Origin of the sequence: Chloroflexus aurantiacus J-10-fl (genome assembly GCF_000018865.1) — a bacterium.
GTDB lineage: Bacteria > Chloroflexota > Chloroflexia > Chloroflexales > Chloroflexaceae > Chloroflexus > Chloroflexus aurantiacus.
This window is the reverse complement of record NC_010175.1, coordinates 230,687-346,029: the sequence shown is the minus strand read 5'-3', so window position 1 is coordinate 346,029 and position 115,343 is coordinate 230,687. Positions and strand designations below refer to the sequence as shown.

General features: G+C 57.1%; 87 protein-coding genes, 1 tRNA gene and 2 pseudogenes (2 of these 90 running past the window's edge). 55 read left to right on the top strand and 35 right to left on the bottom strand.

All coding sequences use genetic code 11. The annotated features are described in order from the left end of the window. The 6 genes from CAUR_RS01365 to pstB all read left to right on the top strand — a co-directional run. On the top strand, positions 1-931 hold the end of the coding sequence (locus CAUR_RS01365) for a peptidoglycan recognition protein family protein (RefSeq protein ID WP_012256177.1). It extends 989 nt beyond the left edge of the window; 931 of the gene's 1,920 nt are visible here — the last part of the coding sequence; the start codon falls outside the window, past its left edge; the stop codon is at positions 929-931. A 71-nt stretch (positions 932-1,002) separates the two neighbouring features. Further along, on the top strand, positions 1,003-2,940 hold the full coding sequence (locus tag CAUR_RS01360) for a choice-of-anchor Q domain-containing protein (RefSeq protein WP_012256176.1): 1,938 nt from the start codon (positions 1,003-1,005) through the stop codon (positions 2,938-2,940). 1,329 nt (positions 2,941-4,269) lie between these two features. Further along, complete coding sequence (locus CAUR_RS01355; RefSeq protein WP_012256175.1) at positions 4,270-6,318, top strand: PstS family phosphate ABC transporter substrate-binding protein; 2,049 nt, start codon at positions 4,270-4,272, stop codon at positions 6,316-6,318. 107 nt (positions 6,319-6,425) lie between these two features. After that, the gene (gene pstC, locus CAUR_RS01350) at positions 6,426-7,340 is read left to right on the top strand and encodes a phosphate ABC transporter permease subunit PstC (RefSeq protein ID WP_012256174.1); all 915 of its coding nucleotides are present in this window, start codon (positions 6,426-6,428) and stop codon (positions 7,338-7,340) included. Further along, on the top strand, positions 7,340-8,275 hold the full coding sequence (gene pstA, locus CAUR_RS01345) for a phosphate ABC transporter permease PstA (protein ID WP_012256173.1): 936 nt from the start codon (positions 7,340-7,342) through the stop codon (positions 8,273-8,275). The genes pstC and pstA overlap by 1 nt, the downstream gene beginning before the upstream one ends. Positions 8,276-8,294: 19 nt before the next feature. Continuing rightward, positions 8,295-9,095: a phosphate ABC transporter ATP-binding protein PstB gene (gene pstB / locus CAUR_RS01340; RefSeq protein ID WP_012256172.1), complete on the top strand. Its 801-nt coding sequence runs from the start codon at positions 8,295-8,297 to the stop codon at positions 9,093-9,095. 353 nt (positions 9,096-9,448) lie between these two features. Here the strand turns inward: pstB and CAUR_RS01335 are convergent, their stop codons facing one another. The 3 genes from CAUR_RS01335 to CAUR_RS01325 are packed head-to-tail and all read right to left on the bottom strand — an operon-like array spanning position 9,449 to position 14,213. Further along, positions 9,449-10,726, bottom strand: coding sequence for an E3 binding domain-containing protein (locus CAUR_RS01335; protein WP_012256171.1), 1,278 nt, complete (start codon positions 10,724-10,726; stop codon positions 9,449-9,451). Between the two features lie 17 nt (positions 10,727-10,743). Beyond that, positions 10,744-13,362 carry an ATP-dependent DNA helicase RecG gene (gene recG / locus CAUR_RS01330; RefSeq protein WP_012256170.1) on the bottom strand — a complete coding sequence of 873 codons (2,619 nt, stop codon included), beginning with the start codon at positions 13,360-13,362 and terminating at the stop codon, positions 10,744-10,746. Continuing rightward, complete coding sequence (locus CAUR_RS01325) at positions 13,359-14,213, bottom strand: DegV family protein (RefSeq protein ID WP_012256169.1); 855 nt, start codon at positions 14,211-14,213, stop codon at positions 13,359-13,361. Before CAUR_RS01325 ends, recG begins: the two co-directional genes overlap by 4 nt. Here CAUR_RS01325 and rpmB point away from each other — a divergent pair. Further along, complete coding sequence (gene rpmB, locus CAUR_RS22005) at positions 14,173-14,502, top strand: 50S ribosomal protein L28 (RefSeq protein WP_338067499.1); 330 nt, start codon at positions 14,173-14,175, stop codon at positions 14,500-14,502. The two genes, CAUR_RS01325 and rpmB, sit on opposite strands and share 41 nt — an antisense overlap. On the opposite strand, the gene CAUR_RS01315 is transcribed toward rpmB, so the two are convergent. Further along, positions 14,412-14,624 carry a hypothetical protein gene (locus CAUR_RS01315; protein WP_162015768.1) on the bottom strand — a complete coding sequence of 71 codons (213 nt, stop codon included), beginning with the start codon at positions 14,622-14,624 and terminating at the stop codon, positions 14,412-14,414. The genes rpmB and CAUR_RS01315 overlap by 91 nt on opposite strands. 172 nt (positions 14,625-14,796) lie before the next feature. On the opposite strand from CAUR_RS01315, the gene CAUR_RS01310 reads away from it, so the two are divergent. From CAUR_RS01310 to CAUR_RS01275, 8 genes are all read left to right on the top strand, one after another. Beyond that, entirely contained in the window at positions 14,797-15,867 is a 1,071-nt protein-coding gene (locus CAUR_RS01310) for a 6-phosphofructokinase (RefSeq protein ID WP_012256167.1), read from the top strand. 40 nt (positions 15,868-15,907) lie between these two features. After that, positions 15,908-16,396 (top strand): SRPBCC family protein, encoded by a 489-nt coding sequence (locus CAUR_RS01305; RefSeq protein WP_012256166.1) that lies wholly within the window; start codon positions 15,908-15,910, stop codon positions 16,394-16,396. Beyond that, positions 16,353-16,598, top strand: a complete 246-nt coding sequence (locus CAUR_RS01300; RefSeq protein ID WP_242605016.1) for a hypothetical protein — start codon at positions 16,353-16,355, stop codon at positions 16,596-16,598. Before CAUR_RS01305 ends, CAUR_RS01300 begins: the two co-directional genes overlap by 44 nt. Before the next feature lie 131 nt (positions 16,599-16,729). Beyond that, on the top strand, positions 16,730-17,524 hold the full coding sequence (locus tag CAUR_RS01295; protein ID WP_012256164.1) for a DUF6754 domain-containing protein: 795 nt from the start codon (positions 16,730-16,732) through the stop codon (positions 17,522-17,524). A gap of 4 nt (positions 17,525-17,528) precedes the next feature. After that, positions 17,529-18,197 carry a hypothetical protein gene (locus CAUR_RS01290; protein WP_012256163.1) on the top strand — a complete coding sequence of 223 codons (669 nt, stop codon included), beginning with the start codon at positions 17,529-17,531 and terminating at the stop codon, positions 18,195-18,197. A 29-nt stretch (positions 18,198-18,226) separates the two neighbouring features. Further along, the gene (locus tag CAUR_RS01285) at positions 18,227-22,636 is read left to right on the top strand and encodes a hypothetical protein (RefSeq protein WP_242605015.1); all 4,410 of its coding nucleotides are present in this window, start codon (positions 18,227-18,229) and stop codon (positions 22,634-22,636) included. Next, positions 22,636-23,283 (top strand): hypothetical protein, encoded by a 648-nt coding sequence (locus CAUR_RS01280; protein WP_012256161.1) that lies wholly within the window; start codon positions 22,636-22,638, stop codon positions 23,281-23,283. Before CAUR_RS01285 ends, CAUR_RS01280 begins: the two co-directional genes overlap by 1 nt. A 41-nt stretch (positions 23,284-23,324) precedes the next feature. Then, the gene (locus CAUR_RS01275) at positions 23,325-25,349 is read left to right on the top strand and encodes a glutamate mutase L (RefSeq protein WP_012256160.1); all 2,025 of its coding nucleotides are present in this window, start codon (positions 23,325-23,327) and stop codon (positions 25,347-25,349) included. 500 nt (positions 25,350-25,849) lie between these two features. Here CAUR_RS01275 and CAUR_RS01270 read toward each other — a convergent pair whose 3' ends face one another. From CAUR_RS01270 to CAUR_RS01240, 7 genes are all read right to left on the bottom strand, one after another. Further along, positions 25,850-26,875 carry a 2-oxoacid:ferredoxin oxidoreductase subunit beta gene (locus CAUR_RS01270; RefSeq protein ID WP_012256159.1) on the bottom strand — a complete coding sequence of 342 codons (1,026 nt, stop codon included), beginning with the start codon at positions 26,873-26,875 and terminating at the stop codon, positions 25,850-25,852. A gap of 29 nt (positions 26,876-26,904) precedes the next feature. Then, positions 26,905-28,737: a 2-oxoacid:acceptor oxidoreductase subunit alpha gene (locus CAUR_RS01265; RefSeq protein ID WP_012256158.1), complete on the bottom strand. Its 1,833-nt coding sequence runs from the start codon at positions 28,735-28,737 to the stop codon at positions 26,905-26,907. Positions 28,738-29,013: 276 nt separating this feature from the next. After that, complete coding sequence (locus tag CAUR_RS01260; protein WP_012256157.1) at positions 29,014-29,763, bottom strand: peptidylprolyl isomerase; 750 nt, start codon at positions 29,761-29,763, stop codon at positions 29,014-29,016. Positions 29,764-30,298: 535 nt separating this feature from the next. Next, positions 30,299-31,327, bottom strand: coding sequence for an apurinic/apyrimidinic endonuclease family protein (locus CAUR_RS01255; protein WP_012256156.1), 1,029 nt, complete (start codon positions 31,325-31,327; stop codon positions 30,299-30,301). Between the two features lie 380 nt (positions 31,328-31,707). Further along, complete coding sequence (locus CAUR_RS01250; RefSeq protein ID WP_012256155.1) at positions 31,708-32,961, bottom strand: tetratricopeptide repeat protein; 1,254 nt, start codon at positions 32,959-32,961, stop codon at positions 31,708-31,710. A 76-nt stretch (positions 32,962-33,037) separates the two neighbouring features. Continuing rightward, the gene (rph, locus tag CAUR_RS01245) at positions 33,038-33,790 is read right to left on the bottom strand and encodes a ribonuclease PH (RefSeq protein WP_012256154.1); all 753 of its coding nucleotides are present in this window, start codon (positions 33,788-33,790) and stop codon (positions 33,038-33,040) included. A gap of 71 nt (positions 33,791-33,861) precedes the next feature. After that, positions 33,862-34,458 (bottom strand): DNA-3-methyladenine glycosylase family protein, encoded by a 597-nt coding sequence (locus tag CAUR_RS01240; RefSeq protein ID WP_012256153.1) that lies wholly within the window; start codon positions 34,456-34,458, stop codon positions 33,862-33,864. Between the two features lie 40 nt (positions 34,459-34,498). Here CAUR_RS01240 and selB point away from each other — a divergent pair, with 40 nt between their 5' ends. Together selB and CAUR_RS01230 are read left to right on the top strand one after the other, a co-directional pair. Continuing rightward, positions 34,499-36,367, top strand: coding sequence for a selenocysteine-specific translation elongation factor (gene selB, locus CAUR_RS01235; RefSeq protein WP_012256152.1), 1,869 nt, complete (start codon positions 34,499-34,501; stop codon positions 36,365-36,367). 102 nt (positions 36,368-36,469) lie between these two features. Beyond that, a complete protein-coding gene (locus tag CAUR_RS01230; RefSeq protein ID WP_012256151.1) occupies positions 36,470-37,645 on the top strand; it encodes a zinc-dependent metalloprotease in 1,176 nt (391 codons plus the stop codon). A gap of 1,106 nt (positions 37,646-38,751) precedes the next feature. Here CAUR_RS01230 and ligA read toward each other — a convergent pair. Then, positions 38,752-40,881, bottom strand: a complete 2,130-nt coding sequence (gene ligA / locus CAUR_RS01225; RefSeq protein ID WP_012256150.1) for an NAD-dependent DNA ligase LigA — start codon at positions 40,879-40,881, stop codon at positions 38,752-38,754. Positions 40,882-41,265: 384 nt separating this feature from the next. After that, a complete protein-coding gene (locus tag CAUR_RS01220) occupies positions 41,266-42,345 on the bottom strand; it encodes a M24 family metallopeptidase (protein ID WP_012256149.1) in 1,080 nt (359 codons plus the stop codon). A 370-nt stretch (positions 42,346-42,715) separates the two neighbouring features. Between CAUR_RS01220 and CAUR_RS01215 the strand changes: the two genes are divergently transcribed. Both CAUR_RS01215 and CAUR_RS01210 read left to right on the top strand, forming a co-directional pair. Further along, positions 42,716-44,164: an ATPase domain-containing protein gene (locus CAUR_RS01215; RefSeq protein ID WP_012256148.1), complete on the top strand. Its 1,449-nt coding sequence runs from the start codon at positions 42,716-42,718 to the stop codon at positions 44,162-44,164. Positions 44,165-44,323: 159 nt separating this feature from the next. After that, a complete protein-coding gene (locus tag CAUR_RS01210) occupies positions 44,324-46,252 on the top strand; it encodes a PAS domain-containing hybrid sensor histidine kinase/response regulator (RefSeq protein WP_012256147.1) in 1,929 nt (642 codons plus the stop codon). Here the strand turns inward: CAUR_RS01210 and CAUR_RS01205 are convergent. Next, entirely contained in the window at positions 46,230-46,925 is a 696-nt protein-coding gene (locus CAUR_RS01205) for a hypothetical protein (protein WP_242605014.1), read from the bottom strand. The two genes, CAUR_RS01210 and CAUR_RS01205, sit on opposite strands and share 23 nt — an antisense overlap. 168 nt (positions 46,926-47,093) lie before the next feature. Here CAUR_RS01205 and CAUR_RS01200 point away from each other — a divergent pair, with 168 nt between their 5' ends. The 6 genes and pseudogenes from CAUR_RS01200 to CAUR_RS01180 all read left to right on the top strand — a co-directional run bounded on the left by CAUR_RS01200 (position 47,094) and on the right by CAUR_RS01180 (position 51,940). After that, on the top strand, positions 47,094-48,413 hold the full coding sequence (locus tag CAUR_RS01200) for a hydroxymethylglutaryl-CoA reductase, degradative (protein WP_012256145.1): 1,320 nt from the start codon (positions 47,094-47,096) through the stop codon (positions 48,411-48,413). Between the two features lie 196 nt (positions 48,414-48,609). Next, positions 48,610-49,659, top strand: a complete 1,050-nt coding sequence (locus CAUR_RS01195; protein WP_012256144.1) for a hydroxymethylglutaryl-CoA synthase — start codon at positions 48,610-48,612, stop codon at positions 49,657-49,659. An 18-nt stretch (positions 49,660-49,677) separates the two neighbouring features. Beyond that, positions 49,678-50,337: pseudogene (locus CAUR_RS21850) on the top strand (thiolase family protein); the annotation flags it as partial. 75 nt (positions 50,338-50,412) lie between these two features. Next, a pseudogene (locus tag CAUR_RS21845) lies at positions 50,413-50,844 on the top strand (thiolase C-terminal domain-containing protein); the annotation flags it as partial. Between the two features lie 77 nt (positions 50,845-50,921). Next, entirely contained in the window at positions 50,922-51,548 is a 627-nt protein-coding gene (locus tag CAUR_RS01185) for a Yip1 family protein (protein WP_012256142.1), read from the top strand. Beyond that, on the top strand, positions 51,545-51,940 hold the full coding sequence (locus tag CAUR_RS01180; RefSeq protein ID WP_012256141.1) for a Zn-ribbon domain-containing OB-fold protein: 396 nt from the start codon (positions 51,545-51,547) through the stop codon (positions 51,938-51,940). Before CAUR_RS01185 ends, CAUR_RS01180 begins: the two co-directional genes overlap by 4 nt. A gap of 374 nt (positions 51,941-52,314) precedes the next feature. Here the strand turns inward: CAUR_RS01180 and CAUR_RS01175 are convergent, their stop codons facing one another. From CAUR_RS01175 to CAUR_RS01145, 7 genes are all read right to left on the bottom strand, one after another. Beyond that, the gene (locus CAUR_RS01175; RefSeq protein ID WP_012256140.1) at positions 52,315-52,725 is read right to left on the bottom strand and encodes a rhodanese-like domain-containing protein; all 411 of its coding nucleotides are present in this window, start codon (positions 52,723-52,725) and stop codon (positions 52,315-52,317) included. Positions 52,726-52,814: 89 nt separating this feature from the next. Beyond that, the gene (locus tag CAUR_RS01170; protein WP_012256139.1) at positions 52,815-54,581 is read right to left on the bottom strand and encodes a SulP family inorganic anion transporter; all 1,767 of its coding nucleotides are present in this window, start codon (positions 54,579-54,581) and stop codon (positions 52,815-52,817) included. An 11-nt stretch (positions 54,582-54,592) separates the two neighbouring features. Further along, the gene (locus CAUR_RS01165; RefSeq protein ID WP_012660407.1) at positions 54,593-55,090 is read right to left on the bottom strand and encodes a protein tyrosine phosphatase family protein; all 498 of its coding nucleotides are present in this window, start codon (positions 55,088-55,090) and stop codon (positions 54,593-54,595) included. Positions 55,091-55,129: 39 nt separating this feature from the next. Then, complete coding sequence (locus CAUR_RS01160) at positions 55,130-55,492, bottom strand: rhodanese-like domain-containing protein (RefSeq protein WP_012256137.1); 363 nt, start codon at positions 55,490-55,492, stop codon at positions 55,130-55,132. Positions 55,493-55,589: 97 nt separating this feature from the next. After that, positions 55,590-56,165: a DsrE/DsrF/DrsH-like family protein gene (locus CAUR_RS01155; RefSeq protein WP_012256136.1), complete on the bottom strand. Its 576-nt coding sequence runs from the start codon at positions 56,163-56,165 to the stop codon at positions 55,590-55,592. 51 nt (positions 56,166-56,216) lie between these two features. Continuing rightward, complete coding sequence (locus CAUR_RS01150; RefSeq protein WP_012256135.1) at positions 56,217-56,465, bottom strand: sulfurtransferase TusA family protein; 249 nt, start codon at positions 56,463-56,465, stop codon at positions 56,217-56,219. 82 nt (positions 56,466-56,547) lie between these two features. Continuing rightward, complete coding sequence (locus CAUR_RS01145) at positions 56,548-57,729, bottom strand: MBL fold metallo-hydrolase (RefSeq protein WP_012256134.1); 1,182 nt, start codon at positions 57,727-57,729, stop codon at positions 56,548-56,550. A 374-nt stretch (positions 57,730-58,103) separates the two neighbouring features. Here CAUR_RS01145 and CAUR_RS01140 point away from each other — a divergent pair, with 374 nt between their 5' ends. Continuing rightward, positions 58,104-59,363, top strand: coding sequence for an MFS transporter (locus tag CAUR_RS01140; RefSeq protein WP_012256133.1), 1,260 nt, complete (start codon positions 58,104-58,106; stop codon positions 59,361-59,363). A gap of 1,980 nt (positions 59,364-61,343) precedes the next feature. Here the strand turns inward: CAUR_RS01140 and CAUR_RS01135 are convergent. Next, positions 61,344-61,892, bottom strand: coding sequence for a DUF7226 domain-containing protein (locus tag CAUR_RS01135; RefSeq protein WP_012256132.1), 549 nt, complete (start codon positions 61,890-61,892; stop codon positions 61,344-61,346). Between the two features lie 336 nt (positions 61,893-62,228). Between CAUR_RS01135 and CAUR_RS01130 the strand changes: the two genes are divergently transcribed. After that, the gene (locus tag CAUR_RS01130; RefSeq protein WP_012256131.1) at positions 62,229-63,323 is read left to right on the top strand and encodes an NAD(P)-binding domain-containing protein; all 1,095 of its coding nucleotides are present in this window, start codon (positions 62,229-62,231) and stop codon (positions 63,321-63,323) included. Positions 63,324-63,385: 62 nt separating this feature from the next. Continuing rightward, positions 63,386-63,461: transfer RNA gene (locus CAUR_RS01125), tRNA-Arg, on the top strand. Positions 63,462-63,466: 5 nt separating this feature from the next. Here CAUR_RS01125 and CAUR_RS01120 read toward each other — a convergent pair. Then, a complete protein-coding gene (locus CAUR_RS01120) occupies positions 63,467-64,195 on the bottom strand; it encodes a potassium channel family protein (protein WP_012256130.1) in 729 nt (242 codons plus the stop codon). Positions 64,196-64,641: 446 nt separating this feature from the next. Between CAUR_RS01120 and pepF the strand changes: the two genes are divergently transcribed. Beyond that, the gene (gene pepF / locus CAUR_RS01115) at positions 64,642-66,453 is read left to right on the top strand and encodes an oligoendopeptidase F (RefSeq protein WP_012256129.1); all 1,812 of its coding nucleotides are present in this window, start codon (positions 64,642-64,644) and stop codon (positions 66,451-66,453) included. 125 nt (positions 66,454-66,578) lie between these two features. After that, on the top strand, positions 66,579-67,355 hold the full coding sequence (locus tag CAUR_RS01110; RefSeq protein ID WP_012256128.1) for an expansin EXLX1 family cellulose-binding protein: 777 nt from the start codon (positions 66,579-66,581) through the stop codon (positions 67,353-67,355). Positions 67,356-67,604: 249 nt separating this feature from the next. Here CAUR_RS01110 and CAUR_RS01105 read toward each other — a convergent pair whose 3' ends face one another. After that, a complete protein-coding gene (locus CAUR_RS01105; protein WP_012256127.1) occupies positions 67,605-67,988 on the bottom strand; it encodes a hypothetical protein in 384 nt (127 codons plus the stop codon). 274 nt (positions 67,989-68,262) lie between these two features. Between CAUR_RS01105 and asd the strand changes: the two genes are divergently transcribed. Both asd and CAUR_RS01095 read left to right on the top strand, forming a co-directional pair. Beyond that, positions 68,263-69,312 (top strand): aspartate-semialdehyde dehydrogenase, encoded by a 1,050-nt coding sequence (gene asd, locus CAUR_RS01100; RefSeq protein ID WP_012256126.1) that lies wholly within the window; start codon positions 68,263-68,265, stop codon positions 69,310-69,312. Continuing rightward, positions 69,309-70,361 (top strand): hypothetical protein, encoded by a 1,053-nt coding sequence (locus CAUR_RS01095; protein ID WP_012256125.1) that lies wholly within the window; start codon positions 69,309-69,311, stop codon positions 70,359-70,361. The genes asd and CAUR_RS01095 overlap by 4 nt, the downstream gene beginning before the upstream one ends. 82 nt (positions 70,362-70,443) lie before the next feature. Here the strand turns inward: CAUR_RS01095 and CAUR_RS01090 are convergent, their stop codons facing one another. Further along, positions 70,444-70,863, bottom strand: a complete 420-nt coding sequence (locus tag CAUR_RS01090; RefSeq protein ID WP_012256124.1) for a response regulator — start codon at positions 70,861-70,863, stop codon at positions 70,444-70,446. A gap of 1,113 nt (positions 70,864-71,976) precedes the next feature. Between CAUR_RS01090 and CAUR_RS01085 the strand changes: the two genes are divergently transcribed. Further along, entirely contained in the window at positions 71,977-72,834 is an 858-nt protein-coding gene (locus CAUR_RS01085) for a carotenoid biosynthesis protein (protein WP_012256123.1), read from the top strand. Here the strand turns inward: CAUR_RS01085 and CAUR_RS01080 are convergent. The 7 genes from CAUR_RS01080 to CAUR_RS01050 all read right to left on the bottom strand — a co-directional run bounded on the left by CAUR_RS01080 (position 72,755) and on the right by CAUR_RS01050 (position 81,990). After that, a complete protein-coding gene (locus CAUR_RS01080; protein ID WP_012660405.1) occupies positions 72,755-73,561 on the bottom strand; it encodes a lysophospholipid acyltransferase family protein in 807 nt (268 codons plus the stop codon). The genes CAUR_RS01085 and CAUR_RS01080 overlap by 80 nt on opposite strands. An 18-nt stretch (positions 73,562-73,579) precedes the next feature. After that, positions 73,580-74,062, bottom strand: a complete 483-nt coding sequence (locus CAUR_RS01075; protein ID WP_012256121.1) for a hypothetical protein — start codon at positions 74,060-74,062, stop codon at positions 73,580-73,582. A gap of 281 nt (positions 74,063-74,343) precedes the next feature. Next, positions 74,344-77,028, bottom strand: coding sequence for an Ig-like domain-containing protein (locus CAUR_RS01070; RefSeq protein ID WP_012256120.1), 2,685 nt, complete (start codon positions 77,026-77,028; stop codon positions 74,344-74,346). Between the two features lie 584 nt (positions 77,029-77,612). After that, complete coding sequence (dusB, locus tag CAUR_RS01065; protein WP_012256119.1) at positions 77,613-78,665, bottom strand: tRNA dihydrouridine synthase DusB; 1,053 nt, start codon at positions 78,663-78,665, stop codon at positions 77,613-77,615. A gap of 95 nt (positions 78,666-78,760) precedes the next feature. After that, positions 78,761-79,942 carry a radical SAM family heme chaperone HemW gene (gene hemW, locus CAUR_RS01060; RefSeq protein ID WP_012256118.1) on the bottom strand — a complete coding sequence of 394 codons (1,182 nt, stop codon included), beginning with the start codon at positions 79,940-79,942 and terminating at the stop codon, positions 78,761-78,763. A 3-nt stretch (positions 79,943-79,945) separates the two neighbouring features. Then, positions 79,946-81,322, bottom strand: a complete 1,377-nt coding sequence (locus tag CAUR_RS01055) for a TrkH family potassium uptake protein (RefSeq protein ID WP_012256117.1) — start codon at positions 81,320-81,322, stop codon at positions 79,946-79,948. Beyond that, positions 81,319-81,990, bottom strand: a complete 672-nt coding sequence (locus CAUR_RS01050) for a potassium channel family protein (protein WP_012256116.1) — start codon at positions 81,988-81,990, stop codon at positions 81,319-81,321. Before CAUR_RS01050 ends, CAUR_RS01055 begins: the two co-directional genes overlap by 4 nt. A gap of 255 nt (positions 81,991-82,245) precedes the next feature. Here CAUR_RS01050 and CAUR_RS01045 point away from each other — a divergent pair, with 255 nt between their 5' ends. The 4 genes from CAUR_RS01045 (at position 82,246) to cofC (ending at position 85,583) form a co-directional block, all read left to right on the top strand. Beyond that, complete coding sequence (locus tag CAUR_RS01045; RefSeq protein WP_012256115.1) at positions 82,246-82,995, top strand: SURF1 family protein; 750 nt, start codon at positions 82,246-82,248, stop codon at positions 82,993-82,995. A 99-nt stretch (positions 82,996-83,094) separates the two neighbouring features. Continuing rightward, positions 83,095-83,946, top strand: a complete 852-nt coding sequence (locus CAUR_RS01040; protein ID WP_012256114.1) for a tetratricopeptide repeat protein — start codon at positions 83,095-83,097, stop codon at positions 83,944-83,946. Positions 83,947-84,012: 66 nt separating this feature from the next. After that, positions 84,013-84,969, top strand: coding sequence for a 2-phospho-L-lactate transferase (gene cofD / locus CAUR_RS01035; protein WP_012256113.1), 957 nt, complete (start codon positions 84,013-84,015; stop codon positions 84,967-84,969). Then, a complete protein-coding gene (gene cofC / locus CAUR_RS01030; protein WP_012256112.1) occupies positions 84,966-85,583 on the top strand; it encodes a 2-phospho-L-lactate guanylyltransferase in 618 nt (205 codons plus the stop codon). Before cofD ends, cofC begins: the two co-directional genes overlap by 4 nt. Here cofC and rarD read toward each other — a convergent pair. Further along, positions 85,544-86,455 (bottom strand): EamA family transporter RarD, encoded by a 912-nt coding sequence (gene rarD / locus CAUR_RS01025; RefSeq protein ID WP_012256111.1) that lies wholly within the window; start codon positions 86,453-86,455, stop codon positions 85,544-85,546. The two genes, cofC and rarD, sit on opposite strands and share 40 nt — an antisense overlap. 338 nt (positions 86,456-86,793) lie before the next feature. Here rarD and CAUR_RS01020 point away from each other — a divergent pair, with 338 nt between their 5' ends. From CAUR_RS01020 to CAUR_RS00980, 10 genes are all read left to right on the top strand, one after another. Next, positions 86,794-90,735, top strand: a complete 3,942-nt coding sequence (locus CAUR_RS01020) for a beta strand repeat-containing protein (protein ID WP_242605013.1) — start codon at positions 86,794-86,796, stop codon at positions 90,733-90,735. 206 nt (positions 90,736-90,941) lie between these two features. Further along, positions 90,942-91,766, top strand: a complete 825-nt coding sequence (locus CAUR_RS01015) for a hypothetical protein (protein ID WP_012256109.1) — start codon at positions 90,942-90,944, stop codon at positions 91,764-91,766. Between the two features lie 980 nt (positions 91,767-92,746). Continuing rightward, the gene (locus CAUR_RS21695) at positions 92,747-92,881 is read left to right on the top strand and encodes a hypothetical protein (RefSeq protein WP_012660404.1); all 135 of its coding nucleotides are present in this window, start codon (positions 92,747-92,749) and stop codon (positions 92,879-92,881) included. 123 nt (positions 92,882-93,004) lie between these two features. Then, positions 93,005-93,235 (top strand): hypothetical protein, encoded by a 231-nt coding sequence (locus CAUR_RS01010; RefSeq protein ID WP_012256108.1) that lies wholly within the window; start codon positions 93,005-93,007, stop codon positions 93,233-93,235. A 392-nt stretch (positions 93,236-93,627) separates the two neighbouring features. After that, positions 93,628-94,464, top strand: coding sequence for a GNAT family N-acetyltransferase (locus tag CAUR_RS01005; RefSeq protein ID WP_162015835.1), 837 nt, complete (start codon positions 93,628-93,630; stop codon positions 94,462-94,464). Positions 94,465-95,096: 632 nt separating this feature from the next. Beyond that, a complete protein-coding gene (locus CAUR_RS01000; RefSeq protein WP_012256106.1) occupies positions 95,097-96,014 on the top strand; it encodes a metal ABC transporter solute-binding protein, Zn/Mn family in 918 nt (305 codons plus the stop codon). Positions 96,015-96,027: 13 nt separating this feature from the next. Further along, positions 96,028-96,804, top strand: a complete 777-nt coding sequence (locus CAUR_RS00995) for a metal ABC transporter ATP-binding protein (protein ID WP_012256105.1) — start codon at positions 96,028-96,030, stop codon at positions 96,802-96,804. A gap of 20 nt (positions 96,805-96,824) precedes the next feature. Then, positions 96,825-97,700, top strand: coding sequence for a metal ABC transporter permease (locus tag CAUR_RS00990; protein ID WP_012256104.1), 876 nt, complete (start codon positions 96,825-96,827; stop codon positions 97,698-97,700). A 12-nt stretch (positions 97,701-97,712) separates the two neighbouring features. Further along, positions 97,713-98,816: a metal ABC transporter permease gene (locus tag CAUR_RS00985; RefSeq protein WP_012256103.1), complete on the top strand. Its 1,104-nt coding sequence runs from the start codon at positions 97,713-97,715 to the stop codon at positions 98,814-98,816. Between the two features lie 745 nt (positions 98,817-99,561). Continuing rightward, a complete protein-coding gene (locus tag CAUR_RS00980; protein WP_012256102.1) occupies positions 99,562-101,106 on the top strand; it encodes a nicotinate phosphoribosyltransferase in 1,545 nt (514 codons plus the stop codon). Positions 101,107-102,120: 1,014 nt separating this feature from the next. Here the strand turns inward: CAUR_RS00980 and CAUR_RS00975 are convergent. After that, a complete protein-coding gene (locus CAUR_RS00975) occupies positions 102,121-104,409 on the bottom strand; it encodes a sensor histidine kinase (RefSeq protein WP_012256101.1) in 2,289 nt (762 codons plus the stop codon). Between the two features lie 275 nt (positions 104,410-104,684). Between CAUR_RS00975 and CAUR_RS00970 the strand changes: the two genes are divergently transcribed. The 8 genes from CAUR_RS00970 to fdhD all read left to right on the top strand — a co-directional run bounded on the left by CAUR_RS00970 (position 104,685) and on the right by fdhD (position 114,761). Then, positions 104,685-105,170, top strand: a complete 486-nt coding sequence (locus CAUR_RS00970) for a putative iron-sulfur cluster-binding metallochaperone (RefSeq protein ID WP_012256100.1) — start codon at positions 104,685-104,687, stop codon at positions 105,168-105,170. A gap of 646 nt (positions 105,171-105,816) precedes the next feature. Beyond that, positions 105,817-106,728, top strand: a complete 912-nt coding sequence (locus tag CAUR_RS00965; protein ID WP_012256099.1) for a DUF4349 domain-containing protein — start codon at positions 105,817-105,819, stop codon at positions 106,726-106,728. A 409-nt stretch (positions 106,729-107,137) separates the two neighbouring features. After that, complete coding sequence (locus tag CAUR_RS00960) at positions 107,138-108,058, top strand: GGDEF domain-containing protein (RefSeq protein WP_012256098.1); 921 nt, start codon at positions 107,138-107,140, stop codon at positions 108,056-108,058. 114 nt (positions 108,059-108,172) lie between these two features. Next, positions 108,173-108,697 carry a type 1 glutamine amidotransferase domain-containing protein gene (locus CAUR_RS00955; protein ID WP_012256097.1) on the top strand — a complete coding sequence of 175 codons (525 nt, stop codon included), beginning with the start codon at positions 108,173-108,175 and terminating at the stop codon, positions 108,695-108,697. After that, a complete protein-coding gene (locus CAUR_RS00950; protein ID WP_012660401.1) occupies positions 108,694-110,109 on the top strand; it encodes a glycosyltransferase family 4 protein in 1,416 nt (471 codons plus the stop codon). The genes CAUR_RS00955 and CAUR_RS00950 overlap by 4 nt, the downstream gene beginning before the upstream one ends. Positions 110,110-110,160: 51 nt before the next feature. Beyond that, entirely contained in the window at positions 110,161-110,571 is a 411-nt protein-coding gene (locus tag CAUR_RS00945; RefSeq protein ID WP_012256095.1) for a hypothetical protein, read from the top strand. Positions 110,572-111,647: 1,076 nt separating this feature from the next. Beyond that, complete coding sequence (locus tag CAUR_RS00940) at positions 111,648-113,888, top strand: FdhF/YdeP family oxidoreductase (protein WP_012256094.1); 2,241 nt, start codon at positions 111,648-111,650, stop codon at positions 113,886-113,888. A gap of 15 nt (positions 113,889-113,903) precedes the next feature. Next, positions 113,904-114,761 carry a formate dehydrogenase accessory sulfurtransferase FdhD gene (gene fdhD / locus CAUR_RS00935; RefSeq protein WP_012256093.1) on the top strand — a complete coding sequence of 286 codons (858 nt, stop codon included), beginning with the start codon at positions 113,904-113,906 and terminating at the stop codon, positions 114,759-114,761. 93 nt (positions 114,762-114,854) lie between these two features. On the opposite strand, the gene CAUR_RS00930 is transcribed toward fdhD, so the two are convergent. Beyond that, positions 114,855-115,343, bottom strand: partial view of a hypothetical protein gene (locus CAUR_RS00930; protein WP_012256092.1) — the 3' portion only. Its footprint extends 333 nt past the window's final position; 489 of the gene's 822 nt are visible here — the last part of the coding sequence; its start codon lies beyond the right edge, outside the window — the gene reads right to left on this strand; the stop codon is at positions 114,855-114,857.

Sequence of the window (115,343 nt, the reverse complement as noted above, 5' to 3'; positions counted from 1 at the left end):
TACCGTTGACGGGAAACAGTATGCGTATCAGGCATTTGCCGTTGACACCCTCTACAATCTCGTTCCCAACTGGAGCGATGTCCGTCAGTTGAGCCAGATCGGAACTGCCACCGATCCGGCGACGGTCAGGCTGCGCGATGCCCTCCTCACCGAAACCTTCAAACAGGCCGGCACGACCTATCGGCCCGATTGGGCATTTCATCAACTGGCCCGACAGTGGGCGATTGGTGCTCCGCTGGCCAATAGCTACCAGATCACCCTTGAGAAGACGACGTATGCGCTCCAGCCCTTCGCGCTTGATGTTCTGTACAACGTAGTGCCAAATTGGGCTGATGTGAAACGATTGAGTGACCTGGCGCGTCAGCATGGGATGCCGGTGTTAGGGATGGCCATGGCAATTGCGCCGCTTGTGTCGGCAGAGAGTCTAACCCCGCCCGACGATGGTGGTTTCAGTATCACCCAGGTGACACCGCCGGCTATGGCCTTCGGCGAGCGTCACGGCGAGCGCGTGAGTATGGTCGTGCTGCACGCGGTACCCGGTGCGGTGGCTGAAACAATTGCTGCCATGACCGACTTCAATGCCCGCTTTGCCACCCACTACCTGATTGGCCTTGACGGTCGTATCTACCGCCTGATTGATGAAGCCAAAGCGGCATGGCATGCCGGATTCGCCACCGGTGGCGGCGTCCGGTATAACCTGAACCGCATCAGTATCGGTATCGCACTGGAACGTCCGGCTGGCTGGCCGGCAACCCGTGATGCCGGTGACACGGATGCGCAGATTCGGGCACTACGCTGGTTACTGCGCCAGCTCGACGCCCGTTACCGCCTCTCACCCGATGCGATTGTGCTCTGGACGAGTCTGGCCGGTAGTGATGACGAGGCATTGAGTGGATTGCCGCTTGGTGCGTTGCGCGAAGCGTTATCCTGATCGTTCATTCTGAAACGTAAACTGTCCGGCCAGGAGCTGATCGTACCCGCATTACCCTTCACCGAGGCGCTATGAACCTTCATCGCTGGCTGCACCTTGCGAGTTTGCTGTTCGCTATGGTCGGATTTCTCTGGCCGTCTATTCCGGTACAGGCTGCGCCAAAGGTGGTCGGTACCGGTACACCGGCCAGTTGCACGGCTACCGCACTGGTGAACGCAGTGACCGGCGGTGGCGAAGTTAGCTTTAATTGCGGTCCAAATTCGCATACCATTGTCCTTAACTCGCCACTGATCATCAACGCACCCCAGACCCTGATCGATGGCGGTGGATTAATCACCTTGCAGGGTGGTGGCGGACGGATTATTGACCATTTCACCTATGGGAATATTGGTCCCAGCCGCCTTGAGCTGCGCAATCTGACGATCACCGGTGGCCGGGCCAGCGGTGGTGGTACCGATCAGTCGGCGGTTGATGGCAGTGGTGGTGCGATTCGTAGTTATTTCGCGGCGGCCAATTCTGCCTTCACCCCCACATTGGTCATAGATCGAGTGATCTTTCGCGACAATCAAACCACTCTGACCGCAGTCCCTCCCGGCAGAGATGCCTATGATTACGGCGGTGGTGCGATCTACAGTCGTGGTGGTGCGGTCATTGTCACCAATAGCCGGTTTGAAAACAATCACGCCAACAATGGGGCCGGCGGTGCGATTCATTTGTTGCAGAGCAGTCTATCAGTTGAAGATAGTGTCTTTCTGGGGAATACCGCCATCGGAGCGCGTCCGCAAGACAGTTTTGGTGGTGCGATTTCGGCTGATGGATTGGGCGGGCCGGATCGCCGTTTACGTGTCGTTCGTTGTCGCTTCGAGCAGAACCAGACGTACAATTCGGGCGGTGCCATTCACGCTAATCTGTACGAAGACAGTAGCCGCCTGGAGGTGATCGATAGTTCATTCATCGCCAATGCTGTAGTTGGCGGTCAACGTGCGCAGGGCGGGGCAATTGGCGGTGGAGGTACAGCTATCGGTACTGGCACCGGTAATCCTGAGATTCTGATCAGTGGCAGCCTGTTCCATGCCAATCGTGCCCGACGCACACCGGGTGCCGACGGTAATCCACGTGAAGATGGTTCCGGCGGCGCGATTGCCTTCCCGCAGCAGGTGCGTCTACGGATTGTCAATTCGACCTTCGTTGCCAATCGCGCCGAAGGAACCGGATTCAATGCCAACGGTGGAGCGCTGTACGTCTTGAACAATCGCCCTGAGCCATTCGTCATCGAGTCCAGCACGTTTGCCGAAAACTATGCCGGTTGGGTCGGTGGGGCAATCAGCCATTCGGGGAATGGCAGCGTCAGTAATAGCCTGTTTGCCTACAACACCGCCGGAAACGGTGGCAATGGCTGGAACATTCAACAGCATTGCTCACGTGAATTGACGCATGATGGTCGTAGCCTGCAATACCCACCCCGTCTCACCGGGGCAAGTTTCTGGAACGATGTCACCTGCTTTGCCGGCAAGAGCGCACCATCTCAGACGGGCGATATCCAGTTTCGCGATCCACTGCTCAAGCCGTTGGCAGCATATGGTGGATTGACGATGACAATGGCCATTCCTGCTGATAGCCCGGCCCGTGATGCCGGTAGCGGCTGCCCGCCAACCGACCAACGAGGAGTTGCTCGCCCGCAACTAAACGCCTGCGATCTCGGCGCATTTGAATTGCAGGTATTTCTGGTTGCGACCCCTTCGCTATTAGCCCGCAATCAATTACCGCCACCGCTCATCCTGCATGGTGTTGACTTCTCTAATGCTACCCAGGCATTTATCGACGGTCAACCGCGTTCAACCACCTTCCTCGATAGCCAGCGGTTACGGCTCACCCTGACGATGACTGATGTGGCTGATCTCGGCCCGCTGACAGTCACCCTCAGTGGCCCAGGCAGTGCAGTGGGGAGCACACAGGTGCAGGTTGTTGAAGCAGTCTACAGTATCTACGTGCCGCAGATTAGTCGCTGATCCAGTCATCTCAAGACTGGTGTAGTGGAAGTCATAACTATTGCCTGGGAGCGCGCGCCTCCGGCGCGCTTGCCCCCTTGCCCCAACTCGCTCCTGCGTTCAGCGGGGTAACACCTGGGAGCACGCGCCTCCGGCACGCTTGTCCCAACTCGCGACCACGCAAGCCATCCTGCGCGGCGACTCCCGCCCCCAGCGGGGCGGGTGGGGGTGGGGGCGTGTCGCATCCCAACTCGCTCCTGCGTTCAGCGGGGTAACACCTGGGAGCACGCGCCTCCGGCGCGCTTGTCCCAACTCGCGACCACGCAAGCCATCCTGCGCGGCGACTCCCGCCCCCAGCGGGGCGGGTGGGGGTGGGGGCGTGTCGCATCCCAACTCGCTCCTGCGTTCAGCGGGGTAACACCTGGGAGCACGCGCCTCCGGCACGCTTGTCCCAACTCGCGACCACGCAAGCCATCCTGCGCGGCGACTCCTGCCCCCAGCGGGGCGGGTGGGGGTGGGGGCGTGTCGCATCCCAACTCGCTCCTGCGTTCAGCGGGGTAACACCTGGGAGCACGCGCCTCCGGCGCGCTTGTCCCAACTCGCGACCACGCAAGCCATCCTGCGCGGCGACTCCCGCCCCCAGCGGGGGCGGGTGGGGGTGGGGGCATGTCGCATCCCAACTCGCTCCTGCGTCCAGCGGGGTAATACCTGGGAGCGCGCGCCTCCGGCGCGCTTGTCCTAACTCGCGACTGCGCAAGCCACGACTCCCGCCCCCAGCGGGGGCGGGTGGGGGTGGGGCGTGTCGCATCCCAACTCGCTCCTGCGTCCAGCGGGGTAGCGCCTGGGAGCGCGCGCCTCCGGCGCGCTTGCCCCAACTCGCGACTGCGGGCGCTATCTTGCCCCGTGACTCCCGCCCCCAGCGGGAGCGGGTGGGGGTGGGGCGTGTCGCAGACCATTGCGGTATCCCACGCCGGCGAGGATACCCTTTTCCAATAGGCTTGCCGTGGCGCAGAGTAATGACTCTTCAGCACGGCTATCATCCCTGAGTGACGCACATTGTTGGGTAAAATGCGACATAACAAACCTTGCCGCAGATTGCACCTTACATTGTTATGGAATCAATTCACTGACTCGCGTTTCATCCCTCGAACGTTCACCTGTATTTAATACTCACTTAACAATCCAATGATGCTGTCTTAAACCGGCGCGTGTATTGTATCGCTGCAAGCGTTGCTCTCTGCATTCCACAGAGTGGCGCACCCTGAAGTGCCGGTAGCCAGGCGATGTCAAGCCCTGGCCTCCGCTTGCGCTTGCAGATTGCAGACAGTAGTTGAAGGAGAGACACTCACTATGGTAGGAAACCCGAAACGATGGATCTACGGCCTTATGCTGATAGCACTGATCGTACCGGTCATTGCTGCCTGTGGTCCGCAGCCGGCGGCCCAGCCAACTGCGGCTCCAGCCCAGCCAACTGCGGCTTCAGCCCAGCCAACTGCGCCTGCCTCTGAGCTGGCTTCGTTGAGTGGCGACATCATTATTGACGGTTCATCAACGGTGTATCCGCCGACCGCTGCTGCTGCCGAGGAATTCTCACGGCTGGCACCGAATGTGCGGGTGAGCGTGGGCATTTCGGGTACCGGTGGCGGGTTCAAGAAGTTCTGCAACGGCGAGACGGACATCTCGAACGCCTCACGCCCGATCCGCGAGGAGGAGCAGGCCATCTGTGCGCAGAACGGGATCGAGTTCATCGAGCTACCGGTGGCGTATGACGGCCTGTCGGTGGTGGTCAATCCGCAGAACGACTGGGTTACCTGTCTGACCGTGGCCGAGCTGAAGAAGATTTGGGAGCCGGCAGCGCAGGGCGTGATCACGAACTGGAACCAGGTGCGCGAAGGGTTCCCGAACCGCCCGCTGGTGCTGTTGGGTGCCGGGACAGACTCGGGTACATTTGACTACTTCACCGAAGCGATTGTCGGCGAAGCCAAGGCAAGCCGTGGTGACTATCAGGCCACCGAGGATGACAACGTGACGATTACCGGTGTCAGTGGTGACCTGAACGCGATGGGGTATCTCGGCTACGCTTACGTAGTTGAGAACCAGGGCAAGATCAAGCCGATTGCAATTGACAATGGCAATGGTTGTGTCGAGCCAAGCTTCGAGACGATTGCTGACGCTTCCTATCAGCCGCTGTCACGCCCACTGTTCATCTACGTCAATAAGGAAGCCGCTGAGCGACCAGAAGTGCAGGCGTTCGTCAACTTCTACCTCAGCCCGGAGTTCACCCCAATCATTCAGACCCCGCAGGTTGGCTACGTGAAACTGTCGGACGAGCTGTATGCCGCGATTGCCAAGCGCTTCAATGACCGCGTGCTGGGCACAATGGTACGGCCCGGTGAAGAGGTTGGTTTGACCCTGGATCGCTACCTGACCGGCGAAATGCCACCGCTGCCGTCGAGTGCCCCCACCTTTGACTACGCAACGCTAAGTGGTGACATCATTATTGACGGTTCATCAACGGTGTATCCGCCGACCGCTGCTGCTGCCGAGGAATTCTCGCGACTGGCCTCGAATGTGCGGGTGAGCGTGGGCATTTCGGGCACCGGTGGCGGGTTCAAGAAGTTCTGCAACGGCGAGACGGACATCTCGAACGCCTCACGCCCGATCCGCGAGGAGGAGCAGGCCATCTGTGCGCAGAACGGGATCGAGTTCATCGAGCTGCCGGTGGCGTATGACGGTCTGTCGGTAGTGGTCAATCCGCAGAACGACTGGGCTACCTGTCTGACCGTGGCCGAGCTGAAGAAGATTTGGGAGCCGGCAGCGCAAGGGGTCATCACGAACTGGAACCAGGTGCGCGAAGGGTTCCCGGATCGGCCACTGGTGCTGTTGGGTGCCGGGACAGACTCGGGTACATTCGACTACTTCACCGAAGCGATTGTCGGCGAGGCCAAGGCAAGTCGTGGTGACTATCAGGCCACCGAAGATGACAACGTGACGATTACCGGCGTGAGTGGTGACCTGAACGCGATGGGGTATCTCGGCTACGCCTACGTAGTTGAGAACCAGGGCAAGATCAAGCCGATTGCGGTTGACAATGGCAACGGTTGTGTCGAGCCGAGCTTCGAGACGATTGCTGACGCTACCTATCAGCCGCTGTCACGCCCACTGTTCATCTACGTCAATAAGGAAGCCGCTGAGCGACCAGAGGTACAGGCGTTCGTCAACTTCTACCTCAGCCCGGAGTTCACCCCAATCATTCAGACCCCACAGGTTGGCTACGTGAAACTGTCGGATGAGCTGTATGCCGCGATTGCCAAGCGCTTCAATGACCGTGTCGTGGGAACGCTGGTAAAGCCCGGTGAGGAAGTTGGTCTGACCCTGGATCGGTATTTAGGAAAGTAAGATAGAGAGATGATGGCGGTATGAGCAAGCCGATGGCGCTTGCTCATACCGCATCTCTGTGGTAGGCTAGAGATAAAAGAAAACCATCTTCTGACAAGGAGGATTGCGTGGCTGTTTTTGACCTCCGTAGACAACCAAATCAGGCTCGTGCTATTGGCGAGAAAATCATTCAAATTTTGCTGACTATAGCAGCAACCGTTTCTATTCTCACAACTGCTGGAATTGTCTTTTCGCTCCTCTTTGAAACAATTGCTTTCTTTAGAGAAGTCTCTATCGTCGAATTCCTCACCGAAACGGAATGGACACCCCTTTTCTCGATCAAGAAGTACGGCATCTGGCCATTGGTGTCGGCAACCGTTCTTACTTCTGCGATTGCAATGGTTGTCGCGGTGCCGCTTGGCCTGATTGCGGCGATTTTCCTGAGTGAGTTTGCCTCAGATCGCATTCGACGCACGGTGAAGCCTCTGCTTGAAATCCTTGCCGGTATTCCAACTGTAGTCTACGGCTATTTTGCTCTCACAGTGGTAACACCATTTCTCAAGAACTTCATTCCAACCCTCAGCATCTTTAATTCACTCGGTGCCGGGCTTGTGATGGGAGTCATGCTGATACCGTTTGTCGCTTCATTGAGTGAAGATGCGTTATCGGCAGTACCCAACTCGCTCCGTGAAGCAGCGTATGGGCTGGGTTCTACCAGATTTGAGGTTGCTACACGAGTCGTAGCACCGGCAGCCATTTCGGGTATTGTTGCCTCGATTGTCCTGGCTTTCTCACGGGCTGTTGGTGAAACAATGATTGTCGCCATTGCTGCCGGGCAAAATCCCCGCTTTACCTTCGATCCAACGGTGCCGGTGATGACAATGACCTCGTACATCGTCCAGGTCAGTTTGGGTGACACACCGTATGGCTCACTCAGCTATTACACGCTGTACGCGGTTGGTTTTACACTCTTCCTCTTCACCTTTGTGCTCAACATCTTCAGTTATTGGATGGTGCGCAAGTTCCGGGAGGTTTACGATTAATGTCTGCACAGGAACAGATTCGCGTGAGTGCTCAGACGGCCGAGCCTATCGTTGATCGGGGTGGCGGTAATCTGAAGTGGCGTCATTTCAAGGGAACATTGCTGACCATCTTTGGTTGGCTGAGTATTATTTTCGGTTTGGGCGTTCTGCTCATTCTGATACTAGATGTGATCAATCGAGCCACCGGTATTTTTAGCGGTGGAACTAATTGGCTCACCTGGGATTTCTTTAACAACTTTGACTCGCGCTTTCCGCAGCGGGCCGGTGCAAAGGCAGCAATTGTCGGCACGCTGTATACCATCTCTCTGACCATCCTGTTTGCTTTTCCACTCGGTGTTGCGGCTGCTATCTATCTTGAAGAGTATGCCCGTGATAACTGGTTTAGCCGTCTGGTTGAAATCAATATCAGTAACCTGGCGGCAGTGCCGTCAATCATATATGGTCTGCTCGGTCTGCAAGTGTTTGCCCGCTGGCTCCTGCTCGGTCGTAGTATTCTCACCGGTGCCTTGACCCTGGCGTTGCTGGTTGTACCGATTATCATTGTGGCATCGCGTGAGTCGATCCGCGCAGTACCGCTAAGCCTGCGACAGGCCAGTTATGCTCTGGGTGCTACCCGCTGGCAGACTGTCTGGCACGTCGTTCTACCGCAATCCATCGGTGGTATTCTTACCGGTAGTATTCTGGCCGTCTCGCGGGCAATTGGCGAAACTGCTCCTCTCATCACCATTGGAGCGTTGACCTTTGTGCCATTCTTGCCGCGCAATATCCTGGATATCTTTACCGTCTTGCCGATCCAGATTTTCAACTGGACGTCGCGACCACAGGATGAATTTCGTGCGCTGGCGGCTGCCGGTATTCTGGTATTGCTGACAATTTTGTTGACAATCAATGCGCTGGCGATCTATCTGCGTAATCGCTATCAGAAGCGCTACTAATCACAAGTGAAGGTTGGCAATGACAGTCCACGATTTAGATCATAATAATCCAAATGCGCTTGAAGCGCGCAACATGAGTGTCTATTACGGCTCATTTCGTGCAGTGAAGAATGTAAATCTGGCGATTGAAAAGAATCGCATTACTGCTTTGATTGGTCCTTCAGGCTGCGGCAAGAGTACGGTGCTACGTTCTTTCAACCGCATGAACGACCTGGTACCATCGGCGCGGGTGGAAGGAGAAATCCTGTTCCACGGCGAGAATATCTATGCGCCGGGTGTTGATCCGGTCAATGTACGCCGTCGGATCGGTATGGTCTTCCAGAAACCAAATCCGTTCCCGAAGAGCATCTATGAGAACGTCGCCTATGGCCCGCGTATCAATGGCTGGCGCCTCTCAAAGCGCGAAATGGACGAGCTGGTCGAGCGTTCATTGCGTGGTGCTGCCTTGTGGGATGAGGTGAAAGATAAGCTGAACCAGAATGGCTTATCGCTCTCTGGTGGGCAGCAACAGCGACTCTGCATTGCTCGTGCCCTGGCGGTGGAGCCGGAAGTGATCCTGATGGACGAGCCATGTTCAGCTCTTGATCCAATCTCGACATTGAAGATTGAAGAGCTGATGTTTGAGCTTCGTCAGCGCTATACGATTGTGATCGTGACCCACAATATGCAGCAGGCGTCACGCGCATCTGACTATACGGCCTTCTTCCTGATGGATAGTGATCGTGCCGGTCAACTCATCGAGTATGGCCCGACATCACAAATCTTCCAGAACCCGAAGGACGAACGCACCGAGCAGTACATCTCTGGTCGGTTCGGATGATGTTCGTGTGAACAACGAGCCAATGCTGGTAGTGTCCTGGGAGCGCGAGCCTCCGGCTCGCCTCACCGGACGTACAAGCTAACGTTGCCCTGGCACTGCGGTTGTGCATGTCCCACCACGGTGGGTCGGTACTGGTAGTATCCTGATCACATCCGCTAGCATAGAAGTCACGACACACCAGCCAACGATTACCCTGATACTGCACCTGAACGATGCACTGTCGGACGCTAGCGCTAGTATGACAGGAATCGTAGGGGGCACGGCATGCCGTGCCCCTACTGATTTCCGCGCATAAAATAGTCGCTTCCCTGCGCCTTGTACGCTCCTGCGACGTGCTCCCCAAACGATGTGCTTCAGGCAATGCCTGATGACACAAGACCGACCTCATCCTCTTGCGGTTCGGCTAGCGGCCTGACACCGAGCCGCCGACAGAGCGCGTTCAGAAATGCCATCGCCGTCGGATGATCAAGCACCCGCGCATCGTAGCAGAGGCTCAGGTGTGCCACTGCCCCGACTGCAATCGTCGTATCACCGAGGGCCACCGGCTTAAGCTGCGCTTCGCTCAGCGTCAATGCTGCTACCGTTCCCGGCAAGGGCGGCGTGATCTGCCACCAATCAGCAGTCACGGCAATCGCACAGGTTGCCATCCCCAGATCGTGACCCGTTCCGGTCAAGGCGCGGGCAATGCCACGTTCGTTAAGATCACCGGCATCGCGAATCAACACCCAGCGGCCATCGGTTAAACCGGCAGCTACGTGATACCGATGGCGCAGTACGATAGCCGTCTCAGTCCAGGCGGCATTAATCAGAGGATGCTCAGGAAAGAGGCCGGCTGCGGCTGCGATCAGAGCGCTCTGAGGGGTCGCTTGCAGGCCATACCTGGCAAACGTCGCGTTCTGCACCCGGCATTGGTGCAACACCGATTGCAGATCAATCGCAATCGTCGCGCTGGCAAGCGGGACTGGCTGCGCATCAACAATGCGCAGCCTAATGGTCGACGACGTATTCGTACCGACCGTTGCATCTGCTACCGCTCTGGCATGCACCGTATCTCCTACCACTGCCGGTGGAGGGAGAGAGTCTGATAAGTCGGAAGCAACATCCACAGCCGCAACCGTCGCGCCGGCAAGTGGTACCGGCTGCGCATCAACAATTCGTAGCTCAGTGGTCGACGACACAATCGTACCGACCGTTGCATCTGCTACCGCTCTGGCATGCACCGTATCTCCTACCACTGCCGGTGGAGGGAGAGAGTCTGATGAGCCGGAAGCTACATCCACAGCTTTGACAACATCGGCACGCATGATGCGACCGCCGGGGCCACTTCCGGCGAGAGCCGTCAGGTCAACCCCCAACGCGGTTGCCAGCCGGCGGGCCAGGGGCGTCGCCCGTACCCGTGGTGGCGGAGTACAACGGGCCAGTTCTCCCCCTACCGGGATTGTTGCCCCTGCGGCCACCACGTGCTCAGCCACAATTCCTACGTACTGAGCCGGGATAACCCACTCGGCGTGTGCGGTTAAGACACGGGCAAGCGGCGTTGTCGGTGTGACAGACTCGCCAACGGCAACCAGCCATTCCAGTAACGTCGCCTCACCTAATGCCGGGGGGATGCTGATAGTGTGTACCTGCATCTTCAAGCCTCATCGCTTCAACCGGACTGCGTCGCCGCAGCCCAAAAGTCATTCACTTTTCGCCGCAAAAGGTCATGTTCAGGACGCTTAAGTTCAGGATCATCGGCAAGAATGGCGTCGGCCAATGCCCGCGCTTCGGCCAGCAGACGGGTATCGCCCTGTTGGGCCATCTTCAGATCGGGAGTACCACTCTGGCGCGTGCCGAAAAATTCACCCGGCCCGCGCAATTGTAAATCAATTTCGGCCAGCTTGAAGCCATCGGTTGTTTGCTCAAGCGCCGCCAATCGCTCTTTTGACTGCTGATTATCGCTGTCGCTGATCAGGATGCAGTAACTCTGATGATGACCACGTCCGACACGCCCGCGAAACTGGTGCAATTGCGCCAGGCCGAACCGTTCGGCACCCTCAATAACAATCGTGGTGGCGTTCGGCACATCAATCCCGACCTCGATCACCGCAGTTGCGACCAGAATGTCGTACTGGTGATCGCGAAATGCCCGCATTACATCATCTTTCTCGCGGGCCGATAGTTTGCCGTGCAGCAATGCCACCCGCAAGTCGGGAAAGACTTCGTGCTGAAGGCGTTCATACATCTCTTCGGCTGAGGGCAGGTCAAGTTTTTCACTCTCTTCAACCAGCGGGCAGATGACATACACCTGGCGTCCTTCAGCGACCTGTTTCCGAATATGCCGGTAGACCTTCGCTCGCTCAGCCCGGCCCACCCGTTTTGTCCGAATCTCTTGTCGGCCCGGTGGACGCTCGTCGAGCACCGATACGTCCAGATCGCCGTAGATAGTCATCGTGAGCGTGCGCGGAATCGGGGTGGCAGTCATCACCAGCATATGCGGATTGTAGCCTTTGTTCTTCAGGCGCAGACGTTGCTCTACACCAAACCGATGCTGCTCGTCAACCACCACCAGCCCTAGCTGAGCAAATTGCACCGTTTCGGTGATCAGGGCATGGGTGCCTACCACCAGGTCGATCTCGCCGCGCGCAATCCCTTCCAGCACCCGCCGTCGCTCGCGTGTCCCCAGGCTGCCGGTGAGCAAAGCGACCCGTACTCCGTGCCCACCCATATCCTCTTCGGGCGACATGCCGAGAATGGAGATAATCTCAGCCAGTTGCGCTGCTTCTTCAGGATCGAGCAGTGATCGCCAATCGGCTTGCTGATACGCGGAAGAAGCAGTGGCTGAGGTTGTCTTACGTGGCACGCGCACCCGGCTGAGAAGCTGTTTCAGGTTTTTGGCGTGTTGCTCGGCCAGAATTTCAGTTGGTGCCATCAGTGCGCCCTGGAAGCCATTGGCAACGGCCTGCAGCAGCGCGGCTGCGGCCACCACCGTTTTACCGCTGCCAACATCGCCTTGCAGCAAGCGAGCCATCGGTGATGGACGGCGGAGGTCGCTAAAGATTTCCTCGATTGCCCGCTGTTGGGCAGTGGTCAATTGAAACGGCAACAGGCGTTGGAGTTCGGCGTGTACCTGCGAGTCGATGGTAAAGGCATAGCCCATCTCCTGCTGCCAGAGGCGTTTACGCTGCAACACACCGATCTGAATAAACAGAAATTCGTCAAACCCCAGCCGGCGACGTGCCGCAGCCAGACTGGTATGGTCGGTCGGAAAATGGATTTGTGCCAGTGCTTCACCTAGCGGTAGCAATCTGGCGTGCTGGAGGCGCACAGGCGGCAGATGATCCTCGACCTGTGGGGCCATTGTATCAACCACCTGCTTGATGAAGCGACGTACCTGGTTCTCGTGCAAGCCCTGGGTTAAGGGATGGATCGGTACCAGGCGGCCAGTGTGTAAGAGTGCATCAGGATCGGGTGTATAACGTTCCCAGCGTGGACTACTAAACTGCCGCTTCCCGCCAAAGGTTGTCACTTTGCCACTGAGCGCAATCGTCTGCCCAACCCGAATCTGCTGCGCAATCCAGCGTTGATTGAAAAAGATCGCCTCGATTGATCCGGTCTCGTCGCTGACCTCGACTCGTACCCGCAATTTGGGGCCGGCGCCGATAGTGCGCACATCGGTCACCTCACCGATCACCGTTTCCTCGGCCCCGACCTGTAATTCGCTGATCGAACGCCGGTTCCTCACATCATCGTAGCGCCGGGGAAAGTGGTACAGCAGATCGCGGATAGTACGCACTCCCAGGCGCCGAAAACCACCGACCAGCCGCCAGTCGATGCCTGCGATCTGCTCAAGCGGTGCATCGAGATTGAGTTCAGCCAGCGGGCGCTGGTCAACGTTAGCTGCTCGCTTGCGTGACTGACGGGCAGAAGTGTTGCGCTTAGTTACCGGTACGTGGCCGGCATTGGCTGTAGGATCGACTGCCGGCGATGGCGGCACTGTTGTTTCAACCGGTGCAGTAGGGGCAGTGCGAAAGAGTGAGCGCAGGATTTCGATTGCCTCGGCCAACGCCTGATCCCGCTCGACCAGCGTCATGCCATCGTAGCCGACCAGACAACCAAGTGCACGCTGAACAGCGGGCAAACGTGCTGCACTCCCTGCCGCTGCACTCCACTGGTTGAGGTACGCCACCAGGCCATCAGTTGTCACCCGATCAGCGCATCCATCACGGCGCTCGGCGGCCAGTAGCCTGCCGAGCGCTATAACCTGCTGTCGCTCAGCCTCGGTCATGCCTCATCGAAACCTTCAAACGCGGTCACTGCCATTGCACCGGGACCGAGGCAGGCAGCAATTGCCGGCCCCATCCGCGACACCTGGACTCGATCACGGGAAAAGATGGGGTCTAGCTTCTCGAGCAGTTTCTCGACATCTTCAGGCGTCGTCGCGTAGTGAATGATCACATCTTCAACGTGCGGAAAATCCTCGACAAAGGTAAACAGACCTTCTATCGCCTTCGCCCGTGTGCGCGTGCGCTCGTAAGGCACGATTTCGCCTTCATCGAGAATCATCAACGGCTTAATCCGCTGCATCGATCCAATCAGCGAACCACTGAAGGTAAGCAGTCCACTCTGCTCAAGGTACTCCATCGTATCGACGAAAAATGCCGTATGGGTATGGCGAATTGTCTGTCCGATCCGTTCGTTCACCTCAGCCGGTGTCATGCCATCACGGATAGCCCGTGCCGCCGCAATGGCCACCGAGCCGAGTCCCATACCGGCCAGCTTACTATCGATAATCTCGATCCGGGTACTCGACGCCGGCAAGCGGGAACGGCCGGCCAGTGCTTCACTGTAAATCTCGCCGAGATGCCGGCTCAGGTGAATCGAAAAGACATAATCGTAGCGTCCTAACAGGCTGCGGTAGAGCTGCTCAAAGGTCGTTGCGTTTGGTTTAACGATCTCGACCCGCTGGTTACCGCTAAAGAGTTGATCGTAGACCTGATCCTCACTGATGTCAATGCCAATCCGATAAAGACGGTCATCGATACGTGCCAGCAGTGGCACCACTTCAATCTCAAGTTCGTGCGCAACCTCAAACGGAATGTCGCTTGCGCCGTCGGTAATCACTTTCATTGTAGCCATGGTCTGCCCTGTCTTTCGGAGCGGTTTGCCAAAGCGAATGCAATATGGTATAGTCTCACAAAGTGTGACTGTTACAAAGATGTATCTTTCGGAGAGTAAACGTATGGCAACCTGTGAACTTTGCGGTAAAAAACCTTCATTTGGTCATAATGTCAGCTTCTCGAAGCGCCGCACGAACCGCATCTGGCGTCCCAACATTCAGAAGACGACATTGACGGTACCGGGCGGCCAGTCCGTCCAGGTTCGCATCTGCACCCGCTGCATGCGTACATTGGCGAAGACACGATAACACATTATCCGATCTTCACTACGAGAGGCCAGTGTCCGCCAGGGACGCTGGCCTCTTCGCTTTTTTTCATTATAGCCGATACGATGGTGGTACGCAAACAGTCTGGCAACGATGACAATCACCAGTCAGGCACCTTGTTTTGGCTACGACCGGGTAATGCGCTGTCAGGGCAGGACTTCTCGCATAGCTATCTGACAACCCGAAAAAACCAGTCTTTCACTCGCAAACATAGTTGCGAGTGGTATAATCTGTTTGTCGGGTTGAAACGATAACGCAAATCCAAAGGGGTAAGCCATGGCGAGCAAAAAGCAGCGGATCGGCGTGCTTACCAGTGGCGGTGACGCGCCAGGACTCAATGCCGTCATCCGTGCAGTCGTCAAGTCGGCGTCCGGTCTGGGTTGGGAAGTGATCGGTATTCACGATGGTTTTGAGGGTTTATTAGGGACAAAGAGCTACCGGGTACTTACCAATGCTGATGTACAGGGATTATTGCCGCGGGGTGGCACAATCCTGCGCACAACCAACAAGGGGCATTTTGGCCCACGCCGGAGCGATGAGCTGTCAGAGGCCGATCCGTATGTTCGTGCGGTAAAGGCGATTGAGGAGATGGGGCTGCGGGCCTTGATCACTATTGGTGGTGAGGGGACGCAGCGGATTGCTCTTGAACTGCATAAATTGGGTGCACCGGTGATCGGCGTACCGAAAACGATTGATAACGATCTTGCCGGAACTGATCGTACATTCGGTTTCGATACAGCGTTGCAGGTAGCAACCGATGCGATTGATCGGTTACACACCACTGCTGCCAGCCATAATCGCGTCATGGTGTTGGAAGTTATGGGCCGGCATACCGGTTGGATCGCTCTCCACGCCGGTCTGGCTGGTGGTGCAGATGTCATCTTGATTCCGGAAATTCCATTTTCGATTGAGCGAGTCGCCGAGAAGGTTATGGCGCGTGACCAGCAGGGTAGCTCGTTCAGCATCATCGTTGTGGCTGAAGGTGCCCGCCCTCGTGGTGGTAGCGAGATGTATATCGCCGAAGGCCGGTTGGGTGGAATTGGTCACTGGGTTGGTGAACAGCTCGAAAAGCTGACCGCCAAAGAGGTTCGGGTTGTCGTTTTGGGACATTTACAGCGTGGTGGTTCGCCATCGCCTTATGATCGCCTGCTTTCGACCCGCTATGGTGCAGCAGCAGTGCAGGCGGCAGCTCGTGGCATCTATGGCGAAATGGTGGCTCTCCGCGGGCAAGACATTGTAACGGTGCCGTTGGCCGAAGCCTGCGGCCACCTGAATCGGGTACGTCCTCACAGCGACCTGGTGCTCTGTGCACGGAGTTTGGGGATTGCCTTTGGCGATGAACTCTGATCACATGGTATGCTTAGCGACAGGATAAAGGTATGACGAGATGATCCGCTACGAGATCGCCGCAACGACTGTAACCACGGCGCCGCCGGAGCGGGTGCTGGCGGTGCTTGATGATTTTGGCAACTGGCCGCGTTGGATGCCGTCGCTGGAGCGGGTGCGTATCGAGTTGCCTCCCAACGAGCATCCTCGCCAGGGGTATCGGTTTAAGTTGCACGGTCTACTCGTGCACGCCGATATGGAAGTAATTGATTATACACCACTCAGTCGGGCAACCCGTTTTCGCATTAGCTTTCCACCATTTCAAGGTGTTAATCGCTGTCGCCTGATCCCGCTAGGGGATGGTCGTTACCGTATCGAGCGTCTGGATCAGTTGGAGTTGCCCGATCTGGTGGCTCATCTCATCGATTCGACCCAGCGTAAACGCTTCGAGAAGCTGGCAATGGAATTTCTACAGGCTTTGCGTCGCGAAGTGGAGCAACCGCCCCATGCAACCGCTGCATCCGCTGCAACAACTGGCCGATCAGATTGAAAGAGCCGGTCTTAATGTGCCGGTCGCAATGCTTTTGCATATAGCAGCACCGTTCGATGTGGTCTGTAGTCAGATCGTACAGGCGTTCGTGCCTCTGCTGCATGGAACCCGTTGGGCTGTCATTGCTGATACGCTCACTGTCCCCGATCATTGGCCGGCATTACGTGATTTGGTGCAGAGTCGTTTGCAGCGCGAAGACTGATCAACAGTATGTCTTCAAAACTGATCACGGAAAATAATTGACAAACCCGATCTCGTGGGTTAAACTCAATAAGAAATTGGTCATTAGCCTGTAAAAGATTGCTTGTTGGCGGAAGGAAGGAACTGATATTCATGACCCTGCCGGCAATCTTCTTAATTGTTACACTGATCTTCGTTGTCGCTCTGGTCTGGCTACATCATGCCCGTGCGCTCTCTGGTCGTTTACCGGAACGTCGCTCGTTACCCGCCCTTGATATGCTGCGCTCTGCTCTTGCGCGCAGTGCCGAAACTGGACGACCGGTTCATCTCTCGCCAGGGGCAAGCACCATTGGTGCCGGAGAAGGACAACGGGCCAGTACAGCCGAGCTGTTGGCCGGTCTGAGTATGATAGGCCAGGCCGCCAGTCAGGCTGCGGCTGGCGGGGCAGCGATTGAGGTCAGTTCGGCTGATGCAGTCGCCCATTTAGCCTTGCGCGGGGTGGTACGGCAGGCTTATCAAACGTTGGGGCAGTCTCAGTCGTTTGATCCGCGCCAGATTGAGTTGTGGGCGCATGCTGATGCGATGGCATACGCGACTGCTGTTGCGGCACATTATCGCCAGGCGCAACTGGAAGCCAGTGTGCTCAGCGGGGCATTTGGGCAAGAGGTGTTGCTGGCGGCTGAAACCGGCGCTCAGCGGGCGATACCACAGGTGCTGGGCAGTACGCACCCATCGGCACTGGGATTGATGATCATTACAACGCCGCATGTACTGGCCGGCGAAGAGCTGTACGCTGCTGAAGCACATCTCACGACTGCACCTGCCCCACAGGCCCGGTTACTTACTCACGATACACTGCGCACAATAGTCATCTGGCTTATGTTGATAGCTTTCGGATACGGTCTGATCCGGGTAGCATTTGGATGGCCGGCTTTACCGGGATGGTGAGGTAATGTCATCTCCGTTGCGCAATCCACGTCAGCTTATCACTGTGTTAATTGCCGGGGTTAGCGGCCTGATTGTGCTGCTCGATTTTGTCGGTGCTGGCCCGGCAGTAAGTACGATAGCTGTCGTTTTGGTGCGCTGGGCAGCATTGATAACAGCGATTGCGGTTGCAATTGGCGTGTTAAGTGTGTTTTTCGTTCATCTACGTCGTGCTCGTAGCCGATCAGCGGAGGCCGGGTACAGCCTCGTGCTTCTGGCCGGTATGATCGTGGTGATTGTGGCTGGAATCTTCTACCCAACCCGTACTGCAACCGGTTTGTCGTTACCGACAACTCTGGCTGATCCACCGATCCGTACTGTTTTTCGTCTGATTTATGAACCGTTAGCCGCCAGTCTGTTAGCGCTGCTTTCGTTTTTTGCACTCAGTGCCATGTTGCGCGCAATGCGTAGTGGCCGCATCGAGGCTGTGTTTGTGGTAGCTGTGGCGCTTATAGCGTTGATTATTCAGTTGCCACCATTAACTCTCGTGCCAATAATTGGGCAGACGGTACAATGGGTGAATGACTATCTGGTTGCGGCTGGAGCGCGCGGTCTGCTGCTTGGCTCGGCGATTGGGGCGCTGGTGGCCGGAGTCCGTCTGCTAATTGGTTTTGATATGCCGTATGCCGACCGTTGATCCGGTTGGGTAGCGGCACCCGAATGTCTATGGAACACCTACCACCGTGGTTGCGTAATGTACCCTTGCCTCCACCGCCAACCGACGCCGCTGATGAGACGCCGGCCTGGTTGCGCGGTATTGATAGTTTTACCCCTCCAGCCCCGACGCCGGCAACAGACCATCCGCCTGCCTGGCTTACTGAACCTGAACCAGCCTCTGAGTCGGCAGCCGAATCGGCAAGTGTGCCCGACTGGCTGGCCGAATTGCAAGCCGAGGTTGCCGATCCGCTTGCTGATACCGGTTCCGCCGCTGAATGGTTAGGTGGTGTTGAGGCTGAACCGCCGGCTGAACGCCCTTCAACCTTTGGGGCCACCGGCTGGCTGCAAGGGTTGGGGGGTGAGACGTCGACTGGCCCGGTGACACCGTCTGAACCGCCACCAACGACGAGTTCGCGCCTGCGGATGCCGGTCGGCCCGACCGATTGGCTGCGCAGTATGGGTCATGAAGATGAGGTTGAGCCAGCTTCAGCAGAACAGTCGCCAGAACCGGCACCCCCTGATCCAAACGCCGGTGTTCCCGATTGGTTGCGTGAGTTGAGTGAAGAGGATGTCTCGCAAGCCTTAGCGTCTTTACCTCCGGCAGAGACGACCCCTCCGGTTGAAGCGAAGGAAGCGTCTGAAAAGACTCCAACCGATTGGCTGGATGAGTTGGCCAGACTGGCCTCAGAGGATGATTGGGCGCGAGCCGGTGCTGCAAATGCTGAGACGGTTGTCGCGACCGATAGTCCTGACTGGCTCTCCTCGGCTCAGCCACCGCCTGTTGATCCTTCGGCACCGGCTCTACCGGCCTGGTTACAGGATGTTGCTGGTGATGAGCCACCTGCGGCACCGGGTTCGGTGCGTCTTGATTTGCCTTCCTGGCTGCTCGAAGATGAGTCTTCTCTATCGCCGACTTCACCTGCGATTGCACCTGATGCGCCAACGTTGCTGGCCGATAGTCGTGCTGTTGTCCCCGGGCAGGAAGGTGTCGATCTGTCTGCTCCTTCGAGGTTGACGCCTGCCGGTTCTGAGCCTGAAGCCTCTGCCGACATCCCAACCTGGCTGCGCGAGGCCGAGGTACCTGCGGCTGATGAATGGCCGGCTGCTGCCGCCAGTGAAGCGCCAGCGTGGTTGCAGGAAGAAGGGACACCGGCAGAGCGCGCAGGTGACATCCCAACCTGGCTGCGCGAGGCCGAGGCACCTGCGGCTGATGAATGGCCGGCTGCCGCTGCCAGTGAAGTGCCGGCCTGGCTGCAAGACGAAGCGGCCCCAGCAGAGCGAGAGGGTGACATCCCAACCTGGCTGCGCGAGGCCGAGGCACCTACTGCCGACGAATGGCCGGCTGCTGCCAGTGAAGCGCCAGCGTGGCTGCAAGACGAAGCGGCCCCAGCAGAGCGAGAGGGTGACATCCCAACCTGGCTGCGCGAGGCCGAGGCACCTGCTGCCGACGAATGGCCGGCTGCTGCCAGTGAAGCGCCAGCGTGGCTGCAAGACGAAGCGGCTCCAGCAGAGCGAGAGGGTGACATCCCAGCCTGGCTGCGCGAGGCCGAGGCACCTGCGGCTGATGAATGGCCGGCTGCCGCCGCCAGTGAAGCGCCGGCGTGGTTGCAAGACGAAGCGGCCCCAGCAGAGCGAGAGGGTGACATCCCAACCTGGCTGCGCGAGGCCGAGGCACCTGCGGCTGATGAATGGCCGGCTGCCGCCGCCAGTGAAGCGCCGGCGTGGTTGCAAGACGAAGCGGCTCCAGCAGAGCGAGAGGGTGACATCCCAACCTGGCTGCGCGAGGCCGAGGCACCTGCGGCTGATGAATGGCCGGCTGCCGCCAGTGAAGCGCCGGCGTGGTTGCAGGAAGAAGGGACACCGGCAGAGCGCGCAGGTGACATCCCAACCTGGCTGCGCGAGGCCGAGGCACCTGCTGCCGACGAATGGCCGGCTACCGCCGCCAGTGAAGCGCCGGCGTGGTTGCAAGACGAAGCGGCGCCGGCAGAGCGCGCAGGTGACATCCCAACCTGGCTGCGCGAAGCCGAGGCACCTGCGGCTGATGAATGGCCGGCTGCCGCCAGTGAAGCGCCGGCGTGGTTGCAGGAAGAAGCCGCCCCAGCGACGGGTAGCGACGTACCGGCGTGGTTGCGGGAAGAGGCGGCCCCGGCAGAGCGAGAGGGTGACATCCCAACCTGGCTGCGCGAGGCCGAGGCCCCCGCTGCCGACGAATGGCCGGCTGCCGCCAGTGAAGCGCCAGCGTGGTTGCAGGAAGAGGCGGCACCGGCGGCGGGTAGCGACGTACCGGCGTGGTTGCGGGAAGAGGCGGCACCGGCGGCGGGTAGCGACGTACCGGCGTGGTTGCGGGAAGAGGCCGCTCCAGCGGCTGGTAGCGACGTACCGGCGTGGTTGCGGGAAGAGGCAGCCCCAGCGGCGGGTAGCGACGTGCCGGCGTGGTTGCGGGAAGAGGCAGCCCCAGCGGCTGGTAGCGACGTACCGGCGTGGTTGCAGGAAGAGGCCGCTCCAGCGGCGGGTAGCGACGTACCGGCGTGGTTGCGGGAAGAGGCAGCCCCAGCGGCGGGTAGCGACGTACCGGCGTGGTTGCGGGAAGAGGCGGCACCGGCGGCGGGTAGCGACGTACCGGCGTGGTTGCGGGAAGAGGCGGCACCGGCGGCGGGTAGCGACGTACCGGCGTGGTTGCGGGAAGAGGCCGCTCCAGCGGCGGGTAGCGACGTACCGGCGTGGTTGCGGGAAGAGGCCGCTCCAGCGGCGGGTAGCGACGTACCGGCGTGGTTGCGGGAAGAGGCCGCTCCAGCGGCGGGTAGCGACGTACCGGCGTGGTTGCGGGAAGAGGCCGCTCCAGCGGCGGGTAGCGACGTACCGGCGTGGTTGCGGGAAGAGGCCGCTCCAGCGGCGGGTAGCGACGTACCGGCGTGGTTGCGGGAAGAGGCGGCTCCAGCGGCGGGTAGCGACGTACCGGCGTGGTTGCGGGAAGAGGCGGCTCCAGCGGCGGGTGGCGACGTACCGGCGTGGTTGCGGGAAGAGGCCGCTCCAGCGGCGGGTAGCGACGTACCGGTGTGGTTGCAGGAAGAGTCGGCACCGGCGGCTGGAAGTGATGTTCCGGACTGGCTGCAGCAAGCTTCAACTGCTCCGGTTGATACTCCTGATTGGTTGACAGCAGATGTCTCAGCGGAGGCCATCTCCTGGTTACAATCAGCTCCAGCCGAGAATGCACCAATCGCCGAACCTTCGCTCACTACAAGTTCAACCAGCGACGAATTCTTCAGCGGTGCTGAGCTACCGCCATGGTTGCGGGCCTCGACCGAACGAGCTGTTGAGCCTGCCATTACTCCCTTGTCTGACTGGCTGGAACGTCTGCGCCACCGCGAAGCCGAGGAGGAAGAAGAGGTCGTTGCAGGGCCTGACGTGGTTGTTGTAAAGCCACCACCTCCTGCACCTGCACAGCGCACCGATGATCAAATTGCCGCTGCTGCATTGCTTGAACGACTCCTGCAATCACCGCTACCGGCAATCCTGCCTGTTGAACGTCCAGTAATCGTTCGGCGTCGTTTACCGACCCTGGAACAGTGGCTGGCAGTGGTACTGCTGATCGCTGTGTTGATCGGTATCGCTATTCCCGGTCTCACTGCCACGTTTACGAATCGCGCTCAACCGTCGCCGGTGGCTGTTGCGTTGAACGAACAACTTGCCGGTCTGAGCAGTGAGGATGTGGTTTTAGTAGCGTATGAATGGGGTGCTCAGCGTGTCGCTGAGCTGCGTCCACTTGAAGATGTGCTGCTCACCAGATTAACTGCGGATCGGACAAAACTGATTATCGTCAGTACCGATCTCCAGGGATCATTGCTTGCCTTTGATGTGATTGGGCCGTTACGATCAGCCGGCTACAACAACGAAAATGGTGTGATCTTCGGCGGTCGTGATTACGTCTTGCTGGGGTATCGTCCAGGCGGTGAACTGGCATTGCGCAGTATGGCGATAGATTTGCGGGCAGAGTTGCGTCGTGACTATACCGGCCAGGATGCGACTGCCGGCTTGCTGGCTACGCGCTCAGATGGAACGCCACGCATTCAGTCACTACGTGATCTGGCGATGATTGTGGTGATGGCCGATCAGGTTCAGGATGTACAGGCCTGGATGGAGCAGATTCATAGTGCCGCTCCGCAGGTGCCGATTGCATTCTTGCTCCCGCAAGAGGTCTATCCACAAGTGCTACCCTATACGCGCCTACCCAATGTGTATGCGGTTGCCGGTCAACGTGGTGCCAGTGATTTGCTGGCTGCCGGAAAGGCTGATAACCTGGCAACACCTGAGCTTTCCTACCAGACATGGGCAACGATAGCGTTTGTTGGCGTCCTGCTATTGGGGGCCTTCATTGTTGGGATTGGGCAGTTGCGACGCCTGGCACGAGGTAGAGGCTGATGGACATTGCAATCAACCTTATTCCGATCTTGCTTACGCTACTGGTCTTCAGCCGTGTTCTGGGCGATACACCGGCCTTTCGGTTGGTCCAATACCTGTTTGTTGGTGTCGCTTTAGGCTACGCATTTGTGGTGATATATCATCAGGTGTTGCGACCGGCAGTGATTGATGTGCTTGCTGCCGGCGATCAACCGGTATTGCTGACGCTACGCCTGACTCCTTTCTTTCTGGCGGCATTATTGTTGACGCGGATAAGTGGTCAACAGACCAGTTCGTGGCTGGCCAATCTGCCGTTAGCACTCGTTTTTGGTGTGGGCGCTGCACTGGTGGTTGGTGGTGCCGTTGTTGGAACGATACTCCCGCAGGTGCTCGATGCAACTCGATCTGATCTTTCATCACCGGTAGCAATTCTGGGGAGTATTGTCTTACTTATTGGCTCGATAGCGACCTTATTGTCCTTTTCGTTGACCCGCTCGTCCAATCCAAACCGGCAGCGGTGGATTGATCTGGTGGCGAGTGTAGGGCGCTGGATATTGCTGCTGGCGTTCGGTTTCTTTCTGGCCGGTAGTATTGTTTCATACCTTGCTGCCCTCAATGAGCGGCTCCTGTTCATTATTGATTGGATACGGGCTATTGCTGGTATGTAGCACCTGGGCGTCTATGCGTCGCATATTTCGGGGTAGAGTGCATGGAACTTGTACGGGCGATACTGGCAGTTGAAATTGGTAGTCTGATTACCCGGGTTTCGCTCATTGATGAGGTTGATGGTGAAAGCCGTCTGATCGGACAAACCGAAACGCTCACCAGTCGTGAATTGCCGTACCGGAATGTCTTTTTTGCGGTGCAGGAAGCGACAGCGCAACTGGCCGATCTCACCGGACGGCAATTGTTGCGCGATGGTCGTTTACTGATGCCGCGCATCAGTACTGGTGATGGCATTGATGCGGTCATAGTTGTGACATCGGCACTTGAACCATTGCGCGTCGTAGTGGCGGCCATTGCGTCTGATGTGTCAGCCCGTAGCGCACTGCATGCTGTTCGTGGGGTGCCCAGTGTGGTGTTGGCGGTCGTCACTCTGGATGATGTCTCGGCTCGATCAACGACAGGTGTTATGCAGTCGTGGCTTGAGCGTCAGCTTGAGACCTTGCTACCCCTCTTGCCGGATGTTGTTGTGTTAGCCGGTGGCGTTGAGGGTGGAACGGTCGAGGCCATGAAGCGTCTTGCCCACCTGATTAACCTCAAACTTTCATTCACCGCGGCGATACGTCAGCCGCTACCAACCATTATTTATGCCGGCAATACATCTGTTCAACCCCAGATTCAGGCTGCTCTTGGTGGGCACAACTGTGAGCTGATAACGGTTGCGAATGTGCGCCCTGCCCTCGATCAGGAAGTATTGACGCCGCTGCGGCAGGCTTTGCTGGCCTGCTATGCCCGGCAATTAACCGATGTGCCGGGTATCGATCAATTGAGCGCGCCTGATCAGACCACATTGCGAACTGTCGCTGAATCGCAGTATGTCATGACGCGATTCCTGGCCGAGCGCCAGCAACAAGCGGTGCTGTACGTCGATGTTGGGGCGACAACTACAACGTTGATCGCTGCGGCACCCGATCAGATCGCTGCAACACTCCACGGCGTTTGTGGCACAGCTTTTGGCGTCGGTGCGTTGCTCAGTGAGGTCGGCCCGGCGGCAATTGCCCGCTGGCTACCGTTTGCCATTGAAGAACAAGAGTTGATTGAACGCTTACTCAATCGCATGCTGCGTCCCCAAACGCTACCGGCGACCCGTGAAGATTGCTATCTCGATCTGGCGCTTGCCCGTGAAGCATTGGCCCTGGGCGTTGCTGCCCTCCGCGACGAGCAGACACCCCTTGCCTACGAACGGTTGCTGGCCGGTGGTGGTGTACTGACGCATGCCCCGCATCCCGGAATGGCCCTACTGGCCTTACTGGATGGTTTACAACCGGCAAATGAACTGCCCGGTTTGTTGCTTCCCATTCACCTCGATATGCTGAGTCTGTTATCAGTGTGTGGTGGGATTGCTGCGCTTAGTACTGATGCTGCGATCTCGATTTTTGACCACGACTTGTTGAACAATACACCGTTGGCGACGTGTATTGTATTGCAGGGTGGCAGTCGGATCGGTGAACCTGTCGCCGATGTTGAGCTGATTACGGTTGGTGGCGATAGCGAGCGGGTGCAGGTTCGTCATGGCGAGTTGATCCGTCTTCCTCTGTCTGTCGGTCGTTATGCCCAGGTCAAGGTAAAACCGGCTGCTACCGTGCGTGTCGGACAGGCCGCGCCCGGTGAGGCTGTTGAGAGTGATCCTGCCGAGGTTCACGGGAGCCTGCTTGGCCTGATCATCGATGCACGAGGTCGTCCGCTGACGCTACCGGCCGATGGTGCTGAACGTCGCCGTTTGCTGTGGTCATGGTTACGGGCCGTAGGTGCCGAACATAGCGATAGCCCATACCCCGAACCGGTAATTTCGCTGCCAGAAATGCCTGCCCCGGTCGTTGCTGCACCTTCTACAGCACCCAAGCCTCGTCGAAGCTGGTTTAAACGGGCACCACAGCCGGCAAAGACATCTGAGGCAACGCTACCGACAACGGAGACGGTACCGGCTTCACCGGACGATGATATTGCACAACTCCGCCAGCAGGTGTCCAAACCTGCCCGCCGGAGCTGGTTTGGGCGGCGCAAGCCCTGATGCTGAGGTAGTGCAGGTAACAGGAGCAGGCAAGAAACCTGCTTGAACTTATTTCATAAAAGCTGTGTGGTAGTGCTACCCAACCATCGCACAGGCTCATGAATGCTTGCCAACCACTAAAAACATCCTGCTCCCAGGCTGCCATACCGGCAGCCTGGAGGGTTGACGACCATCTCCAGTGCTATCACTCATGGGATTGATTGCTTTGCCCGCTCGTCATGCGCGTGTCGCGACGTTTGGAGTGCGGCAGCCATGCTGCCGCATCAGCCATGCTCACGATCCTGAGCTTGTCGTGCTGTTGACCCCGCTGGTCACGAGGATGCTGTACGTGCTCCTCACGATCAGGGAGTCTGTTAATAATGAATGAGCCTGCATTAGGTTCTGGATTAACAGTAGGGGCAGGTATAAGTCCTGCCCCTACCGGGTTTTCGCCAGCGATAACAATTATCCTCGTTACCCAACCGGGGTGAACTGATTTGATGCTGGCAGCGAGCTGATTCTCAACCATCAACCAGTTCGGCCATCACTGCTGCAAATGCTTCGCGTGATGGTCGGAGACGATCTTCGGGCAGTGCTGCGATGGGTGTACTTCCTATGCCCAGCGTTTCCGCCAGCGTAGGCCGCCGTTCATTGAGGTAGATTAGTCCGGTCACAAACTCGTTGTTGGCCCGTGCCTGCTCGAGGAGGGCCAGTGCCGCACTGCGATCAGTCGGATCGTGATCGCGGTTGAGTTTACGTAACCGAATCACCGGCCCATCGTGAAGCTGCACATCACGCACTTCACCCGGCTCGTAATCGACCGTGACCTCGTCGTAGTGCGGGATGAAACTGATGTCGTGGATGGGTGTCTCGTGGGTCTTACCGTAGGTATAGCTCTTGGTCGAGCGGTCGTGGTTGTTGAAGGTAACGCAAGGGCTAATCACGTCAATCACTGCTGAGCCGTGTACATTGAAGGCTGCTTTGATCAACTCGCGGACCTGCCTGGCGTCGCCGGCGAATGAGCGTGCGACGAAGCCACAGCCGGCCAGAATGGCTTCTGCACACACATCAATCGGTGGTAGATGATTGACACCGGCGTGTTTTAGCTCCTGCCCTTCATCGGCGGTCGCCGAAAACTGACCTTTGGTTAGCCCATAGACGCCATTGTTCTCCACGATATACACGATTGGCACATTTCGGCGCAGGAGATGAATGAATTGTCCCAGGCCGATGCTGGCAGTGTCGCCATCACCACTGACGGCCAGAGGGCGCAGGGTGTGATTGGCAAGATGGGCACCGGTAGTGACCGATGGCATACGACCATGCAGCGAATTGAAGCCATGAGATCGCCCCAGAAAATAGGCGGCGGACTTACTGGAACAACCGATCCCGCTCATCCGAATAACAGTGTGGGGTTGGAGCGATAGCTCGAAGGCGGCGGCTATAATCTGGCTGGCAACGGAGTCGTGGCCGCAGCCGGCGCAAAGGGTAGAGGGTGCGCCCCGGTAATCGGCTTTCGATAATCCTATCGCGTTGACCTGTGTCATAATTCCTCCGACCTGGCAGATTGATACGCTTAGTTACCGGTTCCGATGCCGATCATCATCGTCTCGCGCATTGATTCCAGGCAATGCAATACCTGATCGCGCACAAACGGTGCGGTCAGTGGTAAACCATCACACCATGCCACAGAGCCAAGCCGGGAAGCGTAGGCCGGGCAGTGAAGCTGGAGCAATTGCCGCAATTGCCCGTCGTGATTCTGCTCGATAACGACACAGATTTGATGGCGAGCAATGAAGTTCGTCACTTCCGGGCCGAAGGGAAGTGCGCGCACGCGCATACTGCTGGTAGGAATTCCGGCAGCAGCCAGGAGATCACGGGCTTCGCTAATAGCCGGTGCGGTTGAGCCAAAGCCGATCAGGCCAATCGTTGCTTCAGGATGATCATCAATAACAGGACGCGGAACCAGCCGGCGTGCCGTCTCGTGTTTGCGCCAGAGACGCGCCATATTGCGCTGCCAGTCTTCCGGGCGTTCGCTGTACACGTTCCGTTCATTGTGCCCGGTACCGCGACTGAGCGTAGCGGCCAGAGGGTGAGGGTTGCCGGGCAGGGTTCGATAACCGATCCCATCACCATCCACGTCGGCAAAGCGGGCGTAGTTCGTTAGCCGGGAGAGTTCCTCGGCGCTGAGCACTTTCCCACGTTGGAGAGGTTGTTCCGGGTAGGTGAATGGCTTGCTCATCCAGATATTCATGCCCAGATCAAGATCGCTCAAGACAAAGACCGGTGTCTGTAACTGTTCGGCCAGGTCAAAGGCGGTCTGGGCATCGCTGAAACACTCTTCCATCGTACCAGGCAGCAAGATTACGTGGCGCGTGTCACCGTGACTGAGGTAGTAGACAGCCATCAGATCACCCTGAGCGGTACGGGTCGGTAGACCGGTCGAAGGGCCAACCCGCTGTACATCCCAAATGACTGCCGGAATTTCGGCAAAGAACCCTAAACCGGCAAACTCACTCATCAGCGAAATGCCAGGTCCAGAGGTGGCCGTCATCGCACGCGCTCCGGCCCAACCTGCACCGATCACAATCCCGAGTGCGGCAATCTCGTCTTCTGCCTGCACAATCGCGCAGGTTGCGCCATCTGTGGGCGGACGCAGGCGGGGGAGATAACTCTCCAGCGACTCGATCAGGCTACTTGATGGCGTGATCGGGTACCAGGCAACAACCCCCACACCGCCGGTGATGGCGCCAATCGCTGCTGCTGTGTTGCCGTCAATCAGCATCATACCGTCAGTTGCCTGCATCCGGGCGATCCGAAAGCGTCCATGGGCAGGCGACGGTTCGGCGGCAGCCCAGGCATAGGCAGCGCGAATAACCGCCAGGTTTAGCTCAATCGCCGAGAGACGACCGCGAAACTGTTGCTTAAGCGCAGCGACCAGGGCTGCATCTTCGATACCGAGCAGCGCCGCCAAAGCGCCAACGTAAGTCATATTGGCAGCGTATGTACGGAGGCGCTGATTCACGCCGACCTGATCCAGCAGTTGCCGTACCGGAATTGCAAATGGGATGATGTCCGTCCGTGATGGCTGCCAGGGGCCATCGGCAGGGTAGAGACAAATTCCGCCGGGTGGTAACTGCGACAGATCGTCGTTGGCTGTGCGCGGATTGAATGCCACCAGAATTGGTGTTTCAGCCGGGCGGGCTGTGTAACCGGCCTGGCTCACCCGCAGAGTGTACCAGGTAGGTTCACCTTGAATGTTGGAAGGAAAGAGGTTCTTGCCGGAGACGGGAATACCCATCTTGAAGATGGCCCGCATTAGCACCATGTTCGCTGTCTGGCTACCAGAGCCGTTCACGGTGGCTGCGGTGATGGCAAACTCGTTCACAACTGGTTCGGGGGATTGCATAGCTTCCTCGCAAAACATGCTCGACACTGAGCGGTAGTTCGTATTATACGAGTGGTGTGTGGTAGATGGCAAGTACGACTGCCGCGAAATCAGCACGAAAGGGTTGTCTCAACCAGGGAGACCCTGTCGCTCAGGTAGATGAAGGAGAGATATCTATCGTCGGAATGCACTGACACGTGGAAGAGGAAGACTTCTACGCCCAACGTGCCACAATGTGATGAGGAATGGCAACACTATGACGTTGCCATTCCTCATTTAAAATACAAAGATATTGAACTACTCTTCGTTAATGGCAATACCCAGAATCATCTCGCCGGGGGTCGCCAGATCGGCAGGATTGCTCGGGTCGCGCAGCGGTATCCCGTCAACAATCTCCTGACCCTGAATAACTCTGCCGAAGATCGTGTACTGCTCGTTCAGCCGGGGTGCCGGCGCCGTGGTGATGAAGAATTGCGAACCGGCACTGTTTGGGTCCGACGAGCGTGCCATAGCTACGATACCGGGTTGGTCGAACAAAATCTTGTCGGTGAACTCTGCCGGGATGGTATAGCCGGGGCCACCGGTGCCATCGCCGCGTGGGTCGCCACCCTGAGCCATAAAGTTGGGCAGTACCCGATGCCAGGTCAGGCCATTGTAGAAGTTCTGGCGGGCCAGGAAGACGAAGTTGTTCACCGTCTGGGGCGCAATATCGGGTAGCAGTTCAATCACAATCTCACCGCGTGGGGTGTAGATAGTAGCGGTATACTTTTTAGCCGGATCAATGCTCATTGGCGGTGGACTGCTGTACTGATAGGTGGTGGCTGTAGGCAGTATGGGCATACTGCCGGTGATCGGTGTGGGAACCGATGCAGGCTCTGTTGGTGCTGGTGGGTTGGTAGGAGCAGGTGCTGCGGTTGGTACGACTATTGGTGTTCCAGATCGGCTAATCAAGAGGCCGGCCACAAACCCTAACACAATGAGCAAAATGGCAATAGCAACAAGACCGGCCAGCGGGTTTGATGTTGTAGATGGTCGCTCGTTACTCACAGATCACCTCGGTAGTATGATATTTTTCCGCTGGCATTATATCAAACCGCGCAAGGATGTGCGTATACGCCGCTCTTCTGGCAGTTGTCTCATAAAAGCTGTGCGGTTGTGCTACCCGACCGTCGCCCAGGCTCATGAGTGCCTGCCAATCACTAACGACAGTATAGCTCGCTCGCAGTATGGAAGCGAGGAGTGCTAACGACGATCTCCAGTGCCATCACTCGCCGGATTACGTGCCTTGCTTGCTCGTCAGGCGTGTATCGCGGCGTGTGGAGTGCGGCAGCCACATGTCGCACCAGCCGCGCTCACGATCAGACGTCTGTCAGGCCGTTTACCCTGCTGGTCACGGGGATGCGGTGTGTGATCGTCACGATTATGTCGTCTGTCAGTAATGAATGAGATAGCTTCTTGTAGGCGGTATATGCGTATGTCAGGCAGTCGCGATTCAGGTAGACTTTGCCACAGCGCTGGCCGGCCAGCGTGTTCTGTACATACATCACATATGAACATAAGACCCTTGCTGTGTGACAGATCCTCACGCCAGCCGCGCAGCCCATTCGGGTGCATAATGAGCCAGTTCCTGGCGGAGACGCAAAAGTGCCAGATCGCCGGCTTTTGCTTCGATCATCAGATCGAACGGTGGTAAACCCCGACCGGCTTCGAGCAGGGCAATTGCATCATGGGCGACTACAAAATCGGCGTGCTGACCGGCGCGTGGTGGTATGACCCGGGTAGTACCGTTGCGTCCCGGAAGCAGATGGGCTTCGCTGCGTTGACTGCTCAGATGAACTTCGGGGCGGATCTGGTGCGGCCAGGTGGCCAGGGTCAGCCCTAGTGCCAGCGCCAGACTCAACCGTTCAGGATTGTGTAATCGGTAGTGGAGATAATCGAAAACGATGGGGATACCGGTACGTGCAGCTAAAACGAGTAGTTGCCCCAGCGAGAATCCGGCGCCGGTGTGCTCGATGGTTGTGCGCCGGCGAGCCTGAATCGATAGCTTTACCCAACGCTGGATGAAGCGTTGTTGTGCAGCAGGATCGGCAGCTCCGGGATGTATCACCAGGGTGTGATTGATGGTCTGAGCGTGATCAAGGGCTGCCAGAAGCTGACACGTCGCCTCAATCGTGCGGATCGTCGCGTCGGCAACCTGTTCATCGGAATGGCTGAGGCTCAGGTGCGGATCAAGGTGTACGCCCAGGCGCAGGTTGCGGGTACTGATGTGTTGATTGAGGAGCGCGAGTTGTGTCTGACATTCAGCCAGATCGCTGAGATTGAAGTGACGGGGTAACGCAAAACGGTAAAACCGGATGTTAGTCCGCTCAAGGTAGCGTAGGGCATCACCTAAATGGGTTAATAAGATGCTGAGATGAGGTGGCGAGCCGCTGATCAGGCCGGGTTGACTCACAGTGCGAACGGCAAAACCGAGCCGAATACCAGGGTGGGTTGTGTCGTATTGCTGTCCGGAAGATCGGATTGCTGCATGCTTTGATTGCCTGGATGCACGCTGGTAGAGCGGTGCAAGGTCGTGGCTGGTTCCAGGAATTGGATGATCTATTGCCTTCATAACAGTAGCCGCAGCACGTTGGATAGTGAGCGTTTGTTTGCAAGGGCGTTCGCCGGTGATGGTGCAGGTGAATGCCTGTTTATTGTAGGACAAATGTTCGTTTTCGTCAATAGCGATGATAGCTATTTGTCTGTTTGAGTCGTCGATGCAGGTTGGCAGAACACTGCCGACAGCATGCACGGCGGGCTGTTGCAGATGGTGAACAGGCCAGAGACTGCGTTCTCTGCTATCACCCAGATGGTACAGGACGTGGTGCAGGTGACGAGCGAGCCGGAAGCGCGCCTTCCCAGGGGGTGCTTGTCCACAAGGCACAGCGTGAGGGTGACGGTAGATAGCGTGCCGATGCCTTACGTTAAACTTGATATAACAATCATTGTGTCCTACTCAGCCGGGTGGTCGGGCGGCGAGGTGTGCAACAGGGCATTGATTGCCAATCGCCGATGGTGGCGTGTGTAGTATCGAATCTGGCGAGGCAGGTTGTCTTCGCCGGGTAGCGTTTGTACCATCTGTATCAGTCGTCCGGCAATGTGTTTGATGTGATCGGTCTGACCGGCTGTATCAAGGCTTTGCAATTCCTCTTCCCAGGGTACGGTGCATTGACCTTCGACGATTACCCCGATGATTTCCGGCAACAATTTGCTTTGGCGTGTCCAGTTAACTGCCAGGCAGAAGCCAGGTCCAGGAACGGGCAAGCGTTCGCGGGCAATGGTGAGCAGATCGGCGGAATGACCGACTGCCATCACGATCAAGATTGGCTCGGAGAGCTGCGGTAAGTGGTGCAGGCTCAGCAATGGCAGATTGAGTAATTGCGCCAGGGTCAGCGCCAATGGCTTGCTCATCAGCTCTGGTGTCGTCACCCCACCGAAACGCCATTCGCTGCTGCGGGCCAGGGCAAGAAAACGCTGTATGGTACGGGCGACATCGAGTTCGCTGAACCGGTAATTGCTCAGCGGTCGGATCGTGAACCCATCGTCCATTGCTGAACCGAGACAGATAACCCCCTCGTGAATGTAGAGTTCGTCTTTGTGACTGATGGTGGCGTGAAATTCACGTCGTCGTTCAATACTTTGCAGACAGGAGAGCAATTCCAGTTGCGTTTCTGGGGTTGGGGCCAGGGCCAGGCTCTGTTGCCAGGCCTGACGTGCTTCGTCGAAGCGTTGCATGTGAAAGAGACAGCGACCAAGCAGGTGAAACACGCCCCAGTCGTCGTAATAGTGTTGACGCGGGATTGTCAGGAAGTTCAAGGCAGTTTCGTAGTCACCACGGGCTGCGTAGATGTAGGCCAGTTCGAGTTGTGCCGCTACGTCACCAGGGTCAAGTTCAAGGCAACGGCGAAACTCGCGTTCAGCCTCATCGTAGCGCTCGAGTTCAATCAGGACAAAACCGAGGTTAAAGTGGGCAAAATAGTCGTCGGCCAGGCTGGCGACAGCCGCAAAGGCATCGGCAGCTTTCGCCAGCAGCCCCTGCTGCTGATAGTGGAAAGCCAGCGCATTATGGGCATCGCGCAGGGTCGGATCAGCAGCGATTGCGCGCCGAAACTGATCAACCGCTGCTTCGGGATGTTGGGTGCGTTCAAAAGCCAAACCGTAGCGTAGATGGCGACGACCGGCAACGCGTCTGGTCTCGTCTGTCATGATAAACCTCCTCGCCCGGCATGGAGGGCGACCGTTGCGAGCCATGACGTCGCAGGTTGATCGGGTACAATCCGGGTTATGGGGATTGTACCTGGCTCATGGCGTTGTTGGGCAAGGCAGTTGCCAGCGCAGCGGCCTGTGCGTCCAAAATCTGTTGAATGCCTCGTCCGGCCAGATCGAGCAGTGCGTTGAGCTGGTCGCGAGTGACTGCTGATCGCTCGGCTGTGGCCTGGACTTCGATATACCCGCCGGCACTGTTCATCACTACGTTGCAATCGAGGTCGGCCTGACTGTCTTCTTCGTAGCAGAGATCAAGCAGTAACACGCCCTGAAGCATGCCCACACTTACAGCAGCCACCGGTGTCAGCGTTGGTCTTGTTTCCAGGACGCCGCTGCGTACCAGGTAATCTACCGCCAGCGCCAGGGCAACGTAACCGCCACTGATTGCTGCCGTGCGGGTACCGCCATCGGCCTGTAACACATCACAATCGATGGTGATAGTACGTTCCCCAAGCGCATTGAGGTCAATCGCAGCCCGCAACGAACGACCGATCAGCCGCTGAATTTCTTGGGTTCGGCCACTCGGCCCGTTGCGTTCGCGACGGGTGCGTTGGAGAGTGGCACGTGGCAGCATTGCATACTCGGCAGTGACCCAGCCACTCTGCTGGCCGCGCATCCAGGCTGGTACTCCATCTTCCACCGTAGCGGTGCAGAGAACACGAGTCTTTCCGTAGGCGATCAGTGCCGATCCCTCTGCATACGGTGCCGCACCGATCTCGATGGAAATGGGACGTAGTTGGTCTGGTGACCGTCCATCAATCCGCATCATACGAAACCGTTTCCTCTACCTCTTATTGACCATCATACCACGTTTGTGACCACGATACAACGTGAGATTACTTAACTGATCATAATCCGCCGTGCCTGCCAGAGGTACCAGCAGGCAATGCTGCGGTAGGGACGCCAGCGTTCACCAAAGGTACGCAGTTCCTGGGGTTTGGGCAGGCGTGGTTGATCGTAGATGAGACGAACAGCATCACGCAGGCCCAGATCGGCAGCCGGCAGGACATCCAGTCGTTCGAGGGCAAACATCAGATAGATTTCAGCCGTCCATCGCCCAATGCCCTTTACGGTCATCAGGTGTGTGATGGCTGTTTCATCGTCGAGCGTTGGCAGCAGGTTCAGGTCGAGTTGACCACTCATCACGCGCTCGGCCAGGTCGCGCAGGTAGCTGCTCTTCTGAGCCGAGAGGCCGGCAGCGCGCAGTACTGTCTCATCAGCCGCAATGATAGTCTCCGGTGCCAGGCTGCCCAATCGCTCGTTGAGACGGTCGCGAATGGTTCGGGCCGCTACCAGTGATAGTTGCTGGCTAATGATGGCATAGGCCAGCGTGGCAAAGCCGTGCGGCTGCCGTTGCAATGTATATGGGCCAATCTGTTCGATCCAGTGCCCTAGCGTTGGATCAACGTTGCGTAGATGCTGAAGTGCGTGTTCCATCGTTTCATCGTACAATGCTCTTAGCAGTATTGTAAACGATATGCAAGAGTTTCTGGCAATGTTTGTGATTGGAACTGCCGGTCATGTCGATCACGGTAAGTCAACCCTGGTCAAGGCATTAACCGGTATTGATCCCGACCGTTTGCGCGAAGAGCAGCAACGCGAGATGACCATCGATCTGGGATTTGCCTGGCTGACCCTGCCGGGTGGGCGGGAAGTGAGTTTGATCGATGTCCCCGGACACGAGCGTTTTATCAAGAACATGCTCGCCGGTGTGGGTGGTATTGATGCGGTGCTCCTCGTCATTGCCGCCGATGAAGCAGTGATGCCGCAGACCCGTGAGCATCTGGCGATTATCGATCTGTTGGCGATCCGCCACGGGATTGTGGTGCTGAGCAAAGTTGATCTGGTCGATGCTGACTGGCTGGAGCTGGTGCGCGAAGAGGTGCGCGAGGCGCTGGCCGGGAGTACACTGGCATCAGCACCGATAGTGCCCGTCTCGGCCCGTACTGGCGCCGGTTTGGCCGAACTGCTGCTAACACTCGACCGTTTACTTGATACGCTGCCGGCGCGTGATCAGGTGCGCGGTGTGCCGCGATTGGCGATTGATCGGAGTTTTACCATTACCGGTTTTGGTACGGTCGTGACCGGTACCTTACGCGATGGTGTCCTCTCAGTTGGTCAAGAGGTCGAACTCTTACCGCCAGGATTACGTGCGCGCATTCGAGGTTTACAAAGCCATCAACGACCAATCGATCAGGGGAAACCGGGCATGCGGGTGGCCGTGAACCTGGCCGGTGTTCATCACCGCGACATCAGGCGTGGTCATGTGCTGACCTTGCCAGGCGCATTGACGCCGACGACCTTACTCGATGCACGAGTGCGCGTTGTTAGTGATGTGGCGCCAATCGCGCATAATGCTGCGCTCGATCTGTTTATCGGGAGCAGTGAAGCGCCCTGTCGGCTTACCCTGCTGGATACCGATGAGTTGAGCGCCGGTACCGAAGGATGGGTACAGATTCGGCTGACAGTTCCGGTCGTTGCCGCCGTTGGTGACCGGTTCATTCTGCGCACGCCTTCACCCAGTCGCACTGTTGCAGGTGGCGTGGTGATTGATCCGCATCCGCCACGCCATCGTCGCTTTCGTTCCGAGGTGATTGCGGCATTGACATTGCGATCCCAGGGTAGTCCCGCCGAGCGGTTACGCCAAACCCTGGCCGATGGCCGGCCCCGGCTGCGCACAGAGAGTTTAGCTGCTGCCGGTATCACTGATACTGAGGCCGAGGCGGTGCTGGTGGCACTCGTCACAGAGGGACATCTGGTCGTATTGGGAGACGACGTTCTGATCTCATCTGCGGGTTGGGCCAGTTTACGTGCAACCTTACGTGATCTCCTGGCGTCGTACCATCAACGCTTTCCGCTGCGGCGGGGCATGTCGCGTGAGGAGGTACGCCAGCGCTTGCAACTGACACCACGACTCTGGCAAAGTGTCCTGGCAACCACCATGGCAGAGGGCTGGCTCAGTGCTGATGAAACAACGGTACGGTTGACCAACTTCACACCACAGCCAACAGCAGATCAGCAACGTGCGCTCAATCGCTACATAAGCGCGCTGGCCCACATGCCCCCTGCTCCACCACCTGCTGAACTCGACAGTGAATTACTGGCGTGGGCATGTGATAATGGTCTGTTGGTGAAGATCGCATCTGACCTGTATCTGTTGCCGGCAACCTGCACAGCAATGACGATGTGGGTGCGAACTACCGTAGAAACGCAGGGCGGGGTAACGGTAGCAGCGTTTCGTGACCATTTTGGCGTCTCGCGACGGTATGCAGTTGCGTTTCTTGAATACCTTGACGAACAGCGGATAACCCGGCGAGTGGGAGATACACGCATTCTGGTGCGTTAAGGCATTATGTGTGGATCGCCAGATTGGACAGGAGGCGATCAATCATGATAGACTCTTAACAGACACTAAACCTACCCCGCTCGCGCTGGAAAGGAGACTGCTTTGGCCGGTAATCAGAATGATTTGCGCCGTTTTGGCACAGCTTTGTTGTTGGGTGTAGCTGCCGGATTTGCCGCACGTTATTACCTTGAAACACGTGCCCGTAACAGCACTCGCCCTGCCAGCGGTCTGATCGATTGGGAGCAGGCTCGCCAGGCTGCGTTGCGGCTGTCTCAATGGGAGCAGGCACCGGTGGATAATCGGGCTTTCCGGCGCGAGCAGTATGCGCGGATGGTGGCGCTCAGCGAACCTCTGATCGCCGACTATCTCGGTGTACGGCTACCTGAACCGGTAAGTCGGATTTTTGTCTTTGATCGGCGGGAATGGCTGGAAGCGAATATCGTTTCATTTAGCCAGCTTTTTCGCCCGATTGAAGAGATGTACGAGAAGAACGGCGGTGGGCGGGGTGCACTCGGCGTGCTGATGAATGACGTTAGCAGCAAGCTCCTGGGCGTTCAGATTGGCGGCTTGCTCGGCTATCTGGCTCAACGGGTGCTCGGTCAGTACGATCTCAGTTTACTGTCGGCTGAGGCGACCGGCGGCTCACTCTATTTCGTGGAACCCAATATTGCCCGCGTCCAACAGCAACTGGGTCTGAGCGACGAGGATTTCCGGCTCTGGATTACGCTGCATGAAATGACCCATGCCTTCGAGTTTGAAGCCTACCCATGGGTGCGCACGTACTTCCGCGAGCTACTTGAGCAAAATTTTGCCCTCGTCAGTGGGCAAATGCTCAGTAGTGGCAATAGCCTGGTCGATATGCTCATGCGCCTCTTGCAAGGTATTGGGAGTGGTCAACACTGGATCGAGACCGTGTTAACACCTGAGCAGCGAGCGGTTTTTGACCGGATTCAGGCGCTGATGTCGCTGATCGAAGGCTACGGGAATCACGTGATGAATGCAGTTGGTCGCCGGTTGTTGCCCAGCTTCAACCAGATTGAGCAGCAGATTGCCCAGCGCCAACGCCAGCGCACCATGCTTGACCAGATGGTCTTCCGTCTGACCGGTCTCGATCTGAAGCTGGCTCAATATCAGCAGGGCGAGGCGTTTGTCAATGCGGTTGTCGCAGCGCGTGGCATTCAGTTTGCCAGCCGGGTATGGGAGCGACCGGAGAATCTGCCGTCGATGGATGAAATCCGCAATCCGGGGCAATGGATCGTGAGGATGGATCGGCAGTAGGCGAGGGTTGAAGTCGTTCTACCACATCTGGAAGTAGAGACAACTATCACCCTGGCCCTGACCGATACACACCGTGCGCAGACAATAGTCTGCCCCCTGGGAGCGCGCACCTTCGGCGCGCTCATCACCTGCACCAGCCCGCACCAGCGGGAGTCATTCGGTGCCGCTGCTTCCCGCCCCCGGCGGGGGCGGGTGAGGGTGGGGGTGTTTACACGTCCCGGCATCACACTCCAGCCTGGCCTCGCTCCGCTGGGGTGTGGGCGTTCTCCAGATAGCTCCCGATGACCTAAATCCCGCCCCCCTCCCAACCTCCCCCCGTTGGGGGGAGGAACGTACTTACCCAGGCGGCAATCTGGGCAAATTATTCTTTATCCCCTCCCAACCTCCCTCTGCTGGGGCTATGCATTACCCACATGTCACGCTGCGTTAGGCCGAGCTGCAAGCGCTCCCTGTGGAGGCATTCCATCCACCGCCGGCAGGGGCTGGCCATGACCGCTGGTGCGCAGGCTGGACGTCTTCCCCGTGGTCTGATCCAACGGTTACCTCCGCTGCTATCATCTATCATCCGCTTTCCGTTCGTGACGTACGACCCACGCGACAGCAGGGCGACGCGATAGTGCCCAGGATCGCGCACGATGAGATAGGTTCGACTGATGAGCGAAGCGGTTGACAACCTGGGTATGGGTAAGGCATAGCGCTGTGCGGGAGCGGGGAGCGTAGCGGCTGCGATTACCTCTGAACAACCATCGATTGCACGCGATGCAAGACATTCCCGTCCACCGCATCCCTTGGAAGGTCAGGTGAACGGCACAGGCACCGTCCGTAGGGGCGGGTTGAGAACCCGCCCCTACCGAACCCGCCCCTACACACTACCGGCACCAGCACGCTGTGGGGCAGGCTGCCGGCCTGCGCTCAGCCATCCCCATCATCAGGGGTACGTACCGGCACGGGTGTCCGCTGCAATCCGCGCCGGATCGTGTGTACGGCTGGCGCGGCAGCATGGCTGCCGCACTCCAAACCCTGCGCCACGCACATGATGCGTGTGTAAGGCAACCCATCCGGCACGTGCCGGCACGGCTGGAGCGGAGCACTGCCACGCCGTCGGGTCATTCTCCGTCAAGCGGTAAGAGCAACTGATTGCCGTCGGTGTTGGTTTCCGGTGGAGGTGGTGGTGGCGATGGTGGTGGTTCTGCCGTTGTTCCGATCAATGCCAGCAGACCGGCTTCGTCAATGACCGGAATCCCTAACTGGAGTGCTTTGGCGAGCTTACTCCCGGCATTAGCTCCGGCCACCACATAGCTGGTCTTTTTGCTCACACTATCGGTCACCTTACCGCCATGGGCAACAATGAGTGCGCTGGCTTGCTCACGGCTCAGCGAGGGTAGCGTTCCGGTCAAGACAAATGTCTTGCCGGCGAGGGTGTCGCTCTGGCGCGTTGGACCACTCACCCCACCCATCTGTACCCCGGCTGCCCGCAGCTTCTCTATCAGCGCCCGGTTTGCTGGACGTGAGAAGAAATCAACAATACTGGCCGCTACCACCGGGCCAATACCGGGAATCTGTTCCAGTTCTTCCTGGCGCGCTGCCATGATTGCGTCGAGTGATCCCAGCGCCGCAACAAGAGTTTGGGCGGCGACGGTGCCGACGTAGCGGATACCCAGCCCGACCAGGAGCCGGTCGAGTGGCCGTTGCCGGGCAGCGTCAATGGCGGCGAGCAGGTTGGCGATCCGTTTCGGGCCGAATCCCTCCAGTTCTGCCAGTTGATCGGCTTTCAAGAAGAAAATGTCTGCTACATCACGAATGAGACCGCGCTGGACGAAGAGTTCTGCCTGTCGCTCACCCATCCCAACAATGTCGAGGGCTGATCGGCTGACGAAGTGTTCGACCCGGCGTACCAGTTGGGCCGGGCAGATGCTGAAATTGTTGCAGCGCCAGGCCGCCTCACCTTCTTCGCGTTCAAGCGGTGAGCCACAGGCCGGGCAATGGGTTGGAAATTGCCAGGGCCGCTCACTGCCATCGCGACGGGCGATCACCGGGCCGACCACGTAGGGTATCACGTCACCGGCGCGTTTGACGATGACATAATCGCCGATCCGAATGTCGCGCTGGGCAATGTAATCGGCGTTGTGCAAACTGGCGTTTCGTACTGTCACACCGCCGATCTGTACCGGCTCCAGTTCAGCGTTGGGTGTGACGACGCCGGTACGACCAACATTGACCGTAATATCGAGCAAGCGGGTGATCGCTTCGCGGGCCGGGAATTTGAAGGCAATTGCCCAACGGGGATCGCGCCCGACAACACCCAGTTCGCGTTGCTGGGCGAAATCATCGATCTTGATCACTACCCCATCGGCTTCGTAAGGTAGATCGTCACGTTTGGCCATCCAGGCTTCGCAATAGGCCAGGACTTCAGCGAAGTCGGTGAAGCGGCGAACATCCTGGTTGACTGGAAAGCCGAGTGCGCGCAGATAGCGGAGCGTTTGCCATTGACTGCTGAGCGAAATGCCTTCAACGACGCCAACACCGTAGGCAAAGAAGCGGAGCGGACGGGCCGCGGTAATTGTGGGGTCTTTCTGGCGTAACGAGCCGGCAGCAGCGTTGCGTGGGTTCGCGAAGATTTTCTCTCCTGCGGCGGCAAGCCGATCATTCAGCGTCTCAAAATCAGCCGTGCGCATGTAGACTTCGCCCCGCACCTCTATCGTGGTCGGCAATGTCGTCGGCAAGTCATCATCTTGGGGCGTACTGGTCGCTTGAAGTGTCAGCGGGATACTGCCGATGGTGCGCAGATTTGCCGTCACGTCTTCGCCAACCTCACCGTCGCCACGGGTGGCCCCCTGCACCAAGCGGCCATCGCGGTAGGTCAGAGCAACGGCCAGACCGTCAATCTTTGGCTCGACCACATAGGCTACTATGGCATCGGGGCCAAGGAGTCGTAGTACCCGATCCCGCCATGCCAGGAGATCAGCCTTCGTAAAGGCATTACCGAGTGATAACATCGGCTGCGGGTGTTGTACTTTGGCAAACTGAGATGCAGGTGTCCCGCTTACCCGTTGGGTTGGCGAGTCGGGGGTGATTAACTCTGGGTGTGCCGCCTCCAATGCGCGCAATTCAGTCATCAGCGCATCGTATTCAGCATCGCTGACGATGGGATCGTCGAGCACGTAGTAGTGATAGTCGTAGCGGCGGATCAGGCTGCGTAGCTCGTTGATGCGATCAGCGACAGTCGTATGGCTCATTGGAAACTCCACGGTTACGGTAGAAGTTCGTCGGAGGTACTATAAAAAAATGGTCTAAAGTAGTACCGTTGGGGGGTTGCCAAAAAGTAAAAGAACCGTTATCATACAGACACCCCCCCCACACGAGACCCGCTGGCAGTTGCCAGGGGGTTTCGTGTTTCTCCAGCATTTTTTATACGAACATACGTGCATTATTGTAGCACAGGTTTTCGGGAACGATGTCGGAGTCGCGTTATGATACGCCCATCGCGTGTGGGGCGATGCGAATACGCCGGCAACGATATGTGTGTACGGCGATAACCACTTGCTGGTTGAAACGCCACAGGCTACCCTGTGGCGTCCCAGGATCAGGGTGGCTGGCGATCTTGTGTGGCAAGTGCCTGATTACTTCGGTGCCTGTGACAACACCTCGTAACCATTGGTCGTGATGAGGACCAAATCCTCAATCCGCACCCCACCCCATTCCGGCAGGTAGATGCCCGGTTCGATAGAAGTCACCATTCCGGCCTGCAACGGCGGACTGGGAGGTGCGTCAGGGGCGGTAATTCGGAGCCAGGGTGCTTCATGGATCACCAGACCAACGCCGTGGCCGAGGCTGTGCGCGATGCCTTCAGCGTAGCCGGCCTCACCGATAACGCGGCGAGCGATGGCATCAGCTTCAGACCACGGTAATCCAGGGCGAAGGGCTTGCATGGCAGCCTGTTGTGCCTTGAGGGTTGCCGCATACACTGCTCGAAAGGTGTCGTCGGGTTGACCGAGCACAATCGTGCGAGTCAAATCGGCGTGGTAGCCATCAAGACGGGCCCCCATATCGATGATGATCGGTTGGCCTTCCCCCAAAACATCATCACCCGGCGTATGATGTGGACGGGCACTATTGCGACCCGCAGCCACGATAATCGGGAAAGACGGCCCTTCGGCACCCAGGTCGTGCAGTGCTACTTCGAGGCGCCATGCCGCTTCACGCTCGGTCATGGTAGGGGTGAGTGCGGGTAGCACTGCGGCCAGGGCAGCATCGGTGATGGCGGCGGCCCGGCGCAGCAGCGCAATTTCTTCCTCATCCTTGACCATCCGTAGTTCTTCCACAATATTCTCGGTGGGAACCAGCTCGATAGCATTGCCAAGCGCGGCGGTGTACTGACGATGCTCGGCAACGGTCATAACCGCCGCTTCAAAGCCCAATCGTTTGATGCCCAGTTCGCTCGCCAGATCAGCGATCAGGGCGGTCATTGGTCTGGCCGGAGGACGTACCTCACGCAGGGTAAAGTGCGGTGCTTCAGCCGCAGCTCGTATCAGATAGCGACCGTCGGTGAGCAAGAAGGCGGCTTCGGCACTGATAAGCAAAGCACCGGCGCTACCGGTGAAGCCGCTGATGTAACGGCGACTGGTTGGCGCAGTGAGCAACATTGCCGGTAATTCGCGTGCGGCCAGCGTTGCCCGTAATTGTTGCAATCGGTTCGTCATTATCTGTCCTTTCGTCTTTCCACGTAATCGTGTGACCCTGTTATCCTACACCATATATGCAGAGTGTGTGACAAACCGGTCAGGCTGGCTATGTGCGGAGGGGAATATGTCGAGGGGGTTATCGGCATTGGGGGCGACCGGTGGCTGGAGGCACATGCTTCTGCTGCGAAGCAGGTCTGGTGTAGACGGTATGCTTGCACAAATCATACGTACTGCCGCTGGAAGGGAAGCGTCTGGTAACGTGCTGACGGTATTGAGATAATTTCTGATTACCCATCGATACATAGATGTTGCCTGACAACTCCTTGACGCTGACTTGTAAACAGATTAGTATGGATGCTATGTTGATTGGTGGTAGTGGGGGATCATCATGGAACAGGCAGCAACGCAACGTCTCGCAACTGGTATCCCCGGCCTCGACGAAATTTGTGGTGGTGGATTGGTGCCACGTTACGCTTACCTGGTGCGTGGCGGGCCGGGAACGGGAAAAACGACGCTTGGCCTCCATTTCCTGGCTGCCGGCGCGGCAAATGGCGAAACGACGCTATTTATCAGCCTCGAAGAGACCGAGAGTAAAATTCGCTGGAATGCAGCGCAAACAGGCATCAATCTCAATCAGGTTCATATCCTCGACCTCAGTCCATCATCTGATTTTTTTGCCAACACCCAAATCTACGACATCTTCTCACCGGCTGAAGTAGAACGAGAACCGATTACGCGCCAGATTGTTGAGACCGTACAACGTCTGCAACCCACACGGGTCTTCCTTGACTCGATTACTCAGTTTCGCTATCTCACTCCTGATACCTTTCAATTCCGCAAGCAGGTTATCTCATTTCTGCGGTTTCTCGCTGAACAGCGAACGACAGTTGTCTTTTCGGCTGAGAATAGTGCCGCCTTTCCTGATGATGATTTGCAGTATATTGCTGATGGTATCATCTCGCTCGAATTAACCAATACCGGTCGCTATCTGACCGTCAGCAAGATGCGCGGTTCATCGTTTGTGAGTGGTCGTCATGCGATGCGTTTGACCACTCAGGGCTTGCAGGTATTCCCACGTATCATTCCAACCCCGTTGGTGGCCGGCCATGCTTTCACATTGATCCCTTCTGGAGTACCCGAACTTGATGAGTTGCTGAACGGTGGGGTTGAACGAGGCACGATCACACTGATCACCGGCCCGTCGGGGGTGGGTAAAACGACCCTTGGTTTTCAATTTATGAAGGAGGCAGCCAGTCGCGGTGAGCGGTCGATGGTCTTCTCATTTGAAGAAGAGATCGAGATTATGCAACAGCGTTGTGAGGCGGTGAATATTCCGGTTCGGGCAATGCAAAAACAACAATTGCTGCGGATTGAGAAGATCGAGCCGCTTCAGTACAACCCGGCAGAGTTTGCCCAGCATGTACGCTACTTTATCGAACAAGAGCAGATTAAAGTTGTCATGATCGATAGTGTGACCGGCTACCGCCTGTGTATGCACGGTGAAGACTTGATCAGTCAGTTGCATGCTCTGAGCAAATATTTGCAGAGTCGAGGCGTAACGGTCTTTTTAATCATGGATACAACCGACATTGTGGGTGATTTCAAAGTTACTGAGATTGGCGCCAGTTATCTGGGCGACAATATCATCTTTTTGCGCTTTTTAGAGATTGAGGGTGAGCTGCGCAAGGCCATCGGGGTTTTGAAAAAACGGTTGGGTGATTTTGAGAAGACATTGCGCGAATTTGCGATTTCTCGTTATGGGATTAAAGTAGGGAAGCCGCTCACCAATTTACGCGGTATTCTAAGTGGAATGCCGACGTGGGTTGATAAGGCGTGAGATTGGCCCGGCAGTTACCGGATGGTTTCGCCAACCTTCGGATGGGAGTTCCGAAAGGGTAATGATCCGCTACCCGACGATACAAAAGAATGAGTACATGCTGTCATGCGGCAACCCACAACAGAGGGCACGATATAGCAGGCACGAAAAGGATGCACCATGCCCGATGACACAATCTTGCTCTTACTGGCCAATGCGGCAAATCGGGAATTGCTTCGTGACTGGTTGGGGCACCATTATCAAACAATTATTGCTGATAGTGAGGCCGATCTCCAGCGCTCCTTTCAGCTTTGTATCGTCGATGGCCCCGCGTTGGCGACGTTTGAAGCGGCCATTCAGGCCCGGCGTGCTGCGGCATATCCCATCTTTCTCCCCTTCTTGCTGGTCACGACGCGAGGTGATGTTAAGTATCATACGCATCACCTCTGGCAGACGGTTGATGAGCTGGTGATCAGTCCGATCCAGAAGGTCGAATTGCAGGCGCGGATAGAGATTCTTTTACGTGCCCGCCGTCTGGCCCTGGAAGTGAGTCGCTTGCAGCAGGCCATGCTTTCCAGTACCCAAACCTGGTTGCAGTTGGCAGTGCAATCGGCCCAGATTGGGTTGTGGGAGTGGGATTTGCAGACCAATCGGGTCTTCTTTTCGCCGGAGTGGAAGGCGCAAATTGGCTATGCTGCCGATGAGCTTGTTGATTCCCTCACCGTGTGGGAGGAGCTGATCCATCCCGATGATCGCGAACGTTGTCTGAACCTGTTGTACCGTTATCTGCATCGGCCCTGGCCCGATTTTGCCCTTGAGTTTCGCCTTCGTCATAAGAATGGGAGCTACCGCTGGATTCGTTCGCAGGCGGCGCTGATTTACGATCAGCACGGTCGCCCGACGCATATGCTGGGTGCCCATTTTGATTTGACCGAACGGAAGCAAATGGAAGAAGAGCAGCAACAACTTGCTGAGCAGCTCTTTCAGTCGCAGAAGTTAGAGGCGATTGGGGCGCTGACCAGTGGTATTGCCCACGACCTGAATAATCTGTTGGTGCCGATCATCGGGTTCGCTGAGATGGGGATGCTTGAAGTAACGCCTGATAATCCGTTGTACAGCGATTTTGATCAGATTCGGGCGGCTGGGATTCGGGCTACCGCATTGACCCGGCGGATTTTAACGTTTAGCCGTCAGCAACGAATGGAGATGAAGCCAATCCACATTAGTCGGGTTATCAGCGATTTTGTGGCGATTCTCCGTCGGATTATCGGGGAACGAATTGATATTCAGCTTCAGCTTGCGTCAGATCTGCCACCGGTACAGGCGGATGTCAGTCAGATTGAACAGATACTGCTGAATCTGGTGATCAATGCCCGTGATGCTATCGAAGGTAATGGCACGATTACCATCACTACCGCGTTTGTGAGTCCTGAAGACACTGACTTCCCCTGGCCTGCTGATGTGCCCCCCGGTGATTACATCGCTTTGCAGATTAGTGATACCGGCTGTGGGATTGATTCGGCGATCCGTTCACGGATATTTGAACCATTCTTTACCACAAAGCCGTCCGGTAAAGGTACCGGGCTTGGCCTGGCGACGGTTGCGGCGATTGTGAAGCAGCATCACGGTTACATCGATGTGCAGAGTTTGCCCGGTCAGGGTGCAACGTTTACCGTGTACCTGCCGGCACTGAAGGATGGAGCGGCGGTTAGCGAAGATGTTGCGTTCAGTAAAGATCAGCTCTTTGGTCACGAGACGGTGCTGGTGGTTGAAGATGAACCGGCAGTACTGCACCTGATTGCCAGTGCGCTACGTCTGCATGGCTATCAGGTGATAGAGGCGACAGATGCGCAGTATGGGTTGGGGTTAGCTGCCAGTCACCAGGGAACTATCGATCTTCTGATTACCGACGTGATGCTGCCGACGCTTAATGGTGATGAACTGTATCGACAGCTTCGTGGGTTGTATCCGCAGGCACGGGTGTTGTATATCTCGGCCTATGTGGACAGCGAACACGTAGGGCCTGACGTAACACCGATTCTGGCGAAGCCGTTCACTTTGCAACGGCTCCTGCAACAGGTACGCGCTATTCTGACGGCAGCGGTCTGATCAGGAGTGGCTCCAGTCGCCCCTGCCGCCAGACACCGATCACGTCAACGTAACCGTAGCGCACGTTGCCCCTGGCCTGTAATTGGCTCAAAGCTGCTTGATCACTCTCACCATGCAAAAGTTTGACCTGGCGGGCACCGGCCGCCGGAATACCGCCAGCCCCGATGGAGTCGACCAGTAAACTGGTACCATCAGCCAGCAACAGTGCAGCTCTCATCTGCACCAGGCGTCCTTCGTAGCGGTTGTCATTGAAGAGTTGCGCCAGTTCGACTCTATCTGGGGTGATGGATTGAAACGATGGCGTGACGAGGGTATAGGGCCATTGTCCGCCTGGCCCGTAGTTGCCGGCAGATTGCCAGTTTCCCTGGGCGATGACCAGCCCATATTGCACGCCAGCTTCATTGGTCAGCGGTATGTCAGCCGGTGGATCGAGACCACCGATCCAGACCTGGCGCTCAGGTGGGTCGAGTGGCAACGGACGATCCGCACTGACACTCAGACTGCTCACCAGCCGCGCCCCCTGTTCATCATAGTAGAGAAAAGCGATCATCTCCTGCGTGCCAGACGGCGAGCGGGTGAGCAGGTCAGATAAGAGCGGCGGCAATGGCGTTGTTGCACAGGCGCTCAGGTAGAACAGGCTTATGATGAATGCGAACAGACGTTTGTATATCACGTACTCTATTGTACCATACGTCAACATACGCACGGTATAGCTCTCATGACAGCAGCCAGACAGGCGTATGATAGGTTTTGACAGTTGTTGTTAACCATTTCGCGACTATTGTCGTGGTATCGTAACAGCGGAAGACAAATATATATTGAGAGAAGGAGGCGTCCTCATATGGGGACTAAGAGTTCTCGCTTACAAGGGTTTTATCAGCTTAATCCATTTGAGCGACTGCAAATGGTGAAATCCTTTGATGGATTAGTCGATGAAGACTTACGCGCCTTGCACGGCGGCCATGGTGGTGCGCTCACGATTGAGCGTGCCGATAAAATGATTGAGAATGTGATCGGTACCTATAATCTGCCGCTCGGTATCGCGACCAACTTCCGTATCAATGGCCGTGATTATCTGATTCCGATGGTGGTTGAAGAGCCGTCAATTGTGGCCGGGGCCAGCTACGCGGCGCGGATGGTGCGAGACGGGGGTGGGTTTGAGACGAGCAGTACCGAACCACTGATGATCGGTCAGGTGCAGTTGGTCAATGTTCGCGACCCCGATCAGGCCCGGCAAACGATTTTGTCGCGTAAGGAAGAGATTCTTGCCCTGGCCAATGCGCAAAGTCGTTCGCTGGTCAGTCTGGGTGGCGGAGCACGCGATGTTGAGGTACGATTCTTCCCCACCAGCCCGATGGGGCCGATGCTGGTTGTGCATTTGATTATCGATTGCCGCGATGCGATGGGTGCCAACGCGGTGAATACGATGGCCGAGGCGGTCGCACCGCTGCTGGCCGAGATGACCGGTGGTAAGGTCTATCTGCGCATTCTCTCGAATCTGACCGACCGTCGGCTGGCTCGTGCCCGTTGTGTGGTGCCGGCAGCATCGCTGGCCCGCGATGGTTTGAGTGGCGAAGAGGTTGTTGAAGGCATTCTCTGGGCCTATGCGTTTGCTGCGGTCGATCCCTATCGGGCGGCAACCCACAACAAGGGCATTATGAACGGCATTGACCCGGTGCTGGTCGCAACCGGTAACGACTGGCGTGCGGTAGAGGCGGGTGCGCATGCCTACGCCAGCCGCAATGGTCACTATACGTCACTCTCCCATTGGGAGCGTGATGCGCAGGGTGACCTGGTTGGTACGCTCGAAATGCCGCTGGCGGTAGGGATCGTGGGTGGCGCAACCAAAGTCCATCCCACCGCCCAGGCCGCGTTGAAACTGCTCGGTGTGCGTAGCGCTGCTGAACTGGCCGAGGTCTGTGTCGCTGCCGGTCTGGCGAATAATCTGGCGGCGATGCGTGCTCTGGCCTGTGAGGGTATTCAACAGGGACATATGAGCCTGCATGCCCGCCAGATCGCGATGGCTGCCGGTGCCAGTGGTACCCTGGTTGATGAAGTTGCCCGGCGCATGGTCGCCGAGCGGAATATCAAACTGGCGCGTGCTGAAGAGATCATTGCCGAACTCGAAGGGCGCACGATAGGTAACCCCACGCACAACTAATGTGATACCTCTGGCGGCCTGTTCTGCAGGCCGCCCCGACACCAACAGCGTGATGATGCGCCTGTGTTCACCGGCAGGTTGGCCGGTGAAGGGACTCTCTGTTTCCCGATAACAGATGAGGATTCGGTACGTATTGGTTCGCCTGCGGAAGGCGAGCCGGTCTGGGTATGCCTGACATCTGCATGGAGTACAGTTCATGATGAAACCACAGCATCCTGTCGGTATTGTCGGCTACGGTGCCTATATCCCGCGGTACCGGATTGCTGCCCGCGAGATCGCCCGGGTCTGGACTGATGGGCAGAGTGGAACGCCAATCGAGGCGAAGAGTGTTCCGGGTCCTGACGAAGATACGATTACGATGTCTATTGAAGCGGCTCGCAATGCGCTGGCCCGGGCCGCCATCCCGGCGACGGCGTTGGGTGCAGTCTGGATCGGTAGTGAGAGCCATCCGTACAGCGTGAAACCTTCAGGGACGGTGGTTGCCGATGCGCTGGGGGCCGGCCCCTGGGTAAGCGCCGCTGACTGGGAGTTTGCCTGCAAAGCCGGTTCTGAAGCGCTGACCGCAGCGATGGCGCTGGTTGGCAGTGGTATGCAACGCTATGCGCTGGCCGTCGGCGCCGATACAGCGCAGGGCCGCCCCGGTGATGCGCTGGAATACACTGCTTCCGCCGGTGCCGCAGCGTTGATCGTTGGTCCGGCCAGCGAGGCGCTGGCAACCATTGATGCCACGTTGTCATACGTGACCGATACGCCCGACTTTTACCGTCGCGCCGATCGGCCCTACCCGGTGCACGGTAATCGCTTCACCGGCGAACCGGCTTACTTCCATCAGATTCAGTCAGCAGCTACCGAATTGTTACGCCATCTCAACCGCACCGCAGCCGATTTCACCTATGCCGTCTTTCATCAACCCAATGCCAAGTTTCCGCAAGCGGTTGCCAAACGCCTGGGTTTCACCGATAAACAGATTGCCCCCGGCTTGCTCAGCCCTCAGATCGGTAACACCTATTCCGGGGCAGCGCTGCTTGGTCTCTGCGCTATCCTCGATGTGGCCCAACCGGGTGAGACGATTTTTATGACGACCTACGGCAGTGGGGCCGGTTCCGATGCCTATGCACTTACTGTTACCGAAGCCGTTCTGGAACGTCGTGAGCGGGCACCGCTTGTCGCGGCCTACCTGCAACGGGCAGTGATGATTGATTACGCCATCTATGCGAAGTGGCGCGGTAAGCTGGTGATGGGATAGTCTATCAGGAGTGCAACAATGACCAATGTCTATATTGCAGGGATAGGGGCAACCGCCGTTGGCGAACATTATCGCCGTGGGCTGGCCGATCTGGTGAGTGAGGCAGCGCGGGCGGCACTGGCGAGTGCGCCAGAGATTGCTCCGCATCAGATTGGAGCGCTCTATGTTGGCAGTGCCTTCAGCGAGGAACTCTACGGTCAAAGCCAGGCTGGTGCGTATCTGGCCAGCATCCTGGGGCTGTCACCGTCGATTCCGGCATATCGAGTTGAGGCGGCTGGTGCCAGTGGGGCGCTGGCGTTGTACCAGGCGGTGCAGGCCGTGCAAAACGGCGTGGCGGTGGCACTCGTGATCGGGGTTGATAAGGTCACCGATCATCTCGAAGATGAGATCGAGGCTGCGCAGGCAATGGCTGCCGACAGCACTGAAGAGGCGTTGCACGGGGTGACATTGACGGCACAATGGGCGATGCTGATGCGCCGGTATATGCACGAGTATGGCTATACCGCCGATGCATTTGCGCCGTTTCCGATCAATGCTCACGCCAACGGTGTGCACAACCCGCTGGCGCTGTACCGCTTTGCGATTGATGCGAATAAATATCGGAAAGCCGCCCAGATCGCTTCACCGTTGAACATGCTCGATTGCAGTACGCTGGCCGACGGTGCTGCTGCGCTGATCGTTGTGGGTGAGCAGATTGCCCGTGAACTCGACCGCCCACGGATTCGCATTGCCGGTTCGGCTGTTGCCACCGATCATCCGGCGCTCCATCGGCGGCGAAATCCGCTCGACTTGAGTGCAGCGCGGGCGAGTGCCCATATTGCACTTGGCCGGGCGCATCTGGGTGTTGGTGATGTGCAGGTGTGGGAATTGACCGATCCGCACGGAATTGCCGCCACCCTTGCCTTAGAGGCAATTGGCTGCTACGAACCTGGAACAGCACCGCGCTATGCAGCCGAGGGCGCAATCACCCCAACCGGGAAGACGCCAATTGCTACCTTCGGCGGTTACAAAGCACGCGGTGATGTGGGCGGCGCCAGTGGGGTCTATCAGGTGATCGAACTGACTCGCCAGCTTAGTGGGCAGGCCGGCCCGACCCAGGTGAGCAATGCCCGGATTGGTCTGAGCCAGTCACTCGGCGGGATCGGGGCGACTGCTGTCAGCCATGTTCTGATTCGCGAATCGTAAGTTCACCCCTTCACAGAAATGGTTGCGTCAGGTACAATAAGGTTGTTTTCCGCCTGTTGTAACCAAGGAGCGCTCCCGTGATTCAGGAAATGGTCAATGGCAGCATCGCCGTACTTACCCGTCCGTCGGTTCAGTCGTTCGAGCAACATGAGCGTGACAATCTGGTCTGGGCGTTGATCTATGCGGTCATTGCAAGTGTGATCAACGGTATCCTTGCTGCAATCACAGCACCTTTACGAGTTGGGGAGTTGCGTGCGCAACTTGAGACGCAAGGTGTGCCACCTGATGCCATTGAAGCGGCCATTGCTCAGCAGGGTAATCCGATCATTGCTATCTTTGCAGGGATTTTCGGCACGATTATCGGTTCACTTATTATTTGGGGTTTCATCTATCTGTTAGGCAGGGCTTTCGGCGGTACTGGTAGCTTCGGTGAGCTGGCCTGGGGCCTATCGCTCTTCTCGTCACCGCTGGCAGTAGCTCAGAGCATTGTATCTGTCATACCACTGGTCGGCGATATTCTGTTGCTCGGTCTTTCCATTTATGGAGTGTATCTCACCTATCTGGCAATCCAGTCCGGCATGAACCTGCCATCGCAGAAAGCGCTTTACATTGCCATCATTCTGCTGGTTATTACTTTGCTGTTCTTGTGTGTTACCGTTGGCCTTGCTGCTATAGTTGGCCTGATAGGAGGTCTGGCACCATGAAGATAGCCCGTCACTGGCGGGATCGGGTTCCGCGATACCGTCTCGAAGGACAACGTCACCGTTATACCGGTGAGATTCGTTTTCCGCCGCATCCACCCGCGCTCGACGAAGATCCGAACGATTGGGAGCCGTATCAGTTGAGCGGGCGAGGTGAAATCTACAGCTTCAGCGTGCTGCGACAGGCTCCCGAAGGATTTGCCAGTTTTGGGGTCTACCCGGTTGCGCTGGTGCGCCTGGAAGAAGGCCCGCTGGTAACGGCTCAGTTGACCGACTGTGATGAGGCCGATCTGGCAATCGGTATGCCGGTCGAGATGGTTACCCGCCGTTTGATGGATTCTGGCGAAGATGGGGTTTTGGTGTACGGGTATAAGTTTCGCCCTCGCCTTGTATAACCTCAGTGCCGCACGTGTGTTCCTGACAGGGTGTCCACATACGGACACCCTGTTGTGCTGTAAGGTGTCTCATACATTGCTGACAGACTCTATGATCGTAACGCGCACCCACAGCATCCCCGTGACCAGCAAGGTCAACCGTGTGACACACTCTCGGCACGAAGCACGGCTGGCGCGGCAGCACGGCTGCCGCACTCCAAATGCTTCTACACGCGCATGACAGGCGGGTAATGACCCAATCCAACGAGCGATGGCTCTGGCGATGCTCGTTAGCCCTCCTCGCTGCCATATCAGCAGCCTGAGAGGTGGCAATTAGTAAGCGCTATGCGCCTGTGCGACCGTCTAGTAACACGACCGCACAGCTTTTATGAGTTCTACTGCCCGAACACCGTCGGGTAGCCGGCGGCCTTCCATTCATTCATCCCACCGGTCACATTGATAGCCTGATAGCCGCGCTCTTTGAGGAGGTTGCAGGCAACTGAACTGCGGTTTCCTGAACGGCAGATACAGACGATGGTTTTGTCGGTTGGTAGTTCACTCAGCCGTTGCTCAAGCTCCTGAAGTGGGATGAGCGTGGCCTGAGCGATCCGGCCATCCTGGACAAATTCGGCGGGTGTGCGTACATCGAGCAGGAAGAAGGTTTCGTTCTGGTCGAGCATGCTCTTCAGCCGGGCAACGGTAATGTTCGCCGGTGTGCTGGTGGTCGAGGTTGATGCAGTGGTGGTACCACATGCAGTTAATAATGCCAGGCCGATCATCAGCAGAAGCAGAAAACGGTATTTCATGGTCGAAAACCTTTCGGCATAGAGCTACTCAATGAGTGGGCGAAGGTGTTGCCTTCACCCACTCGCAGAGTGGTGCTTTTGATAAGCTGCTAATCCTGGCAACCCAATGCCAGCATAGCGGTATGGGTCGTCAGATGAATATGGTCGTGACCGATTTTGTCAATCAATTCTGATTGCTTGAGCCGATCCATTACCGGCCCTTTGATGTCGGCCAGATGGAATTCGACGCCGGCATCGCGCAGTTCGTCAATGAGATGTTCGAGCGTATGGAGTGCACTGGAGTCGATAAAGTTAATCGCTGAGCCGATCAACACAAGGTGTTTTACCGATGGTCGTTCAGCAACAATCTGCAACAGGGCACTTTCGAGGTAGCGGGTATTGGCAAAGTAGAGGCTCTCATCAACCCGCACTGCCACTACGTGCGGCCACGTTTTGACCTGATACCGTTCGACGTTGCGGTACACTTCACTGTCACCTAACCGACCCACAATCGCGATATGAGGGCGGCTTGTGCGCCAGAGGTAGAGGATGAGCGCCGAGGCAACTCCGACGAAGATGCCGGTCTCGATGCCCAGGGTGAGGACCGCCAGGAATGTGATCAACCAGGTGAAGGCATCGCCACGGTTGGTGCGCCAGATACGGCGGGGTTCACGCAGATCGACCAATCCGATAACGGCGACGATGACAGTGGCGGCCAGGACTGCCTGCGGCAGATAGTAGAAGACTGGGGTGAAGAAGAGCAGAATCACCGCGATTCCGAGGGCAGTGATGAGTGACGCCAGACCGGTGATGGCGCCGGCCTGTGCATTCACCACCGAGCGGGCAAAGCCACCGGTAACCGGATAGCCGCTGAAGAAGCTGGCAGTGATGTTGGCAGCTCCCAGTGCTACCAGTTCCTGATCGGGATCGATAGCCTGCCGGCGTTTACTGGCCAGGGCCTTCGCTACCGCAATAGACTCGACGACACTGACCAGCACGATGGTCAGGGCGGTTGGCAGGAGCGCCTGCGCATCGGCCATGGAAAATGCCGGTACACTGATTGGCGAGAGACCCGCCGGAATTGCTCCTACTACCGCAATGCCGGCTGTTTGATCCAGGAAGAGGGTTTGGGCGACCAGGATGCCCAGGATGACGGTGAGCAGCGGTGCGCCGCTTACAATCAGCGTGATCGCCAATGGTGGGAGACCTGTCCGGCGTAGCAGGGGCCGTAAACCCTGACGGAAAAAGACGAGGAGGCCAATGCTGACCAGACCGATGGTCAGTGTGACCAGATTCGTCTGGCTTAAACCGGCAATTGCCTGGCCGATGGTCTCGTGGATGTGTTCGCCGCCGATGCGGTAGCCGAGAATATATTTGAGCTGACCAACAGCAATAATCAGTGCGGAGGCACTGGTAAACGCTGTCAGTACTGGATGCGAAATAAAGTTTAGGATCGCTCCCAACCGGAGCACACCAAATGTCAGCTTGATCGCACCAACCATGAACGCCAGTAACAGCACTAGCTGGATGTAACGTGCGCTGCCTGGCTCGGCCAGACTGCTGACACCGCTAAACACGAGGAGCGAGGTGATGGCAACAGGGCCGACCGAGAGCTGGCCGGAGGTGCCGAGAAGCGCGTAGACAATGAGTGGTGCAACAGAGGCATAGAGGCCGATCTGTGGGGGCAGACCGGCCAGTTGAGCGTAGGCCATGCTTTGGGGAATGAGCATGATCGCCGTCACAATGCCCGCAACCACATCGCTCGGCAGGTGTTCACGACGATAATGGCGCAGCCAGTTGAGGAATGGGAGATAGCGATAGATCATCGCCAGCAACGCTGCCTGCACATCGGGCCGATGAGCTGAAACGGGCGTCATAATTCCCCTCCCTATGCCTGTGACCCGACCCGTTCAAAGAAATCGCCGGCGCAGAAATCGAAGGTCTCGATGGCATCATCGTCGTAACCGGCTGCCCGCAGTTCGGCTTCAGCCTGCTCGCGGCTCCAGCCCTGATGTACCATCCGGTAGAGCATCCAGATCAGGCCGACGCGCGTGGCACTGCGGCAGTGGAAGACCAGTTTGCCGGTGGCCGGGTCTTCTACAATGCGGGCAAATTCGGCAAGATGTTCTGGCTCCAGTTCATAAGCCGGCCACGGGGCGTGAATGTAGCGCAACCCGGCAGCGCGGGCATTGGCAGCCTGTTGCGCCGCCCGTTCGGGATCGCTGCGAATGTTGAGCACGGTTTGATAGCCGGCCTCAACAAACCGTTGCCAGTCTTCTGGCTGCGGTTGGGCAGCCAGTAGCACGTTCTCGGTAACCACATAGCTGCGCAACGGCGCAACTTCGGTCTGGTGCTGGAGTGTATTGCATATAGCCTGATGTTGCATAGTGGTGTCCATATCTTGCAAAACGAAAGCGATTCAACCTTAATGCTGACGACTCACCGGGTAACCGGCTCGCTGCCAGGCAACCATACCACCAACGACGTTGGTAACGTTGGTGAAGCCATGGCGCTGAAGCATTTCACAGGCTACCTGGCTGCGGTTACCTGAACGACAGATGCAGACAATCGGCTGATCTTTCGGTAGTTCGTTCAGGCGCGAGGCCAGCACCGGCAGGGGGAGCAGACGGGCACCGGAGACGTGGCCGTCGTAGGCGAATTCTTCAGGCTGGCGTACATCAATCAATACCATCGGAGCACGGGCATCCAATTGTGTTTTCAGCTCCTGAACCGTCATGGTGGCAATATGATTCTGGACTACATCACGGCGAAAGAGTTGTCGAAACATGGTCTCAATATCCTTTCACAAGAAACGACGGCGCGCTCCGCTTGCGAAGTGATCGCGCCGTCGCCGATCAATGACTTTGCTAATGTTACCTGCTCTTCTAAATGAACAACGTTACTTTGGCACGGGCCGCGTCGCCGAGGAAGGTTGCTACACCACCGGTTTCCAATCCATCAACCAGCTCTTCATCTTTAATCCCGAGCAGCTCACGCGACATATCACATACGACCATCCGTACACCCAGTTCGCGGGCCATGGCGAAGAGTTCTTCCGGCGAGGCGACATCGTGCTGTTTCATCAGGTTGCGAATGATCTGGGCGCCGGCGCCGAAGAAGTTCATCTGCGACAGGCCGAGTTCACCCAGTTTGCCGGGGAGCATAGCGGTGAAGCCCTGTTCGAGCAGGTTCTTTCCGCTGAAGACCTTCTGCTTCTTGACGGCACTAATGCCCCAGAAGGTGAAGAACATGCTTACTTCCAGACCCATCGAGGCAGCGCCGGTAGCGATAATGAATGCGGCAATTGCTTTGTCGAGATCGCCAGAGAAGACGACCATCGCCAGCCGATCTTCGATGCTCTGGGCCGGTGATTGTTCGAGCGCGGCTACCCGCTGCTCCAGTTCGGCAATCCTGCTCAGCAGCGCCTGCGTGTCAACTGTTTCTGTCATTGGTGTTGTCATTGTTTTCCATCCTCTGCCTGTGTTGATCTACCAGCGCAACCGAATGTGGGGTCAGGCGGTGCGGCGGAGATAGTGGACGTACAGCTCCTGACCATTCTCCTGTACCGTCTCCTGGGCGATCAGTTCGACGTTCTTCGCCGTCTTGGCCCAGCCCTGGAAGTCGGCTACCGAGCCGCGGTCAGTCGAGATAACTTGCAGAACCTGACCTACCGGCAGTTCGGTAATTGCCTTACGGCTCTTCACCAGTGGCATCGGGCATTTTGCCCCTTTGACATCAAGCGTTTGATCGAAGTGTGGCATATGATTCTCCTTCCTTGTATTGTACTGTATATTCGGCGGCAGTAGCGTGATCTGCCGCCAGTACTCATACCTTTGTACACCGTTACCCGGCCAGTGCACAGATATTCTTGCCTAGCTCAAGCTCGCTGGCTTTGCCCTCACAGGCTTCGACCAGGCCAATGTTGACGCGCTTGATTTCTACGTATTCTGGTGGGAAGACCGGCAGGTGGCTCAGGACGTAGCTGGTAAACTCTTCGAGCGACCGCGGTTGCAGGCTGTCGTTTTGGGCACGGACTTGAGCAAACGGTGCGGCAAAGATACCATTACCGGCGTCTTCATCGAGCGTGCTGAAGTGGGCCGGCAGGATCACGGTGTCGTCGGTCAGATGCCGGGGCAGCCACTCGAACATGCTGCGGTAGAGGATGGGGGTCCAGGCTTCACCCTTACCACCGAGGTCGGGGCGCCCGAACGAGCGCAGGAAGATTCCGTCGCCGGTGAAAAGGTAGCGTCCGCCATCCGGCGTCTCGGCGAGGAAGTTCACCTGACCGAGGGTGTGGCCGGGATACCAGATGGTGGTGATACGTACCTGACCGATCTGGAAGGTTTGCCCATCGCGGAGTGGCTCGTAGGCGATCACAGCCGGCAGCATGTCGATGGGGTGAATGGCATCGTAGGGGTGGATATAGTACGGAGCACCGGTCTCTTTGCTGAGCGCAGGGCCGCCACTGATGTGATCGGCGTGGACGTGGGTGTCGAGAATAGCAGTTAATCGGGCACCCGCGTTCTCGATCAGTTCGCGGTAAACCTGAATGTGGCGCAGTGGATCAACCAGTGCCGCCTGACCATCGCTGATCACGGCAAAGCTGAGATCGCCACGGGCAGGTCGGGCAATCTGAACGATGCGTCCCCAATCGGCCTTCACCACGTCGCGGACGTCGTAGTAGTTGCCCCAACCGATCATGCCTTCGCTGAGCGATACGGCACGATAACCATGATTGTTCAGCACCTCGGCTACGTACTGGGAAGCGCCGCCCTTGGCACAAATGACAATGAACTCTTCAACATCTTTTGGCAGGCGCGCCAGCGCAGCCTCTTCATCCTCGATGAAATCAAAATATGGCAGATTGAGTGTGCGCAGCGTTGCGTGACCCTCAACCGGCATTCGCTTAAACTCCTCTTCGTTGCGCACGTCGAGGATAAAGAGTGGTTGCGCACTCAGCAAGCGGGCATACAGATCGCGGGGAGAAATTTCAGTAACCGTCGATTGTTCTGGTGTGAATGTCATTGCTTACTTACCCTTTCGTCAATTTCGTGAACCGACATACTTTTTTTTGTTCAGTTGTAGCATACCGTGCCAGCGTTAGAGTCTTACGAGGGTTTTGTTAGGGTTTGGTAAGGATTGGGGGCAGATGTTGGAGTGGTTGATGCGATGATGGCAGCGTGCAAGTGGCGACTGGTCAGGTAGCGCGTCAAACGGTCGGGTGCTGGCCGGTGAAGGGATTGATAAATTTGGATAGATGAGCGCACAGGGCTTTGCCCTGATTGCTGCTCAACCAGCACGATCCGTCGGGCGAACGATCCATGATCGGTACGACAGCGCTACGATAGAAGCTGTCATAATTGAACGATCAGCGGTGAAACAAGGTAAGGAACGCTACTATGACCTCGTCGTCAGAGGCGGTGTTGGCCCGCTATGCCCGGCGCAATTTCTGGTTAAATGTTCTCGATGGGAGTGCCTTTACGTTTGGGATTAGCCTGGTCTCGCGTTTTACGGTATTGCCGTTAATTGTCGAGCGCCTGACCGATGCCCGTTGGGTGCAGGGACTGATTCCGGCCATCTTTTTTGCCGGCTGGTTGCTACCGGGCTTATTTACCGCACCGCTCGTTGCCGCACAACCACGCCGCAAACCGTGGGTGTTGATAGCGACCATTGGTGAACGGCTACCGTTTCTGGCGCTGGGCATTATTCTACTGACAATGCCCGATCTACCGGCAAGTGTCCTGTTGGTGATTGTGCTGAGTTTATACGCGATCTTCGCAACGAGTGCCGGTCTAACCTCAATCGCCTGGCAAGATTTGATTGCCCGTATCATTCCGGCGCAGCGCTGGGGTGTCTTTTTTGGTTTGCAGGCCGGTCTGGGTGGTCTGTTCGGGATCGGTGGTGGTGCCCTCGCCGCAGCAATTCTGGCGCAACAACCTTTTCCCCAGAGTGCAGGCATACTGGCTCTGATCTGCTTTGCTGCGATGGTGGTTTCATACGTCTTCCTGGCACTAACGGTAGAGCCGGCCCAGGCACCGATACCGACCCGTCCCTTTCACGTCTTCTTGCGTGGCCTGGGGCCGTTACTCCGCCGCGATGTTGCATTTCGCCGCTACCTCTTTTGTCGGGCTGCGATTGCCTTTGGCTTGACCGGTCATAGCTTTCTCACGGCGGCTGCCTTAGAGCGGTTTCACGTACCGGCGGCTGATATTGGTTTGTTCACCGGCGTGATGATGGCCGCTCAGGCGGTCGGCAATATCGGGCTGGGAGCGCTGGCAGATCGCTGGGGGCACAAACAGGTGCTGGTGCTGTCAGCCGGCATGGGTATGGCTGCGTTAGTGCTGGCATTGCTGGCCCCCGTCAGTACGTGGTTCTTTATCATCTTTGCGCTGGTCGGTGCAGCTCAGGCCGGTTATCAACTCTCCGGCTTCACACTGGTTTTTGCATTCAGCCCACCTGCGGAACGCACGACCTACATTGGGGTGGCGAATCTGGCATTAGCGCCGGTAGCGGCGGCAGGGCCGGTTCTGGTCGGGGTGCTGGCAACCTTTACCGGCTACGGGATGATCTTTGTCTTACTGGCAATCGTCGGCCTGATCGGCATGGCAATGTTGCACTGGCAGGTGGCGGCACCGGTGCGGGCCGAGCAGGTGGCGTGATTAGTGCAAATACGTGGCTGAGAACACACGCCGCCGGCTCTCACCAGTGCATCTCTTCTGATATGGTTTGGTGAGTAGTTCCTGTCACACCCAATGTACGGTTCGCTCGCCGCCCGGCCCGGCGCATCAGCCCACCAGGTTGTGCCAGAGTGATCTGGGCGTGGCGATCCATCTCTTCCACGTTGCCGGGTGGCGTGATAGAAAATCTGGTGTACTGGCGTTTCTGGCCGTGATCCGACGATCACCCTGCCATCATCCCTGCGCACAGCAGGCCGAATCAGCTTTCCTGCTTCGCACGCAGGGAATCAGTTTCGGCGACGATACCGTTGCCCGCCAGAGGTGTTCGGGTCGCGTGGTATGGAGTGCGGCAGCCATGCTGCCGCTTCCGGCCTTGCTCACGATCAGGTGCGGATCGCAGCGGTTTCCCTGCGGATCACGGGACGACATGCATGCAGAGCACGTTCGTCTTATTTGACCATCCGTGATACCACATCTTTACCACTACGGTGCATCATCGCCGAGGCGCTCAATCGTTGTCGGTCTGCCCAACCCTTGCACAACGGTGTGCGACGTTGTCGGCGCTGTACCGATAACTTCCCGTGGGGTGGGCTTCCCGTCCATGCTCATGCATACCCTGTGCCATGGTCTCGTACCAGCACGGATACGCGCTGCGCTCTGCGCCTGTCGGTGCGGGAGCATAGCTTTCACACACCAAATGACGAAACACGGGCAGCCCTGGGTTGAACGGGTGTCCCATCCAGTGTGTGAGGGCTGTACGGATGAACAGCAGCACCGTAGAACCTACTTCAAAGAACATTTACTGGAAGTTAGCCCATTCACTTCTGACAGACTCTATGAACGTGACATGCACATCCAGCCTCCCCGTGACCAGCCAGGTCAACCACGTGACACGCGCCAGATCGTAAGCACGGCTGGCGCGGCAGCATGGCTGCCGCACTCCAAACTTCGCAACACGCGCATGACGAGCGGGCAAGGCAACCAGCCCAGCACGTGATGGCACCGACGATAGTGATCAGCCTTCCTCGCTGCCATACCAGCAGCCAGGGAGCAGGCTAGAACCTATTTCAAAAAACATCTCCTATTGCCGACCGAAACCATGATCGTGACGAGCACACACAGCATCCTTGTTTCCAGCCAGGTCAACCACGTGACACGCGCCAGATCGTAAGCACGGCTGGCGCGGCAGCATGGCTGCCGCACTCCAAACTTCGCAACACGCGCATGACGAGCGGGCAAGGCAACCAGCCCAGCACGTGATGGTACCGACGATAGTGATCAGCCTTCCTCGCTGCCATACCAGCAGCCAGGGAGCAGGCTAGAACCTATTTCAAAAAACATCTCCTATTGCCGACCGAAACCATGATCGTGACGAGCACACACAGCATCCTTGTTTCCAGCCAGGTCAACCACGTGACACGCGCCAGATCGTAAGCACGGCTGGCGCGGCAGCATGGCTGCCGCACTCCAAACTTCGCAACACGCGCATGACGAGCGGGCAAGGCAACCAGCCCAGCACGTGATGGCACCGACGATAGTGATCAGCCTTCCTCGCTGCCATACCAGCAGCCAGGGAGCAGGCTATGCTGCGTTGGCGCCTGGGCGATAGACTGGAAACACGATAGCACAGCTTGTATGAAATAAGTTCTACATTAGCTTGAGAGACGTACCTTCTCCTGCAGTGATACCATGCAGGCGCACGAGCACTGATTCTCGCATCCGTACCGTGACGGCCTGTCGCTCAAGCCCCGCAGTGATACCACGCAGGCGCACGAGCACTGATTCTCGCATCCGTACCGTGACGGCCCCTGTCGCTCAAGCCCCGCAGTGATACCACGCAGGCACCAGAGCGCTAATACCCCTTATTTCATGCTCAGTCATATCGCCAGGAAGCAATGCTGGCATTGCACCCTGCTTCCTGTGCTACCAGATGCGGTGTTGTCCGTCTTCCATGCCGGTTCGTCACACACCCGGCGCGAACGATGCTGAATTGTGTGGGGTTGCCGGTAAGGGTAATGGTAACGATGGCCCACAGTAGTACAGCCGGTCATCACGCCAGTCGGCAAGCCCGATCTCGGTAAGCCATGCGGTGACGGTGGATGCGCGTCGTTGGGCGGTTGATTCGGCCAGGGGAGCCAGTTGTTGCAGGATACGGGCAACATCGTTGCGGCTCAGACCTTCGGGGGCGTTACGGAGGGCGGCAATGACAGAACGGGTTGGCTCGTAGCGCAGGAGCTGGCGGCGTAGTGCGGAGCGCTGATCGGCACGGTTATAACGGGTGAAGGCAAGTCCGAACTTGGTGAGTTGGGCTGTTTCGGTTTGCTCGCTGATTTCAATCAACCCGATGATGCGAGCGGCTTGCATGTAGTAAAGACCTTGACGCTGACCTTTTGCGCCGAGATAGGCGCCAATCTCCTCAGCCGTCATCCGCCCGCGAGCGATTGCTTCGGCGACACGCGCTACATCCCAAAGTACATCGGCCTGTGGAATATCTGCTGTGGTCAGCATCATGGTCCCTCCTCTTCCTTGCACGTACTTACTCGTACTACACTTTTACCATATCACACTCGAACGTTTGTGTCAATAGGGATTTTTAACACATGTTCGCATGATCTGGAATCCCGGCAGCCTGTGCGGATTGTCGTGGTGGGGTAAGTGGCTCTGTTCAGCAGTGGTGGCGAAGGCAGGGTATTCGTTACGGTGAACTTCCTGGTCGTGGTCTGGACACTTGTTGATCATCCAGGATGTTCTACCGTCAGTCATGTACATCGAAGTTGAGATGGTCGTACCTGTTTCCAGGTATGATACACATGGAATAATTCATATCGTCAACGGAGGAAAGAGTTCATGCACTACGAGGAATTACCGCTTACGGCTGAGCACGACGTGGCAATCGTTGGTGCCGGCCCGATTGGTCTCGAAGTAGCGGTCTGTCTCAAACAGGCCGGGGTTGATTATATTCAGTTCGATGCACATCAGATTGGGTATACGATGACGTGGTGGCCGCGCAATACCAGTTTCTTCAGCACGACCGAACGGCTGGCAATTGCCGGGGTGCCGATTCAAAACAATCATCAACAACGGATTACCGGCGAAGAGTATCTGGCGTATTTGCGGTCGGTCGTCGAGCTGTTCGATCTGCATATCCAGAGCTACGAACCGGTAAGCGATCTGATTCCCGACCACGAGGGTTTTACGCTGATTACCCGACCGCATAGCGGTGAGCGTCGTTATCGTGCCCGGCGTGTGGTACTGGCTATCGGCGATATGCACTATCCGCACCGGCTCAATATTCCCGGTGAGGATTTACCGCACGTCAGTCACTATTTTCGCGATCCACACGACTACTTTCGGCGTCGGTTGCTGATCGTTGGTGGCAAGAATTCGGCGGTCGAGGCGGCACTGCGTTGCTGGCGTGCCGGTGCTCAGGTGACGCTGGCGTATCGCCGATCACAACTAGATGCGCAGCGCGTGAAGCACTGGTTATTGCCCGATTTTCTGGCGCAGGTTGAGGCAGGTACAATTCGGTTTTTAGCACGCACAACACCCGTTGCTATCGATAGCGGCGGCGTGGTGCTGGCACATACTGACGAAGATGGTCAACCAACCACTGATCACTTCTACCACCCGACCGATTTTGTGTTGCTGGCAACCGGCTTTCGTGGTGATCAGCGTCTGCTCGAACAGGCTGGCGTGGTCTTGCAAGGGCCGAATCGAGTTCCGCTCTACAATCCGGCAACCATGGAGACGAACGTGCCGGGTTTGTATCTGGCCGGTACCGTTGCCGCCGGGATTCAGCAGCGCTATACGCTATTCATCGAGAATTCCCACGAGCATGCCGGCAAGATTACCCAGGCTCTGACCGGGCGCTGGCCGTCACGGTTGGGTGATGTGGCAACCCGAAATTATCAATTGAGTTTTGAGCAGATTGCGGCGAATTAAGCATTCTACTGCCGGATCGATCTTGCCAGAATTGCCCGGTTTGCAGTATAGTATGGGCATACGGGGCTGTAGCTCAATGGATAGAGCACCGACCTTCTAAGTCGATGGTTGCGCGTTCGAGTCGCGCCAGCCCCGCCATACTGTTATCGCTCACGTGCCTCTCGCTGAACTATCTCCGCCAACAATTGCTCAATCCGGGCAAGACGCTCGTTAATCATTGCTAGATCGGCCTGACTGCGATCAACCGTATCTTCTTCAACAAAGAAGGCCGCTACGTTAGCTGTTAGTAGCCCGAAGAGAGCAATCCCCGCGATCATCAGAAATGTGGCAATTCCCCGTCCCAATGCGGTCACCGGATAGGTGTCCCCATAGCCGACCGTTGTGATGGTGGCCAGTGCCCACCAGATGGCATCGGCGAATGATGTGATCGGGCCACCGGAACCCCGCTCGGCGATGAACATCAGGGTCGCGGTAATCAATACCATAACCAGGCTACTTACCCCGATAAATGCCGGCATCTTGCGGCGTAGAGCACGCTGCGATTGCTTCCAGAGACGAGCGAGCACGATGGGTAGCCACAGCAGACGCAGGGGGCGAAGGAACGGTAAGACGATGATGATGACTTCAAACCAATGTGAGCGTAGATAGTGTAGACGATCAGGTGCCAGGTAGAGTTTTGCCACCAGTTCAGCCAGGAATATCCCCCAAATGAGCCAGAGCAGTCCATCAAGAACCAGGGTGATCGTTGCTTCAAACACGTTGCTCTCAACCAGGAGGAAGATGATCAGGAAGCCAAATGACAGCAAGAGCATCGGCAGTTCGCTGATCCGCTCGAATCGATGCAAGAGGGTGGCACGTTGTTCCGATGACATTGTCACCTCCTTGGTAATCAATGATGGAGATACTGTAACGATAAACAACTTGGCTCATGTTCAGAAGTGGTGCAGCCGGTCAATCATTGGGTTTTACTACGACGCAAGGGCACGTATGAGTGTACTCTACTGCACCGAGTTTGAACATGAGCCAACAACTTTTGGCTTTCAGGCAAGGATGTTGTCTCCTCCAGGCACTCGTTTGTCATTCGAACCGCATCGCATGAGGTGTGTCTCCTGTCTGGATGAACGACGTGCGGATGGCTTTGTCATGCTGTCGCTTGCATCGAATGCAGTGGAGGCGAGTTGTATATAGTTGTGATCTGAAGGTATGTTACCCGTGCTGATATGTTGCTGCGGGCACCATCGGCCATACCGCAAATACGGTTTGTCGTTGGGAGAGTATAATACCTGCGAACCGCTATCGTATCGAAGGGACAATGACTATGCAGACAGTGAAAGAACGTAGCGCAATCCCCGATCAGTACAAGTGGGATCCATACAGCATTTTTCCGTCACAGGAGGCGTGGGAAGCGGCAATCACCGAGACCGATGCCATGATCGCCAGTGCTGCTCAGTTTCGCGGTCGCCTGCAGGAAGGGCCGCAGGTGATTGGCGAGTTTCTGGCGCTGAGTGAGGACATCCTGCGTAATGTTGGTCAGATTACGGTGTTCGCTACCATGTTCTATACCGTTGACACCAATGACCGCGAAGCAAGTGCGATGCGTGATCGGGCAATTGGTTTGCAGGCACGCGCCAGTGCAGCCCTGGCATTTGGTGAACCGGAGTTGCTGGCCATCGGTGGTGATCAGTTGCTGGCGTGGGCCGAGCGTGATGAGCATCTGAACACCTACTACCACTATTTCGAGCGTCTGATTGCGCGGGCAGCTCATATTCGTTCAGCCGAGGTGGAAGAGTTGCTGGGACAGGTGCGTGATCCCTTCGCTGCCGCCAGTGCCGTACACGGCGTATTGGCCAATGCCGAGCTGCGTTTCCCACCGGCATACGATAGCAATGGGGAAGCCCACGAAATCACTCAGGGTACGATCAACGCATTAATTACGCATCCAGATCGTACACTCCGCAAGAATGCCTGGGAAGGCTATGCCGATGCCCACATTGCGGTTGAAAATACGATGGCCCAGTGTCTGGCTGCCGGGGTGAAGCAGAATGTTTTCATTGCCCGTGCTCGTCGTTACGCTTCGGCTCTGGAAGCTGCCTTGAAACCGAATTTTATTCCGCTCGAAGTCTTCCATAACCTGATTGCGACCTTCGAGCGTCATTTGCCGATCTGGCACCGCTACTGGCGAGTCCGACGGGCAGCGCTGGGGGTTGATGAGTTACACGTCTACGATACCAAAGCTCCCCTGGCGACACCGCTGGTTGTGCCCTACGAGCAGGCCGTCGATTGGATCTGCGAGGGTATGGCGCCACTGGGGCAGGAATACGTCCAGATTATGCGGCGTGGTCTGCGTGAACAGCGCTGGGTCGATGTCTACCCAAATCGTGGTAAGCGGGCCGGTGCCTTCTCGACGGGTGCGCCCGGCACTCACCCGTTTATCATGATGTCGTACAACGATGACATCTTCGGTCTCAGTACCCTGGCCCACGAATTAGGCCATTCGATGCATTCGTACTATACCCGACGCACTCAGCCCGTGATCTACACAAATTACGGCCTCTTTCTGGCTGAAGTTGCTTCAAACTTCAATCAGGCACTGGTGCGTGATTATCTCTTCAAGACTTTAACTGACCGTAATGCGCAAATTGCCATTATCGAAGAGGCCATGTCCAATTTTCACCGTTACTTCTTCATCATGCCGACGCTGGCACGCTTTGAGCTGGCGATCCATCAGCGCGCCGAACGTGGTCAACCCTTGACTGCTACCATCTTTAACGACCTGATGGCCGATCTCTTCGCCGAGGGCTACGGTACCGAGGTAGTCGTTGATCGAGCACGGGTCGGGAATACCTGGGCCCAATTCTCAACCCATTTGTACGCCAATTTCTACGTCTACCAGTACGCAACCGGCATTGCCGGTGCGCATGCGCTGGCTGCACCGATTATTGCCGGCGAGGCTGGAGCTGCCGAGCGTTACATCAACGAGTTTTTGAAAGCCGGTGGCTCGCGCTTCCCGCTCGATATTTTACGGCGGGCTGGTGTTGATCTGGCTTCCCCTGAACCGGTTGAACGTACCTTTGCCGTAATGGCTTCGTATGTTGATCGGTTAGAGCAACTGGTAGCGAGTGCTGACTAAACTGACACGTGAAGAGGTAGCCAACCCGCAGAGACGAAGCATGGTTTTGTCTCTGCGGTAGACGGTGACTTCTATCCGATGCTCCTCAGCACACTGGTCATGGGAGGGGTTGAAAGAGGTTCTGCATGCAATGGTCTGCCGGAAGGTTACAGATCGCTCTCGTAATCTGCCTGACAGGGTTTTTCTGGCTTATTGCCAACCCAGTCTTTACCCAACCTCCGTATCGTGTTCATCTGCCTTTAGTGGTACGTCCGGCCCAAAATCCACTGCTGAGCGGTGAAGCTACCTTCTATCTCGAAGCCGATGGCAGCGGGAGTTGTCTATTTGATCCCATTCCAGGCGATAAGATGGTTGCCGCGATCAGCTACCTCAATTACGGAAATGCCGATTACTGCGGTGCGTATGTTGAGGTCTTCGGGCCGCAAGGTAGTGTCGTGGTACGGATTGTTGATATGTGCCCGGACAACCCCGGTTGTGGGCAAAACCATCTCGATCTCAGCCCCGAAGCCTTTGATCGCATTGCCCCACGCGCCTGGGGAAGAGTTCCGATCACCTGGCGTGTGATCAGTCCACCACTTAGCGGGCCGGTGCAATTTCATCTTAAGGATGGCAGTAATCCGTGGTGGCTGGCATTTCAGGTTCGCCATCATCGTAATCCGATTGCCCGCATGGAATATCGTACACCCCAGGGACAATGGGTACAACTGAACCGAACCACATACAACTATTTCATCAGACAGTGTCAGTGTGCCAATGGCGAACTCGGCCCCTTTACCCTACGCATAACTGACATCTACGGTAATGTACTGACCGAGACGGTACAGTTTACGACGCTATCACGGAGCAGTAATTCGCCAGGTGAACTGGTGAGCGGGACGGGTCAGTTTCCTTACGGGCCGTAGGTTACAGACTATGCCTCATCCTCTGCTGATCGCTGGAGACAATATGTCGTATGGGAATGCAGATAAGAACAACACCTTTACCTTATCGGTAAGAGGTGTTGAACTGTTTTCTTCATCTGTCGGATGTGAATAGTGTTACCGTCCAACGTGTGGCTGGGCAAAGCTATGGTCAAACCAGAATTTGCTCAGCTCTGCATTCCCATTCAGGAAGGGGTGCAGAGGGATGTATGAACTGCCCCTGCTGTGCTGTCAGACAAACTCAAACCGTTCCAGCTCACTGCGTCGAAATGAAGCATAAACTGACAGATCACGAATGGTACGCTGAATCATATCACGCTCGATAGGATCATTGTAACTACGGACAAGACGCCGAATTGCCTCGTGCCATTCCGGCGGCGGTGTGTATCGATACACGGGTTGACCACCTGTGACCTGGGCTACTGACAGGAAGCCGGCAGCAGTCAGGTCTTCAAGCGCCTGCTCTACACTCCAAATATCACGGAAGAGCCGCTCGGCAATTGCGGCTGCGGTCAATTCACAGCGTGGATGCTCATGGAACATCAGGAGCATGTGCAGCTTGGTTGGTGTGTCGAGCACCTGCTCTAGCAAGCGTTGGACGAGTGGGTCGATCATAGTGCTGCTCCCTCCTTTGTGATCGACAATGATCACGTATTACACTACCTGACGAACGACTCCTGCGTCGTGGGAGGAGCATGAAACGGGGCAAAAATGAAAAATGTTTCAGGTATCACGGAAATTATACATCATCGTTTGGTAAAATGCCATACCTTTGCCGACTTTTTTCACAACTTTGGTGAGCAAATTACAACAGATTTTGTTGTGTATGCAACTGTTCAGAAGCGGGTATAATGTGGGGTGACAATGTGCTATCGCCAGGAGGTTACAGATGGCAACAATTCCGGTTGCAGTGCTTGGTGCCACCGGTGCAGTGGGCCAGCGCTTTATTCAATTACTCGAAGGACATCCATTGTTTCAGGTTGTTGCATTGACCGGTAGCGAGCGCAGTGCAGGGAAGAAATATCACGAAGTGTGCCGATGGGTACTCGACACCCCGATGCCGGCAGCCGTCGCCAATCTCACCGTGCTCGATGCCGATGCCGATCTACCGGCTCAGCTCGTCTTTTCTGCTCTCCCCAGCACGGTCGCCGGCCCGATTGAACAGCGTCTGGCAGCAGCCGGGCATATTGTCTGCTCCAATGCTTCGAATCATCGCATGGAGCCGGATGTACCTCTGATTATTCCTGAAGTGAATCCCGATCATCTGGCCCTGATTCCGGTACAGCGCCGGCGCCGTGGTTGGTCAGGGGCGATTGTGACCAATCCTAACTGTACGTCCACGCCGGCAACGATGGTCTTACGCCCACTGCTTGATACGTTTGGCGTGCGGCGGATGCTGTTGGTAAGTATGCAGGCTCTCTCTGGTGCAGGCTATCCGGGTGTGCCCAGCTACGATGTGGTTGACAATGTCATCCCCTATATCGGTGGGGAAGAGCCAAAACTGGAAATTGAACCTCAAAAGATGCTCGGTCGGTTAGAGGGGGAGACGATTGTGCCGGCTGGGTTCACGACCTCAGCCCATTGCAATCGGGTACCGGTGTTAGAGGGACATCTGGTCTGTCTCTCAATTGAGCTGGAGCGCAAAGCTGATCCGGCAGAGATTGCGACGGTGCTAAGTAATTTCCGTGCTCTACCCCAGGAATTGCGGCTGCCTACCGCACCAGAGCAACCGATTATCGTGCGCCACGAGCCGGATCGGCCACAGCCACGCCGTGATCGCGATGCCGGACGTGGTATGGCAACGGTTGTGGGCCGCATCCGTCCATGCTCATTGTTCGATATCAAGCTGATTGCACTGAGTCACAATACAATTCGTGGCGCCGCCGGTGCCTCTATTCTCAATGCCGAATTGATGCACGCACAGGGGTGGCTGGCATGAGTGCCTGGGCAACGATTGCTGATCTGACCGAAGATCGCGTCATTTATCGCGATTTACAACCTTGCGATGCCAGCTTGCCCGGCTTGCCGGCACTGCGCACGCTTCTCGGCTTACCTGCCAATGCAACGCCGCGGAAGCGTGATACGGCGTATGCGCGGGTCATTCTGGCACTGGCACGTGCTGCTCAGGCGTTGCGGAATGGGCCACCGCTGACACACGTTGTTGTGATCGGGGATACCGAGAATGATCGACTCTTGACCCTGCACCTCCAGGCGCTTGCCGAGGTCGCTGCATATGGCTTCATCGGTGTTGATCGCCCGGTTGCACCGGCGACGCTCGATTGGGAGGGCGTGGTGGCAACAGCGACCCGTTGGGCGCTTGTGCACGAGTGGGCAGCCACGTTGACGGCTCGTGGGGTTCCGTGGGCGCAGACTGCGGTGTTAATCGATATCGATAAGACCTTGCTGGGGCCACGTGGGCGTTCTGACGGAGCGATTGACGATGCACGGGCTGAAGCGGCCCTGATCGTAGCAACGGATTTATTAGGGGATCGGTTTGATCGCACCGTTTTTCGTCAATACTACACCACTTTGTGTCGCCGCGAATGGCACGCAATTACGCTCGATAATCAAGACTATACCGTGGCGATGGCTCTCTTCGCCACAGTTGATGTGTTCGATCTACCGGCAATTGAAGTGCAATTAGCAGCCGGGCTATCACCAACGCTGCTCGAATTGCTGATCGCTGCTCAGCAGGTGCCGGTTGAGTTGCAGGCATTACGCCGGCAATTGATCGAGCAGATTGAGGCCGGTAACCCTACACCGTTCACCCAGTTTCGACGGGCTGAACTGGTCACGACCGCGGCGCGTATGGCAGATGGACGGTTGACGTTGAGTAATGAGCTGTTTACGCTGGGACGACGGCTACAGGCGCAGGGTGCTCTCTTAATGGCCGCCTCGGATAAACCGGCTGAATCTGCGTTACCCTCTCCTGAACAACAGACCGCCGGTCTGCTGCCGCTTCACCGGACACCTGCACTGCTGGATTGAGATGTAACGGGGCAACCGCCAGGGTTGCCCCGATGAGCGCTATTGAGCCTTTTGCGAGGTTGCAGGTAGTTGGTGACGGAAACTAACCGTTAATAATCCGTTCTCGCATTTGTTTACTGCCAGGCAGAAGTTGCTTAATGTTCTCGATCAGTTCATCGATAAAGAAGGGCTTGGTCATGTAGCTATCAATAGCAGCTTCCTTCACAGCCTCGCGAACTTCTGCTGAATCGTAGGCGGTAACCATGAGGGTTGCCGGATAATAGCCTCGTTCACGCAACGTCTTGACTAATCGCACACCATTCATGCCCCGCAGATTGTAATCGCTGATTAGCAAGTCGAATGGCTGCGCCTCCCAGCGTTCGAGTGCTTCTTCCGCACTGAGAACCGACTCAAACTCGTAGGGCGTATTAATGCTGCGCATTGCCAGTTCAATAATCCGCCCGATATTATTATCATCCTCAACGAGGAGAATCCGCACCGGATGACCATTTGTGTTAACCATGAGACACCCCCTGACCCCTACCCTGCGCCGTTGCAAAGGTTGTCAGTTGAGAGGTGGCGCCGGTGACAATAGTACTTTTCTCCTAAATTCAGTTTAGCACAAATGGTACCTAAACACAATAACAGTTTTGTCAAGAAATAGCTGTTCAGGATGAGGAATAAAGCAGAAAATTCATAAGTAGTTTGTTGCTTTGTCGAACGTATCTCGTAAAACTGTGCCGTGGTAATACTTTGTTGTGGCATATAACATGTGTGCCACTCGTGGAGCAGGCTGGATGCCTGCTCCTCAGCCTTCCTCCGCTCTCATTTGGTGACGGTGGTACGGGTGATGGAAGCGTTCGGGTGGGAATCCCACCCCTCGGAAAGGGTCAAATGCCATCATTGGACTGATGAATAACGATTATCAGTAGTATCAATTTCAAAAAACGGCTATGAGAAGGCATCTCATTCATCCCTGACCGACTCTATGATTGCGACGAGCACCTACCGCATCCCCGTGACCAGCAGGGTCAACGGCGTGCCACGCGTTTGATCATGAGCGCGGCTGCTGCGGCAGCCATGCTGCCGCACTCCAAACGCCGCGACACGGGCATGACGAGCGGGCAAGGCACCCAATTCAGCGTGCGATGGCACTGGAGATCGTCGTCAGCCCTCCTCGCTGCCATACCAGCAGCCTGGCAGCAGAATAAGCTGACGTTAGCGATTGGCAAGTGTTCATGCGCTTGGGCGACCATCTGGGAGCACGACTGCACAGCTTTTGTGAAATAAGTTCTAGTATCAATGAAGGTGTGATATTACGTGGCATGCGAAGCGGATAAGGGTTCATCAGTGAGTGTGCTTTGGGTTTGCGTCGTACCGGGTATCTGCCCGTCAATCACGTGGAAAAGGTACTAAGCAAATTCTCATTTTCAATGACCTTCTAACGTTAGCGCTGGAATCTATCTGTCTGGCCGTGACTCTGCTATTCTCAGGCTCTGGCCGGTTCATTAGTCGCTGTCTTCACCGTCAGATTTCAATATAACGCCATGGCTTTGACAGGCCATGAAAGCGAATCTATAATCAACTATAGGGGCTACCGAATGGTATGACCCATTTATCAGGGATATACTACTCTATGTTTTCCGATCAGTCTATACTACAGAATTTGCGTCGTGCTGTTGTCACGCTCTTTGCTGTCTACCTTTTCATTTATCCCTTTGCAATCGTGTTGGTGGCCCTTGATAAGGTGCCGGTCTGGGGAACGTGGATGGGAGGAGCGCTGCTTATTTTGCAAGGCACGCTCATGGGATTCTGGTTGACGGTTCGTTATCGGTGGTGGGGGGCGATTGCTGCTGGTCTGATCCTGGTCGTATCCTGGGCGGTTGAGCATGTGGGGGCAACCACAGGCTTCCCTTTTGGTAGCTATTCGTACACCGATGTGCTGCAACCACAAATTTTTGGCGTGGTGCCACTGGCAATCCCGTTTGCCTGGCTCTTGATCGTGGTTGCGGCAGTTGGTGTGGCCGAGCGCATCGGCCACCGCGATGGTAAGCCGGTCAATGATCATCAGCTTAATCCAACTCGCGTGCTGACGGCGGCATCATTCGCGTTGTTACTTGACGTAACTATTGAGCCGTTTGCCGTCTATATCAACCGTTACTGGGTCTGGTCAAGCGCAGAGGGTGGAGTCTATTACGGCATTCCGGCTTCCAACTTTATCGCGTGGTGGGTGACGAGTCTGATCCTGTCGTGGGTGTTGCTCCATCAGCGACGATCAGCCGCTCGCCGTGGTCATACGCCACAGCCGTTTATGATCTGGCTGCCACCAGTGCTCTACCTGACCAATCTGACGATGTTTGTCGTAGTCAATCTTGCCCGTGGTCAGGTCTTGCCCGCCCTGATTGGTGGTTTGATTATGATCGTGCTCGCAGGCGATTGGCTGCTACCGCGGCTGGCCCGTCGTCTCCGCCGCGTCGCCGAAACCAACCCCTGACTGCGTCCCAGGTGCGGTCAATGCCCCAGCGTCCACTGAGCAGCGGCTGAAAGCGACCGAGCCGCTGCTCGATCACATCAGTACGTAATCGGTCAACCGCATCCGTCAGGCGCATTGCCACATCGCGCCGGATTGCTTCAATATCATCGCGACTGGCCGGTGGATGGGCAGGGCCAATCTGGACGAAAGCGTGTGGCCATTGCTGGCCCAGAAATTCGTAGCGTAAAGCAATCGGGCAGAGGGTTACATCGCCGACCAGTGCAGCGATGCGGGCAATACCGGGATAAACGGTCAGTGGCCGATAGTCGTTTGCCTCGATCCGTCCCTGCGGAAAGATGTAGAGTGCTCGATCTCGCCGTTCGCGTAACAGATTCGCAGCGTAGAGCTGCGAGCGTTGCGCATCATCAGGATCGCGTCGTTCAATAGAAAATGCACCGCACCAGGTGAAGAAGCGGTAAGCACGTAGTTGACGCTCTTCCATCATGACATAACTATCAAACGCACGGTGCATGATGGCGCGATGGATCAGCATCATCATGTACCCATCCCACCACGCTGAATGGTTAAGGTAGAAGATGTACGGGCCGTGACGTGGGTCGGGACGCGGGCCGTATTGAGCAAACCAGACGTGATCGAAGCTCCGTTTGAGCGCCGGACGTGCGAGCAGGTAGTAGATGGCTTCATCGGCGATCCAGATTTTGTTTGCCGGAATGCGTGGGGTCGTCATAGCCTGCATGTGCTCTTTTCAGTGTGGCAATGCGTGCGGGGCGAGAGCAGCGCGTGCAGTAGCGTAAGCCGCCTGTACATCGGCCAGGGGTGGTTCATCGTCAGTGTTGGCAGCGCAGGTGCTGGCTATCCGCAGACCGCACGTGGCTGCCGCAGCCTGCAATGCGGGCAACACAGCAGCGGCATATGGGCCGACGGCGATGAGTGTGGCAAAGCGACCGCCAACCCCGGCAGCGTAAGCTGCACGCAAGAGGTTGTTGAGGCGGTTCGGGAGCTGTGGTGTGGTAGCCGGAGTGACGATCACGATCAACTCGGCGTCACGCATGTCGGTGATTATCTCAGCAATAAGCTGATCGGGTTGATCTGATGGGATTGTCCCTAAAAACGCAGCTCGTTTGACCGGCGGTAGCGCGGCCAGCAAACTGTTTAACATTACCGGCCCCGGATCATCCTCTTCAGCGCTGCCACAAATCCCCAGTGTAAACAGATACCCGTCATGCATACTACTGCCTGTCTGCTTTCTTCGCTCTTTCACTGTATTTCATAGTATCACAACTGGCAGGTCTTCAGGTCTCTCACATCAGGGCAGTGTGATTGTTCTGAGAGTGCAGGCCGCAGGATCGCGCCGGTGAGCAGTGGCTATGAAACTTGCAGCTTGCAGGTGGCAAATGTGTGACCAAAGGCGGGTTGTTGATTTATGATGATGCTGCGCAATAGCCTGACCCCTCGCCTCTCCCGGAAGCCTGGAGAAGGGAGGGGCCAGGGAGCGATGAAGCCACGATCCTACCGCATAATCACCGGCAAATAGATACGAATTTCAGGCTGGTAGGTCACCTCGTTGTCAGTACTGGTGCTGGCCGTATTACCGTTCCCTGCCAGGTCTTGCACGACATTCACCGGAATACTGGCGATGACCGTACCGTTGCCGCTCATCCCACTGACTACTACCTCGAAGGTAGTGCCGTTGTTTGGCGCAATCTCGGTGATGGTGACAGTCAGTGTGCCGGGTGCACTACCACCGAGCGTAATATCGCTGGCGGTGAAGGTGGTCGGGTTAATCGGCTTATTGAAGATCACGATGAAGCGGATCGGGCTGCTAATGGCCGGGTCTGTCTGTGCAGGAGCCTGGTTAATGGTGACGGTCAGCAGGCTCCGATCCACAGTATAGCTCTCACCGCCGGTGAACGGCAGCCCGCCGACGGCATTGCCGGCCAGGTCGGTGATGGTGGCAGCGGTTGGAATGTCCAGCCGCAGGCTGCCATCGCCGCTGCCGGTCGTGACAGTAACGGTGTAGGCCGCGCCACTACCACTCACGCTACTGACACTCGCGCCGCTGATGCTGCCGGTGGTGGTGAGGCTGAAGTCGGTGCTGTCCAGACCGGTGACCGGCTCGCTGAAGGTGACGGTAAAGGTCGCCGTGGCGGCGTTGGTGGGGTCAGCTTCGGCGCGGGTGATGCTCACCACCGTCGGGGTGGTCTTGTCGATGGTGTAGCTCTCACCGCCGGTGAAGCCACCGCTGATCGCATTCCCGGCGCTGTCGGTAATCCCGGTGCCGGATGGGTTGAGGTCCAGTCGCAGACTGCCATCACCACTGCCAGTAGTGACGGTAACGGTGTAGGACGCGCCACTGCCGCTCACGCTGCCGACACTCGCGCCGCTGATGCTGCCGGTGGTGGTGAGGCTGAAGTCGGCGCTGTCCAGGCCGGTGACCGGCTCGCTGAAGGTGACGGTAAAGGTCGCCGTAGTGGCGTTGGTGGGATCGGCTCCGGCGCGGGTGATGTTCACCACCGTCGGGGTGGTCTTGTCGATGGTATAGCTCTCGCCGCCGGTGAAGCCACCGCTAATCGCATTCCCGGCGCTGTCGGTAATCCCGGTGCCGGATGGGTTGAGGTCCAGTCGCAGACTGCCATCACCACTGCCGGTGGCCACGGTAACGGTGTAGGACGCGCCACTGCCGCTCACGCTGCCGACACTCGCGCCGCTGATGCTGCCGGTGGTGGTGAGGCTGAAGTCGGCGCTGTCCAGGCCGGTGACCGGCTCGCTGAAGGTGACGGTAAAGGTCGCCGTAGTGGCGTTGGTGGGATCGGCTCCGGCGCGGGTGATGTTCACCACCGTCGGGGTGGTCTTGTCGATGGTATAGCTCTCGCCGCCGGTGAACGGCAGCCCGCCGACGGTATTGCCGGCCAGGTCGGTGATGGTGGCAGCGGTTGGAATGTCCAGCCGCAGAGTACCATCGCCACTACCGGTAGTGACGGTAACGGTGTAGGACGCGCCACTGCCGCTCACGCTGCCGACACTCGCGCCACTAATGCTGCCGGTGGTGGTGAGGCTGAAGTCGGCGCTGTCCAGGCCGGTGACCGGCTCGCTGAAGGTGACGGTAAAGGTCGCCGTAGCGGCGTTGGTGGGATCAGCTCCGGCGCGGGTGATGTTCACCACCGTCCGGGTGGCAATATCTACTTCATATGCACCGATGTCGCAAACCACACTGCTGTTTCCATCGCCATCCTGTGGCCGTAAAACGCCGCGCTGATCGGTTGCTGCACAGTAAGCATTGCTCCCATTGTCAATCGCCGGACTACCGGTATTTAGAGGAAAGTAGGCGGGAGCACCTGTCAGGGGGCCTAAATCAGGATCAGACCCGATAATGTTACCATTCACACCATTTATCAAGCCACAGGCATTGGTGCTATCTTCAATCAGGTTATTATAGGCAGCCCCAATTGTGCCCAGGTTCACGCAATCACCGCTGCTACCACTATTTGCAACGATAGTATTGTAAAGATTGATAGTTCCGCTAACGTTGTAAATGGTTCCGCCAAGTAAAGCTGCGTTATTATTAGAGAAGGTGCTATTAGTGATAGTTACCGTGCCACCTGTATTATAAATAACTCCACCGAGAGTAGCTGAACTGTTATTGGTAAAAGTGCTACTGGTGATTGTGACGATACCACCTGTATTGTAAATTGCTCCACCCAGATTTGATGCATCATTGTTGGAGAAGGTACTATTGATAATATTTACTGTACCTCCCAGGTTATTGATCGCTCCACCAAGCGTCGCATTGCCATCAGTAACTGTCAGGTTGCTTAGGGTGAGATCCGCACCGACAGCGACGGTAAATATAGCAAGATTGTTTCCACTGATGACGATATTTCTGCCGCCATCAATGGTCAATGCCCCTTGTCCACTGGTAATATTTACCATCGGCGTATTTAGAACTATTGTTCCACTTACGCTAAACGTGATAACATCATCATCAGCACTGCCGGGGCCGCAATCATCGTTTGGAGGGATATTGTTAGAGGTTAGAATCGCTTCGCGAAGAGTACAAAGGTCATTATCTACGGTATCGTCGGCCAGACTATTAACAACAAACCCTGCTGCCTGAACTACGTGCATAGGCTGGTCAACACGCAGTAGCGTGACAATCAGCAAGAAAACCCAGAAACGGATCAGGAATCGTTTCATATAGGTTCTCCCTTTGTTGATAATTAGGTTAAGCCTTTAGTAAGTGAGTCACTCCTCTCTAAGTGGATACCCTAAGTAAAAGACGGGAAGGTGTTGCCGATACCATAGCCTGTCAGGTTTATATGTTGGTCATGTCAAATAATACGCTGCAAAAGTTGCATGGTGAATAGTATCTATACGACGATTGCTAAGTGAATTACTCTTTTTCTATGGTTGGCATTCTAGTAATAGCTCGTAACGAGTGTATTACCAACACTAAGGTTGCAGAGAATGTTTTTAGATGTGCCTGTTGAAGGTGATCTTATAGTGTTGTTGGTGAAGGCTATAGTTCACTTGTTTGGTGATGGTGATAATTAGCATGCCAGATGCGCCACCACCGGGTGTAATCGCTGGCAGTGTAAGGTGGATGGGTTGTCCGGCTGCCTGAAGATCACGAGAGGACGATCAGGCTGCTGATAAGCAGGTTGATCTACCCTAGAGAATGATTGGGGTGTTGGTCGGCAGGCTCTGCTCAACTGTCGTTCAGGTCAGGTAGTCGGTGAACAGGTTTCCGTGTCACCGGCTACCGCTTATCCGGCAAACGGCTAATCCGCCGCTACCATTTCCTGCACGACTCGGTCTGATTCGAGGAATGGGGCAAAAAATCGTTCGATGGCGTCACGTGCCTCGGCCAGGCTGGTTGATGTGTGAACGGCTACCCGCAGGTGGTTGCTGCCGGGCAGGCCAACATGAAACTGACCGATCAACTGTTTGATCTTGTTAAGCGCCAGCCGCTCTGGCAGTTCCTCGGCGCAAATGGTCATGTATTCGATCAAGAGGTTGCGTTTGTCTGCCGGCGTCGGTACGTATGGCGTCACTCCCCGCCTCAGATCGGCGATCTGGCGAAATATCCAGGGGTTGGCCATTGCTCCCCGTCCGATCATGACACCGTCGGCACCGCTGTCGCGCAGACGGATAAGCGCGTCGTGAGCGCTGGTCACGTCGCCACTTCCGATCACCGGGATGGAGACGGCCTGTTTGAGTGCAGCTACCCGCGACCAGTCGGCCTGACCTTTGTACCCCTGTTCGCGCGTCCGTGGATGCAGGGCCAGTGCAGATACGCCGGCTGCTTCAGCCCGCTTCCCGGCTTCAATAAAGTTGAGGCTCTGTTCGTCCCAGCCGGCACGAAACTTGAGGGTGACCGGAATCTGGACCGCCTCGCGCACGGCGCGCAAGAGCCGTTCCATCTTCGGTAGATCGCGCAGCAGCGCTGATCCGTGGCCACCACCGGTCACTTTGGGTGATGGGCAGCCACAGTTGATGTCGATAATGTCGGCCCCCAATTGTTCGACGACCCGCGCCGCATTTGCCACCAGATCAGGATCGTTGCCGGAGATTTGCATCGTCAAAGGCCGCTCTTCAGGCAAATAGTCGAGCAACCGATGTCGGCGCAGGGCTTTGGGGCTAACACTGGCCGCATTGGTCATCTCGGTACTCACCAGGCCACAGCCACCCAGCCGCAAGATCATGCGGCGAAAGATGCTATCGGTGACCCCGGCCATCGGGGCGAGGATGATATTTGGTTCGATTCGGATGTGCGCGACCTGATATGACGTGGGCAGGCGCGCAATTTCTTCGAGCGTTATGTTGTTGTTCATACCATCATTATAGCAGAGAGTGTGGACCCCGCTTGACATACTCTCGCAATCCAGGGGGCATGATATGATCGATTGCGGTACAAATGATGTCTTTTTTACACAAAATGTGCAAAGACCTGGTTGCCGAGCATCCGTCCACGCGGGGTGAGATAGACCCGCTGTGCGCTGCATTCGATCAATCCCTGCTGACTGAGCTGTTCGAGCGTTGGGCCGTAGTAATCCAGCAGTGATTGTCCGACACGGGCGGCGAAGTGGGCAAATCCGACCCCGATGTCGAGACGCAGCCCCATGAACATGGTCTCTGCTGCCAGATCGGCGGATGTGAGCAGGGTGGTTTCGGCGATTGGTCGCCGACCAGATTGCACAGCCGTGATGTAGCTGTCGATAGGGCGTAGATTCGCGTAACGTTGCGGAAAGACGTGGCCATGGGCGCCGGCACCGGCGGCAAGATAGTCGCTGTTGAGCCAGTAGGCCAGGTTGTGCTGACAGGCCAGGGCCGGTGGTGCATCGGGGCGGTCGGATACAGATGGGCGCACCCAGTTTGAGATTTCGTAGTGGCGATAGCCGGCAGCGCCAAGCATCTCCATCGCCAGTTCGTACATTGCACCGGTCAGGTCGTCATCGGGAATCTGCAAGCGTCCGGCGGTGACCTGCGCGTAAAGCGGTGTGTTCTCTTCCAGGATGAGCGAGTAGAGGGCAATATGGTCTACTTCCCATCGGATAATCTCGGTGAGGGTTGCCCGCCATTGCTCAATATCCTGCCCCGGCAAGCCGAAGATAAAATCCAGGTTGATCGATTCAAACCCAACCGCACGGGCGTCATTGAAACTGGCATAAGCCTCGGCTGCTGTGTGAATGCGGCCCAGCATCCGTAGCGTCGGGTCATGCAGACTCTGTACCCCCATACTGAGGCGATTGATCCCCAGACTACGCAGATCGCGCAGGTAATCGCGACCCAGGACGGTGCCAGGATTGGCTTCGAGCGAGATTTCCGCTCCTGTCAGTGGCACGATCTCCGCTGCGGCTTGCAGAATGCGTTCGATCTGCGCCGGCGAGAGCATGCTGGGTGTGCCCCCGCCGAAGAAGATGCTGGGGCGTAAGGCCGCCGCTTCGGGCGATGCCGGCAATGGCGGTAGCTGATCGCGCAACATTGCCAGCTCCTGGCACAGCGCATCAACATACGCTTCAATCCGGTGCTCCATGTTGGCGTAGGTGTTAAAATCGCAATAGGAGCAGCGCCGGTGACAGAAGGGAATGTGCAGGTACAGGTGACGCATAGGTTATCCGATCAGGATTTGCTCTTCGGGATAGGTGATCTGTTGTGGAGTCGCGCTCTGGCGGGCTATGGCGGTAATGATGGTAAGTGCCCCCAGGCGTCCCCAAAACATCACCGCAATGATGATAAGCTGACCAAACGTGTTTAGCTCACTGGTAAAACCGAGGGTGAGGCCACAGGTGGCAAATGCCGACACCACCTCAAACACAACCTGGTCAAGAGTTGCATCATGGGTGGCGACAATGAGCCAGGATGCAAGGAGAACAACAAAGAGAGAGATGGTGAGCACGGCGGCGGCCCGGCGTACCATGCCGGTAGCCAGGCTGCGCCCGGCAAACTGCGCGGTTGGCAAGCCACGGGCGTAGCTCCACAGCGAGATTGACAGTACGGCAAAGGTGCCGGTCGTGATGCCGCCTCCCATTGATGCCGGCGCACAACCAATGAACATGAGTGCAATGAGCAACAACTGACTGGCAGGCGTCAACGATTCAAAGCTATCCATGCCGGAAAAGCCGGCAGTACGGGCTGAGATCGATTGAAAGGTGGTCACAATAAGCTGGCGGTCGAGCGGTTGGCCGTGGAGGGTGCCGTCGGCGTCGAAGCCCTCACTGAGCCAGAGACCGAACGTGCCTATCCCGACCAGGAAGCTCACCACGAGCAGGGTGATGCGCGTGTGCAGCGAGAGCTTGCGTTCGTTGGCATACGAAATCAGGTCTGCAATCACTGGAATCCCCAGACCGCCGGTCAGGATCAGCATTCCCATAATAAACAGAGTAATACTATCACGTGGAATACCGTTTTCAAAACCGGGCGTGCCGGTGAAGAGGTCAAATCCAGCGTTACAAAATGCAGAAACAGCGTGGAACAGGGCATAGAAGAATGCCTGACCTTCACTGAGGCGGGGATCGGTACGCCAGTGGATGTAGAGCAGCATGGCGCCAATGGCTTCGATAGTTACTACGGTGATCAGCACGCGCCGCGTGAGCGTGACGATTGCTGCCGGCGAGAGCAGACCCAGCGAGTCGCTTAGGGCAATCCGGTCGGTAAAGCTGATTCGCCGACCGAGCAGGCGGAAGATGATCACGGCTACCACCATGAACCCGACACCGCCAATCTGGATAAGCAACATCAGCAAGATTTGCCCTACCAGCGAGAGGTCTTGTACCGGCGTAATGACCGATAAACCGGTCACGCTTAACGCTGAAGCCGCCGTAAACAGGGCTTCCATAAATGTGAGTGGCCGGGTACTGCTAATTGGAAGCAGCAGTAGCAGCGTGCCAATAACGATTAACAAGGCTAACCCACCGACCAGCCGGAGAGGTGGTGGGATCGGCTTACGCCGCAATCGAGCCAGATTGCGGCCAGTAACAAGTGCTGTCATGATGATAGATCGCAGAAGGTGCTGATACTCGAATCGGCGCCAATAATCAGAATCCGATCATCGCGGCTGAAGACATAGTCGGGTGGTGGGGTGACAATCATCTTGCCGTTGTGTTTAACGGCCAGCACATTAATACCATATCGCCGACGTAATCCACTCTGCATCAGGGTCTGGCCGACCAATGGAGCCGGAACTCGCACTTCGGCGACGCTAAAGCCGGAACCGAGATTAAGATGCTCCAGGACATGGGGTTCTGACAGTTGCCAGGCCAGCCGGGCACCAGCTTCATGTTCGGGTAGCACCACCATATCGGCACCGACCCTGGTTAAGATGTACTGTTGACGTTCGTTCAGCGCTTTACAAACAACTCGTTTGACACCCAGACTCTTGAGCGCGACCGTGGTCATCAGGTTGGCCTCAAATTGCGAGCCAATCGCGACCACAACGGTGTCGAATGACATAATGTCAACCGCCCGCAGCGCGTCTTCGTTGCTGGAGTCCAGGGCAACCACCTGGGTCATACGGTCGGCCAGTTGTTGCACGATGTTGGGGTCGCGATCAATACCCAGCACAGTGTGGCCTCGTTCGATTAAATTCAGCGCTACACTGCGCCCAAAGCGACCAAGACCGATTACGGCAAATTCGAGCCGACTAGGCTTGCGTGCCATGCGACTCTTCCTCCTTGTGTTTTTTCGCTGTCCTGATAGTCAGTAGCGACTATCGAAGATATTGTACCGCATGAGGGGGAGGGATCGATCTGTGGGCACTATGCAGCGGAGCTGGTAGACGGCACACCATCTGAACGTGGTATCATTCCTTATGAAAGTGGGCAAGATGTTACCTTCATCTGCATGGATGCATCATGAGAGAGGAAGTCTTGCTCACTCAGACGAAGTATACACGCACGACGTTTGAGTACTCACATGATGACATCAACAACCTCTCCTCGCGTTCATCGTCTTTTGCGCGGCTGGTGGATCGCCAAGCATCTGTTCGCGCTGATCATTTTTGTCACCCTGATAACGCTTGGTTTCTGGCAGCTTGATCGACTGGCGCAGCGGCGCGCAGCGAATGCTGCCCGGCTTGCTGCACTTTCCCAACCGGCGATTCCGCTGACACCTGCAACTGATCCTGCCACAGTTATCGGGCGGCGGGTGGTGGTGAGTGGCACGTTCCGTAATGAAGAGAGCGTTGTGCTGCGTGGACGCCGTTCCGATAGCGGCGTTGATGGTGTGCATTTGCTGACCCCGTTGCAGATTGCCGGTAGTGATCAAGCCGTGCTGGTGGATCGGGGGTGGATTCCCTCGGCCCAGGGTGCGGCTACTGCCTACGCTGTTACTCGTCCGGTGACCATTGAAGGCATTGCGCGGGCACCGCAGGTACGGCCTGATAGTCCGTTGGCCGGGCGCGATCTACCGTTACCGGGTGAAACGCGCATCAATGCCTGGTTACGGGTGGATGTACCGGCAATCCAGCAGCAGGTCGGTGCGCCGCTCTTACCGCTCTTCATCGAGCAATTGCCCGATGGGAGCAGTGCGTTGCCCCGTCCGCCCGATCCGTACCGCCTCGACGAAGGGCCGCACTTGAGCTATGCGTTGCAGTGGTTTACCTTTGCCGGCATTGTGGGGGTAGGTTATATCTTCCTGTTGCGTCAGGAGTTGCAGCGCAGGTGAAGATTGACACTCTTCTTACACTTTGTAGACACATCTTCAACAGCTTTCTGGTACACTACGTTACAGTGAAAACTATATCGGTGCAAGGAGAAAACAGGCATGATCACCGGAGTATCGAACAAAGCCAATCCAGCTACTGCCCAGGCTGTCGTCATTGATGTGACCGAGGCAACCTTTGAGCGTGAGGTGCTCCAACGCTCACAGCAGACGCCGGTCGTCATCGATTTCTGGGCACCGTGGTGTGGTCCCTGCCGTGTACTTGGGCCGACGCTTGAACGGCTCGCACGCGAAGCAGGTGGGACGTGGGTGTTAGCAAAGATTAACGTGGATGAAAACCCACGATTGGCCCAGATGTTCCGGGTTCAGGGTATTCCCGCCGTCAAAGCGGTCTATCAGGGCAAAATCGTTGATGAGTTTACCGGTGCGTTGCCGGAGAGTCAGGTACGTACCTGGCTGAAGCGGATCGTGCCTGACCGTAATGCCGATCTGCTGGCGATGGCACAGGCGCTCGAAGCAACCAATCCGGTTGAGGCGATTGCCCGTTATCGCCTGATCCTGGGGCAAGACCCAAATAACGAGGCGGCGCTCTTCCATCTGGGGCGGCTGCTCGCTTTGCGCGGCGATCCCGAAGGCATTACGACGCTCAAGCAGGTTCCGGCAGGTGGTCCCTTCGGTGGCCGGGCGATTGCCGGTCTGGCTATCGCCGATCTGGTCAATGCGCCGGCAGAGCCGGCAGATGGTAGCGAAGGGCTGTACCGCCAGGCAGCGATTGCAGTGCGGAGTGGTGATTATGCCACCGCGATAGAGCATCTGTTAACACTGGTCGCTCGTGATCGAGCGTTCCGGGATGATGGTGCCCGCAAGGCACTGCTCGCCCTCTTTGCTCTGCTCGGTGACGACCATCCGCTGGTAGGCCCGGCCCGGCGGCGACTGGCGAATCTGTTGTTCTAACGAACCCGATGATACCGGCGTGGTTGGATCACGCCGGTTTCCTTTTGTAGACTCCGCAGCGTACCTATGATAGTTGTACTTTCCGGCGGCGTTGGTGCCGCTCGCTTTATCGAAGGGCTGGCAGCAGTTGTTGCCCCAGAACGGATCGCGGCTGTCGTCAATACCGGCGACGATATGGTGCTGCACGGCTTATATATCTCCCCCGATCTCGATATCGTCACCTGTACGCTGGCAGATGTGATTGACCGCAACCAGGGCTGGGGGATTGCCGGTGATACCGATGCCTGTATGCAATGGCTGGCCCGGCTCGGCGCTCCTACCTGGTTTAAGCTCGGTGATCGCGATCTGGCGTTGCATATCTACCGGACGGCGCGGTTGCAGGCCGGTGCGACCCTCTCGCAAGTCGCCGATGAGATTCGGCAGGCATTGGGTGTGGCTGTCTCAATCATCCCGATGAGTGATGATCCGGCGCCTACCCACGTCCTTACCGATCAGGGCGAACTGCATTTTGAAGAGTATTTTGTCCGCGAGCGCTGTCAACCGGTCGTACACGGCGTGCGCCTGCACGCTGCCGGCCCGGTTCGGCCAGCTCCTGCCTTGTTGCCTTTGCTAATGAGTGCAGAGGTCATTATTATCGCGCCGAGCAATCCGGTGGTGAGTGTAGGGCCAATTCTGGCCATTCCTGAAGTGCGTACCACTCTGACGACAACGAATACGCCGGTGGTGGCAGTTAGTCCGATTGTTGGTGGCGCAGCAATCAAGGGTCCGGCTGTCCCACTGATGAAAGCGGTTGGTCTCACCCCGACTGCGCTCGGTGTGGCCGAGACGTATGCCGACCTGATCGATGGGATCGTGATCGACACCATTGATGCGGAGCTGGCGCCGGCTATTCAGTCTCGCGGGATTGCAACGCTGGTTACCGACACAATCATGCGCGGTATGCCAGAAAAGATGGCCCTGGCCCGTGCGACGCTGGAACTGGCCAGCCTCATTGCGCCGTCCACAGCGAGGTCGTTAGTGTGATCGGTATTGTCATTCCCATCAAGCGTCTACACCTGGCGAAATCGCGCCTGATCGATCTGCTCGATCCGGCGGATCGCCAACAGCTCGTGGTGACAATGGTGCGCCATGTGATCACAACGGCGCGCCAGGCCGTTAGCTACCTGTCAATCCCGGCCCGTATCTGGCTGGTCAGCCCTGAACCAACCCTGGCAACCGATAGCGAGGGGATTGAGTGGCTCCCCGATAACCAGGAAGAGTTGAATGCAGCCCTGACCGAGGCGCGGCAGCGAATTCAGGCTGCCGGTGTGCAGATCATGATGGTTCTTGCCGGCGATTTACCCTTTGTGACAGTACGTGATCTGATCTTGCTCAGCGAAGCGCTCACCGACAACGACGTGGTGGTTGCCCCTGACCAGCATGGTCAAGGGACAAATGCGTTAGGGCTGCACCTGCCGTCGCAATTGCCGTTTGGCTTTGGGCCGGATAGTGCCGGCTATCATCTGCGCACGGCTGCCCGGCTCGGCTTGCGGGCCAGCCTGATCAGCACACCGACCCTGGCCTTCGATCTCGATGACGGTGAGCGCTTGCAGCAATACTACCGCTGTATCGCCTCTTGTGATAATTTCGCCCGGTAGTGCCGAACAGCGATAAAGCTATCAAGCGTATAAATGGCCAGTGCCGTCCAGATTGCGCCAAAGCCGATCAGTTGGGCAGTTGAGAAGGGTTCGCCGTAGACCAGCACACCCAGCACGAGCTGAAGGGTCGGTGCCAGGTACTGCAAAATGCCGATTGTCGTCAGCGGGATGCGTCGGGTTGCTGCCCCGAAAAAGAGCAGCGGTGCCGCAGTCACAACACCGGTGCTGATCAAGAGCATCCACAGGCCGGTATCGTGATGAATCCCGCCGTTGGCACCGGCCAGCCAGCTCAACCAGAGGAGAGCGGGGGGAAACATCCATAACGTCTCCACCGTCAATGCCTCAAACGAACCGAGTGGCGTCTGCTTCCGTAACAGACCGTAGAGACCAAACGATAACGCCAGCGCCAATGCGATCCAGGGCAGCGCACCGGCACTGTAGGTCAGCCAGGCAACCCCGGCAGCAGCAATACCGATGGCCAGCCACTGGGCCGGACGTAACCGTTCCCGCAAGACCAGCACACCCAGCGCAATACTGACCAGCGGGTTGATAAAATAGCCTAAACTGGCTTCGACGACCCGATTGATCTGGACTGCCCAGACATAAATACCCCAATTTGCCGCCAGCAGAATCGCACTTGCCAGATACGTCAGCCGCAGACGACGCTGTTGCCGTATCACCGTAATCCACTCCCACTGCCGGCGGATCGCCAGCACGCCAAGCAGGAAGAGGAGCGACCAGATCATGCGATGGGCGAGAATTTCGGTGGCCGATGCCCCGTTGAGCGCTTTCCAGTAGACCGGGAGCAATCCCCAGAGCGCGTATGCAGCGATAGCTGCACTGATGCCTTGTAACGTGGTTTTGTTGGTCATAACACTTCTCTACTACAAAAAATAATACTATAATAAATAAGAATAGTGCGACTTTATTCCCCTTTCTAACAAAATATTCAACTTCAAGATGAAATGTTTGTAAGCCTCTAGCCTTCATTCAACATCAGTCTTACGACGGATTGTCGCAATTCTGATCCTCATCACCTCCTTTCCTGAACATACCTCTCATTTATCGTCATCTCCTGCCGCCTGGATAACACTTTTTTCATGTTTTCATCTGCACCGGTCGTAGCAGGGGTTTCGGTAATGATTCGGTACAGAGTTCGGTTAAAATTCGGTTCAACTGGAGCACTACATTGCAGTTCTGGAGAGGAGCCATGAACCGCCCGATACCGCGAGCACTGCTATCGACATTAGCAGTCATTCTACTCTTGATCTGGTCGCTCGTGTTCAGTCCGGTTTTTGCGGCAACCAGTACCTGGATTGGGGGAAATGGAAGTTGGAGTGATCCGACCAAATGGAGTGGAGGTGTACCGTCGAGCCGTCACGATGTGGCGGTGTTTCCGTATACGCCATTTCCACTGGCAATTGATCTCGACGGTACTTTTGAAATTGGGGAAGTGCGTTTCGATAGTCCGATGCCTTACTTGCTCATGACAAATAGCAACGGCAGTCTCTATTTCCCACCCGCCGGTGCCGGAGCTATTCGTGTTCTGAGCGGTAATCATGTTATTTATGTGCCAATTGAGCTACAGAAAATCATTTCATTCGATATTGCTGCTGATAGTAGCCTCCTTATCTTCAGCCCCAACAATCTCCTGCGCGGCAGTGGTGGCATCACCAAAACCGGTGAGGGTGAACTCTATCTGCTCGCCGCTAATGAGCACCGGGGACGAACGACGATTAATGGTGGGGCAATAGTCATTGCTCACAATCAGGCTTTTGGTACCTCGAAACTCGAACTGCTCAGCGGGCGTCTGATTAATGCAGGATCAGATCGCATCATTACCAATGAAATCTCCCAGCTAAACAATAATTTCACCCTCGACAGCGGTGATTATCGTCTCAGCTTCAGCACTCCCTGGAGTCTGCCCGGTAACCGGGAGATAACGGTTGAAGGTGATGTCATCTTCGCCAAAATCACCGATCCCGCAGCCTCGCGGAATCTGCGCAAGAACGGGGCGGGTGATTTGACAATTAATCTGACTGCAAGTGGCTCGAATATCGGTTCATTTGTTCGCAATCAGGGCAGTGGCAGGCTAAACCTCTACGGTAGCGGGACGGTAGGGGCAATTGTGTATAATCCCACCTCTGGCGGTGGCGAGATCGGGGTTGGTGATCAACGCGATCTCAATACCGGTGCCGTCATTCGCGGGCGGGGAACGCTTTCCATCGCAGGTAATGGCGACGGTGTTCGTCTCCATAGCCCGAATATCAGCCTCCACTTTGAAATCGGTCCTGGCGGCGATAAACTGGTGCTCATTAACACCTCGAATAACAGCACCAGAAACGCCAGTATTGAACTGGTGGGAACGGGCAATCCTGCCGGTGCAACGCTCTCGCTGGCGCTGGTACCTGGTTACACCCCGGTTGCCGGCGACATCTGGACAATCCTTGAGCATGCGAGTGCCGGTTCAGGGGGGATTCTCGGTACCTTCCAGGGTCTTCCCAATGGTGCGGTGATTGATGTAGATGGCTATCCATTCCAGATTGTCTACACGTCCAAGACGGTCTCGCTGGTTGCCCTGCCACCGCTGGTGGTAGAGCAGCGCGGTGGTAATAACCAGAGTGCGGTCGTGGATACCGATTTTGCTCAGCCGCTAGAGGTATGGGTGGGCGATGAGAATGGCAACCCGCTGTCTGGCGTTTATGTGAGCTTCACTGCACCGGCCAGTGGTGCCAGTGCTGTTTTCCCGGCAGGCAATGGTGCGGTAAGTGACGCGAATGGTCTGGTACAGGTGCCGGTGCGTGCCAACAACGTGGCCGGAACCTATACAGTGACGGCAAGCGTTGCGAATGCCAGCACTGACTTTACCCTGACCAATATCGCCGCGGCACCATCACCAACGCCGTCCCCATCGGCCACGGCGAGCGCGACGCCAGAGCCAACGGCAAGCGTGACACCAGAGCCAACGGCAAGCGTGACACCAGAGCCAACGGCGAGCGCGACGCCAGAGCCAACGGCAAGCGTGACGCCAGAGCCAACGGCGAGCGCGACGCCAGAGCCAACGGCAAGCGTGACGCCAGAGCCAACGGCGAGCGCGACGCCAGAGCCAACGGCGAGCGTGACCCCAGAGCCAACGGCAAGCACAACACCCAGCCCATCGGCGACGGCAAGCGTGACGCCCAGTCCATCGGCCACGGCGAGCGTGACGCCCAGCCCATCGGCAACGGCAAGCGCAACACCAGAGCCAACGGCGAGCACGACGCCCAGCCCATCGGCGACGGCGAGCACGACCCCAGAGCCAACGGCGAGCACGACGCCCAGCCCATCGGCGACGGCGAGCACGACGCCTAGCCCATCGGCGACGGCAAGCGCAACACCAGAGCCAACGGCGAGCACGACGCCCAGCCCGTCGGCCACGGCGAGCGTGACGCCCAGCCCGTCGGCCACGGCGAGCACGACGCCCAGCCCATCGGCCACGGCGAGCGTGACGCCCAGCCCGTCGGCCACGGCGAGCATGACGCCTAGCCCATCGGCGACGGCAAGCGCAACACCAGAGCCAACGGCGAGCACGACGCCCAGCCCGTCGGCCACGGCGAGCGTGACGCCCAGCCCGTCGGCCACGGCGAGCACGACGCCCAGCCCATCGGCCACGGCGAGCACGACGCCCAGCCCGTCGGCCACGGCGAGCGCGACGCCCAGCCCGTCGGCCACGGCGAGCGTAACACCAGAGCCAACGGCAAGCACGACGCCCAGCCCATCGGCGACGGCAAGCGCAACACCAGAGCCAACGGCGAGCGTGACGCCCAGCCCATCGGCCACGGCGAGCGTGACGCCCAGCCCATCGGCGACGGCGAGCGTGACGCCTAGCCCATCGGCGACGGCAAGCACAACACCCAGCCCATCGGTGACAGCAAGCACAACACCTAGCCCGTCGGCCACGGCAAGCACAACACCTAGCCCGTCGGCCACGGCGAGCACAACACCCAGCCCGTCGGCGACGGCAAGCACGACGCCCAGCCCATCGGCCACGGCAAGCACGACGCCCAGCCCATCGGCCACGGCAAGCACGACGCCCAGCCCATCGGCGACGGCGAGCGCAACACCAGAGCCAACGGCGAGCGTGACGCCCAGCCCGTCGGCGACGGCAAGCACGACGCCCAGCCCATCGGCCACGGCAAGCGTGACCCCCAGCCCATCGGCGACGGCAAGCGTGACCCCCAGCCCGTCGGCCACGGCGAGCACGACCCCAGAGCCAACGGCAAGCACGACGCCCAGCCCATCGGCGACGGCAAGCACGACGCCCAGCCCGTCGGCGACGGCAAGCACGACGCCTAGCCCATCGGCGACAGCGAGCACGACCCCAGAGCCAACGGCGAGCGTGACGCCCAGCCCATCGGCCACGGCGAGCGTGACGCCCAGCCCATCGGCGACAGCGAGCACGACCCCAGAGCCAACGGCGAGCACGACACCTAGCCCGTCGGCGACGGCGAGCGCGACACCAGAACCAACGGCAAGCACCAGCCCGGTGTCGACGGTAACGACCAGCCCGGTGCCGACGGTAACGACCAGCCCGGTACCGACGGTAACGACCAGCCCGGTGCCGACGGTAACGACCAGCCCGGTGCCGACGGTAACGACCAGCCCGGTGCCGACGGTAACGACCAGCCCGGTACCGACGGTAACGACCAGCCCGGTACCGACGGTAACGACCAGCCCGGTGCCGACGGTAACGACCAGCCCGGTACCGACGGTAACGACCAGCCCGGTGCCGACGGTAACGACCAGCCCGGTACCGACGGTAACGACCAGCCCGGTGCCGACGGAGACACCCAGCCCGGTGCCGACACCTGGCGAAGCACCTCATCTTGAATTGAGTCTGCCGCCATCAATTGCGGTTGGCAGCCTGGTACAAACCCAACTGAACGCATCTGGTGGTAGTGGTAGCTACGTCTACCAGAGCACTGGACAGCTTCCATCCGGTCTGGTACTGCTGGCAGATGGACGGCTGGAAGGTCAGGTGACGCAAGTAGGAACGTATACGTTCACTATCATCGTCACTGATAGCAATGGTCAGACCGCGAGCTATACCTACGAGATTGTGGTCGAACCAATGCGCATCTTCGTCCCGGTGATTATGCGAGCAGCGCCGTAGAGCGTTGATGGATCGACGTGCCCCTGCCAGTATCTGTTGATAGTGCTGGCAGGGGGCTTTGTGTTATATCAGACCGGTTGACGTATCCCGCGATATATGAGATATTCTTTCGCCTTCTACCAATTGCCAAATCTCTTTACAAAAAAGAACATATGTGCTATTATTGCGCCAGGATACCGTACGTGCAAGGAAGAGGAGCAAACATTATGATTGGGCGCAATCGAGTTCAAGTCGTTACCGAAGCCATTACTCTCCAGTATGCAAATGGCAAAAGCATGGCCCGCCCGATTGGTGGCAAGCGTTTTACTCCTTACATCGGTTTCCATATTGAAGTCGGGCGCGACGATGAACTCGATGCCCGTTTAGGCATTGCCGGTATTCCTCAAATCGAAATCAAGCATCAGCGGCAAGGCGGTGCTGAGATTGTGCGGCACTGGGCACTGGGTGAGACCATCCTTTTCTACCCTGTGACCAGTGGCCCGGTTGCGCAAACAGTAGCCGGCAGCCTTGGTCGCAATGCTGCTGCTACTGCTGCAGCGGGAATTGGTTTGCGCTGGGGAATCAATGATCGGAGCCGAATGGCGGTGCGCGGCTACCTTGACCTGCTGGTGCGGGTAGAGATGGCACGGCTGGTTCAGTTATCGGTGCGCTCACGGATGAGCGATGTCTTGCTCAATGTCTTGCTCGATCACGGAAGGGTGTGTGAAGCGGCTGACCATCTGATCGACCGATCCTCCCATCCCGATCTGGTAACCTTTCACGAGCTGGCACTCCCGCTCGGTCCCGGTGAAGAAGAAGAGTGGGGGAAGGGCGAAACCACAACGGTCGTTCCATTCAAGAGTCTCCATCCGGCTCAGATTGATCGTGATTACATTCAGCGAATCTGGCGACCGGAGAGTGTTCATCAGGCTGCATTGCGCGATTGGGCAGGTATTCAGGCCTGGGCCAGCGAGTACGCCCTCCAAAATGACGAGCGTGTCACTGGTGAACGGAATGACGTAGTCGAGACGTCGCACGAGATAGGTCGCTGAAGATGACGACCAGTGCGCAGTCGTCAAACATGGCACGCGATTTAAGGCATCCCCCTTCGCCACACCCTCGTATAGTCACGTGAACCGGCACGTGTATCGTCCGTAGGGGCGGGTTCTGAAGCCTGGTCTTGTCTGTCAATCAGGCTGGCAATATCATCATCGCCGGCACATGCATCGTCCGTAGGGGCGGGTTCTGAAGCCTGGTCTTGTCTGTCAATCAGGCTGGCAATATCATCATCGCCGGCACATGCATCGTCCGTAGGGGCGGGTTCTGAACCCGTCCCTATGGAACCCCCTCCTCCGCATTATTCAGATAATTCCCACGGATTGTTATCGAAGGAATACGCGAGCGTATGCGGGAGATAGGGTCTGGAGATACGATGAACTCTCTCCCCGGCCCCTCTGCCGCGCAGCGCGCTATGATTACCCACATGTCACCCAGCAGCCGTTAGGATACCGCATAGTACATCGTGATGGATACGGCGCATTGTGCGCTAAGCACACCCTGTGGTCATGCGCTCCACAGCGTCCTGCTGTGTTATCAGCACGACAGTGATGCCGTTCCTGTGGCGCGGGCGTCCAGCTCGCGTGCAGGCATTCCCGCCACTGCCGCCAGGTGATGGACATGGCCGATACTGCGCAAGCAGGAAGCCTGCGCCACGGTCGGGCACAACGTCCCCTTCTGCCCCCACAACCCGCCGATCTGTGCTGCCCCGCCGATAGCACGCCCTACCGGGGCTATCCAGCAGCACGCCCGGCACCGCTCCCTGCTGCCAGGCCACCTCTGCCGGCCTTCCACGGCGCGAGGCAGGGTGTTAACCCGCCGACTCGTCGACCCTCACCCCGACTCCTCTGCCGCGCAGCGCGAAAATGAACCTTCCTGACTCGTCCCAGCCACGACACATCCACGTCTCTATCTGCCGATCCGTGCTCTGTTACTGATACGGTCCCTACCTGTGCAGCATAGTGCAGGAATACTGATGGGTGGCAGATCGGCAAGAGCGATGATCATCGATAGCACGTTCGTGACCGTTGCCCATCAGATCGGTACCCGTTCACGTTCGGTGAACGAGATCAAACTATTCAGCCTTCTCCGCGCTGGTTATCTGTTGTAATTTGTGCAAAATGTACAAATCAAAACTCTTGAAATTGTGCATATTGTACGATATGATGAAAGCGCAATCGGCAATGAAGCCGTCGCGACGAAGATAGTCTTGATAGATTAAAGGAGTACAACTATGCGCAACGGAACATTTGAGCAACTCACTGTCGAAGAAGTCTTGCAGACATTTGGCCCGGAAGCTCGCGCCTTTTTGCGTGAGAATCGGATTGATCGCAGCAACCTGCGCTTTGCCGATGCCTGTGCCGCTGCCAGCGTCACTCCTGACGAGTTCTTCGCGCAGCTCGACGCCGGTATGCGTCGGCGTGCCGCTCGCGCCGCCCGGCACAGTGTTGCGGAGTATGCCTGATACCGGTTTTTGCCAATACACCTGATCTGACCGACGCCACCAGCGTCGGTTTTTTTATTGTGTTCGGATGCGAATATAGAGATGTCCTGGATAGACGTTGTCTGCCAGCCTTTTACGATGTGCTATGATGCATCATAGCGGTAACCACGCGACGTACAGGTCATCAAAAGCGCCCGGGAAGAGAGTCGCTGGTTCAGGGGTGTTAGCAGTGCATACTAGTCCAGATGGTGGGTGAGCCGGAGGTGCACTCCCATGGTCAGGGTTGGACAGTTGGCCATGTTGGCGCTAATTCCAGATGTGGTGTTACGCATACATTGTCACCCAATTTGACGTTACAATATGATCGTTGCCTTGCCGGAGACACAGCCGCCGAAAGGATTATCAACAACCATATGACACTCGACATTGCCATCATCCCCGCCGCCGATTGGCCGGCTCTCGTTGAACTCTTTGCGCGTTGCAATCGCGCTGATAACATTGAATTGCCGGTATACCTTGATGGCGATTGGACGCCGACAATGGCTGCGGCCCGGATCGGCGAGACGCTGGTTGGTGGCGTGGTGATGTATGGCTACTTCGCTATCGAAGCAGTGATCGCCGTCGATCCTGCCTGGCGCCGACGCGGGTTTGGTCGTCAATTGATCGAACAGATTGAGCGCTGGGCCTATGCGCGTGGTGGCAACTGGATTGCATTGGCTGATGAAGCAGGGTCCTGTGTGGCTCCATTTGTGGCTGCACTCGATCTCCATCGGCTGAATGTCGAAGTCGAGTTGCAGCTCGATCCGGCACAACTGCCGCCACTACCCGAAGCGCCTGACGACTGGCAGGTACGTCTGGCTGAAAAAGACGATGTTGCTACCCTGACCTCGATCATTGTCAGTGCGTTCGGTGATCCGGTCGAACAGGTGTCAGCCTTTGTGTCTGATCGGATTACTCATCCCCGCCATCGCTTCGTTATCGCTGAAATGGCCGGGCACCCGGTGGCGGCATTGCGACTGTTGCGGGCCGAACAGACGATCATCATTACAACCTTTGGTGTGTGTCGTGATCTACAGGGGCGTGGATATGGCAAATTGCTGCTCCTGACGACTCTCCATCGCTTGCAGGCAGCCGGTTATCAAGACATCCGCATCGAAGTCGAAGAGCAGAATACCGCTGCCTATCATCTCTACCGTTCGTCCGGTTTTGTTCCCCGTCGTCGTCTCGGCCAGTATGGCAGACCCCGATAACGGGATAGGTTCCAGATAAGCGCCCATCGGCAATCTTTGTAATGCGTAATATCAGGTACGGATTACCAGCGCTTCCGACCTATCCGCGCACATCCGCCCAACCCGCGTCCATCCGTGTCCCACCGGTAATACCCACCCTGCGGATGACCGGTACTTCTGCCATATCCGCGCACATCCGCCCAACCCGCGTCCATCCGTGTCCCACCGGTAATACCCACCCTGCGGATGACCGGTACTTCTGCCATATCCGCGCACATCCGCCCAATCCGCGTGCATCCGTGTCCCACCGGTAATACCCACCCTGCGGATGACCGGTACTTCTGCCATATCCGCGCACATCCGCCCAATCCGCGTGCATCCGTGTCCCACCGGTAATACCCACCCTGCGGATGACCGGTACTTCTGCCATATCCGCGCACATCCGCCCAATCCGCGTGCATCCGTGTCCCACCGGTAATACCCACCCTGCGGATGACCGGTACTTCTGCCATATCCGCGCACATCCGCCCAACCCGCGTCCATCCGTGTCCCAATTGTTGCGTCTTATAGAGAGACTCTTGTCCACCCTTGACAATCTATCTCGTATCTGGTAGATTTAGGTAAGGCTAAAATTTATTTTAGGGTTAGTACATATGATTCTTCGATGTTCCTTAATCACTATTTTACTACTCATCCTAACCGGCTGTACAGCACCGGTTACTGATGGCCGTCTGCGAGTCGTTGCTACCACCGGCCCGATAGGCGATGCAGTACAGGCGATTGCCGGTGATCGGGTGACGCTCCACACGCTGCTTGGTCCTGGCATCGATCCCCATACCTACATTGCCACCGAGAGTGATCTGTTTGCTTTGCAAGAAGCGCGTCTGATCCTCTACAACGGCCTTCATCTGGAAGCGAACCTTGAGCGGGTTTTTCAAGCTATTAAACGCAGTGGAACGATCCCGGTCGTTGCAGTCGCTGAAGCTGTACCGGTAGAGATGCGTTTGCGCTGGGAAGATGATGAGAAGGCGTATGATCCGCATGTCTGGCACGATCCACAGCGCTGGCGCTATGCGGTCATTGCGATCCGTGATGCGTTGATTGATCTTGATCCGGACGGTCGGGAAGTTTATCAGCAGCGTAGTGAGCAGTATCTCAACGATTTACAGGCGCTTGACGCCGATCTGCGTGCGCTGGCCGAACAGGTACCTCCTGAACGGCGGATTCTGGTGACGGCTCATGATGCGTTTAACTACTTTGGGCAGGCTTACGGTTTTCGGGTTGAGGCTGTGCAGGGTATCAGTACGGCCAGCGAAGCCAGTGCCGCAACCATCCGTGATCTCACGACGCTCGTGGTAACGGAACGCATCCCGGCGATCTTTGTCGAGACGAGTGTCTCGCCGCGCACAATTGAAGCGGTTCAGAGTGCTGCCCGTGCAGCCGGCCACGAGGTGCGGGTCGGTGGTGAGTTGTATTCTGACTCACTCGGTGATGCTAATGGCCCGGCAGGTACCTATTTCGGCATGATGCGCCACAATATGCAGACGATTGTGGCTGCGCTCATGCCCTAAAGCGGAGGGTGCAATGGAAGTTGCAGTTGACATCAAAGATTTGACCGTTGCCTACGGTGATAAACCGGTTTTATGGGACGTTGATCTTCAGGTTCCCCGTGGCGTGTTGATGGCGATTGTCGGCCCCAATGGTGCCGGCAAGACGACGCTCCTCAAAGCCATGCTAGGGCTGGTCAGACCAGCAGCGGGAAGTGTGCGTGTATTTGGCCGGCCATACCACCAGCAACGGCATCTGATCGCTTACGTGCCGCAACGCAGCAGCGTTGATTGGGACTTTCCGACGACAGTGCTTGATGTGGTGTTGATGGGACGCTACGGACATCTCGGCTGGTTCCGTCGTCCGGGCCGGGCTGAGCGGGACGCGGCGCTGGCCGCCCTTGCCCAGGTCCAGATGGCCGATTTCGCCCATCGCCAGATCGGTCAGCTTTCGGGTGGTCAACAGCAGCGTGTCTTCCTGGCCCGTGCGCTGGCACAGGCGGCTGAAATCTACGTGATGGATGAACCGTTTCAAGGCGTTGATGCCGTGACCGAGCGCGCCATCATCAACGTTTTACGCGACCTGCGAGCTGCCGGCAAGACGGTTGTCGTCGTGCACCACGATTTGCAGACCGTGACCGAGTATTTCGATCACGTTGCGCTCATTAACGTGCGGCGAATTGCTGCCGGCCCGGTTGCCGAGGTCTTTACCGAGGCGAATCTGCGGGCAACGTATGGTGGTCGTCTCGCCCTGTTGCATACACCCACCGACACTGCACCCGCTGCCCGGCCAACCCCGGCACCAGGCGATTGATCAGCGTAACCGGAGCGGCTATGGAACTGTTTACCGACTACACCTTCCGCAATGTCACCCTGGGGGCAATGCTGATCGGCGCGATCAGTGGTTTCCTCGGCAGCTTCGCGGTTCTGCGCCGTCAGGCATTGCTCGGCGATGCAATGTCACACGCTGCGCTGCCCGGCATTGCGCTTGCCTTTCTGATCACCGGTCAGCGCGATCCATTCTCTCTCCTCATTGGCGCTGCCGTTGCTGCCCTGGTGGCGGCACTCTGGTTGCTGGCGGTCGTGCGTACCACACGCATAAAAGATGATGCTGCGCTGGCCCTGACCCTGGCCGTGTTTTTCGGGTTCGGCCTGGTTTTGCTCTCGTATTTGCAACGGCAGCCTCACGCTGCCCAGGCCGGTTTGAAGAGTTTTCTCTTCGGGCAGGCGGCGGCATTGATCGAGCGTGATCTTTGGGCCATGCTGGCTATCGGTTTACCTGCACTTGCCCTGGTCCTGATCTTTTGGCCCCAGGTGAAGCTGATCAGTTTCGACCCCGATTTTGCCCGTAGTCTCGGCGTGCCGGTGCGTCGGTTTGAAGTGCTGCTGACCGGGATTATCGTCGTGGCAATCGTGATCGGCCTGCAAACGGTTGGCGTTGTGCTGATGAGTGCAATGCTAATCGCGCCTGCTGTGGCCGCCCGTCAGTGGACAAATCGGCTCGAATATATGGTCGTGCTGGCTGCCGGTTTTGGGGCACTGGCTTCGCTCATCGGGGCGTGGATCAGCACCCTGGGCGAAGGTCTGGCCACCGGCCCGCTGATTGTGCTCGTGATGAGTCTGTTCACCATGATCTCGCTGCTGCTGGCTCCTGAGCGTGGCCTGATCTGGCGTCACATACGGCGCCAGCGAGTGATCGCCTTTGATTGAACGAGGTAGCGCATGAGTCCTCAACTTGAAGTGCAATTAATTGCGGTGATCATTGCGGCTGCCTGCACGCTTCCCGGTGTCTTTCTGGTCTTACGCCGGATGGCGATGCTCAGCGATGCCATCAGCCATACCGTGTTGCTCGGCATCGTGCTGGCGTATCTGATCAGCGGCAATCTCTCCTCGCCGCTCCTGTTTGCCGGCGCTGTTGCGATGGGCGTACTGACAGTATGGCTGGTGGAGCTGATGAGTGGCAGTCGGCTGATGCACGAAGATGCGGCGATTGGTCTGGTCTTTCCGGCGCTATTCAGTCTGGCGGTTCTACTCATCTCACGCTTTGCCGGCAATGTTCATCTCGATACCGATAGCGTCTTGCTCGGTGAACTGGCATTTGCGCCCTTCGACCGGATCGAACTCTTCGGATTAAGCCTGCCTCGTGCGCTGGTGGTAGGTAGTGGGACGCTAATGCTCAATCTTATCCTGCTTGTGCTCTTTTACAAAGAGCTAAAACTGGCAACGTTCGATCCGGCGCTGGCGACCACGCTCGGTTTCGCGCCGGCTCTGATTCATTATGGGCTGATGACGAGTGTCTCGCTGACCGCAGTGACCGCATTTGATGCGGTTGGTTCAATCCTGGTGATTGCATTGATGGTGGCGCCGCCGGCTACGGCATATCTGCTCACCGACCGTCTGCCGCGGATGATCCTGCTCAGTGTAGCGATTGGGATTGCATCTGCACTCAGTGGTTACTGGCTGGCCCGCTGGTTCGATGTCTCGATTGCCGGCACCATGGCGACCATGACCGGTATCGCCTTTCTGCTGGCGTTCCTGTTTGCGCCACGGCGGGGAATTGTGGCCCAACGTCGCCAACAGCAGATCAACCGGGAACGGTTTGCACTTCAGATGTTGACGCTCCATCTGCTCAATCACGAAGGAACCCGGGATGCCAATGTTGAGTGCCATCCGCGCCATCTGATCGAAGAGCTGCACTGGCCGGCGGCCTTCGCCGGCGCGATTGTACGGCAGGCCGAGCAACATGGGCTGGTACAGCGCCGCGGGGATATGCTGGTCTTGACTGAACAGGGTCGGTTGTTTGCCGCTGAAGCGAGTGTCAGGTAGTGGTGTATTGCTGGTACCTGCTATCCGACCATCACCCTGACACCGCACCTGAGCGATGTCCCATCGCGGGCCAGTGTGCTGTGCTGGCCCCCAGGAGTGTGTACCTCCGGCGCGCACCGACACTGCCGTTGATCACCACCCACTACGTGCTAGACCAGCAATATCCCTTTCCGCCTAGCCATCCGCGTGTCGCGTGTTTGAAGGACAGAAGCCATACTTCCGCATCAGTCATGCTCCACGCCAGGTGATATGACCTGGTTATCAGGCGAAGGCATGATCTGCGCCTTCTGGCACTTATTTCACAAAAGCTGTACGGTCGTGCTACCCGACCACTGCACAGGTGCATGAACGCTTGCCAATCACCAACGATAGTATATCCTGCTCCCAGTCTGCCGGTATGGAAGCGAGGAGGGCTGATGACCATTGCCAGTGCTATCACGCGTTGGATTGGGTGCCTTACCCGCCTGGCATACACGTGTCTCAGCGTTTGGAGTGCGGCAGCCATGCTGCCGCGCCAGCCGTGCTCACGATCCAGCGCGTGGCACATCGTTGACCCGGCTGGTTACGAGGATGGTGTGTGTGCTCGTCACAATCATGGAGTCGGTCGGCAATGAATGAGATACCTCCTGGTAGATGTTTTTTGGAATAGGTTCTAGCACGCTCACCCGCTATCCTCACAACTATTGACAGCACTGCCCTGCGCTGGTATATTAGTGTATAATTTACACTATACAGTGAGGCTTGTATGAACAACGTCCAACAGCGTACTGCTACCGGCATCCTCTTCACCGATCAGTATCAATTGACAATGGCCCAACTCTATTTTCGGATGGGCATTCACGAACGCATGGCGCAATTCGATCATTTCTTCCGCCAGCCACCCAACTACGGCTTGCACGCTGCCGGGTACTGCATTGCTGCCGGTCTGGAATGGCTCCTCGACTGGATGGAGACGGCATGCTTTGGCCCTGCCGAGCTTGAAGTGTTGCGCAACCAGCGGAATCGGGTCGGTAACCCGATCTTCGCCGAAGATTTTCTGACCTACCTGAGTCGGCATGGTCATTTCGGTGGGATGACGCTGTGGGCCGTCCCAGAGGGTCGAGTAGTTCATGCCCAGGCGCCGATGACGATTGTGCGTGGGCCGTTGCTCATGGCGCAGATTTTGGAAACAGCGCTGCTCAATCATCTCAATTACCAGACACTGGTTGCTACCAAAGCCAGCCGTATTCGCGAGGCGAGTGGTGCCAGCACGGTGCTGGAATTCGGCCTGCGTCGCGGCCAGGGGATGGGAGCCAATGCCGGCACCCGTGCCGCGCTGATCGGTGGCGCCGATTTTACCTCGAATGTCGGTCTGGCCCATACTGTCGGGCAGACCGCCAAAGGGACACATGCCCACGCCATGGTGCAGGCATTTCTGGCCCTCGGCATGAGTGAACTTGACGCCTTCCGTGCTTACGCCGAGGTCTATCCCGACGATTGTCTGTTACTGGTCGATACGATTGACACGCTGAACAGCGGTCTGCCCAATGCGATTCGCGTCTTTGAAGAGTTGCGGGCGAAAGGCCACAAACCAGTTGGTGTGCGTCTTGATTCGGGTGATCTGGCGTATCTGGCAATTCAAACGGCCTTGATGCTTGATCGGTCCGGTTTTCCCGATACCGTTATTGTGCTTTCCAATGACCTCGATGAACTGGTGATCTGGCAGATTCAAAGCCAGATCGTTCAGGAAGCGCCGCGCTACAATGCCGATGCCAATGCTATTATTCGCCGTCTGGTGTACGGTGTTGGTACACGGTTGGTGACCTCACATGGTGAAGGGGCGTTGGGGGGAGTCTACAAGCTGGTAGCGTTGCACGATGGACGCGAATGGCAACCCGCAATTAAGATCGCCGAAAGTGCGGCCAAACTGACCAATCCCGGCCTGAAGCGGGTCTGGCGATTGTACGATAGTCGGGGCAAGGCCACCGCCGATCTGATTGCACTTGAGGACGAAGACCCGACCCAGGAAGAACTGATTCGGCTACGCCACCCTAGCGATCATGCCCGTCAGCGGGTGGTCGTCCGTGCCGAACTGACCGGGATTGAGCCGTTGCTTGAGCCGGCAATGCTGGCAGGCCGGCGTCTGATCGAGCCACAACCAATCGAGCAGATGCGGGCGCGGCGGTACGCCGATGTTGAGCGGCTCGATCTTGGGGTGCGACGCATCATGAATCCGCACATCTATCACGTCTCGCTCAGTCAACGGCTGTGGGATATGAAACAAGAGTTGCTCAACCGCTTTCAAATGTAGCACCGGTTGTGAGCATTGACGTGAAGGTGATGCACAGATACTCATCGTGTGGAAGCATGGCGTTCGTCCTGTTATCCAATCAGAGCGTATACCCTTTACCTCGCACGTAGATTGCAGATACGAATGCTGTCATAAGTGAGATGCTACACTGGCAGGCTGGAATTCATCACACGCCAGCCGCCGATGAACCTGGCCTGTAGGGGCGACGCATGCGTCGCCCCTACGACGCCGACGACAACCAAACGACTTTGCACGTAGATTGCTGCTACGAATGCTGTCATAAGTGAGATGCTACACGGGCAGGCTAGAATTATCACACGCCAGCCGCCGATGACTCTGGCCTGTAGGGGCACGGCATGCCGTGCCCCTGCGCCGCTGCCGCATGCCGTGCCCCTACGCTGCCGCCGCATGGCGTGCCCCTGCGCCGCATGCCGTGCCTCGACGCCGCCGCATGAGTCGCCCCTACTGCTCGCTGGTGGCACACCTGGAAACGCTTCAGCACCAGAATTACACCTGCAAGACTTGATATGATGTAGACACAAATCTCTACTGGTAATCCGCTCCTGGTGTGCTATACTTACAGATGGCGCCGACGTATGACGGGCCGTCGCTGGGGTTTAACCCCAGAGGAACTTCCCGACTCCCCGCCCACCATCGTGTGGAAGGTCGCCCCGCGAAACAGCAAGCGGGGGCACCGGTGGAGTAATCTGCCGGTGACGCAAGACGGCAACAGAGAACAGTCCCGCCGGATTTCCGGTAAGGGGTGAAACGGTCGGGTAAGAGCCGACCGGCGTCGGCAGTAATGCCGGCGGCCAGGCGACTGCGCCGACTGATGGGGAGCAAGGTGCGTGGGGCGGGCCAAGGGTGGGAGAATACATTGCTGATGTTCGTCGAACCACCCCGTTCGCTCGCATCGCCGCCACGACGACAATCCGGGTAACGCCCGGTGCGTTAGGAGTGGCCGCTGCCCGGCAGCGAGAGAGATGACGGCTTAGAACAGAATCGGGGGTACGGTCATACGTCGGCCTCTGCCCCAACAGTACGCGATACCGGCACAACTGGCAGGTCGCAAAAGAAGGTCGATCCTTCGCCGGGTGTACTCTTGACCCCGATCTTGCCGCCCATGTGCTGGATCAGCCGCCGACAGATCGCCAGCCCCAGACCAACGCCACTGACTGAATGTCCATTCTTTTGCTTGACGCGCTCAAACTCCTCGAAAATCCGTTCCTGATCGGCAGGGGCAATTCCAATGCCGGTGTCGCGCACGCTGATGCGTACCCACTCACCACGAGTCTCGGCTTTGATCTCAATCAGTCCTTGCGGACGATTGAACTTGATCGCATTACTCAGAAGATTGATCAAAACCTGTTCGAGACGACCCGCATTGGCTTGAATCATTGGTAAGTCAGGTGGAATATTGACCATCAGATGAAGCTGATGTTCGCGGATCTGCGGTTGCATCTGACCAACCACATTCTGAACGATAACCGAAACCGGTACCGGTTCGATATCGATGATCAACTGACCGGCTTCCATCCGCGAGAACTCAAGAATATCGCTAATCAGGCGCATCAGATTGAGACTGGCCTGGCGCATATAATGCAATGTCTCCTGGACTTCCGGGCTTAATTCACCCAGGACACCACGGCGTAGCATATCGGTGTAGCCGATGATGGTGGTAAGGGGAGTACGTAGTTCATGACTGACGGTGGCCAGAAAGCCGGTTTTGAGCCGATCCGCACGTTGCACCTCTTCGTAGAGCCGAATCCGGATGAGTGCATCGGTAATCAATTCGCCAATGGCAATCACCAGCTCGGTAAGGGTTGGCGTCATGCTCTTAGTTTCACTCGAAGCCAGGCCCAAAATGCCTGCCGCATGTTGATCGTGGCGCAGGGGGGCCAGTAATAACGATTGCAGCCCTTCTTGCTGCATGGTTTCAGCCAGTGGATCGGTGACAGTGAGTTCACTCAAATTGATCAGTTCGGGTCGGCCATGTTGAATACGCTCGATCAGGGCACTGGCGGCGACCCCGCTGATTACCTGATCGTGTAATCGTCCATAGCCTGCCGTTGTGTAATCAATCGTCACATGGATGTTCTGCGCGTTATCGATCAGACCAATCGATACCCGTTCCCAATGACCTTCCTGCACGATAATGTGCGCAATCGTCTTAAGCAGGGTGGATGTCTCTTGGGCGGTGTTGGCGCTGCGGGCGATGCTGTTGATGAGACGCAGGGCTGCAATGTGGCGTGCGCGCTCTTGTTCGGCACGCATACGCTCACTGACATCGCGGATCAAAAGCAATGAACCGGTGGTAATTCCAGCCGCCGATTGGAGTGGGCGGAGGCGCACTTCAATCGCCTGTGTGCCATTTTCGCAGATGACAGGCCGGGAAGGGCCGGTAACCGGCGTGTTGAGTAACCGCTGCAAATCCCGTTCAAACGGCGAGTTGACGATCAGGCTGGTTAAGGACCTGCCGATCCAGCGCCCCTGTTGGATACCCAATAGTCGTGGCGCGTGCTGGTTGATTTCAGCCACCAGGCCACGGCTGTCGAGCACAATTAAGCCATCGGGCAGCCCGGCAATCACCTCCTGTTCGGCCAGTGGTGCCAGATCGTAAAGCTGATAGCGCATTGTCGTGTACATCGCCAGGGCTGCGGAAATGAGGAGCAGAATCGGTGTCGGATCGTCATTCCACGGCACCTTGAGGCCGCTGAGAAAGGCGATGTTCCCGACTGCCGGGATGAGGGCCGCTGCCAGCATCAGCCGGGAATGGTAGCGGTGTACCGGTGGTGCATGTGCCGAGGCCCGGAAGAGGATGATAATGCCAATTGCCAGACAGACGTAGGCGTAGATGCTGTGAAACCAGAAGGCCGGCCCACGGGTGACCGAGAGCCAGAGGAATGGTCGTGACGTATCGGCAACAACCGTAGACCACCAAAGGTAGTGCAGGTTGTTGGTAAGGGCGAAGATCAGTGCAATCAATTCGGGGATAAAAATACCGCGCCGAATCCGGCGATCAACGCGCCACCATTCGCCAGAGTATGCCAGTGCGATTAAGAGCCAGCATGGCCCAATCAGCACAATGCCCACATTTTGGAGTAATGACCAGAAGAGCGTCCCTTCAAATGTCGTATCGGCGATGCTCAACGCATGGCAGAGATTCCACCAGGCAATCGCTGCCAGCAGGAGCGTGAAGGGGCGTCCTCCGCGATAGTAACGACGTTGCCACATGACAATCGCCAGCCCGGTGGCAATAATTGCCGGGATGAGATAGATCATCACGAAGGGAAGAGCCGCCATGCCTGTGCTCCAAATCGAGAGTTCTCTCGCGTATGTGTGGTGCAGAGGGCACACCTCTGCTCTTCATCACCTGTGCTCGAAGAACTGCCCTTTCCGGCAATGGGATTGATACGTTGCTTATTGTACTCCAAAACATTGAACGAAGAAACACCAAATCCTTACACACAATCTGCAAGATGATATGCTTTTTCACTATCCATCACCCTTGACCTTCCAGTTGCTGGAAGGTGTATGGTGTTGTTGCGATCAAACAACACCTGCACGAGAGGAATGGTATGACTACACCATGCGAGTGCTCGCCGACAGAATCGGCTACATGTGGCTTGAATACCCCTCGGCGACAAACTGTATCGTGTCCGGTGTGTGGTGCATCCGGTAAACGAGTAGGCTTGCAGACGGTGAAGGCATTGGTATCGATTAGCCTGCGCCAGGTTCAGGGGTCATCCTTCTGGTTTTGCCGTTCACAACACTGCCCGGTGGTCTATTTTGCCGCTGATAACGGTCAAACGCTGACCGTAGACCAGATCCGTGAGCGGGTGTATCAGAAAGAGCCTGAACGACCAGATGTGCTGGTATGCTACTGTTTTCAATATCGGGTAGGCGATATCCAACAGGCTTCGCCAGAGGCGCGGGCAGCGGTGATTGCTGACATTAAAGCCGGTATTGCCGCCGATCAATGTGCGTGTGATGTGCGCAATCCGCAGGGATCATGCTGTCTGGGGAATGTGCAGCAGGTTGCGAAGCAGGTTAAGTTGACATAATCTTGTGTCATTTCCTTGCTAGCCGAAGTGCCGGATCGACGATTTGCACGATAATTGCCCTCCGTCTTCTATGCTACTGCGCATCATTGCCAGGGACATCCGCGGTAGATCATCCAACGGTGCCGGCAGCGTGGCACCGATGTGGCTTTCCGTAGAGTTGGCTTCCAGCCTGTGCCAGTGCATCACCTTACCTCGTCCTGTTCCAGCCACTCATTCCATCCATTGCGCACGACGCGACCGCCCGGTATGACCATTACCAGCAGGTGTACCGCTACACCACGCGCCAGATCGTAAGCACGACTGCTGCGGCAGCCATGCTGCCGCACTCCAAACCCTGCGCCACACGCAACCCTGCCTCGAACCGGAATCCATGCCAGCGTGTTATCCCGCAAAGCACACGCAACTGAAAACGTTCCAATATGCGCCTGCCTCGAACCAGCATCCGTGCGGGCGTATGATCACATGGCGTGCGTAGCGGAAACGCCGGTGCCGCACATCCGTGCTCAGGGGCAGGGCTGGTGTGATCGAGTGGATAGCGTGCTATGTCTCATAATGCCAGATTTGATATTATGAGGAACTTTAGCCGTCCCGTCCACGTCCATCTTTCAAAGGCAATATAACACACTTGCCGTGCAGGAGGATTAAGATGGACAGGCTAAAACGCTTCAGGGTCGCATTCGTCATCGGAATCATCGTACTACTGGTTGGTGGCGCTGTCGTGTTGTTTGGTCAGCCTGGAGCAATGATGTCGGAACAGACATCGTTTGTGGCGATGCCAACACCTGCACCGATGTTGAGCGGTGCGCCGGTTCCTGCCCAACGAGATACCGCTTCGTTTGCCGGTGGTGTAAGTAGTGGAGAATCGGCGATAGGCAGTGAGGTGGCTGTGCAGCGTCTGATCATCAAAAACGCCTCCATCGCTCTGGAAGTCGCCGATGTTCTGGCTGCCGAACAGGCGTTACGGCAAAAAGCAGAAGCGCTTGGCGGCTTTGTTGCAAGTGTCGAAACGTACGGAAGCGGGGAAGACCTGCGGGCAACGATTGTCTTGCGCGTGCCGGTTGAGCATTTTGAAGCGGTATTGCGTGATGCAGAGGGCCTGGCCAGTAACGTGCTGCGCCGCAGTGTCAGTGGCAGCGATGTCACTGAAGAATACGTCGATCTGGAGGCACGGTTGCGGAACCTTGAAGCGACGAATGCCCGTCTCCTCGATCTGCTCTCTCGTGCCCAGAATGTCAACGATGCGCTCATGGTAAATCAGGCACTTACCGAGATCCAGGAGCAGATTGAGCGGATAAAGGGTCGGATGCAGTATCTCGAACAGAGCGCGGCAATGTCAACTATTACGGTTGAACTCCTGCCGGTACCGCCACCAACCCCGATCATTGAAGAGGACGCCTGGCAACCGCTAGAGGTGGCCCGCATCGCTCTGCGCAATCTGATCCAGCTCGGCCAGACTCTGGCAAATGCTGTGATTGTGTTCCTGGTCTGGACGCCGGTCTGGTTGCCGCTCGTCTTGATCGCTGTCTGGGCACGGCGCCGGTTGTCGCAGCGAACGTAAGGTGAGAGGTTGAGACGTCGGTCCATGTTCCACCATGAGTCACGTATGTACGCAGCAACAGAGGCGACTGCCTGGTCGCCTCTGTTGTTATGCAGAATGGAGTCTGTTCATCTCTGAACAATACAAAGCATGGCACGCGATGCAAGACGTACCTTGTCGCCACTCCTCGTTCGCCGTATCCCGCGTATAGTAGGGGCGGGTTCAAAACCCGCCCCTATAAAGCACATTCATCTGTAATCATCAACACAGTGCCCATCGTTCATCGTAAAGGGTGTGGATAATCACGGTTTACCGCATATTCGAGGCATGGCTTCACCATCCGTAGGAGCGGTTTCAAAACCCTCCCCTACTTGTCGGTCGTGGCGAGTTGTGCTATCGTTGTCATAGCTCATAGACTGTGGGGCATTGTATGGCATCAGCCGTTTCGTTTCTACCGATTATCACGACTGATAACGCACTGATCACTCAACTCAGCGCCCGCCTGGGTTCTGGCTGGCAGATAGTACCGGCTTCCACAGTGACACCCGGTCAACCTAACTTGATCGATCTGCGCGAGCAGATACCTGAAGGGCTGGCAGCTTATGCCGAACAGGTACCACTGGTTGGAGTGGTGGTTGATACTGCTGGCGCTGCTCACGTATTGCAGATCGGGGTGCATGAAGTATTGACCGTCGCCGAGTTACAGCCTTTGTGTCTGACGCGGGCCATCACGTCGGCAACCATCCGCTGGCAGATTGATCAGACCCGTCGCCAACACCTGGCTGAAGCCCGTGCGCAGGTGCAGGCATTGACAGTGCGATTGCAGAACGAGCAGATCCGCGATCCGCTCACCGGTCTGTATACCCGGCGTTATCTTAACGAGACGCTTGATCGCGAACTGCGTCGGGCCGACCGTGAGCAGATTGTGCTGAGCGTTGCGCTCATCGATATTGACCAGCTCGAACAGGTGAACTGGCAGTTTGGTCGTGCTCTCGGTGATGCCGTGCTCCAACATCTGGCCGGCTTGATTGGGCGTCAGGTGCGGGGTGGCGACATCTTTTGTCGGTATGGCAGTGATGAATTACTTCTGGTGCTACCGCGTGTCATGCCGGAAACGGCGTTTCAACGTGCCGAGCAGTGGCGGCTGTCGGTAGCCGAATCGATCATTCGCCCCGGTACCCTTGATCTTCAGGTGACAATTTCTATCGGATTAGCCTCGTTCCCGCGTGATGCACGAAATGCCGTCGAATTGATGAGTCGCGTCGGTGAAGCCTTGTACGCAGCAAAGGCGGCTGGTGGCAACTGTGTGCGGCAATGGCCGGGTGCTGACAGGTTGTTGTCGCAAGCCTGATGCCTGAAGACAGAAAAAGTGCTGTGCTGGTTGAGACCGGTCTTTGGCGCTTGTCTGAATAATGAATTATCCATGGGTATAGATAGACTCTTACACTGACAAGGGAGAACCGCTATGCGACTGGCAGGAAAACAGATCGCTATTCTGCTGGCAGAAGGGGTAGAAGACCTTGAGTTCTACGTGCCGTTGATGCGCTTGCAGGAAGAAGGGGCAGAGGTGTTGGCCGCCGGACTTGATCTGCGCCCGGTGCGGGGGAAGAATGGGTTAGAGATTACGCCAACCACGACGATTGCTGAATTGCGCGCCGATGATTTGTTTGGTCTTGTGCTCCCCGGTGGTTGGGCGCCTGATAAATTGCGTCGCTATCAGGTGGTAACCGATCTGGTGCGGGCAATGGATGCCGCCGGAAAGGTGATCGGGATCATTTGTCACGGTGGTTCCATCGCGATTTCTGCCGGTATCGTGCGTGGTCGTCCGGCTACCGGCTCGACCGGCATTAAAGACGATCTGATCAACGCCGGTGCGCTGTGGGTTGATGAAGCCGCATTCCGTGATGGTCATCTGGTATGGGGGCGGGTTGTCGCCGATATTCCGGTCTTCTGTCGCGAGCTGGTGGCGGCATTGGTGGAACGAGCATGATGTTGCGTATTGCCTACTGTTCACCGGTCAATCCGGCTCCTTCAGGCATCTCCGATTACAGTGAGGAGCTGCTGCCGTATCTTGCACAGTATGCTGCACTGACGCTCTTCGTTGAAGATGGTTTACGGCCAACCAATCCTCATCTGGCGAAACACTTCCCGATTAAGCCGATTCGCCAGCTTGAACGCATGGCCCGGCGTGGACAGTTCGATGCGATTATCTATCACATGGGCAACAGCCCGGCCCACGCCGGTATCTGGCGGATGGCACAGCGTGTACCCGGCGTGATTGTGTTGCACGATTTTGTGCTCCATCACTTCATGCTCTGGTATGCGGCCAACGTTCAGCGCGATGTCCAGCGCTATGTAGCCATGATGCGTGCACGCTACGGTGCCGACGGTGACCATATGGCGCAACTGATGATCCGTTCGCGCTTCAGCGAAGCTGCGTTTGCTTTTCCCTGCAACGAAGACGTGTTAGCGGCAGCCAAAGCGGTGATCGGTCATAGCCATTACCTGTTGCGGCGTGTGACCGCAACCCGTCCAGACCTGCTCTGTGGTTACGTGCCGATGGGGGTGCCACTGCCACCGTTGATCGACCGGATTGCTGCGCGGCAGCGACTCGGTTTACCACTCGATCAACCGCTACTGGCCAGCTTTGGCCATATCAACGCCTGGAAGCGGATCGAACCAACCCTGCGCGCCGTGGCCGGGTTGCGTCGTGAAGGCATCGATGTGCATTGTCTGCTGGTTGGCTCGGTGTCGCCAAATTATGACCTCAAAGGCGTTATCCAGCGTCTCGGCCTGCAAGAGGCGGTGACCGTCACCGGCTATGTTGCGCGGGCTCAATTTGAGGATTACGTGGCTGCTACCGATGTCTGCCTGAATTTACGTTATCCCACTGCCGGCGAAACCAGTGCCAGCCTGCTTCGCCTGCTCGGTGCAGGGAAGCCAACCCTGGTAAGCGCCGTGGATGCGTTTTGCGAATTGCCCCCCGATGTAGCGGCGCAGGTTGATGTTGACGAGAGTGAAACCGACCTCATTATCGCCTATTGTCGGCGTCTGCTCACCGATCCGGCGCTGGCAGCCGCACTGGGGGCACGGGCGCGGGCTTACGTCGCTACCGAACATACGCTGGCCGGTGCAGCACAGGCGATGATCGAGTTTCTGGCGAAGGTGTATGGCTGGGCGCCACCACAGCGCATTCGCCCTGATCCGCTTTGGGATCCGACACCGGTGGTTGAAGCAGAGACAACACCGTCGCCCCCATCACCCCAACCTGCCGCACCGGCGTCATTGCTGTTGCAGACAGCGGCTCAGGCGATGGCCGAGATCGGGTTGACTGAAGATGATACCGGCGCTTTGCAATCGGTGGCAACGAAGATTGCCGAGTTGCAGGGGAAGCATCCGTAACGAGCCATGTGTGGTTGGTCTGATGACCGACTCGGTACAGGAGATAGCTTCATGCGGGTTGTGATTCGAGAGGTTTTGAATGTCGGCGGCTTCTTTGCCGGCGAGACCGTTACGCTGGCGGTACAACCGTGGCCGGATCATGGGCCAGAGCAGACGATCACGATTGACGATGCGGCATTCGTGAACATCACTGCTCGCCATTTACTAGCACCGGGTATGGTGCTCGACCTGCTCTTTGCCGGTGATCGGGTCGAACAAGCGACATTGCTCGGTGCCGCCGATCATGCCGGTTTACGAACTGCACTGCGCCCTCAACCAATCTCCCCGACGCCGGTTCCGCGGGTACTCAGTTTTCATTGCCCGCATTGCAATCTCTGGGTACCGGCAAGCGGTGATCCGTCGGGGTGTGGGATATGTGGCACGCCGGCTCCGACGTTGTCGCTCGCCGTTCAGTCTACATAAGAGACCATTGGTTCAGTATAAGGGTCATCGTTTCGGTTATATACGCGCGAACCACCACAACACCACTCTCCTCTCCAGCTCGCAGCGCTGGCAGACCCAGGCCAGGAGCTGCTCCACCGGCAGCGGCAGCGTCCAGCTCGTCGCCGCCGCAACGGCATGCACTGAATACAACATCAGCTCTCGCCGCCCGCGGGTGGGACGCCGCTGCCCGTGCGACCATGTCTCTTCCCCGACCAGCACCAGCAAGAGCGGGTGGCTTCCCTGAGAACGTCCGACTGGTGCGTGGTAGCTGTTTCCCGTCGATCCTCAATCAAATACGACTCATGCGCCAGACAGCGCTTCAGCGTCATGCGGATCAGGCACCTGTTCAAGATTGCTTCATCAAGCCGTGACCGACTGAACAGGCGGTAGAATACCGTTCAGTTCGCGTCGTGCAATCCCAGCGCGAGCAACACCTGCGTGACGGTATGTCTGGCGAACGCAAACAGGTTACCAACCAGCAGTGCCACGGCCCGACGACGTGGCCGCTCCTAACGAAACGCCGGTCGGTGTGCTGTCAGGAGTGTCTGTAAGGTTACCCGCAACGCGGGTACGGTGGTTTGGGGGTGGGGTCCTGCTACATAGCGTGCCGCCTGGAAGGTGATGGTGGTTCCTGTTGATTACTCACCATACCAGCCTGGCCTGTCACATGCAAGCTCCTCCCAAAAAGGGCCAAAGTCCAGGTGCAGCAACCACGCTGCCGCACGCCACACCATGCGACACATGCGTAACGAGCGGGCAAGGCAACCAGTCCGGCACGCAATAGCACCGGAGATGATTGTCAGCCCTCCTCGCTACCTACGGCAGCCTGAGCGCAGGATATGCTGTTGGGTAATTGGTAAGCGTGCATGCGTCTGTGCGACCGTCTGGGAGCGTAACCGCACAGTTTTTATGAAATAAGTTCTAGTTCTATGCGTTGGTCACACTATTTTGGACGCCGGATAAATATTTGCTTCGGCAAACATACCCACCGTGCGCGTATTTGCTGGTACAATACCCTTAATATCCCCTCACAAGGCAAACCGCGAGGAGGCAGTATGAAGCGACGGGGCTGGAATCCCGCGACGTGGGTCAGTCTGGTACCCAACGGTTTAGGCCACGTCAAACCGAACCACTATTGGGAGATCGTGCGTACTATTTGGGAAAATCGCGACAATCTCGGCAAAGCATGGCGTATCTTGCACGAAGGTGTATGCGACGGCTGCGCGTTGGGAACAGCCGGGTTGCGTGATTTCACAATGAAAGGTGTGCATCTCTGCACGGTGCGACTCAATCTGCTGCGCCTGAACACGATGCCACCGCTCGACATTCATCGTTTGCACGATGTAGCCGACCTACAACGCCTGAACGGACGTGAACTGCGTGCTTTGGGCCGTCTCCCGTACCCGATGCTGCGCCGACGCGGCGAAGCCGGGTTTCGGCGGATCAGTTGGGATGATGCGCTCAACGAGATTGCTGCCCGGTTGCGTAACACCGATCCGCACCGGATGGCGTTTTACTTGACATCACGCGGGATTACGAATGAAACCTACTACGTAGCGCAGAAGGTGGCGCGTTTTCTCGGCACGAACAACGTTGACAACGCCGCCCGGCTCTGCCACGCACCGAGTACCACGGCGATGAAGCAGGCGCTAGGGGTAGCTGCATCAACCTGTAGCTATCGTGATTGGATTGGTACCGATCTGCTAATCTTCATCGGCAGTGATGCGCCGAACAACCAGCCGGTAACGACCAAATATCTCTACTATGCCAAACAACACGGCACCCGTATCCTTGTCATCAATCCTTACCGCGAACCGGGACTGGAACGCTATTGGGTGCCAAGTGTCTTTGAAAGTGCATTGTTTGGCACCCGACTGGCTGATCGCTTCTTCCAGATTCACACCGGTGGTGATATTGCCTTCCTGAATGGGACCCTCAAGCACCTGATCGAGCGCAACTGGCTGGATTGGGACTTCATTTCAGCGCATACGCGCGACTTTGAGAGGGTGCAGGTGGCACTGGCTCAGCAGTCGTGGGACGATCTGGAGCGGGCGAGTGGGGCAACGCGCGGCGAGATGCTGGCCTTCGCCGAGGCGCTGGCTCAGGCGAAGAGTGCCGTATTCGTGTGGAGCATGGGCATTACCCAGCACGAGTACGGGGTAGAGAATGTGAAAGCGATTCTGAATCTGGCCCTGGCCCGTGGCTTCATCGGACGTGAGTATTGTGGGGTGATGCCAATTCGCGGCCACAGCGGGGTACAGGGCGGCGGTGAGATGGGGTGCACCGCTACCACCTTCCCTGGTGGTAAACCGATCACACCCGATACCGCGCACTGGCTCGGCGAACAGTGGGGATTCGCAGTGCCGGCATGGAAAGGGCTGAGCTGCGGTGACATGCTCGATGTCGCCTACAACGGCGAACTCGATGTCTTCTACGCGGTGGGTGGGAATTTTCTCGACACGATGCCCGATCCCGCTTACATTCGTACCGCGCTGGCTCGACCGGCACTGCGCGTACACCAGGATATTGTGCTCACCACGCAGATGCTGGTTGAACCGGCAGACACCGTCATCTTGCTACCGGCGGCCACCCGCTACGAGCAGCGCGATGGCGGAACCGAAACCTCAACCGAACGCGAAATCATCTTTTCACCGTACATTGCCCCACCACCAGCCGAGGCGCGTAGTGAGTGGGAGATTTTGCTGAGCGTGGCGGAACGAACGAAGCCAGAACAGGCGCATCTGATCCATTTCGCCGACGGTCAGCAGATTCGGAATGAAATTGCCCGCATTGTCCCTGAATACAACGGGATTCAGCATTTGCACCAGACCGGTGATCATATTCAATGGGGTGGGCGCATCCTGTGTCGCGATGGTCGGTTCGGTACACCCGATGGAAAAGCGGTGTTCACACCGCTGAAGCCACCTGTAACTACCTTACCGCCGGCTATGTTCGTGCTAAAGACCCGCCGCGGCAAGCAATTCAACTCGCTCATCCACGATGAACGTGATCCACTCAATGGTGCGCTGCGCGATGACGTGCTCATCAACCCTGTTGACGCGGCCACACTCGGTGTTCGCGAAGGGGACTGGGTCATCTTGCGTTCAGCAGTTGGTGAAATGCGGGCACGGATCAAGTTTGCACCGCTCAAATCGGGCAACATCCAGGTCCACTGGCCGGAGGGTAACGTCTTGATTGATGCCCATCAGCGCGATCCAGGGGCGGGTGTGCCGTCATACAAGGCGCTGGTCAGCATCCATCCGATCACTGAGGCGGTGCTTCAGGAGCAGCGCTAACGCGGGGCATACGGCATGATAACGCGAGCAAGCACCCGGCGCCGCACGATACTGAAGGTACGCGATGGGCGCTGGCAACAGACAAAAGACACCGTCGTTGTTGAAGAACCGCTGGAGATTCGCCTGGCTACAGCGGGCAATCCGCAAAGTACTGCGCTGGCGACCGTGATGCGCACGCCAGGCGCCGATGTTGAACTGGCCGCCGGATTTTTGTTCGGCGAAGGGATTGTACGAGATCGCTACGACATCGTGACCATTCGCTACTGCGTTGACGCCGATCTCGATGAAGAGGCGCGGTTCAACACTCTGATCGTTACCCTGCGGCCAGAGCTTGACCTCAACCTCGACCATATCCGCCGACTCTTCTTCGTCTCGTCATCGTGTGGGGTGTGCGGAAAGATTTCGCTGGAAGCCCTGCGGTTACGCGGATGCACACCGCTTATCGATGACCCGACCCTGCAAGTACGTTGCTCGGTGCTGGCCGGAATCGATCAACGGGTGCAACAGGCACAGGAACTCTTTAGTCGGACCGGTGGCTTACACGCTGCCGCCCTCATCTCGCTTGACGGTCAGATCCACGCTCTTCACGAAGATATTGGTCGGCACAATGCCGTTGACAAATTGATCGGCGATCACCTGCTCGGTGGTCGACTGGAACTGCTGCGGCAATCAGTTTTGCTGGTGAGTGGTCGGGCCAGCTTCGAGATCATGCAAAAGGCACTGATGGCCCAGATTCCGATTGTCGCCGCCGTCGGTGCACCCTCGACCCTGGCGGTTACCCTGGCCCAGCATTTTAATATGACCCTGATCGGCTTTCTGCGGGGAAGCTCGTTCAACATTTACGCCGGCGCCGGACGGGTGGAGGAGGGGTAGAAACAGCTTTTGCCCGCGCAGACAACACCAGGCTTCCTCGTGTGTAGCGGGCAACACCCCCGTCTGCCAGGTGTTGCCCGTTGAAAACATCAGCTACGCAATGGTACGCGCCATGCGCCGTCGGGTTGCGTAGAAGACCGCCAAAAAGTTGTAGACCATGTGGAACAGGTAGGTGAAGGGCAACAGGGTGAACAAGGCCAGACCGAGCAGGCTGTGAACATACACGATACCGGGGACGAGTTGCAACCGGGCCAGCAGTTCTGTCCAGATAATGCAGAAGATAATTGTCCGAATCAAGACCCGATCAAACGGTCGCCGTCCAGGAGTACGGATACGATGTGCGGGAGGATCAATATCACTCACCACTGCGCCACTCCATCTGCGGAGTAAAACCGTCATCAGATGAAGATTACCAATAACGGCAAAAATGACTGCCACCCAGGTAATACCCACAAAGTAGGGAGCAAAATCACCGAAAAGAAAGCGTGATTGTAGCTCTTCTCCATTGCCGAAGATGATCGCCAGCAGATTGGCCGGCGTATAGTTGAAGCTGTGCTCAAGGTGTAACGCCACATCCGGGAT

What these genes read in the sequence shown, in the direction of transcription:
- CAUR_RS01360 (WP_012256176.1), top strand. Translation starts at nt 1,003, where the DNA reads ATGAACCTTCATCGCTGGCTGCACCTTGCGAGTTTGCTGTTCGCTATG.
- CAUR_RS01355 (WP_012256175.1), top strand. Translation starts at nt 4,270, where the DNA reads ATGGTAGGAAACCCGAAACGATGGATCTACGGCCTTATGCTGATAGCA.
- pstA (WP_012256173.1), top strand. Translation starts at nt 7,340, where the DNA reads ATGTCTGCACAGGAACAGATTCGCGTGAGTGCTCAGACGGCCGAGCCT.
- pstB (WP_012256172.1), top strand. Translation starts at nt 8,295, where the DNA reads ATGACAGTCCACGATTTAGATCATAATAATCCAAATGCGCTTGAAGCG.
- CAUR_RS01335 (WP_012256171.1), bottom strand. Translation starts at nt 10,726, where the DNA reads ATGCAGGTACACACTATCAGCATCCCCCCGGCATTAGGTGAGGCGACG.
- recG (WP_012256170.1), bottom strand. Translation starts at nt 13,362, where the DNA reads ATGACCGAGGCTGAGCGACAGCAGGTTATAGCGCTCGGCAGGCTACTG.
- rpmB (WP_338067499.1), top strand. Translation starts at nt 14,173, where the DNA reads ATGTCGCTTGCGCCGTCGGTAATCACTTTCATTGTAGCCATGGTCTGC.
- CAUR_RS01325 (WP_012256169.1), bottom strand. Translation starts at nt 14,213, where the DNA reads ATGGCTACAATGAAAGTGATTACCGACGGCGCAAGCGACATTCCGTTT.
- CAUR_RS01310 (WP_012256167.1), top strand. Translation starts at nt 14,797, where the DNA reads ATGGCGAGCAAAAAGCAGCGGATCGGCGTGCTTACCAGTGGCGGTGAC.
- CAUR_RS01305 (WP_012256166.1), top strand. Translation starts at nt 15,908, where the DNA reads ATGATCCGCTACGAGATCGCCGCAACGACTGTAACCACGGCGCCGCCG.
- CAUR_RS01300 (WP_242605016.1), top strand. Translation starts at nt 16,353, where the DNA reads ATGCAACCGCTGCATCCGCTGCAACAACTGGCCGATCAGATTGAAAGA.
- CAUR_RS01295 (WP_012256164.1), top strand. Translation starts at nt 16,730, where the DNA reads ATGACCCTGCCGGCAATCTTCTTAATTGTTACACTGATCTTCGTTGTC.
- CAUR_RS01290 (WP_012256163.1), top strand. Translation starts at nt 17,529, where the DNA reads ATGTCATCTCCGTTGCGCAATCCACGTCAGCTTATCACTGTGTTAATT.
- CAUR_RS01285 (WP_242605015.1), top strand. Translation starts at nt 18,227, where the DNA reads ATGGAACACCTACCACCGTGGTTGCGTAATGTACCCTTGCCTCCACCG.
- CAUR_RS01280 (WP_012256161.1), top strand. Translation starts at nt 22,636, where the DNA reads ATGGACATTGCAATCAACCTTATTCCGATCTTGCTTACGCTACTGGTC.
- CAUR_RS01275 (WP_012256160.1), top strand. Translation starts at nt 23,325, where the DNA reads ATGGAACTTGTACGGGCGATACTGGCAGTTGAAATTGGTAGTCTGATT.
- CAUR_RS01270 (WP_012256159.1), bottom strand. Translation starts at nt 26,875, where the DNA reads ATGACACAGGTCAACGCGATAGGATTATCGAAAGCCGATTACCGGGGC.
- CAUR_RS01265 (WP_012256158.1), bottom strand. Translation starts at nt 28,737, where the DNA reads ATGCAATCCCCCGAACCAGTTGTGAACGAGTTTGCCATCACCGCAGCC.
- CAUR_RS01255 (WP_012256156.1), bottom strand. Translation starts at nt 31,327, where the DNA reads ATGAAGGCAATAGATCATCCAATTCCTGGAACCAGCCACGACCTTGCA.
- CAUR_RS01250 (WP_012256155.1), bottom strand. Translation starts at nt 32,961, where the DNA reads ATGACAGACGAGACCAGACGCGTTGCCGGTCGTCGCCATCTACGCTAC.
- rph (WP_012256154.1), bottom strand. Translation starts at nt 33,790, where the DNA reads ATGATGCGGATTGATGGACGGTCACCAGACCAACTACGTCCCATTTCC.
- CAUR_RS01240 (WP_012256153.1), bottom strand. Translation starts at nt 34,458, where the DNA reads ATGGAACACGCACTTCAGCATCTACGCAACGTTGATCCAACGCTAGGG.
- selB (WP_012256152.1), top strand. Translation starts at nt 34,499, where the DNA reads ATGCAAGAGTTTCTGGCAATGTTTGTGATTGGAACTGCCGGTCATGTC.
- ligA (WP_012256150.1), bottom strand. Translation starts at nt 40,881, where the DNA reads ATGAGCCATACGACTGTCGCTGATCGCATCAACGAGCTACGCAGCCTG.
- CAUR_RS01220 (WP_012256149.1), bottom strand. Translation starts at nt 42,345, where the DNA reads ATGACGAACCGATTGCAACAATTACGGGCAACGCTGGCCGCACGCGAA.
- CAUR_RS01215 (WP_012256148.1), top strand. Translation starts at nt 42,716, where the DNA reads ATGGAACAGGCAGCAACGCAACGTCTCGCAACTGGTATCCCCGGCCTC.
- CAUR_RS01210 (WP_012256147.1), top strand. Translation starts at nt 44,324, where the DNA reads ATGCCCGATGACACAATCTTGCTCTTACTGGCCAATGCGGCAAATCGG.
- CAUR_RS01200 (WP_012256145.1), top strand. Translation starts at nt 47,094, where the DNA reads ATGGGGACTAAGAGTTCTCGCTTACAAGGGTTTTATCAGCTTAATCCA.
- CAUR_RS01195 (WP_012256144.1), top strand. Translation starts at nt 48,610, where the DNA reads ATGATGAAACCACAGCATCCTGTCGGTATTGTCGGCTACGGTGCCTAT.
- CAUR_RS01180 (WP_012256141.1), top strand. Translation starts at nt 51,545, where the DNA reads ATGAAGATAGCCCGTCACTGGCGGGATCGGGTTCCGCGATACCGTCTC.
- CAUR_RS01175 (WP_012256140.1), bottom strand. Translation starts at nt 52,725, where the DNA reads ATGAAATACCGTTTTCTGCTTCTGCTGATGATCGGCCTGGCATTATTA.
- CAUR_RS01170 (WP_012256139.1), bottom strand. Translation starts at nt 54,581, where the DNA reads ATGACGCCCGTTTCAGCTCATCGGCCCGATGTGCAGGCAGCGTTGCTG.
- CAUR_RS01165 (WP_012660407.1), bottom strand. Translation starts at nt 55,090, where the DNA reads ATGCAACATCAGGCTATATGCAATACACTCCAGCACCAGACCGAAGTT.
- CAUR_RS01160 (WP_012256137.1), bottom strand. Translation starts at nt 55,492, where the DNA reads ATGTTTCGACAACTCTTTCGCCGTGATGTAGTCCAGAATCATATTGCC.
- CAUR_RS01155 (WP_012256136.1), bottom strand. Translation starts at nt 56,165, where the DNA reads ATGACAACACCAATGACAGAAACAGTTGACACGCAGGCGCTGCTGAGC.
- CAUR_RS01150 (WP_012256135.1), bottom strand. Translation starts at nt 56,465, where the DNA reads ATGCCACACTTCGATCAAACGCTTGATGTCAAAGGGGCAAAATGCCCG.
- CAUR_RS01145 (WP_012256134.1), bottom strand. Translation starts at nt 57,729, where the DNA reads ATGACATTCACACCAGAACAATCGACGGTTACTGAAATTTCTCCCCGC.
- CAUR_RS01140 (WP_012256133.1), top strand. Translation starts at nt 58,104, where the DNA reads ATGACCTCGTCGTCAGAGGCGGTGTTGGCCCGCTATGCCCGGCGCAAT.
- CAUR_RS01135 (WP_012256132.1), bottom strand. Translation starts at nt 61,892, where the DNA reads ATGATGCTGACCACAGCAGATATTCCACAGGCCGATGTACTTTGGGAT.
- CAUR_RS01130 (WP_012256131.1), top strand. Translation starts at nt 62,229, where the DNA reads ATGCACTACGAGGAATTACCGCTTACGGCTGAGCACGACGTGGCAATC.
- CAUR_RS01120 (WP_012256130.1), bottom strand. Translation starts at nt 64,195, where the DNA reads ATGTCATCGGAACAACGTGCCACCCTCTTGCATCGATTCGAGCGGATC.
- pepF (WP_012256129.1), top strand. Translation starts at nt 64,642, where the DNA reads ATGCAGACAGTGAAAGAACGTAGCGCAATCCCCGATCAGTACAAGTGG.
- CAUR_RS01110 (WP_012256128.1), top strand. Translation starts at nt 66,579, where the DNA reads ATGCAATGGTCTGCCGGAAGGTTACAGATCGCTCTCGTAATCTGCCTG.
- CAUR_RS01105 (WP_012256127.1), bottom strand. Translation starts at nt 67,988, where the DNA reads ATGATCGACCCACTCGTCCAACGCTTGCTAGAGCAGGTGCTCGACACA.
- asd (WP_012256126.1), top strand. Translation starts at nt 68,263, where the DNA reads ATGGCAACAATTCCGGTTGCAGTGCTTGGTGCCACCGGTGCAGTGGGC.
- CAUR_RS01095 (WP_012256125.1), top strand. Translation starts at nt 69,309, where the DNA reads ATGAGTGCCTGGGCAACGATTGCTGATCTGACCGAAGATCGCGTCATT.
- CAUR_RS01090 (WP_012256124.1), bottom strand. Translation starts at nt 70,863, where the DNA reads ATGGTTAACACAAATGGTCATCCGGTGCGGATTCTCCTCGTTGAGGAT.
- CAUR_RS01085 (WP_012256123.1), top strand. Translation starts at nt 71,977, where the DNA reads ATGTTTTCCGATCAGTCTATACTACAGAATTTGCGTCGTGCTGTTGTC.
- CAUR_RS01080 (WP_012660405.1), bottom strand. Translation starts at nt 73,561, where the DNA reads ATGACGACCCCACGCATTCCGGCAAACAAAATCTGGATCGCCGATGAA.
- CAUR_RS01075 (WP_012256121.1), bottom strand. Translation starts at nt 74,062, where the DNA reads ATGCATGACGGGTATCTGTTTACACTGGGGATTTGTGGCAGCGCTGAA.
- CAUR_RS01070 (WP_012256120.1), bottom strand. Translation starts at nt 77,028, where the DNA reads ATGAAACGATTCCTGATCCGTTTCTGGGTTTTCTTGCTGATTGTCACG.
- dusB (WP_012256119.1), bottom strand. Translation starts at nt 78,665, where the DNA reads ATGAACAACAACATAACGCTCGAAGAAATTGCGCGCCTGCCCACGTCA.
- hemW (WP_012256118.1), bottom strand. Translation starts at nt 79,942, where the DNA reads ATGCGTCACCTGTACCTGCACATTCCCTTCTGTCACCGGCGCTGCTCC.
- CAUR_RS01055 (WP_012256117.1), bottom strand. Translation starts at nt 81,322, where the DNA reads ATGACAGCACTTGTTACTGGCCGCAATCTGGCTCGATTGCGGCGTAAG.
- CAUR_RS01050 (WP_012256116.1), bottom strand. Translation starts at nt 81,990, where the DNA reads ATGGCACGCAAGCCTAGTCGGCTCGAATTTGCCGTAATCGGTCTTGGT.
- CAUR_RS01045 (WP_012256115.1), top strand. Translation starts at nt 82,246, where the DNA reads ATGATGACATCAACAACCTCTCCTCGCGTTCATCGTCTTTTGCGCGGC.
- CAUR_RS01040 (WP_012256114.1), top strand. Translation starts at nt 83,095, where the DNA reads ATGATCACCGGAGTATCGAACAAAGCCAATCCAGCTACTGCCCAGGCT.
- cofD (WP_012256113.1), top strand. Translation starts at nt 84,013, where the DNA reads ATGATAGTTGTACTTTCCGGCGGCGTTGGTGCCGCTCGCTTTATCGAA.
- rarD (WP_012256111.1), bottom strand. Translation starts at nt 86,455, where the DNA reads ATGACCAACAAAACCACGTTACAAGGCATCAGTGCAGCTATCGCTGCA.
- CAUR_RS01020 (WP_242605013.1), top strand. Translation starts at nt 86,794, where the DNA reads ATGAACCGCCCGATACCGCGAGCACTGCTATCGACATTAGCAGTCATT.
- CAUR_RS01015 (WP_012256109.1), top strand. Translation starts at nt 90,942, where the DNA reads ATGATTGGGCGCAATCGAGTTCAAGTCGTTACCGAAGCCATTACTCTC.
- CAUR_RS21695 (WP_012660404.1), top strand. Translation starts at nt 92,747, where the DNA reads ATGGGTGGCAGATCGGCAAGAGCGATGATCATCGATAGCACGTTCGTG.
- CAUR_RS01010 (WP_012256108.1), top strand. Translation starts at nt 93,005, where the DNA reads ATGCGCAACGGAACATTTGAGCAACTCACTGTCGAAGAAGTCTTGCAG.
- CAUR_RS01005 (WP_162015835.1), top strand. Translation starts at nt 93,628, where the DNA reads ATGACACTCGACATTGCCATCATCCCCGCCGCCGATTGGCCGGCTCTC.
- CAUR_RS01000 (WP_012256106.1), top strand. Translation starts at nt 95,097, where the DNA reads ATGATTCTTCGATGTTCCTTAATCACTATTTTACTACTCATCCTAACC.
- CAUR_RS00995 (WP_012256105.1), top strand. Translation starts at nt 96,028, where the DNA reads ATGGAAGTTGCAGTTGACATCAAAGATTTGACCGTTGCCTACGGTGAT.
- CAUR_RS00990 (WP_012256104.1), top strand. Translation starts at nt 96,825, where the DNA reads ATGGAACTGTTTACCGACTACACCTTCCGCAATGTCACCCTGGGGGCA.
- CAUR_RS00985 (WP_012256103.1), top strand. Translation starts at nt 97,713, where the DNA reads ATGAGTCCTCAACTTGAAGTGCAATTAATTGCGGTGATCATTGCGGCT.
- CAUR_RS00980 (WP_012256102.1), top strand. Translation starts at nt 99,562, where the DNA reads ATGAACAACGTCCAACAGCGTACTGCTACCGGCATCCTCTTCACCGAT.
- CAUR_RS00975 (WP_012256101.1), bottom strand. Translation starts at nt 104,409, where the DNA reads ATGGCGGCTCTTCCCTTCGTGATGATCTATCTCATCCCGGCAATTATT.
- CAUR_RS00970 (WP_012256100.1), top strand. Translation starts at nt 104,685, where the DNA reads ATGACTACACCATGCGAGTGCTCGCCGACAGAATCGGCTACATGTGGC.
- CAUR_RS00965 (WP_012256099.1), top strand. Translation starts at nt 105,817, where the DNA reads ATGGACAGGCTAAAACGCTTCAGGGTCGCATTCGTCATCGGAATCATC.
- CAUR_RS00960 (WP_012256098.1), top strand. Translation starts at nt 107,138, where the DNA reads ATGGCATCAGCCGTTTCGTTTCTACCGATTATCACGACTGATAACGCA.
- CAUR_RS00955 (WP_012256097.1), top strand. Translation starts at nt 108,173, where the DNA reads ATGCGACTGGCAGGAAAACAGATCGCTATTCTGCTGGCAGAAGGGGTA.
- CAUR_RS00950 (WP_012660401.1), top strand. Translation starts at nt 108,694, where the DNA reads ATGATGTTGCGTATTGCCTACTGTTCACCGGTCAATCCGGCTCCTTCA.
- CAUR_RS00945 (WP_012256095.1), top strand. Translation starts at nt 110,161, where the DNA reads ATGCGGGTTGTGATTCGAGAGGTTTTGAATGTCGGCGGCTTCTTTGCC.
- CAUR_RS00940 (WP_012256094.1), top strand. Translation starts at nt 111,648, where the DNA reads ATGAAGCGACGGGGCTGGAATCCCGCGACGTGGGTCAGTCTGGTACCC.
- fdhD (WP_012256093.1), top strand. Translation starts at nt 113,904, where the DNA reads ATGATAACGCGAGCAAGCACCCGGCGCCGCACGATACTGAAGGTACGC.